The sequence below is a fragment of the Ruegeria atlantica genome, assembly GCF_001458195.1.
GTDB classification, from domain to species: domain Bacteria; phylum Pseudomonadota; class Alphaproteobacteria; order Rhodobacterales; family Rhodobacteraceae; genus Ruegeria; species Ruegeria atlantica.
The window spans coordinates 169461-283581 of the sequence record NZ_CYPU01000039.1 but is presented as its reverse complement, the minus strand read 5'-3'; the positions used below and the strand labels follow the sequence as shown (position 1 = coordinate 283581).

Below are 114121 nucleotides of genomic sequence, written 5' to 3'. Positions count from 1 at the left end.
CGCCTCACGCGAATATTGCTGGCAAGACGAAAGCCACATCCCCGATCAACCGCTACGCCGTTCCAGCCGCGGCGGCCGCTCTCGTTGCTGGTATTGCTCTGACCGTGTGGTCGTTGACTGGATCTGACGACACCGAATCCTCAGTAGCCGAGGCGGTTTCGATTGAAGAAACTGTGCCAAACCTCGCATCTGACGAGCAGATCGCCGAGACACAAGAGGTTGACGGCGATCCCGAGCTTGAATTCGAACCCGAGGCGGTCGCAACCGCGCCAGAGGAAGAGCCGCAAACCGAACCTGTCGAAGAAACCGCCGCTGATCTCAGCGCGACCGATGCTGCAATCCTCGAAGCGCTGAACGTGGCACCGACCCAGGTCGAACCGGTGGGACAAGAGCCTGCACCAGCGGAAATCTCGTCACAAGCAGGCATCGAGATCTTCGCCCCCGAACCTTTGCCCGATCCGGTCCTGGAGTCGCCAGAGGACCTGTATCTGGCATCCCTGGACAGCACTGATTTGTCGCAGGACGCGGTGGCACTTCCGCCCGTCAGCAGCTTTGAAACTGACCTGCCGTTTGAACAAAACGCCCTGCCCGCTCAGGCCGGAGTCCAGTTTGAACTGGACGAACGCGGCCTCGTCACGCCTTCAGCCGAAGGTACCCTGAACCCCGACGGAGTAGTCGTTTACCTTGGCCGACCCGCCAAGGTTCCCCCGGCAGTTCCGGTTCGATTCGAGCAAGAGCCGATAGAGGAAGATCCTACAGCCCGCTTAGCGCGGAAACGGCCAAACCCACGTCCCGCCAATTTGCTGGAAAGCTTCGAGCGCCAACAACTTGGCGGACGCACACGCGAAGAACTGGCGGTTCTGCGTCCTAAACTGCGGCCTAAGTCCCTACAAAGCAGCCCCCAGATTGACGAAACGCCAACGGCATTGGCAGTCGTTCGCGTTCCGCGCCCCAAAACGCGACCAGCCGGACTTGCCCGCCCGGACAGTACAAACACAAGCACCGCCAATCTCGGGTCAACTGCTGCGGTCGATCAAAGCTCGGACGAAGCTGGCTCTTTCCAACCAAGGGCCGTGGCGCCGAAAATCCCGTCGACCGCCTCGGTGGCGCGGCAGGCGACCATCGACAATGCGCTCAATCTGCGCAAGCTGAACTTGATTGGGGTTTACGGGACCCCGGCCAACCGGCGCGCGCTGGTCCGGTTGCCCAGTGGTCGGTACAAAAAACTGAAAGTCGGAGACAGGCTGGACGGCGGCAATGTTATCGCCATTGGCGACAGCGAATTGCGATACCAAAAGCGCGGAAGAAACCTCACGTTGAAAATGCCGCGAAGCTGACGATTAAAAATACAAAGGCGGCCGAGGGATATCCCTGACCGCCCTTGGTGACTTAACTTACGCCGTTAAGCAGCTGAAATTTCACCGCTTTCAATCTGCTCGCGTTCAATGGATTCGAACAGGGCCTTAAAGTTCCCTTCACCAAACCCATCATCGCCCTTGCGCTGAATGAACTCAAAAAAGATCGGGCCGATCACGGTTTTCGAGAAGATTTGCAGCAAGATCCGGGTCTCGCCACCGTCCAGCACACCCTCGCCGTCAATCAGGATGCCGTGCTTGATCATCCGGTCCAGAGGTTCATCATGATCCACGACACGTTCCTTAGACATGTCGTAATAGGCCTGGTTCGGACCCGGCATAAACTTCAGGCCCTTTTCCGCAATCGCATCGGTCGAGGCGTAAATATCTTCACTACCCACCGCGATATGCTGAATACCTTCACCCTTGTACTTCTTGAGGTATGATACGATCTGCCCAGTTTCGCCCCGGTCTTCGTTGATCGGAATACGGATACGACCACAGGGCGACGTCAGGGCGCGGCTAAACAGGCCAGTGAATTTACCCTGAATGTCAAAAAAGCGGATTTCGCGGAAGTTAAACAGGCTCTCGTAGAATTTGAACCACTTATCCATGTTGCCCTTGTAGACGTTGTGCGTCAGGTGATCGAGGTAATAGAACCCATCGCCGCGCGGTTTGGACTGTTTGTTCCAGGTGAATTCCTGATTATAAGGCGATGTTTCATAATACTGATCGATGAAATAGATCAGCGAACCGCCAATACCTTTGATCGCTGGGGCATCCATGGTCTTGTCCGCCGCGTCATAAGGCTCGGCCCCTTTTGACACCGCGTGTTCATAGGCTTTCTGCGCGTCCACGACACGCCATCCCATGGCAGGGGCGCAGGGGCCGTGTTCGGCCACGAACTTAGCGGCAAAGCTTTCCGGGTCGGCATTCAGGATGTAGGTCACGTCCCCCTGCTGCCACAGTTCAACCATAGGCTTGTCCGTGTGGTGTCCGACCAACTCGAACCCCATTTTGGCGAAAAGGTCGCGAAGTTCCTGCGGCTCAGGGTGGGCGAATTCGACAAATTCAAACCCATCGGTTCCGGCTGGATTTTCAGGGCTGATGACAGATTTCGGGGCGTTGTGCGGGAAAGGACCCATGGCGCGTCTCCGTAAAAACAGGAATTTCTTTGCTGATTCCAAAATACGCCTTACCAAGCGCTGTTTCTGCGCATAGTTTTCGTGTAAACTATGAACATATGCGTAAATCACGCGTGAACACGGGTAAATTTGGAGAAACTCCGCATATGCTGGATTCCACCGATACGCGGCTGTTGTCTGCCCTGCAAAAGGACGCACATCTAACCGCGCATCAATTGGGTGAAATGCTGAACCTGTCACCAAGCCAGGCCGGGCGCCGCCGTCAGCGGCTTGAGGCCGAAGGCTATATCACCGGATATGCGGCACGGCTGGATCCCCTAAAACTTGGCCTGCAGGTCCAAGGGTTCATTCAGGTGCATTTGGGCACACATGGCCCGGAACAATCCGCGAGTTTTGCCCGCATGGTCGACACCCGCCCCGAAATCACCAGCGCCTGGACGATGACCGGAGAGGCAGATTACCTGCTGCACGTCTATTGCGACGATCTTTCCGCGCTCAACCGCTTGCTTCACCAGGTGATACTGCCGCATCCTGCAGTGGCACGGGTGCACAGCCAGATCGTGATGGACCAACTTAAACGCGACGCGCCATTGCCCACCTGACCGGACCGAGAGGACAAACATGGACGATTTCCTTTACCAGGCTTCAATCTATCTGGCTGCCGCCGTGATAGCAGTGCCCTTGTCGGCACGTCTGGGGTTGGGTTCAGTTCTTGGTTATCTGGCCGCTGGCATTGTCATTGGCCCAGTCTTCGGGCTTGTGGGGGCCGAGACCGAAAGCCTGCAGCACGTGGCTGAATTCGGTGTCGTCATGATGCTGTTTCTGATCGGGCTCGAGCTTGAGCCGCGCGCCTTGTGGGACATGCGCGACAGGCTTCTGGGACTAGGCGGTCTGCAGGTGTTGCTGTCCACCGCAGTCATCGCTGCAGTTGCCATATATGCAAATCATCCTTGGTCGGTCGCATTAGCCGTCGGGTTAACCTTATCTCTGTCATCCACAGCGATTGTGCTGCAAACGTTGTCGGAAAAGGGGTTGATGCAGACAAATGGAGGTCGGGCGACGTTCTCAGTGCTGCTGACGCAGGACATCGCGGTCATTCCCATTTTGGCGATGCTGCCGCTTTTGGCGTTGCCTGCAATGCCTCATATCGAAAGCGACGGCTCAATCGACCGTGGCGCGGATGCGCTGCATGAGGCCGGACATCATAGCTTGTCACTTGTCGAGGGCCTGCCCGGCTGGGCCGTTACGCTGGTCACCATCGGCGCAGTTGCCTTCGTTATTCTGGCTGGCATCTACCTGACGCGTCCACTGTTCAGGTTCATCCACGCCACTAGGCTGCGCGAAATGTATACGGCGCTAGCGCTGATGATCGTCGTGGGCATTTCCTTCCTGATGACGCTTGTCGGACTCTCCCCTGCTCTGGGCGCGTTTCTGGCGGGTGTTGTTCTGGCAAGCTCAGAATTCCGCCACGAAATGGAAAGCGACCTTGAACCGTTCAAGGGACTTTTCCTAGGGCTGTTCTTTATCACGGTCGGCGCCGGGATTGACGTTGGCTATTTCTTCAACGACCCACTGGACCTGATCGGTCTGGCACTACTGGTCATACTGGCTAAAGGGATCATCCTGTATCTGGTCGGTCGCGCGTTCCGGCTGCGCGGTAGGGATCACTGGTTGTTCACATTGGGTTTGGCGCAGGCAGGCGAATTCGGTTTTGTGCTGTTGGCTTTCTCAACGCAGCAAAACGTCATCCCACCGGATTTGTCGCAAAAACTGCTGATGATTATTGCCCTTACAATGCTGATCACTCCGCTGCTGTTCATCATCTTCGATCTGCTGTCGCGCCGTATGGGTGATGGAGTCCCCGAGGCCGAGCCCGATGAGATCGACGAAAAAGGCCCGGTCATCATCGCCGGAATTGGGCGTTTTGGTCAGATCGTGAACCGGTTGGTCCGCGCGAGCGGGTTCAAGACCGTCGTACTGGACCATGATATCGAGACAATCCAGTTGATGCGACGGTTCGGCGTCAAGGGGTTTTTGGGTGACCCCACGCGGCCAGAACTGCTGCGTGCCGCCGGGCTTGAAAAAGCTTCTGTTCTGGTCGCCGCGATGGATGACCCCAAGCAAGTCACACGTTTGGTCGGCTTTGCCCGGCGTCAACGCCCGGATTTGCACATTGTGGCCCGCGCACGTGATCGTACCCATGTCTACCAATTGTATCAGGCCGGAGCGAATGACATTGTCCGCGAGATGTTCGACGGATCACTACGGGCAGGTCGCTATGTCCTGGAAAACGTAGGTCTGAGCGAATACGAGGCGGCTCAGGCCGAGCAGACGTTCTACCACCACGACCGCGCCTCTGTGCGTGATCTGGCAGAGCTGTGGATTCCCGGAATGCCAACCGCTGATAACAAAAAGTACATCGAGCGGGCGAGGCAGCTTGAAAAAGACCTGGAAACCGAGCTGCTGGAACTGGCCGAGAAACACGCAAAGAAATCAGCCTGACCCGGCCCTGCCGTATCAGGCGGTTTGATCAGCCGTCCGAAACACCCGCTTCGGCAAATGTCGCCATGCCGGAATGGCACGCGACCGCGCTTTTAAGTATGTTGATCGCCAGCGCCCCGCCCGAGCCTTCGCCCAAACGCAATCCAAGGCTCAACAATGGCTCTTTGCCCAGCTTGGCCAACACCGCGGCGTGCGCGCCTTCGGCACTTTGGTGTCCTGCAACCGTGTGATCCAATGCGCCCTCGGACATGTTTGCCAGACAGGCCGCAGCCGCCGAGCAGATAAAGCCGTCAAGAATAACCGGGATACGCAAGGCACGCGCAGCGGCGATGGCCCCGGCCATGGCCGCGATTTCACGCCCGCCCAGACGGCGAAGGATTTCCAACCCGTCACCCGACCCGCCATGCAAGGTGATGCCTTCGGCCACGACGCGCGTTTTGTTGGCCAAACCGGCATCGTCTACCCCAGTGCCACGCCCAGTCCAGTCCGCGGCGTCGCCACCGAACAAAGCGCATGCGATGGCAGCCGCCGGGGTCGTGTTGCCGATACCCATCTCTCCAACCACAAGCAAATCGGCATTGTGGTCCACGGCGGTCCAGCCCACGCGCAGGGCCTCAAGCAATTCTTCTTCGGACATCGCGGGACCAGCGGTGAAATCCGCGGTCGGTCGATCCAGATCCAGCGCGTGCACATTCATCGTCGCGCCCGCCGCTTTGGCCAGCTGATTGATCGCTGCGCCGCCATGTTCAAAGTTCATGACCATCTGAACGGTCACCTCGGGCGGAAAGGCCGACACGCCTTGCGCTGTGACGCCATGATTGCCCGCAAATACGATGACCTGAGGGGCAGAGATCTGCGGCCGGGCATCCCCACGCCAGCTCGCATACCAAATTGCCAAATCCTCAAGCCGGCCCAATGCGCCGGGAGGTTTAGTCAGTTGTCCGTTACGCTCAGCAGCACCTTGCAGCGCATTGCCATCCGGTCCCGGAGCGTTACTCAGGGCCTCGCGAAGGGTATTCAGGTCTTTTAATTCCGGCAGCATCCAAAGCCTCGTTGCATCAGAGTGGTCCTGTGTGTTTAACCGAAGCGTCCGATCCAACAAGACCCCGAAAGGCGCGGGAGTGAACAAAAACGACACCAAACTGTTTTCCGCGTGGGATTTTCCGCTGTCGCTGGTCCTGTTGACGCGTCTGCCGATGCCGCGCCTGCCGGAATACCTGTTTGCGCGGCAGGCCAATGCGGCCTGGGCTTTTCCCTTGGTGGGACTGGTCGTCGGGGCGTTGGCCTGTGCCGCCGGTTGGACGGCCGGTGCATTCGGCCTACCTGCATTTGCCAGCGCGGTAATACTTGTGGCGGTGCTGGTGATCGCCACTGGCGCGATGCATGAAGACGGGTTTGCGGACACGGTTGACGGATTTTGGGGCGGGTTCACCACCGAACGCCGCCTGGAAATCATGAAGGACAGCCATATCGGCGCTTACGGCGTTCTAACTCTGATCTTTACCCAACTGCTGCGCGTCGCGCTGATCGCGGCGCTTCTGTCGGACAACGCATTTGCAGGTATTCTGGCGGCCTGCATCGTCTCACGCGCAGTCATGCCCATCCTCATGGCAGCTTTACCCAACGCCAGAAAAAGCGGGTTGAGCCATTCGGTCGGCGGCCCAAAGGCCGAGACTGCGGCGACAGGCTTTGGCCTTGCGGTCATCTTATCGCTGCTGCTGATTGGACCAAGCACACTGATGGCAACGGTATTTTCCGCGCTGATCGTTGGAATCCTGGCACTCGTCACCAAGACCAAAATCAAAGGGCAAACGGGCGATGTTCTGGGCGCCTCGCAGCAACTGGCAGAGCTTGCGTTCCTTTTGGCATTGGTTGCAACGCTCTAAGTCGTCCCGCCTGTTTCGATCCTCAGGGTTTCGCCGCAGTGCTTGCAGTGAACTGCGTCTGGATCGTGACGATACAGGCCACAGTTTGAGCATTTGTGACGCACTTTCTGCGGCATGAAAATCGCCTGCGCCAACCGGACGAACAACGCCACGCCGACGATCATGATGAAGACCGAAAACAGTTTTCCCCCAGGGGTCGCCAGCGTGATGTCTCCGAACCCGGTGGTCGTCAGGGTTGCCATGGTGAAGTAAAGCGCATCGATATAGGCGTGCGGGCTGTTTTCCGGGATGAAGAACACCAGAACCGCGGTGGACGTGGCGAACACGAACACCAACAGGTTAATCGCCGCGATCACTGCGTCCTCATGCGTCCGGAAAAAATCGCTGTCCCGCCGCAGATCCCTTAGCAGGTGATAGGAATGGATCAGGCGTAGCGCTCGTAAGATACGCAGGAACGCCAGATTCCACGGTAGAAAAAGGTCAAGAAACAGCGAGACGATCACAACAATGTCGGCCATCGTGTAGACTTGGCGCAGTAGCTTCCAACGATCCTTCGAAATCCACATCCGCGCCGAAAAATCCAGCACAATGAAGAACCCAATGATCAGGCTGGCAACGGTGAATCCCGTGCCATGTTCGCCATTTGCCGTAGCGACAAAGAAAACGATGGTGATCGCGTCAAACAGGATCAAGCCATAGCGAAACCAGACGGAAATGGGGTCGTGGCCGATATATAGATATTTGACTGTCTGTTTTAGGTTCACTGTCTACGCGCCTCTTCTTGCTGGAAAATTAGCCGTAAACGGCGCTATCACCAAGCCATCAACACGAAAAAGCCGCCCCCTTTCGGGAGCGGCCAGAAAATTGACTGGAGAAGCGATCAGGCAGCCGCGGCCGCGCGCGAGGTCAGAACCTCATCAATCTGCTTGGCCGCCGATACTTCGCCTGCGCCGGACACAGCCGCGACTTCGCGGGTCAGGCGTTCCAGCGCGGCTTCGTACAGCTGACGTTCAGAATAGCTCTGCTCGCGCTGGTCATCAGTGCGGTGCAGATCGCGCACAACCTCGGCGATCGAGATCAGATCACCGGAATTGATCTTTTGTTCATATTCCTGCGCCCGGCGCGACCACATCGCACGTTTCACCTTGGCCTTACCCTTCAGGGTTCTCATCGCCTGGCTGATAACGTCAGGTGAGCTGAGGGACCGCAAGCCGGATTCGGTAACCTTGTTGGTCGGCACCCGCAGGGTCATCTTGTCTTTTTCAAAAGAAATGACGAACAGCTCGAGCGAGTATCCCGCGACTTCCTGCTCTTCGATCGAGATGATCTGGCCCACACCATGGGCGGGGTAGACAACATAATCGTTCGGGCGGAACTCAAGCTTTTTCGACTTAGACATACAGGTTCATCCTTGGTTACAAGAGAGAGGCAGAGACAACAAAAGACCCCAAACCGCGCCACTATCTGGCCCAGTCAGGCGGTAAGTTTGTCAAAAAATCAGAACTCCAAAGCGTACATACTTACGGAGTCATCCCCATCTCATTCATCATTCAGCTTCTGAGTATATCACAAAATTGCGACACCCGAAAGTCCGCCCCCCACAATGGTGAAGAAACCCCAGACTTTTCAAAGCGATACAGCAGAAGGCCGCTATTCAAACCACCCGGTTCAGTTACCGAATCGCTTAACCGCCTTCGCCGGGTGCTTCGGAGAAATACTTCTCCATTTTGCCCTCTTCGCCGTCACGCTCTTCCGCTTCAGGCAAGGGGTCTTTCTTGGTCACGATAACCGGCCATTGTTCCGAGAATTTTCGGTTGAACTCGACCCACTGTTCCATTCCAGGCTCAGTGTCGGGACGAATGGCGTCCGCAGGGCATTCAGGTTCACACACACCACAGTCGATGCATTCGTCGGGGTGAATGACTAATGTGTTCTCACCTTCGTAAAAACAATCCACCGGACACACTTCGACGCAGTCGGTGTATTTGCAGCCAATGCAGTTTTCGGTGACGACATAGGTCATTGTGGGATTCCCATTCTCGGTTTGGGCGTCTAGCTAATTCAGTCTGGCCTTCTCTTCAAGGTAGGATCAACCATCCCGGGGGCGAGAAAGATCAAGCGCGCGCCTATCTTTCTTTGTTGGACGACCCTTTCCCTCAAATCCCGGATTCTTAGGAGGCACGTCCTTCTTTTCCGTCATATCGAAGTATAACGTTTGTGCCTCGGTCGCCGGGCCACGCCTTTCCCCCAGTGCTTCGACGCGTACTACGCGCACGATACGGCCTTGGGGGAAGGTCAGAACGTCACCGGGCCCGATGGCCTGTGCCGGCTTCAAAACCCGGTTTCCGTTCAATCGGACATGGCCACCGCTGACCTGTTTAACGGCCAGGCTGCGGGTCTTGAAGAACCGCGCCTGCCACAACCACTTGTCGATCCGCAGCTTGGCCTCGGCCATCGCAGATCAGTTGCCGTCCTTCAAACCCATAAGCGCTGCTGCAAACGGGTTATCGGGATCGATCTCCTTTTCCTTTTTGGGCGGACGCGACGAGAAGGTCTTGCCACCTTGCGGTTTGCCACCCTTCTTACCTTGCGGCTTGCCGCGACCATCCTGCGGTTTACCGCGCGGCTTGCCTTTGCCCGGCCCCTGCCCTTGCCGCTGTTCACGACGCGGAGCGCGATTGGCCGGACGCTGGCGACCCCAGGTGAAAGTGTAGAACACCTCAACTTCGGTCTCGTCTGAGGCGGGTTCGCTTGCTGGAGCCTCGGCTACCGCCTCGGTGCTTTCGGTAGTCTCGGCTGGCGCCTCGGCGGTGGCGACGACCTCTTCGGCTTCTGCCTCGGGCGCCGGGGTTTCTTCGGCGGCAGGCTGTTCCGTAACGTCAGTCGCGGGCTTTTCGGCTTCGACCGGTGCGGCTTTCACCTTTTCACGCTCACCGCGCTCGGCCTTATAACCCAACCCTTGCATCAGATCCGCGAACTGCTCAAGCGTCATGCCGGTGATCGACAGCATATCGGGCTTGGCCTCGAAACCACCCCGGCTGTCTTCGGCACGCAGCATGTCTGCCAGACGTTCCAGCATGTCGATGCGGATCGAACGCTCGCCGGCATTGCGGTAGCCGCACATGGTATCGTAGCCCTCGGGCGCACCTTTGGCGACCGGAACAGTGACCAGACCCGGAGGCGGCGCGTCAGGGAATTCCTGCAATCCACCGGCCAGCGCCCAAAGAACCAGACGCAGACGCGTAGGCGCGGGTTTCAGCAGAAGCGGCATGAAGATTGTGAACTGACCAAACCGAATGCCGTGCTTGCGCAGGGCTCCACGGGCGTCCTGATCCAGATCTTTGACCTCTTGCGCAACACCTGCGCGGGGCAGAACACCCAGCCCTTCAACCATGCGGAAGGCGAACCCTTTGGCCAGACCTGACAACTCTTCGTCGCGCGACAGGTTTAGCAGCGGCTCGAACAGGGCGGCAACCTTTCGGTCGATGAAATGTTGCAGACGGCGCTGCACTTTCTGTTCGACATCCGGGCCTGCGGCCTCATCCACAAAAACCTCGACCATCGGCTTGAGAGGTTCTGCCCCGGCAACCAACTTGCCCACAGCATACTCGCCCCACATCAGGCCACCCTGATCGGTAAAATCAATTTCGGTATCGGGCGCGTTATAGAAGCGGTCTGCACGCAGATGGAATTGCGGTGCGAGTGCTTGCAGAGAGGCCGATTTGAGAGCTTTCGCCTCGGTTCCCTGTGCGCTTTTGTCCGGGGTAAACCGGAACCCTTCCAGACGACCGACGAATTCTCCTTCGACGGTCACTTCACCCTTGTCATTTACTTCGGCCAAAAGGGCCTCCTTCTGTTTGAGCCGGCGCAACAACACTGACGTGCGCCGGTCCACAAATCTCTGAGTCAAACGATCATGCAGAGCGTCCGACAGCCTGTCTTCTACAATGCGCGTTTCCGCGCGCCAATGTGATTCGTCACGCACCCATCCGTTTCGTTGCGCAACATATGTCCAGGTGCGAATATATGCCAACCTTTTGGACAGTGCATCAATATCCCCATCTGTTTTGTCGATGCGGCGGATTTGCCGCGCCATGAACTCGTCAGGGATAGCGCCGCGTTCATGCAGATGACCATAGATCACCTCAAGCAGGCTGGCGTGTTCTGCGTGGCTGATACCGCGAAAATCGGGGATTCGACACACATCCCATAACAACCGGACGGACGGCCCATCGCTTGCGCGGGCGATAACCTCGGCGTCCTGAGACAGCGATTTCAGTGCGTTCAGGTCGTCCGCGGGTCGCGCCTTGATCAGATGTTCGCTGTCGGGGCTGACTTCCAACGAGTCGATGAGGGCCTCAACCGAGCCAAACCGCAAAGCAGCATTCCGCCAATTCAGCTTTTTCATCGGCGTGAACCGGCTGTCCATGATCGCCTGCGCGACCCCGTCGTCCAGCGGAGGGGCCTCACCCGTCACGCCAAATGTACCATCAGACATCCCGCGCCCTGCCCGGCCTGCGATCTGGGCCAGTTCATTGGGGGCCAGGTGGCGCATCCTACGACCGTCGAATTTGGTCAGCGACGAAAACGCCACGTGGTTCACATCAAGATTCAAACCCATCCCAATGGCGTCAGTTGCAACGAGGTAGTCCACTTCACCGTTCTGATACAGCTCGACCTGCGCATTCCGGGTGCGCGGGCTGAGCGCGCCCATAACGACGGCCGCCCCGCCCTTTTGGCGGCGCAGCAGCTCGGCAATGGCGTAGACGTTATCGATCGAAAACCCAACAATGGCACTACGTGCGGGCATGCGGCTTATCTTTTTCGAGCCGGAATAAACCAGCTGAGACATTCGTTCACGGCGAATGAACTGCACTTCGGGCACCAGCGCCGCAATCGGACCGCGCAAAGTGTCAGAGCCCAGAAACAACGTCTCACTCGTTCCGCGCGAACGCAGCAGACGGTCGGTGAAAACATGTCCACGCTCGGGATCTGCACACAGCTGGATTTCGTCGATGGCTACGAAATCTGCGCCCATGCCTTCGGGCATCGCCTCAACAGTGCAGACCCAGTATTTAGCACGCGGCGGAACGATCCGCTCTTCACCCGTTACAAGGGCAACGACCAACGGTCCGCGGATCGCGACGATCTTGTCATAGACCTCGCGCGCCAGCAGACGCAGCGGCAGGCCGATCACACCTGTCCGGTGCCCCAGCATCCGCTCAATCGCGTAATGGGTTTTGCCTGTGTTGGTCGGGCCCAGTACGGCCACGATTCGGGATGACCCGCTCACCTTTGCCCCCTGCCCCAGCTTGTTAGAGGGCCGAGCCCTCGACCCGGGGCTTCAGTCGATTCACGGCATTGGTTACTTCTTCGTGATGGGGATGTATAGCTAAAGCACGCTCGTAAGCGTCCAGCGCTTTGTCGGGTCGATCGACGATCTCAAAAATCAGCCCCAATCCGTAGATGGCCTCGTAGTTGTTGGGGTTTAGCGTCAGGGCGTATTCCAAATCAGCCGCAGCCATACCGAAACGTTCGATCCCGAAAAAGGCCGATGCCCGCACGTGCCAGGCTTCGGCGAATTGCGGCGCGTGATCAGTCAGCGCAGTCAGATGCTGGATCGCGGCCAGCGAGTCGCCGTCCTCCAGCGCTTCGCGCCCGCGCTCAAGCAACAGATCCGCCGAGGCCGAGCCAGACTGTGCCCACAGCGCCTTGAGCTGACGATCTATGTTCATCGCCTGTTCGGGGGTTGCCTGCGACAGTTGCACCAATAGTTGTTCCTCATCCTTGGAATCCGCCGTTTGGGCGAAAGAAGGAATGGAAAACGTGACTAGAAGCGCTGTTGCCGCGACGATACCTTTGAGATTGGTGCTTGCAATGCTCATAACAACGGTCAGTGTAGCGCTGCGCCCGCGGATGTCCATTCCCGGCGCACAAACATAGTGAGGAGAATCATGAGCGACACTCTGGAAAAAGCGGCAGCCGCATTGAACGAAAAACTGTCGGGCGGCGATTTTACCGCGTCGGCAAAATTTGCCATCGCAGATCTGGGCTCAATCGTTCTGGACGCAAGCGGTGCGCGCGTCAGTGACGAAGAAACAGACGTCACCATGAACGCCGATGCGGACACGTTCGAACAAATACTCAGCGGTGAATTGAACCCCACCGGCGCGTTCATGTCAGGCAAGCTGACCGTGGACGGTGACATGGGCGTTGCTATGCAACTGGCATCGACACTGGCCTGATGGACCTGTCGCCGGCCCCTTTCTTTGCAGACATGGCCGGCGTCCCCGCCGGTGGTCAGGCTCATTGGCTGAACACAGCGGACAACACACGCATTCGGGTGGGCCACTGGCTGCCCGAAGGCGATACCTGCGGCACGGTAATGATGTTTCCCGGCCGCACCGAATATATCGAAAAGTACGGTAATTGCGCGGCCGAGTTTACGGATCGCGGCTTTGCGTTTCTGGCTGTCGACTGGCGCGGTCAGGGCCTGGCCGACCGGTTACTGGATGACCCGCGCGTCGGGCATGTCGAGCAGTTCACGGACTATCAACAGGACGTTCAGGCCACGCTGGACCTGGCAACCGAACTGAACCTGCCGAAGCCTTGGTTCGTGATCGGACATTCCATGGGCGGGGCTATTGGTATGCGCGCGGCTTTGGAAAAGAACTGCTTTGCTGCCTGTGCCTTTACCGGACCGATGTGGGGCATTTTCTTTACCCCGATCATGAAACCGCTCAGCCGTCTGACCGCCTATTGGGGACCACGGATAGGATTGGGGGAAAGAACCCCACCGACGACATCCTTGGAAAGCTATGTGGCCTCCCAACCGTTCGAGGGGAATGTACTGACCCGCGATCCGGCGATGTTCCAGATGATGAAAGATCAATTGGCTGCACAGCCCGAACTGGCGCTTGGCGCGCCTTCGACCATCTGGCTGCGCGAAGCATTGGATGAATGCGCCTGGTTGATGGACCAGACTGCTCCGGATACGCCGTGTCTGACCTTTCTGGGCAGCCATGAACAGATTGTCGATCGCAAGTCTATCCGCACCCGCATGGCGAACTGGCCCAGTGGCACTTTGGTCGAAATCCCAGATGGCGAACACGAAGTTCTGATGGAGGCACCCGACGTACGCGGGCCGGTCTTTGACCAGCTGGCCGCTCATTTCAAAGCCGCGCAAACTGACGCGGTGCCGGAACCGGTTCTGTCTTCCGAAGTCTGATCACGCACCGCTTGTGATCCCCGCTTTGCGCGCCTAGATGTTGGCGAAAGCTATTATCGAGGTGATCCATGCGCGACCTTCCCTTTCCCGTCCGAGACGCAAATGCTGCCGGAGGTGCCGGCAATCTGGGCAACCTGCCGGAATGGGATCTGACCGATCTCTACACCTCAGAAGATGCGCCGGAACTGTCCCGCGATCTGGGCTGGCTGGAAAAGGAATGCGCTTCGTTTGCCGAAGATTACGAAGGCAAGTTGGCTGATCTGAATGCTGCGGGTCTGCTGACCTGCGTCGTGCGCAATGAGAAGATCAATTCAATTGCCGGGCGCATCATGTCGTTTGCTGGTCTGCGGTACTATCAGCTGACCACAGATGCCGAACGCGCCAAGTTCCTGTCAGACATGCAGGAAAAGATCACGATCTTCACCACCCCCTTGGTGTTTTTCACGCTCGAAATCAACCGCATCGACGATGATGTCCTTAAGGCGCATTTCGATGTGAATGCCGACCTGGCGCGGTACGAGCCGGTGTTCCGCCGCATCCGCGCGATGAAACCCTACCAACTGTCTGACGAGCTTGAGAAATTCCTGCACGACCTCGGCGTTGTTGGCGACGCGTGGGAGCGTCTTTTTGACGAAACCATTGCCGGGTTGACCTTCACTGTTGATGGCGAAGAACTGAACATTGAAGGCACCCTGAACTTTCTGACCGAGCAGGACCGCGCCAAACGCGAAGCAGCCGCGCGCGAGTTGGCCGCTGTGTTTCAGGACAACGTCAAAACCTTCGCTCGTGTCCACAACACACAGGCCAAGGAAAAGGAAATTGTCGACCGCTGGCGCAACATGCCAACCGCGCAAACCGGTCGCCACCTGTCCAATGACGTGGAACCCGAAGTGGTTGAAGCTCTGCGCGAGGCGGTCGTGGCCGCCTACCCCAAGCTCAGCCATCGCTACTACGAGCTGAAACGCAAATGGCTGGGCCTGAACGTAATGCAGGTTTGGGACCGCAACGCGCCCCTGCCGATGGAAGACACGCGCGTCGTTGACTGGGATGAAGCCGAAAAGACAGTGATGGACGCCTATACTGCCTTCGATCCCCGCATGGGTGAAATCGCGGCTCCGTTTTTCTCAAAGGGTTGGATCGACGCTGCGGTTAAACCCGGGAAGGCTCCGGGCGCGTTTGCCCATCCGACCGTCACCGAGGTTCATCCATACGTGATGCTCAACTATCTGGGCAAACCGCGCGACGTGATGACACTGGCGCATGAGTTGGGGCACGGCGTCCATCAGGTACTGGCGGCCGATCAGGGCGAGATGCTGTCTTCTACCCCACTGACGCTGGCTGAAACGGCGTCGGTCTTTGGTGAAATGCTGACTTTCCGCAAGATGCTGGACAAGGCCGAAACCCCCGAACAGCGCAAGGTGCTGCTGGCCGGCAAGGTCGAAGACATGATCAACACGGTCGTCCGCCAAATCGCCTTTTACGACTTTGAATGCAAGCTGCATGCGGCCCGCCGCGAGGGTGAGCTGACCCCGGATGACATCAACGCTTTGTGGATGAGCGTACAGGCCGAAAGCCTTGGGCCCGCATTTGAATTCATGGATGGGTACGAGACCTTCTGGGCTTATATCCCGCACTTCGTCCATTCACCGTTCTACGTCTACGCCTATGCGTTCGGTGACGGTTTGGTGAACGCGCTATACTCGGTCTACGAAAGCGGTGCGGACGGGTTCGAAGACAAGTATTTCGAAATGTTGCGCGCTGGTGGGTCCAAACACCACAAGGAACTGCTGGCACCGTTCGGATTGGATGCAAGCGATCCCAAATTCTGGGACAAGGGTCTGTCGATGATTTCCGGCTTTATCGACGAGCTGGAAGCGATGGAAAACTAGTCACTTCTGGCTTTTGGTCGTCAGGAAAATGGCGACCACAATCAACACAGCCCCCAGGGCCGCGACCGGCGTTATTGCGGCCCCCAGAAACAGGGCTGAGTTGATGAACGTAAACACCACAGATGCGGCGAACATCAAGGTCGCAGTCAACGTCGAAACCCGCGCGGCGGCTTCGTACCACAGGTAGTAGGCCAAAGCGGTTGGCAATACGCCCAGCAGGATCAGGAACACGACATCGTTGGCTGTAGGTATCTGCAGTGAAAATGCGGCCAGAGGGACCAATAGCACACCCGAGCACAAGAATATCCCAAATAGGAAGTTTAGACGTTCTCCGGTCGTTTCAGAATTTCGCATCGCCCGGCTGCTCGAGACTAGGAAAACCGCCCAGCTTAGCCCTGCGCCGATTTCAAGCAAGTCCCCGAACAGGGGCTCTCCACCGCCTTGGAAATCCTGATAAACCGTTAGGAAGACGCCGAAAATCGCCAACCCCGTGGCAAGTATGTCTGTGCGCGTAACGGGAGTGTCGGCAAAGAAATACAAAAAGATCAGCACAAAGAATGGCGCCGTGTTCTCAAGAACCATGGCATTGGCTGCACCGGTATGTTCAAGCCCGATGTGGAACAGGATGTAGTTGACCACAGTGGACAGAACGGCCAGCCGAAAGTTCCAGTCATTCAACCGGATTGAAACAGCGACGCGCATCACGCGCAGCATGCAATAGATGGCGATGGCTGCGATGAACAGGCGCGTTACCGCGATTTGCAGCCCTCCCAGATCGCTGGTCAGGTAGCGGACTATGACGCTGTGCGTGCCCCACAGGAAAGCCGCAAGAAACCCAAGAACCAGCCCGTTTTGCAAGAGTGGCTGCTTCTCTTGGGTGTCGGGCATCCTTGTGCCCCGCTTACTTCAACTGACTGTCTTTAGAACCGCGCCGATTGATGCCGGAACGGCCCTTGAAGGCCCCGTCCCGATCCTGTTGGCAATCCAGGCAGAGTTTAACACCGGGAATGGCGATCCGTCGCTTTTCTGGAATCGGTTCTTCACATTCGGCGCAATGGGTCAGGCTTTCCCCGACAGGCCGCTTTTGCGCCTGCATCCGGGCCAGTTCGTCCGTAATGGACGCCTCAATCTGTTCACTCACCGCGCCGTCACGCGCCCAGCCGCCTGCCATGGTCTCCCTCCTGATCAGGTGACAACCAGAATAGTCCAGCCAAGCGCGGCGTGGCAAGTCAGAGGGCGACCGCGCCCTCAAACACTTGGTCAATCATTGCTTGCGTTCCGCGCGAGAATTCCAGCGGGCATGGGTAGTTAGCCCCGTCGCGGACTGATTGGCAAAACGCCTCAACCTGAAGCTTGTAGTGATCGTCGCCCGGGAACCGCGTGACCTGAACCTCAAGACCCGGACGATGCAGTTCCACCCGTGCCTCACCAAAAACACGCGCATTGAAAGGCGCGGTCAGGCGGATCACGCCACCTTCGCCATGGAACACCACTTCCTGATGCGGGTGCATCCGGATCGAGACGTAGCTGGAATAGGTGAATTCGGGGAATTGCGCGCGTATCTCGGTGAAGGCATCAATGCCATCTTCCCAGCGGATCGCGGATTGCACCGAAACTGGTTCTTGCCCAGTGGCGAACCGGGCGCTTCCAATCACGTAGACGCCGATATCGCGCAGCCCACCACCGCCGGTTTCGGCCCGGTTTCGGATGTTGCCGGTGTCCGCGCGGTTGTCAAAACTGAACGCGCCGGTCACATGCACAAGCTTTCCGATCGCCCCATCCGCGATCAGTTGCCGTACGAATTGCCACTGCGGGTGGTGCACGATCATGTATGCCTCAGCCGCCAGCAAACCGGTCTGATCCCTCTTTTCGATCAGCGCATCAAACTCGGGCGCGGACATGGCCATGGGTTTTTCACACAGAACATGCTTACCGGCGTCCAACGCCTTGAGGCTCCATTCGACATGCAGGTGGTTGGGCAGCGGGATATAGACCGCGTCGATCTTGGGATCGGCCAAAAGGGCGTCATAGCTGCCATAAACCGTCAGATCAGGGCAGTACTGCTGGAACGGCTCAGCCTTGGCTGCGTCCGACGTGGCAAGACCTGCCAACCGGGCCCCGTCCGCCGCGTGAATTGCCGGCGCCATGAACTGTCGTGCGAACTTCGCGGCGCCAAGAACGCCCCATTGAACAGGTTGCTGCATACCGCCGCCTCATCCTTTGTTAGCTTGCGCCGTTTCTATCAGGGAATCGCTTTAAAGTCAGGGGTTTCGTGGTGTTTTCCGCCCATTAACGCACGCAAACCTGAGAATTTCTTGATCCGTTTCATTGCCTGCCCAGTAGCAACTATGTCACCGGGTAGTCGGCATTGTCCGCTAAAAGCACCCGGGATTGATGTTGCGACCAACTGGGTGGGAGATTGCCAGACATACCAACACCGACAAAGACAATTACAGGAAGTGTGTTGATGAGCGGAGCCATCGGCTCATTCGATGACAACAACGGAGATTTTGACATCCTGCGCGAGGCCGTTGTTGCCGCCGGCCTTGCTGGAGCACTGGATGACCCCGAGGCCAGCCTTACGGTATTCGCCCCGACCGACGCCGCCTTTATCGGACTTGCCCAGGCATTGGGCTATGCGGGTTCGGACGAAGCAGGCGCGTTGGGGCACATCGTCAAGGCGCTGACCCTGTTGGGCGGAGGGGATGCCATCCCCCTGCTGACAGAGGTTCTGAAATACCACGTTGTGAACGGGGAATTCAATCTGGCTGCCGTTGCCGGCCTGGGCGACGGCGCGCAGATCGAAACGTTGCAGGGTTCATCGGTTGAGTTGAACCTTCAAAGCGACCTACCGAGTCTGGGCGATGCGGATGCCGGCATCGCCGATCCGGGTATCATCCAAACCGATACTGATGCCACAAACGGGATCATTCACGCCCTAAACGGCGTCCTTCCGCCCGTATCGGTTACGGACATTCTGGGGCAGAAAAACACCGATTTCATTCTCGACGACGACTCGGACGAGTTCTACTTTACTGGGCGTGGTCAGGACTTTGTTCATGGTGGCGGCGGAAACGATGTCATCAATACCGGCAGAGGAAACGACGTCGCGTTGGGCGGCGCTGGAAACGATGTGATCTTCGGCGGTCGTGGGAAAGACATTCAGCGCGGTGATGAAGGCGAAGATACGATATTCGGCGGCAGAGGGGCCGATGTGATCGACGGTGGAGCCGATGATGACATCATGTTCGGCGGACGTGGCAAAGACATGTTTGTCATTGAAAACGGGGATGGCGATGATTGGATCGTCGACTTCCGGGTCGGAAAGGACAAGATTGACTTGTCCGGCTACGAAGGCATCGCCGGGTTTGAAGATATCGAGGATGATATCTCCGGTGGCTTCTTCCGGACCACCATCGAACTAGGGGACGGGGACAGTATTGTCCTTACGGGCATTGGAGCCGGGCATCTGACCGAAGACAGCTTTATTTTCGCCTAAAGAAAATCAGCCCGCCGTTGTGGCGGGCTGAACCAATTGGGTCAGACAGTACCCAGCATGCCCTTTTCACGGGCCAGTTCGCGCATCTTTTTCTGCAGCTTTTCGAAGGCACGGACCTCGATCTGTCGAATGCGCTCGCGGCTGACATTGTACTGGGTGCTGAGCTCTTCCAGCGTGACGGGCTGATCCATCAGACGGCGCTGAGTTAGGATGTCCTTTTCCCGGTCATTCAGGACATCCAGCGCAGCCGCCAGAAGCTCGCGGCGGGCATCAAGCTCGTCGCGGGCTTCGTAATCGCCCGCCTGGTCGGCATCTTCGTCCTCAAGCCAGTCCTGCCATTGCATGGTGCCTTCACCTTCGGACCCGACGGTCGCGTTCAGCGAGGCATCACCACCAGACATCCGGCGGTTCATGCTGATGACTTCAGCTTCGGTCACGCCTAGATCAGTAGCAATCCGCTTGACGTTTTCCGGACGCAGGTCGCCTTCTTCCAGCGCACCAATACGAGCCTTGGCCTTGCGAAGGTTAAAGAACAGCTTTTTCTGTGCCGATGTCGTGCCCAGCTTGACCATCGACCACGACCGCAGAACGTATTCCTGGATCGAGGCACGAATCCACCACATTGCATAGGTCGCCAGACGGAAACCTTTTTCCGGATCAAACTTTTTGACCGCCTGCATCAGGCCCACATTGGCCTCGGAAATCACCTCGGCCTGTGGCAGGCCATAGCCGCGATAGCCCATAGCGATCTTGGCCGCCAATCGCAGGTGCGACGTGACCATCTTATGTGCAGCTTCAGTGTCTTGCTCTTCGACCCAACGCTTGGCGAGCATGTACTCTTCTTCCGGCTCAAGCAGCGGAAATTTGCGAATTTCCTGCATATAGCGGTTCAGGCCGCCCTCGGGCGTCGGCGCGGGGAGATTTGCGTAATTTGCCATGATTCATGTCCCTCCGACAAATGTTTACTTCGTTAACATGGGATATGGGAATAAGTCCCGATCCATTCAAGAGGTACCGTTAACAGTTTGAAATTAACGATTGATAAAGGAAAGCTAAGAACGCGTTACTCACGTATGTTTGCGTATTATGTCAGCGGCGCGCGCAGTTGTTCAATCAGAAATTCCATATCCTTTGGCAAATCGGCCTCAAACCGAAGGGTTTCGCCTGTCACAGGGTGCTCAAAGCCTAAAACTGCGGCATGCAGCGCCTGTCGCGGAAAACTGCACACAGCCTCAGCAGCGGCCGGGTTGAAGGCTTTCGCCGCAAGCTTGCGCTTGCCCCCATACACCGGATCGCCAACCAGCCCATGCCCGGCATGGGCCATATGGACACGGATCTGGTGGGTTCTGCCGGTTTCCAGCCAACATTCAATCAGCGCGATGCCTGCCGGGTTGCCAAATGTCTCGACCAACCGCGCACGAGTTACCGCATGCCGACCACCGTGGAACAGAACCGCTTGTTTCTGCCGGTCGTTTTTGTGCCGCGCCAATTGCGTGGTCAGGCGCATGATATTGCCCGGTTCAAAGCTGACACCCTTGATGCCGCGCAAACGTGGGTCATTCGCATCCGGTACGCCGTAGCAAATCGCGCGGTAATAGCGTTCGACGCTATGCGCCTCGAACTGCGCCGCCAGACCGTGATGGGCCGCGTCAGACTTGGCGACCACCAGCAAGCCGCTGGTTTCTTTGTCGATGCGGTGCACGATGCCAGGGCGTTTGACGCCCCCCACACCTGACAGGTCCTCGCCACAATGATGCAGCAACGCATTGACCAGCGTTCCGTTGGGCGAGCCCGGCGCAGGGTGAACGACCATGCCTGCCGGTTTATTGATGACGATCAGGTCCGCGTCCTCATAGACGACGTTCAGCGGGATATCTTCGGGACCTATGTGGCTTTCTTCGGCTTCGGCGACGGAGATCAACACCAAGGCACCTTTGGCCACCCTGGCCTTTGGGTCCCGCACTTCGACACCGTCGATGGTCACCTCGCCGTTTTCGATAATACGGGTCAGGCGAGTGCGCGACAGGTTTTCATCCGCTGGTACATCCCGTGAAAGCGCCTTATCAAGGCGTGGCGGCGGATCGGCCGCGATCTGAAATTCAATCTGGCGGGTGCCCATGACTGTCCCTTCCGAACCGCAAGAACCGCAGGAAACACCGCAGCTTCGCTTGCTGCGGCGCATGGTCATGCTGCTGACCGCGGTGATGATTGGCGGGGTTCTAGTGACATTCGCACTGATTGTCATCCGACTATCGGACAGAACCCCTACCCTGCCCGATCAAATCGAACTGCCGGACGGGGCCAAAGCTCAGGCCGTGACCATCGGCAGCAACTGGTACGCGGTCGTGACCGATGACAACCGCATCCTAATTTTTGACAAGACGACCGGAAAACAGCGTCAGGAAATCGCCGTTCAGGAATAACGATCAGACGTCCAAAGCCAACCGAAACACAATCTCAGAGGCTTTACGCAAAGCCTCATACTCTTCGGGCGTATCCCGGCGAAACATCTTGTCCTCATCGCTTAGTTTTGTCGGGGTGAACAGTTCGGGCCGGTCGGGAAAGAACTCTTGCTGAAAGGCGGTATCCTGCTTGGCCACGAATTCGTCTAGCCAAGCGCGCTCATCGGGTTCCAGCACATCATTCCGGCGCACCATGACAGGATCATCGACAGATATCCGGCGTAACTGGCGGCTCTTCTTACGCCCCAGCGCACGGGAGATGACACCAAAAGCTTCGCTCGCCGCGCGGGATTGCGACGGGTTGGACAAAGCTCCTACTGAAACCTCCTCCGCCAATGGCGTACCGATCCGAGACAGGAAGTCATCGACGACATTCCCCCGCACCATGCCAGAGCGGTCATACAAAAGCGGAGCCACGGTGACGCCAGGAAAGGCGGTGCGGATTTCGGCGAGTTTGGCAGAAAAACTCAACCGTTCCGGTTGGTTGCGGATAAGATCAAGTTGCTGGCGGATGTATTCAGTGCCGCCGTTGGACAGCCGCCCGGCCTTGGCCCGCTGTTTGTAATCCGCCTCGAAGAAATCCGAATACCGGCGGCAGTAGTAGGTGATCGTCAAAGCGCGCGAGGGGATATCAGCAAAAACCTCGGTCAGCCGGTTCAGATTGCAGGAATAGAACATCTCGGAAGAGACAACACAGGTCTGATCCGCATGCGCGTCGTATTCAGTGGTCATGGCAGACCGAAACGGATCCAACGGATCAGCGCTCTGGTTGATGTGAAAGGCGACGATGTTGTGACTTATCGCCAGACGTGTGCCACCATCCAGCCGGCGTCGGCCGGTTTCCATATAATGCAGGCCGATCTCGTTCATGACCGAATGTTTCCGGCGCAGAAATCCCTGCAAGGCAGTCGTGCCGGTTTTGGGCATCCCCATGTGCAGCCAAAGCATTACCTAGCTCCTGTCCCCAAACTGTACTGCGTCATGCCCGCTGGCTGGCCGTGAGACCTGCGGTCATCTGCTGCATGAGTTCCTGCATCTCGGGCAGGTCACGCAATTGCGCGATCTGTTTGCGGTGCAGATCGCAAGACGCATGATGAAGTCGCGCAACCTCGGGATCAGAGAGCATTTCGTAATATAAACCACGTTTGCGATCCAGGGTGGCGTCGATCGAGCCATCCTCTTCTGCGTTCTGGTTCATCATGTTCCAGTACTCCATGCCCAGGCTATCGCCAAGGTGATGCGCGCGACCCCGCATCTTTTTTACCAGATAGCTTTCGCAGGATTTTAGAGCATAGTGATTTACCTGAACCAGATCGTACCCAACGGAATCCCCCATCGACCGCCAGCTTTTGGTAAAATAGCGATCTGGCATCAACTGCCCTGACCCGTTGTACCAATGGCATTCTTCCATGGTCTCAACCGTAGCCCGATGTGGCCGGTGCACACCCAACCTGTCCCACAGCCCGCGCTTGAACATTGTTTTGAATCCCCAAGCTTGGGCCGGACGCTTTGTGTTTTCAGCCGCCGCGCGCCGATACTGATCCGAGAGGAACCGGTCTTCATAACCAACTTTTCCGGCATTCCCGAACAAACGCCAGGTCATTGAAATTGTTTTTGCGTCTGGAATGGCATCCGTCAAAGCACGCAGAGTATTATCACCAGTCTTAACATTTATCATTTCATCCGCGTCGATGACGATGACCCAATCATTTGGCTGGGCGAAGTCCATACTTAGAAATTTTCTATAAGCACGCTTTTGCGGGCTGCTTTGTTTACCTGAATTATTGTCTACGTGTTTCAGAATGCCGAGATCATCCAATCGCTGTAGCAATGCATCCGTGCCATCAGTACAGTCATTGGTCATAACGACAATCTTATCGACACCAATCGCGCGATTATGGGCAACCCATTCCAGTACAAATGGCCCCTCATTTTTCATTGGAGTCACGCTGACATAGCGCGGATCTTGTTCAGCCATAGCCTGTTGCCTCGTTATTCTTCCCTTGGCGCATACGTCACGCTGGATATAGAGCTGCAACCTAATTGCGTAGGTTCATACAACCAAGGACAATCCAGAAAAAGTGCAGGGATTTTTTTACCCGGTGTTACCGCGAAACACTTTGATCACGCGTGCGAAAAAGGCGTGCCGCATCAACGTTCCACGCGTTTCAATTGGTTTTGGAACCTCTTGTAGGATGGATATAGATTATGCGCTTTCTGCAAAAAGCGCCGTGCCTTCGCCTTGTTTCCTCGCCGAAGATATATTTGTCCGGCCATGCCTTGGATTGATGCAGTTGCAATGTCCAGCTCCGCAGCTCTAATAATTTGGGTTTCACCTTGCTCTGTTGCCCCTATTCGCTCCAGCAACCTGCCCATCGCAAAAATCAGAAACGGATTATCAGGATCGCATGCAAGCGCCTCTGCCATAGTAAGGCGCGCGCGCGAAGCATCACCCTCTGCTTCAAGTAACTCAGCTAGCCTTTTGTGATACAGAGGGTTTTCAGGCTGCTTTGAAGCAATGTCCCGTGAAATGTCGATCGCGTTCGCGCGGCCCAGGTCGCCTAGGTGCAATCTAAGTTGTGTCGAAAAACTGACAACCGAGAGATCTTCATCCATTATATCCTTTGGTCTTTTCAGACCCCACTCAAGTGTTCTTAGCCGCTTGGAACTGGTCAGCAACCTTCGTGCTTTCTGGTCTATGGCTAAGTCCGCCCAGTCCAACAAAAGTGCGTCGAAATTGCAAGGAAGCCGGGAAATCACTTTACGCTGTGCAATAAACGAATTGAAGCTATACCAGGGACGGCGCATAGATCTTTGCAACATCCAATCGGTCGGTGGAAGCAACCGCAAAGACAATTGATCCCGATACAATGCGCGAGAAGACAGGACAACCACATCGGGTCTGAGTGGCTTTGACCAGATGGCTTGGCAAAAGGATTGGGCTGCGCGCCATCTGTTGCCAAGCTGACCGAGAATAGCGCATCGCAAAGCGCAGAGCGCCGCCCAGTCTTCAGGCCAAACATTCGGGTCGGCCAGTGATTTTTCGGTCAAATCCAATGCCTCTCTCCAACGTTTTTGGTAGAACAAATTGAGGGCCTGAAGTCTGGGCAAAAAGGCGTTATCTGCACCAGATGCCAGTAACGGTTCCGCGATTTCGACGGCCTCGACTGAACGATCTTCAAACCGAAATGAGTGAAGGTGGAACAGAACTTTGGAATAAATATGGGCCGCTTCTGACGAGTTCAGGAATTTGTTAGGTCCTGATTTCAGCCGTTCAATCGCTTTGTCGTTAGCGGCGTTGCGTTCTTCATATGTTAGAGCTTCCCGAAATGTCATGTGCTGCTGACCAGACAATCTTGCGGCAGCCATTGAGAATGCAGAAACAGGCGGGGCTATAACTGAGTTGGCACGGGACATAGCGTACAATTCAAGAAAGTCGCGCTGCGCACGCGTCATTCCGGAAACATCCGAAATGTCCTGCATCTGCATCAGTCGTGGATACCGTTTTTGAAACCGGGAAATCAGTTCCGGCTGGTCCGAAAACATAATGGCCGCTTTATCGACATTCTTTGCAAGGTGTGCCTCATACAGTTCTTCAGGTTCGATCTTTGCGGGCCAGGTCGTGTGCTTCCACGGCAACCCATTCAGAATATCACCGCGGCGGATGTGATAGGCAGAAACACCCTGCCCTGATAGCCTGGCATCCGCGCAGTCCATAATTTCGCGTATTTCTTCCGTGAACCCGACCCCGTGAATGAAGTCGCGATACCTTGGCCGGATCGTCTCGACGTCCTCCCATGGGAAGGCCAGCACCTCGAAACCTTCCTCGACCAGCACCGACCGTCCGGCGTTGAGATGGGTAATCAGGCGGTCGGGCGAGGTGTCGCTCTGGAAGGACCAGATCGGCAAGGCATTCTGCGAAAGAGCTCCGAACTCCTTAGGAGTAAGGAAATGTTCATCCATCCAATCCTGCGCGAACAACTCTTGTGGGTGGTCAAGTTCGGGCGCGTCCGCGCCCTGCGGGAACCAATTCACCCGGTAGGTCGTGCCGAAATCTTCGGCCAGCCGGATGCAGGTCAGCATCATCAGCAACCGCGCGCCCATGCGGTCCTTGCGCTGACCGACAAACACGCCTTTGGCGGCGGTCACGAGGCGTCCCTTTCCTTCTCGGCCATGGCCTGCCGGCGCAGTCGGCGGAACCGCTGCCGGGCTTTTGCCGCCAAGTCAGGGTGCCGCTCGGCGCCGATGGCCTCAATCCCCCGAATATACATAGGCAGGCGACGTCGGGCGCGCATCATCTTGTAATACTCGACAGTATCCAGTGAGCCGTCCATCGCCCCCAGCATTACGGGCTTGAGGATATCCAGCTTGCGCAGCATGGGCGCCGCGAAATGGTTTGAAAACCAAGTCTTGAGCAACATCACGTTGTCGCCCTGCAGACGCTGGACCTGCTGCCGGTCCAGATCAAAGAATGGGTCGTAAAAGACGTAAGCCTTACCAGCTGTCTGAACAGTTTGAGCCGCATCGCTCATCGGCAGGTCCCAATCCTGTACACGGCCGAACCTATAGCGGGTTTCCCAAGGCACCAGCCGTTCATCCAGTGTTGTCTGAGGGTTGAACGCGATCACGTGCGCACCGGGTACATGCGCCGAAAAGGTCAATGCCCCAAAGCCGCCCATCGATGCGCCTGCGAAAACCACCTGATCGAACCGGTCAAAGAACCCCTCGGCGACCTTGTTTTCGAAATAGGAAATGATCTCGGGGTCGCGATACCATGCCTTGGTGCGCGCGAAGACGCCCATGTGGGACCACCCTTCGTCGCGAAAGAATTTCCAGCCCCACGGCTCGCGTGCGAAGGACTGGTCATTGGCGTTGGCGATATTGTCGAAGCTGACTACTAGACGCTTCGGGTAGCGCTGATGGAACAGGATCGAGTGGCGTTCCAGCTTTTGAAAGAAGCCAATGCCGTCGCCGCCGGGGTACAGCTCGACAAACCAAGGCGGAGCGGGATCCGTCAGGATACGCTCATACCCTGTCTTGCGATCAGGGTGTTCCGGTTTCAGCTGCTCTTTCGATAGGTCTTCGGCCATAATGATCAAATCAGGTTATCGGCGAGCCAGATGCGAAACTCCACCCATTCCGGGCGCATCTTGATTTCGGACACTTTGGCTCGGTGCCAGTAGCAGGCCTGCGCGTGCAATTCGTTCAACTCTTCATCCGCCTTCAGTTCGGCGAGCAGAGGTGCGGCGCGGCGTGCGGCGGGCAAGATGGATTGGTCGGACTCTTTGTTGGCATTCATGTCCTGCCAATAAGCTTGCCCCTGATCTACTTTGATGTGGTTTGTTCGACCCCGGTCGCGCTTGACAAGAAACCCATCCATGGACCGGACTGAATAGTGGTGGATGCGTCCCAAGGAATGGTCGAACCCGCGCCACGCCCGCCAACCGACCTTATCGGCTGGAAACAGCTTTCCGCCGGCATCTGACCATGCGATTTCTGGCGCTACCTCCTCGTCAAAGCCCTTTGGGCGGTGCGGACCAAACCGGGTGAACTTGCCATTATTTCGGAACAGCGTTTTCAGCCCAAAAGCGCGGCTTGAATGATAGGGGAACTCTTGATCCCCCATTGAGAATACCTCGGTCACCGGTCTGTCTTCGAAGCTGATATTTCCCGAGCTTCCAAACAGCTTCCACGCGAAAGATATCGCATCAACCGGTTGACCAGCCTTTTGCTCGACCTCTGCAATAAGGTCGTGAAATCCGTTGTCGCCGCAGCGGATATTCCAGAATTCATCTACATCCAGACACAGCAGCCAATCGGCCTCTTTGACCTTGGGCTGGCGGCGCGCACGGTGCATCATCTGGTGCTGGGGATTACCCCCCTCCTTCACTTCGTTGCTGACATGAGTGGCCAGGCCAAGCTCTTGCAACCTAGCAGAAATCTTGTCCGTTCCGTCATCACAGTCGTTGGTGAAAATCACAAAATGGTCCACGCCCAATGTTTTGTGGAACGCCACCCATTCCAGCATATACGGGCCTTCGTTCTTCATCGTAGTGAACACGGTGATGGACTGAGACATTTTACCCTTACCAAATAGTATTGCCCACTCATACACATCCCGATCCGTTTGGGCGAGACAGGAAATAGTGAAGTGGCCATTCCAGCGCAAACTGGTGCAACTCTACACGGCAAAGGCGCTGAAATTCGTTTGTTTCAGGAGTATTATGGTGCGGTCGTGATGTACCGATCACTGTGTACAGCCATCAACATGCTTCTACGGTTTTACTTAAATTAAAATAAAAAAGTACCATATGATCGCGTCAAAGAAGATTGCGGTAAATTCCTGTAGGCATAATGTTTGGTGGTGCTGCCAGACGAATTCTAACCAATCTCTACAAGGACAGAATGGCTGCCCCTTATGCCTCGCAGAGACCACGCCACTCATAGAGAGCAGCAGCACGGTTCATCTTGAAGTTGGATCTGGAGGAGAGGCTGCGTTCCGAATTGAATGGGTTGTAGATCGAGGCGTGGACTGCGGCCAATTTCTGTAAACTTCGCATGCGCCTAAAACGGAGCATGGCCCGTTCTCGTCGTCGGAAAGGCAAGTGTGAATTTTCTGCGCGGTTGTTCAGCCAGCGGCCTGTTTTCTGGCGATGGGCAGCGCCGATTTCTTTCATAGCAGCCCCGTACGACCTCAATCTGTCCGTCACGATCATTTCCGGTCGCCCATGCTTGCGCATTGCTTTTCTTAGGAATTTCAGCGCAGCCTTCTTGTCCCGCGTCTTCGTGACATAGCTTTCGAGCACCTCGCCTTCGTGGTCAACGGCACGCCAGAGGTAGTGCCGTTCACCGTTGATCCTCACAAAAACCTCATCCAGGTGCCAACGCCAATGGCTAGACTTCATGCCCGTGATGCGTCGCTTTCTTATTTCGGATGCGAACATCGGGCCGAACCGATGCCACCAGTATCGAACGGCTTCATGGCTCACAACAACTCCGCGTTCGTGCAGCAAATCTTCCACATTTCGAAGCGATAGCGGGAACCGAACATACAACATCACAGCCAAGCGGATGATCTCCGGGCTGGTCTTGAAGTATCGATACGGGGATTTCTTTTTCATGTCCGGACGCGAGATCGACGCCCTGCCCACCTCAAGCCGGTTTTGTCTGACAGTGCCAGCTGACGGGTTCTTTCTCCGAATTGTTGCCGCCGGGTGGGCGCTGAGATCGGTCAAAGTAGGCCAAAAGCACAAAGGTTGACCGTCTGCGCGGCTTTGCTTCAACCCGCAAAAGGAAGAACTACGGCGTGTCTACGTGCTCTTTCAGCCATTAGCCTGGTCTTAATCACCATCGATATATGCAGTTTTTCAACCGATACTCGCCGCTCGACCATCCGACATTTCAGCCATTTCGACGGCCTTGTCTATCAAGAACAACGCCTCCATCTTGGTTTTGGCTTTAAGCACAACTTCTTGGCTCACCTGGAAGCCAATTGGCCGGCCTGAAGTGCCATCACCGGAAATATCTTTCAATGCTTCCGGAAGCGTAGCACCCAACTGGTCCACACTCAAATTAATTTGAATGTCGTAGATCACCAAGAACACGCCGTTTCCCCAATAGGTCGCCACTTTACGCCCTTCCTGATTAGCTGACAGAACCGCTGTACCAGCTAAAGTCATGGCACTACGGAATTCACTGACCGTGCTCGTCATATAGATTTGTTCGGCGCCTGTGCATTTCACCGCCACAATTTTTGCAGCCATAGAGTGCATCGTTGAAAGCTGAACAACGTAGTTCTCAAATTCAGCTAACCCAATGAAACCGGGCAATTCTCCGAAACATTGCGGATCACTTAAGCGAACGTCCGGACTATTGTCAAAACACACCTCAAAATCCGCTTCAGCTTCGAGCACCTCGATTGCGGCTCGGCGTTCCGCTGCCATCCTATAGGCGTCGGACAACCTCTGCTTCAGATCAGAGAACTCAAAAGGCTTTGTAACGTAGTCCGTGGCCCCAACTCCGAATGCTTCGTCGATGTACTCTTTTTGTACCATGGCGGTCACCATGATAATGGGCGTGTAAGTGTGTTCTGGTAATTTTCGCACTTCTTCGCAAAGAGTAATGCCGTTCATTTGCGGCATCTGCACATCCAGTAGCAAGCAGTCGAAAGCCTCGTTAGGTCTCGACAGTATTTCAATGGCCTCCCGCCCACTTCTGGCGGTGACGACATCTTTGTAACCGAACGCGTCCAGAACTTTATCTAGCAACTCCAGGATGCTCGGATCGTCGTCTACAGCAAGTATACGCATAACTTTTCACCAACCTTTTGCACCTCACCAAACGTTGGGCATTGCAGACTTAAGGCAACGTTTGGCTGGCGCATAAAACACTCAGGGTTCATTCATCCTCTCGTACAAAGGCGGCAAAACCGTGACATAAGGCGGGCTTCCTTATGTCTGGGCATTTTTTTAATTTGCACAATATTTCGCGCGCGAGGGCACATGTTGAAAAGTAATTCCCTCCAGTTCTTTATGCCATTTTGACTTTGCTCCTATCAGCCGTCACGGCTGCCTCGAAACGTTATCGGAAAGCGACACGGCGCCTGAGCCATCGTGAATTCGAACGGAACACGCAAAAGAAGCTGTCTTTTTTCAAAATGTTGCCAGACACGAGGAAATAAGTGAAGCCAGCGGGAGAAAATAGTAGCCAAGAACTTTCTAAAGTTTTTGGTCAGTCAGCAAACTCAACCAAAGGGAGGGAGGAGATTTAGACACACCTTTCCATCTATTCGGGCAAATACCGCATAGGGTTGTGGACTTGCCGCGCTGAATCTTGCCATAAGTGTGTCAAAAATATGAGTAAAATATGGACCGACCACTCAAGTATAAGCAGACATACCCGCTCCCGGAGGGGTTTCCGGAACTGACACCTGCCAATGGTACTTCACGCGCACCAAATACTTTGGCGCGACTAGAAATTTTTGCTGTCAAAAGCAGTCCGCCAACGTCACGTGGTGACATTGGCAATATTCGCGCGACTACACTTAATTTTCGCAATATTTACGAGTATGGCACCCTACTGGCAAAATACCTTGAAACCAGAAAGTCAATTTTCATTGACCAGTTGAAGTGGCAAGTTGGTGAAGCTGACGGGATGGAATTCGACCAATACGACACGCCAGCCTGTCGATGGGTTGTGTTGCATGAATTCGGTGAAGTATTAGGAGGTGTGCGACTTCTGCCCACGACTGCAGAATGCGGCGTATATAGTTATATGCTGCGCGACGCGCAAAGAGGTATCCTTAAAGGAATACCATCTGACGTTCTATTTATTGACGCCCCGGTAAAGCACTCTGTTTGGGAAGCATCCCGTTTCTTCGTGGCAAAGGATGTTGCATCGTCACGCAGGCTGCTGGTTCAACAGGAGTTGTTTCACCAGATGACTACTGTCGCGATGGAAGGTGGTGCAACCAGCATACTGGGCATCGTCCCCTCAGTCTGGGCACGGTGGTCACGGCGACTGAACATCAATGCCTCGCCTGTCGGCGCAAAGTTTTCCATCGATGGCACCGTCAGTCAGTCGGTTTTGTTCAACATCCACAAGTAAATGGAACAACTCAGCCACTAGAGCGTCTTTTGTAGTATTGGATGCGCGACGCAGATTTCATGGAAACTATGAATGATTTTCAGACTAGTGGGAAACCGCGGCTTTTCTGCATGTTAGTGGGGCTTCCAGAATTGATTCTTGGACTTCCAACCATTGTTCAATTCCGTAGTTTTGCGATCGTAGACTGCTCTTAGACACGAACAAATTGCCAAAAAAAATCATTAAGAGAATGCGACGGTAGTTCACAACAATAACAGGCAACTCGTCGCTGAGGCCGTTGGCGCCAAATAAAGGTCAAGAAAAAACCCCTTTCTACGTCGATTACCTCCATTTTTGCCGCTGTTTCGACCCACTTGCCTCATAGGGTTAACCCGTTATTAGGATATCGGCGGTTCACCAGTTATGAGACATTCCACATTCGGAAGTGATCGGTTCCAAAAAAAGTTGGGGCTTAGAGCACAAAGAAAGACCGCGCTTACTGTATTGGCGGTTGATGATGATCCTGACATTCTGAAATTGCTCCAATCCGCACTTCCTGAACTCGAAAACTGCAAAGTGGTTGCCGCCAGTTCAGCTGATGAAGCACTTCGGCAGATAGAAGCAGCGGAATCCCCGTTCGACTGTCTGCTTGTTGACATTCAGATGCCCGGAACCACTGGGATTGAATTGCTTTCACAAATCCGAAACTTGCCGGACAATCTTGAAACCCCTGTCATAATGTTAACTGCTCTAGATGACAGGCAGAACATAGAGAGGGCATTTTTAGAAGGCGCGTTTGACTATATAACTAAGCCCTTCGACTTCTTTGAATTGCGTAGCCGTATGAACGCCGCCCATCTTCTTATGATGGAGAGAAAGAAAACCCAATCCTCTTCAGCGTCGATAGAAAATCTTCGTTGTGAACTGGATTTTAATCAGAAATTCAGTTTTGAAGACCCCCTGTCCATCGACGAGCAGGAACAATGCTTGGGGTATGTCGAGTTCGACAACTATGTGGAGCAGCTTTCACGGGGGCGCCGATTTGATTCCTGGGTAACAGCAATCAAATTTCGGGATGCGGAGTACCATTTTGATCTGAGGGAATTTGGTGATTTTCGGCGCGCTGTTTCCGACATTGGATTTTGCATTCAAAAGACAACACAGGCAGCCGGAGGAATCTATTCCTATCGAGGGAGCGGCGTTTTTCTCGTTATTACACATGGACGGGAACGTACCCAGAATATTCCAACCGAAGCTTTTCTAAACCAAGAACTAAGGACCGTTCTCAGAAACCGTTGCGCCTCTGTCCACCTTAAAGCGGTGAAGAGTACACCGGTATCGCTTCGTTCATTTACAAAGGTTGGAGCATTCGCATCTTTGGACATGGCTGTCAAAATAGTGAATTTTCGTGAGACCAATCTCAGAAAGGGCCTGATTACAACCTGCCCCACGTTTTCAGAGCATACGCGACATCGCAAAGGAATGGTCAACAATAGATTGTTTGATACAGTCCTGCGTGAACTGTACGGCGATGACACTTACCTCACTCGCCGGTAGCAAGCTTTGCCGTCTTTAGCAAATGCTGACCTCTACCAGTGGTCAAGCACTAGAGTTTAGATATTCACTTTAGTTGCGAACCCGTTTGGCATTGAGGATGAGTGGGCCACTGGTACGCATGGTGAACGTCAAAACTGGTTCCGGCATTTCTGATTCAGTAATCGAAAAATTTATTCTACGGAGCACCGAAGCCATAAGTACCATGATCTCAGTTTCAGCATACTGAGCGCCAATGCAGATTCTGGGACCATCTCCGAATGGAATGTACTGACCTCGAGGCAGCGTAGCTCCCAGGAACCGTTCCGGCCGATAGTGGGTAGGAGCATCCCATAATTTTTCATTTCTGTGTAAAGAGTAAACTGGGAAGAACAACGCGTCGCCATTTTCAATCTTAATCCCTTTAATATCAAGGTCCGCAGTTGCGTCTCTGGCAAAAAACGCGGCGGAAGGGAAAAGCCGCAATGTCTCTTTAACATGCGCGCGCAAGAGTGGCATTGCCTCCAAGTCCGAAAATTCCACTAAGCCTTTTGGGCGAACAGATCGAATTTCTTGTCTAACCCTAGCTTGCATGTCTTGGTGCAATGCCAGCAGATAATATCCCCAGGCCAAAGCGTTAGCGGAAGTTTCATGACCAGCAACGACAAATGTCAAAAGGTTATCAACGGTCGTCGCTTCATCCTCGAAATCGGTTTTTAACGCCTCAATCATAAAATCGAGGAAGTCCAATGGCTCGCTGCGGCCTTCGGCGCGACGCTGATCTATGACCTGTCTGGCGAGGCTCCGCATATTAGTAACCGGGGCCATGCTGCGTAGCCAATTTTTGCGCGGCAACCACTTTGGCAAACCCATTAAATCGAAAAGGGACAGATCAGAAATGTATTCGAAATACTTGATCAGCCCCACTCGTACCTGCTCTGAACTGACTTCCTTGTTACCTGAAAAAATCACTCTAGAAATATTTGTCAAAGTTGATGCAGGCGCAATTTGTGCAATATCTACGGGGCCTTCGTGTTCCGCCAATGAGTCTGCAATCTCGACACCAGTCTCTGCAAAAAGCCGGGCCAGAACCGGGAGATTTCTGGCCGCGAACAATGGAGAATACCTTTGCCTCTGCTGACGCCATTTATCCCCTTCTGAGAGAATCAACCCGTTGCCTACTGCTGATCCAATAATGTCTTTAGTGAACTTGGCTTTCGGAAACGAACGCCCCTGGCCGACGAGTAATTCGGTAATCATTTCAGGATCGCAGATATAGTGTATGTTCAAAGGCCCACGAACATACGTTTCACGCAGAGTTTCGGCCGGGATGACTTCAAACATGTTTCGGCCAGCGGACCTTGCAAACTGAAGCAGTGTCACCGGCTTTGTCGCAAGCCTAGCCGAAACAGGAGCGACAGTACCCTGCCTCAACTTCGTAAATTCAACTGCAGTCAAACCCCAACCCTTTTAGAACTATTCCTTCTTTCGGACACATTAAGGTGAAAAAATTCCCACTTAGCAACGAGATCCTCAATTTTGGGCACCCTGCTCTTGCAATTGCGCAAAAAATTTGCGGTATCCCATACCAAAAACTTGCGTGAATCGCCCAACAATCGCGATAAGATTCAAAGGATTGACGCCAAACTGTGAACCCAATTTGGACCAACTAAGTCCTCATTGTGCCGGTATTGGTACTTGCAAAGCGCGAAAAACGAAGACATTTGGATGACAGCCATCGACGCCAATCTGCGGGACCGGGACTCCGGTGAAACGGAAAACCGGCTTCTGCAGAACATCATAGATTATACTGCCATGAGCTTTGCGCTTCTGTGGCAGCGGCAGGCTATTTATCTGGCCACGACCATTTTAACTGCATTCTTCTTCGACCCTCTAAACGCCCTGCTGTTCTACGGGACAATCCTCGTTTGCGAAGTGCAAGATTTAATGTTGGCCAAACGCGTACCGCGCTTAAAGCCAAACCAGCACAAAGCAATAGGTATGATGGTTGTTTGGATTCTGTTGAACACGATCCTGAGCTCAGCCGCAATCTGCCTATATGCTGTTTCAGTTGCTTTCGCACAACCCGCCGGTGGTCACTTTACGCCAATGTTCTTCTTGTTTGCTGCGGCGTTGTTTGCAGCAATGAACAACCATCAGTTTCTGTGGGCGATGATTGTCCGATTGGCCATGTATGGCGTTTCGTTCATGTTGATTGTCGTCAAAGACATCTGGATCGAACGCCCCGAGCTTTCATCTGAACTCTGGCTGCACTTCTTCACCGTTATCTTTGTAATGTATTTTCTGATCGACTGTTCGATAGTGTTTCTGAAGCTCTACCGCAGGAATTTGGAACAACTCGAAAAACTCAAAGCAGAACACGAAAGAACAAAAGCGGCTTACATTGCGAAAACTCAGTTCATATCGACAGTCAGCCATGAGCTGCGTACGCCTCTTACATCGATCAAGGGGTCACTTGACCTAATCAACACTGGCGCTTTGGGTGAAGTTCCAGATTCAATGCAAAGCCTCATACATTTAGCACGCAAAAACAGCGAACGGCTCGCGTCACTTATCAATGATGTGCTGGACATACAAAAAATGGAGGCCGGTGAAATGAACTATCGTGAAGGAACTATTGATATAAATACGCTAGTTCAGGAAGCGATTTCCGTTAACACTGGGTACACCAGTGCTCACAACGTAGAAATTGTGGAGGACATAAGGGGAAACGAAGATCTGTTCGTTAAAGGTGATGCTTCCCGCCTTCTTCAGGTGTTGGCCAACATGATCTCCAACGCAGCCAAATTTTCCCTTGATGGAGGCGAGATTACCGTCGGATGCGAAAAAGTCGATGGGAAGATTCGTCTCTTCGTCAAAGACCACGGCATCGGGATACCCGAGGGATGTCAGGACAAAGTCTTCGATCGCTTTTCCCAGATCGACTCTTCCGATGAACGTCATGCAGGCGGTACAGGGCTCGGGATGCACATTTCAAAGGAAATTGTGGAGCATTTTGGAGGAGATATAGACTATAGAAGCAAACTTGGTGAAGGCACAGAGTTTTTTATTATGCTTCCCGCGATAAACGGGCATGAAGTAGGTTCCGCCGGAGACGAGCACACCTCACTACACTGCGCCATGCAATCCAAGCAACTTTAGTCGAATCCCACTGAGCAGGTTCGATGGCACATCACCATGCTGTTTCGAAGGAATCCCACGGCTTCCGAGCGGATTTTCCACAAAAAGTTAACCCTAAAATTACATGACCTCATTTCAAACTCGAAACCGCCTGTGACAAAAAGAGGGAGCCTGCATATTGTCAATGCAACTCCTTAAAAAAATGCTGCTCCGCTCATATGATCGGAACAGCACACTCGTTACCAAGTACATTTCCGAAGATGCAGTAGATTCACAACTTTCGGCAATTAGGCCTCCTACTTGCAGGACGCGATTTTACAACGATCATCTTAAGGGATGAACTATCCAAGCACCGAGATTTTCTCGTATTTTGTTCGTTTCACTCTTTCTAAATGATGGAAACTGGAAACAAAGAAGCCAATGATCGCCGAACTGTCAACGTTTTTAGCTTCTTCATCGATTCGGCGCACTCTTTTTGAAATAATTCACTCAAGCTTTGCCGCCCAACTCTGATTGCATGGTCGTGATAGTTCTTAAGCCCGTATTGGATGGCAATCTCAATATTCGAGGCAAATCAGCCACCACATTTGCGGCAGCGCGTGAATCGGAAATTCGGTATTTCGGTGGAACAAGAATTGTAGGAAACGGTCAACAAAAGATGTTTGATTGGCCAACTATTGCTTACAAACATGCATTCAGGCGGCAACAGGGTAAGTTGTGTAATGAATGGCTATGCCACCCGCCTTCCAACGCACATGGGCCAACTGACAAGCGGATACGTGACCCTCTTGGAGCTTGGGATGGCAGCGGTCCGGAAGGTGAAAGAGGTTTGCGGAAAGCCATGTTGTCAAATTTTTACGAAAACGCGTTCAAGCAATGTGTTTTGAGGTAGCCTCGTGATCAAAATCTGTTGACCTATTGTATGCTTCGAGTGCTTTTGCATTTTGAGTAATTCGAACAACAGAAAAACTTGCTGCCAGATTTGCGGTTTGTGCGTGTCACCATCCGTGATCCACATCTTGAGCAATTAGCCAATAGTGAACCTTGTTGCCCGGATAGTAACTTTACATGCTTCACGTAATCTCGACGGGTCTTGCAGCTTGTTTCGTTGGCGCGCTCATACAGCCTGTTGGCCAACAGTGGAACTTCATCCTCGACAAACAGTAAGTGGTGGAAGCCATTTATGTACTTGATCAGTTGTCAGGCACTCAACACGATGATCGGAGGCATGAGCGTGCGCGTGCAGAACAAAAGAAAGCGACTACGTTGCCCTGATGACCCAATCACAAGCCGTAAGGTGGGCCAAAAGGCGATCCAAGATCGTTCACGTCACCAAAATAAATTGAAATTACAAAATTAGATGAATTATTTGGTGCGGTCGAGAAGACTCGAACTTCCACGGGTGTTACCCCACAGCGACCTCAACGCTGCGCGTCTACCAATTCCGCCACGACCGCACTGCCAATGACTTGGTAGAGGGGCGTATAGACGGTGGTGAGCTGGATGTGAAGAGGCAAAAAACACGCCAATTTGAATTCCGAGGTGCCATCCTTATCTGTACTGCAGACAGAGTTTACTTCCCCCTTCCCCGGAGCCCGCCAATGACCGCGCAAGATCCCCGCCCAATTGTCCAGATTGATATCGTCTCAGACATTGTGTGCCCCTGGTGCATCGTGGGGTTTCGCCAGCTGGACCTGGCTTTGAAAGAACAAAACGTGCTGGCTAATCTCAGATGGCATCCTTTTGAGCTGAACCCCAATATGCCGCCAGAGGGCCAGAACCTGCGCGAACATATTATGGAGAAGTATGGCTCTACGGTTAAGCAGAGCCAGCAGGCTCGCGATCGGCTGACCCAGATCGGCGCCGAGCTTGGCTTTACGTTCAACTTCAATGACGACAGCAGGATGGTGAATACTTTTGCAGCACATCAACTGCTGAACTGGGCCGAAACGCAAGGCCGCCAGCATCCGTTGAAGATGGCCCTGTTCGAGGCTTACTTTACCAATCAACAGGACGTATCCCAATCCGAGGTCCTGCTTGATGCGGCCCAAGTGGCGGGTCTGGACCGGGACGCTGCCCATGCGGCTCTGACTTCGGGCGATCACAGTGCGCCGGTTCGCCAAAAGCAGCAGTTCTGGACCAGCCGTGGTGTTTCAGGTGTCCCGTCAATGGTGTTTGAGGGCAAGTACCTGGTGACCGGTGCGCAAGGGGCCGAAACCTATTCTGACCTGCTGCAACGGTGCCTGACCGAAGCTGCGTGACCTCTTTTCTTCGCCCTGCCCCGGCGGTAAGGAGCATTTATGGAATGGAAGATCACCGACGGGCTGACCGATTACAAAGATGCCGTCGCCTTCATGGAGGCGCGCGTGGCCGCAATTGCGGCGGGAGAAGCGGATGAATGTGTGTGGCTGCTGGAGCATCCGCCGCTTTACACCGCTGGCACCTCAGCCCGGATCGAAGACCTGACCGACCCAGATCGCTTTCCAGTCTTTGAGGCCAAGCGTGGTGGCGAATATACCTATCACGGCCCCGGCCAGCGCGTGGCCTATGTGATGCTGGACCTGAACACACGCGGCAAGGACGTGCGTCGTTTCGTCAAGCAACTGGAAGAGTGGGTGATCGCAGCGCTGGCCGAGTTCAACGTGCATGGTGAAATCCGCGACGGACGCGTTGGTGTTTGGGTGCGGCGCAATGACAAACCGCTGACCACTTCGGGCCAACCTGCCGAGGATAAAGTGGCCGCGATCGGATTGCGCTTGCGCAAATGGGTCAGCTTCCACGGCATCTCGATCAATGTCGAACCTGACCTCGAACATTTTTCGGGCATCGTCCCCTGCGGCATCACCGAACATGGGGTTACGTCGCTTGTCGATCTGGGGTTGCCGGTTACCCTGGTGGACGTGGACACAGCCCTACGGAAAACCTTCTCAGAGGTTTTTGCCCCCAATGGGGGCTAAATCGATACCTGCGAATCGTTCAGAATCAATGCGCTGTTAACAATCCCGCAATTTTTAACCCCGCTGTTTCCATACTGAGCCAAAATTTCCCAATGGCTACAGTACAAATAGGGCAAATGGGTGAAAAACTCACTCAAATGGATACATCCCGCGTGTTTGCGGGTAGTTTAGATTTGCCGTTCTTAGAGTGAGTGGTGTTTTAACCGGTGATCTTGGGTCATCCTGAGTAATCGGAAAATTTTTTGTTAACGAGTCTGCCGTTCCGACCCCAAATCGGAGCGGCAATTCGCATCCCGCTCTATAGTTTCTCTTCTGTATGCCCAAAACGAGACGACCCGACACACGCGCGGTCGATCTGCTCAAGCTCAAGCGTGGCGTGACCAATGGCAAACCGGTCGCGGAGCGATTGTCTGACGCTGGCCCTCACCCCTTCCGCATCGGCCCAGGCCGCCGCGTCCACGACCAGATGGGCCGTCAACGCGGGCTCTCGCTCCTGCATGCTCCACAGGAGGACATGGTGAACCTCGGACACACCCGGTATGTCCTCGATGGCCGAGGCGACCTCTTCCGGGTCCAGTTCGGGGGGCGCTGCCATCATCAGAACGCGGATCGTTTCGCCAATTTCACTTTTGACATGCCACAGTATGTAGACCGAAATCAGGATCGTGACGGCGGGGTCTACCCATGTCCAGTTGAACAGGATCACCGCGGTGCCGGCAATGATCACGGCCACCGATCCCAAGGCGTCCGCCACGTTGTGCAGAAAGGCCGCCCGGATGTTCATGCTGTCCTTGGCCATCGAGTAAGTTAGCGCAGCCGTGACAAGGTCCACAATCAAAGCCAGTGCCGCGATTCAGACGACCATCCAGCCGTTAACCGGCTCAGGCTCAAAAAACCGCATCACGCCTTCGTAGAACAAGTACACCGACAGCACGACCAGAGTGGTGTAGTTGACCAGCGCTGCGACGACCTCGGCCCGGCCATAGCCGAAGCTCATGCGTGGATCGGCAGGTCGGCGGGCGATTTTGCGGGCGAAAAACGCGATGACCAGCGCGATGGCGTCAGAGAAATTATGCAGGGCGTCGGCGATCAACGCCAGCGACCCTGAAAAAATGCCCCCAATGACCTGTGCCAGCGTCAGGAACATGTTGACGGCAATGGCCCAAGCAACGCGCGCGTCCCCTACCTCCGGGTCTATGTGGTGGTGCGCGTGGCTGTGCCCCTTATGAGAGTGATCATGTGCCATCTAAAATGTGTGTCCCTTGTTACGGCTGCACATTTCATGTAATTCCTCTAGTGACTAGAGGTTCAAGAGCCCTAAGGAAAAAAGATGTTTTCAATTGGGTATTTGTCGCGTCACACGCAGGTCAAGATTCCGACCATCCGGTTTTACGAAGACAAGGGGCTGTTGCCGCGCCCGGATCGAACAGCGGGTAATCAGCGCCGGTACGACGACACTGCCTTAAAACGGCTGATTTTTATTCGCCATTGCCGCGATCTGGGTTTGCCGCTGACCGACATAGAAGGTTTGCTGTCTCTGGAAGGCGCATCTGGCCGCGACCTTAACCAAGCGCATGAAATTGCTGAAAGACAACTGGCCGACCTGCGGGACCGTATTTCCCGCCTGCGCAGCCTCGAGGCGGAACTGTCTCGAATTTCCAAAGCCTGCGATGGCAAGCACGACCATGTCTGCGCCGTGCTACACGCATTTGGCGGTCATAGTGAGTGCGCGGGGCCACACACGCACTTGAAGTAACTGCCTCCCAGTTAGCTCAGCGCAGCTTTGATCTTTTCGGAATGCTGCGCGATCAGGTCGAAATCGCCCATCGTTCCCGGCGCCCGTACAGCAACACCATCATGGCGCGGCAGAATATGGAAATGCAGGTGGAACACCTCCTGCCCTCCGGCGGCTTCGTTGAATTGCTGGATCGTGACACCGTCCGCATAAAACGCTGCGACGACAGCCTTGGCCATTTTCTGGACCGTTGCGGTCACAGCCGCCAGTTGTGCAGGCGTTGCATCCAGAATGTTGCGGCAAGGAGTTTTGGGGATCACCAGCAGATGCCCGTCCGCGCGCGGCATGATATCCATGAAGGCCACCGTATCGTCATCTTCGTATACTCGGCTCGAAGGGATCTCTGCGCGCAAAATCTTGGCAAAAATATTCTCGGGATCATAGGCGGTCATTTCAATTCTCCGATTGACGCGTTGCCGACAGTTCTGCGGCGCACCCCGGCCCGGGTCAAGCGGGGAACGCAATTCCCAGCCGCCCCCTTGAATTCGGGGCGCTGATACCCAGAAGAATGCGGAATTTAGTGAAAAATTCGCGGGTCGCCCTCCTGCCCGCGACAATTAATCTTGATCCAGATCAAACTCGACCATTGAAGGTCGTCCCCCCGCAATCTAAAACCAGCAGGAATTCCGCGCGATGGAGAGGTCCAACTGCGCGGTGCAGTTGCAACAGGAGGCACCTATAATGGCAGACGCAGCCATTCATGGTCACGACCATGAAGACCAGCGCACATTTTTCCAGCGCTGGTTCATGTCGACCAACCACAAGGACATCGGGATTCTATACCTGGTCGTCTCGGCACTTGCCGGTCTGATTTCAGTTCTGATGACTGTTGTCATGCGGATCGAATTGATGGAACCCGGGGTGCAGCATATGTGCCTGGAAGGCTTCCGGCTGTTTGGTAGTGGAGCCGAGCTCTGCACGCCTAACGGACACCTGTGGAACGTTATGATCACCTACCACGGTGTTCTGATGATGTTCTTCGTGGTCATCCCCGCGCTTTTCGGCGGATTTGGCAACTATTTCATGCCGTTGCAGATCGGTGCACCGGACATGGCCTTCCCGCGGATGAACAACCTGTCTTTCTGGCTTTATGTCGCTGGTACGTCGCTGGGTGTGGCCTCGTTGCTGAGCCCCGGTGGTAACGATCAGCTCGGTTCGGGCGTAGGCTGGGTTCTGTACCCGCCGCTGTCGACGACCGAAGGCGGCATGTCCATGGACCTTGCGATCTTTGCCGTGCACGTATCGGGCGCCTCCTCGATCCTCGGCGCGATCAACATGATCACCACCTTCCTGAATATGCGTGCCCCGGGCATGACCCTGTTCAAGGTGCCGCTGTTCAGCTGGTCGATCTTTGTCACCTCGTGGCTGATTCTGTTGTCCCTGCCGGTTCTGGCGGGCGCAATCACCATGTTGCTGATGGATCGCAACTTTGGCTTCACCTTCTTTGATCCCGCAGGTGGCGGCGATCCGATCCTGTATCAGCACATCCTGTGGTTCTTTGGCCACCCGGAAGTGTACATCGTGATCCTGCCCGGTTTCGGCATCATCAGCCACGTCATCGCGACCTTCTCGCGCAAGCCGGTCTTCGGTTACCTGCCGATGGTTTGGGCGATCATCGCGATTGGTGTGCTGGGCTTTGTCGTGTGGGCGCACCACATGTACACCGTTGGCCTGTCACTGCGTCAGCAGGCGTACTTCATGCTGGCCACGATGGTCATTGCGGTGCCGACTGGGGTTAAGGTCTTCTCGTGGATCGCGACCATGTGGGGCGGTTCGATCGAGTTCAAGACACCGATGCTGTTCGCCTTCGGCTTCCTGTTCCTGTTCACCGTTGGCGGTGTGACCGGTGTGGTTCTGTCGCAAGCCGGTGTGGACCGTGCGTATCACGACACCTATTACGTGGTTGCGCACTTCCACTACGTGATGAGCTTGGGTGCCGTGTTTGCGATCTTTGCGGGAATGTACTTCTACTTCTCCAAGATGACAGGTCGCCAGTACTCGGAATTCTGGGGCAAGGTTCACTTCTGGATGTTCTTCATTGGCGCCAACCTGACCTTCTTCCCGCAGCACTTCCTGGGCCGTCAGGGCATGCCGCGCCGCTACATCGACTACCCTGAGGCATTCGCCCAGTGGAACTATGTATCGTCGATTGGCGCGTTCATTTCGTTCGCCTCGTTCCTGCTGTTCTTCGGCATCGTGATCTACGCCCTGCTGCGTGGCAAGCGTGAGACCCGACCGAACCCTTGGAACGAATACGCGGATACGCTGGAATGGACCCTGCCGACCCCGCCGCCCGAGCACACGTTCGAGCAGCTGCCAAAGCAGGAAGATTGGGATAAAGGCCACGCCCACTAATCCCGGCAACATAGACTGACAAAGCCCCGCAGATGCGGGGCTTTTCATTTTCGGGCCTCAAGAATTAAACAGCGCTGGCATAGACTTGCCCGAGAATAAGCCGTTAGACTGATCTGCAATCGCCAATTGCGCAGGACCCGGTCGGTCATGATCCTTCACGACGGAATAACTGTACGACAGATGGTCAAAGGCTCCTTTGGCTTTATCTGCATCGTGCTGACATGGACGCTGCTGGTTGTACTGGCAGATGAACTCACGACAATCGAGCTGATCTCGAACCCCAGCCCGCCCGTCACCATGCTCGGGCTGGCAGTGGCGTTCTTTCTGGGCTTCAAAAACACATCGGCCTTTGCGCGCTGGTCCGAAGCGCGCAGCATCTGGGGCGAAATCGTCAATGCCAGCCGGGACTGGGGCAATACTATTAGCAATCTGGTGCTGCCCGACGGCACACCGATTGATCCCGCGCTGCGCGACGAACTGATCGAACGTCACATCGCATGGCTCAATATGCTTGCCTTTCAGCTGCGCCAGCCCTCGCCGACAGGACGCAGCCGACGTCCATGGATGTTTGGACACAAACCTATTTCAGACCGCACCGAGCTGCATCAAAAGCCCGAATGCTGGCGTGAACGCCAATTGGAAAGCGACTTGCCCAGGCTTGAAGGCAAGAGCAATCGCGCCGCCTATCTGTTGTTTCTTCAGGGCGAAAAGCTTGCTGAGTTGGCGCGCAGCCGTGGGATTGACCCCTATTGGCACGTCGCCCTGATGGACCGCCTCGCGCGGTTTACGACGACACAGGGGCGATGTGAGCGCATCAAAAACACACCGTTCCCAAGACAGGTTGCCGAGGTCGGTCGCGTCTTCAGTTGGATCTTCATCTTCATGCTGCCGCTGGCGTTCAACGACGAGCGATCGATCATCCCCGAAACAGATATCTCCGTATTGCAGCTCGTGATTTTCGACTGGCTGACATTTGCGCCGGTTGGGGCGCTGGTCTGCTGGATCTTCTTTGTCACCGAACGCGTCAGCGCCTCGATGGAGGATCCGTTCGAAGGGGATGTGACCGATGTTCCGATCTCGGCCCTTTGTCGCAGCATCGAGATTGACTTGCGGCAGATGACCGACTGCGGGGTTGCGCCTCAACCCGCGCAACCCATCGAAAAGTTCTGTTTTAGAGCGACCCAATTTGGCGCGTCCGCAACGGCATTTCAGGGTGCGTTCGATAATCTGAACAATTTAGGGTATCATGTATCCAGAAACCCTGGGATCGGAGCCATCAGATGCCCGAAATTGACTTTTGGTTTTCCATCGGTAGCACATACAGCTTCCTGACGATCATGCGCCTGGATGATTGGTGTGATGAGCATGACGCGACCGTCAATTGGCGACCGTTCAATGTGCGCACCGTGATGTCCGAACAACAGAACATTCCCTTTGCAGGCAAACCGGCCAAATCCGCATATATGTGGCGCGATATCGAGCGGCGCGCCGCCAAGTACCACCTGCACGCCACGCTTCCGGCACCCTACCCGATCTCGGATCTTGCGCTTGCCAATCAGGTCGCTGTGCTGGGTATGTCGGATGGCTGGGGTAAATCCTTTACTCAAAACCTGTACCGTATCTGGTTCGAAGAAGGGATCGAGGCGGGCAGCGAAACGGCGCTGTCAGAAGCACTGCACCGGTGTCAGCAGGACCCGCGCCTGACCCTTGCACGCGCCCGCAGCCCGGACACGATCTCGGCGCTTGAAACCGAAACAGAACAGGCCACAAAGCTGGGCGTTTTTGGCGCCCCTAGCCTGGTCGTTCGCGGCGAGGTTTTCTGGGGCGATGACCGGCTGGACGACGCGTTATCGTGGGCCAGAGTTGGGCACGTCATCTGATCTTTCCTGTTAGACACCGGCAGGTGTTGCGCTATTTTTGCACCATGCCGTATCGATGGAATCAAACCTCAAGTTCCGAGCAAGAGTTGCGCCTGTGGCCGCATAACTCTCTGCCCCCACGCTGGGCGATGCGTGTGGTGTTGGCGGTCTTCCTGTTTGGCTTGATTCCCCTGATGGCTGTTCTTGGGTCGGTTTTGCTGTGGGGTTTGCTGCCATTCATGCTGTTGACCGTTCTGGGACTGTGGTTCGCGATCCAGTCCAATTACCGTGCACGCAGCGTTTTCGAGGTGTTGACCTTGACCGGCTCGCAGGCCCGTCTGGTGCAGCATCACCCACAACGGGGGCAGCAGGAGTGGTCCTGCAACCGCTATTGGGCGCGCCCCGAAATGCACGAGCGCGGCGGCCCGGTCCCGAATTATGTTACACTGACCGGTGACGGCCGCGAAGTTGAAATCGGCGCGTTTCTGTCTGAGGAAGAGCGGATTTCGCTGTTTGATGAACTCACAAAAAAACTGCGCGAACCTGTCGCGCAGTCTTAGCATCTGGCAAAAGAAAAGGGCTTAGCAGCCGCCGCTTGCCCCAGCGCAAAGCTGGTCTTTGACCATCGGGCCAACCTTGCCGAAATCCATCTGGCCGGTGTAGCGAGTTTTCAGCTCACCCATCACTTTGCCCATGTCGCGGATCGACCCGGCACCGGTGGCCGTGATTGCGGTCTGAATGGCCTTGCTCACCTCGTCATCGTCCAATTGCTTGGGCAGAAATTCCTCGATGACCTCGACCTCGCGCAGTTCCCGTTCGGCCAGATCCAACCGGCTGCCCTCTTCATAGGCACGGGCGCTTTCCTTGCGCTGCTTGGTCATTTTACCAAGAATTTCAAGCACCTCTGTGTCGCCGCAGCCTTTGGCTTCTTCGTTGTCAGACGCGCGCGAGGCGATGTCACGGTCCTTGATCGCAGCATTAATCAGGCGCAGCGTCGACAGACGCTCGGCATCCTTGTCTTTCATTGCTTGCTTCAGGGCAGTGTTCACCCTTGATCGCATATCCATATGTTCTGTCCATCCCCATGGCAAAGGAACCCCGACCATATCGAAACAAAAAGCGCGATACAACAGGGGGTGCATATGGTTAACTTATTGATTTTAAACAATAGCCTAAAAATTGAACAGACTTGACCCGAGCGTACAACCCCCTTAGGTATGCGCCGGTTTACCTTGCAGGAGAGTCGCGCCATGGCCCAGAACGCCCCGTCCAAGCCCACCGCATGTCTGGCATTGGCCGACGGTACATTGTTCTACGGTATGGGCTTCGGCGCCACCGGCCAAACCGTGGCTGAACTTTGCTTTAACACCGCCATGACCGGATACCAGGAAATCATGACCGACCCCTCTTATGCGGGACAGATCGTGACCTTCACCTTCCCTCATATCGGCAATGTCGGCGTGAACCCCGAAGATGATGAGACCGGCGATCCGGTTGCCGCCGGGATGGTGGTCAAATGGGATCCAACCGAGCCATCGAACTGGCGCTCGGCCGAAGAATTGAAAACCTGGCTCGCCCGCCGTGGCCGCATCGCCATCGGTGGTGTGGACACCCGCCGCCTGACCCGTGCCATCCGTCAGCAAGGCGCTCCTCATGTCGCGTTGGCGCATGATCCCGACGGTAACTTTGATATCGAGGCACTGGTCGCCGCCGCGCGCAGCTTTGCCGGTCTGGAAGGTATGGATCTGGCCAAAGAGGTCACCTGCGCTCAAAGCTATCGCTGGGACGAAATGCGGTGGACCTGGCCAGACGGGTACAAACGTCAGGAAGCTCCAGTGCATAAAGTTGTCGCCGTGGACTTTGGCGCAAAGCGCAATATCCTGCGCTGCCTCGCCTCGGCTGGCTGCGACGTCACGGTTCTGCCTGCAACGGCGACGGCCGCCGAGGTGCTGGCCCATAATCCCGATGGCGTGTTCCTGTCGAACGGCCCCGGAGACCCGGCAGCCACCGGTGAATACGCCGTGCCTATGATCAAAGAGGTTCTGGACGCCACCGACCTGCCCGTCTTTGGCATCTGTCTGGGCCACCAGATGCTGGCACTGGCTTTGGGCGGCCATACCGTCAAGATGAACCACGGCCACCACGGGGCCAACCATCCGGTCAAAGACCTGGATACCGGCAAGGTCGAGATCACGTCGATGAACCATGGCTTCGCGGTGGATGGCCAGTCCCTGCCCGACGGAGTTGTGGAAACCCACCGCTCGTTGTTTGACGGGTCCAACTGCGGCATCCGCATGACCGATCGCCCTGTCTATTCAGTGCAGCACCACCCCGAGGCCTCGCCTGGCCCACAGGACAGCTACTACCTGTTCGAACGCTTTGCCGAAGCTATGGCAGACAAGAAAGCACAGGCTTAACCACTTCATCGTTTAGTTTTAACGCGGTGTTAACCATGATTGAGCAACCCTGACGCCAGGCCACCGTGTTGGGAAAAATTAATGGTTGAACATAGCCTGCAACAATTCGCACGCGCCGCGCCGATTTCTAATCGGTCGCGGAAACCTCTGGGCACCTGTTTGGTTGAACGTGGTTGCATCACCATCGCGCAGCTTGAAAAGGCGCTGCATCTGCAGTCCAGACAACAGGCCCCACTGGGCGAGATCCTTGTTGGAGAGGGTTGGATCAGCCGTCAGGAGGTCATGGATGCCCTTTCCGAGCAAACCAATCTGCAAATTGCCGATCTGAAAGACACACCCCCCTCCCCGAGCTTATGTGACTTCAAACCGGTCGAGTTCTGGCTGAAGCATAATGTGATCCCATGGCAACGCATCGGCCCGATCCTGCTGATCGCGACCGCTGATCCGAACCGCTTTGCCGCAGTACGCGCCGCCCTGTCCGACACTGAACACACGATTGCACCAGTACTTGCATCGACTAGTCAGATTGATCTCGCGATTGCCAGCGCATTTTCCGAAACTTTGGCAAAAGGCGCGGAAACCCGGGTCGACAAGGATCAGAGCTGTCGATCGTGGTCGCCGACAAAGCGCGTGGGTCCCATCGCGGCCCTTGCGGGACTTCTTTTCTTTTTTACAGCCTTTCCTCTGGCTGGTCTGGCTGCTCTTTTGACCACGGCCACCGTTTCACTGCTCTTGTTCATGGTTTTACGCATTGTGGGCTTGGTCTCATACCTTATGAAATGCCGCCAAGGGAGCCCAACCCCCGAGCCTGTTCCATTGCGATTGCCGCGCGTATCGATGATGGTGCCCCTTTACAAAGAACGAGAAATAGCAGGCGCTTTAATAAAGCGGCTGCAACGCCTGACCTACCCAAAAGCGTTGTTGGACGTCATTCTGGTGCTGGAAGCCTCAGATGAGGTCACGCGCACCACATTAAGCCGAGTGGATCTGCCCAGCTGGATCAGAACAGTGGAAGTCCCGGAACTGAACGGACTGACGACCAAGCCCCGCGCGATGAACTACGCGCTGGATTTTTGCCGTGGCGACGTTCTGGGTGTGTGGGATGCCGAGGACGCGCCGCAACCGGATCAGATCGAACGGGTGGTCCGGCATTTTGCGCGAGCTGACGAAGACGTCGTCTGCCTGCAAGGTGTTCTGGATTATTACAACCCGCGCACAAATTGGCGGTCACGCTGCTTTACCATCGAATACAACAGCTGGTTTCGGATCATCCTGCAAGGCATTGCGCATCTGGGTCTGGTCGTCCCCCTTGGGGGCACAACATTCTTTTTTCGCAGGGATAAATTGCTGGAGCTTGGCGGCTGGGATGCCCACAACGTAACCGAGGATGCAGATCTGGGCGTGCGCCTCAGCCGTGCGGGGTATCGAACCGAGATGGTTGATACCACCACCTATGAAGAGGCAAACTTTCGTGCCTGGCCGTGGGTCAAGCAGCGCTCGCGCTGGCTGAAGGGGTTCATGGTGACCTATTTGGTGCACATGCGTGCTCCGCGGCGTCTGATAAGCGACATCGGGTTCAAGCGATTTCTTGGCGTTCAGGCGTTCTTCTTGGGCACTATTGGGCAGTTTCTACTGGCACCGGTCCTATGGCTGTTTTGGTTGGCGACTCTGGGCTTGCCTGGCCCGTTCGATCCGCTTTTGTCTGATTGGGCCTTCTACGCACTCATCAGCCTGTTTTTGGTGGCCGAGATCACCAATCTGATCGTTGGAATGCTGGCCGTTGCAGCACAGGAAAGACGGTTCCTGATGCCGTGGGTTCCAACAATGCCACTATATTTTCCGCTAGGCGTATTAGCCGCCTACAAAGCCCTGTGGGAACTGGCCAGCAACCCGTTCTTTTGGGACAAAACTCAGCATGGGCAGGCCCGCGAAGAAGTACAGCCGCACTGACGATCATTTCTCGCGCAGCACCGCATCCTGTTTCAGCCGGGTCATGAAGGCCACCGAGATATGTTCTTTCAGCGCGCGCTCTGCCGCCTCTTCATCCCTTGCGGTGATCGCCTCGACAATGCCCTTGTGCTCACTTTGCGCAATCTCGCCGCGGCCCTGAACGGCAAGCGAGGTCGTAGCCATCAGAGCCATTGTGCGGTGCACAAGATTCAGCTGCTGCACCAGATACCGGTTGTGCGAAGCCAGATGGATCTGTTCATGAAACCGCCGGTTGGCCCGCGACAGTGCCGTTGGATCATTCACCAGCGCATCGTCAGCGGCGACCATGTCCTGTAGCACTTTGATCTCTTCTTCGGTGGCGTGTTTCGCGGCCAGCTTTGCGGCCAACCCTTCCAATTCGCGCCGGACCACATAAAGTTCGGCCATTTGGTTGTGATCTAATGAGGCCACGATCAGTGATCGTCCGTCACGCTCTAGCAGGGACTGCGTCTCAAGTCGCTGCAACGCTTCGCGGATAGGTGTACGAGACACGCCAAATCGTTCTGCCAGCTCACTTTCGACCAATCGGTCGCCGGGCTTGTAAATGCCCACATCAATCGCTTCGAGAATAAGGCTATAGGCGTCTTTGTTAGGCTGACGGGATTGCGGCATGGGGTGTTTTTTCTCCTCGTTCGGACATGTCTATCCGCCTCAGGCCCGTGCAATCAAGTGTAGCATTGAAAACCTGTGCATGGCGGCCTAAACCCAACCCATGGTCAAACCTTCCTTTTCGCACGTCACACAATGGGTGTTCGACCTCGACAACACGCTGTACCCGCCTCATATGCAACTATTCGACCAGATCGAGGTTCTGATGACGGATTACGTGGTGCAGGCCATTGGCGTCGACCGAGCCGAGGCGGATCGTCTGCGCTCGCACTATTGGCGGGAATACGGCACCACGCTGGCCGGCTTGATGGCCGAGCATGACCTGGACCCCGACCCTTATCTGTACGCCGTGCATCAGGTGGACATGAGCCACATGGACCCCGACGCCGAGTTGGCCGACCACATCAGGTCCTTGCCCGGCCGTCGCATCGTTTACACCAACGGCAGCGCGCCTTATGCCGAACGTGTGCTAAAAGCACGCGGCCTCAGCGGTTTGTTCGATGCGGTTTATGGCGTAGAACACGCAGGCTATCGTCCAAAACCCGAACAGGCCGCGTTCGAGGCGATCTTTGCACAGGATGGCATCGACTCCGACAAGGCGGCCATGTTCGAAGATGATCCGCGCAATCTGGCTGCTCCGCACGCGATGGGAATGCGCACAGTTCACGTCGCGCCCCAGCCGCACGAGGCCGATCATATCCACCATCACACCGACGACCTGACTGCGTTTCTGTCCCGCCTGCGATAGGCTGCCACACTGCGACGATCTGCACATTCTGCAGGTGCATCATCGACCCTATATGCGCCTCAGCGACGAACAGAATCGGAGACCCCATGAGCGCGATCGAGATGCCCGGACGCCTGCCCATCTGGCAGCGCCTGTTGTTTGCAATTCCCCTGTTTGGCTGGTTAGCCAAAGATGCCGCTCATGCAAAGGGCGAAGAGTGGGGTTGTACAGCGGCCGCGATTTTCAGCATGTGGGGCTGTTCTGCCCTGTTGTTCGGTCTGCCGGGCCTATACATCCCAGCCGTGATGATGGTGCCGGTGATGTTCCTGATCCTCATCCTGATTTCACGCGGCTAACACGCGGGACAGGATGTCACTTGGCGCCCGATGCAGAACCGAACTAGGGTCTGCCAAACACTCGGAGGCCAAGGTCATGAAAGACAGCTGTGACATCCTGATTTCCGGCGGCGGAATCGCTGGTCTGACCGCTGCGGCGGCCTTTGGAACCACCGGGTTCGACGTCATTTGCGTCGACCCGACGCCCCCGATAACCGAGCGCGACGTGGACGGCTCTGATTTGCGGACCACCGCCTTTTTGCAACCGGCGCACGGCTTGTTAGAGCAATGCGGGCTGTGGCAACGGCTGGACCCACACGCGGCCCCCTTACAGATCATGCGGATTGTGGACGCAGGCGGAGATGTTCCTGAACCCCGCGTGGTACGCGATTTCAACGCCGCAGATATTTCGGATCTGCCCTTCGGCTGGAACCTGCCCAACTGGCTGCTGCGGCGCGAGATGGTGGCACGACTGGCCGAACTGCCCAATGTCGATTTCCGCCCCGGTACTGGCACTGTCAGTCTGTTCACCCGCACTGCCGAAGCGCGTGTCGGCCTGAGTGACGGCAGCCGCATTCGTTGCAAACTGGTGGTCGCCGCTGACGGGCGCAACTCTCCCATGCGCGAGGCGGCTGGGATCAACGTCCATTCCACGCGCTATGGCCAGAAAGCATTGGCCTTTGCAGTCACACATCCCATCCCGCACGACAATGTTTCGACCGAGATTCACCGCTCGGGCGGGCCGTTCACCCTGGTCCCCCTGCCCGATTGGCAAGGGCAACCGTCTTCGGCGATTGTGTGGATGGAGCGCGGACCCCGCGCGGTTGAGTTGCTCAACAACGAGTCCGAGGCGTTTGAGGCGCTGATGACCGAACGGTCCTGTGGGTTGTTCGGACCGTTAAAACTGGCCTCGCGCCGGACCATCTGGCCGATCATCAGCCAGTCAGCAGAACGTCTGGCGGGCGAGCGAGTCGCGCTGATGGCCGAGGCCGCCCATGTGGTGCCGCCAATTGGAGCCCAGGGATTGAACATGTCGCTGGGCGATCTGAGCAGTCTGCTGGAACTGGCGCAGGCCCGTCCTGAAGGTCTGGGCGATGCGCAGATGCTCGATGCCTATCACAAGGCTCGCCACACCGAAATCGAGATGCGGGTCAAAGGCATCGACCTGTTGAACCGCGCCTCGATGATCGAGGCGCGGCCGTTAAGGGACGTCCGGGCAATGGGGCTAAATGCGCTCTATTCTCTACCGGCTGTTCGCAAGACCTTGATGCAAATGGGCCTCGGCGTACGCTAAGGCCCGAATGGTTTCACAGAACCTGATCCAGCACGCGCTGGAGCCGCCCGATGGTGCCGTCGACGTCGTACAGTTTGTCCAGACCAAACAGACCAAGGCGGAAGGTGCTGAACCCTTCAGGCTCATCACATTGCAGCGGCACACCTGCTGCGATCTGCATGCCCAACGTCGCAAACTTCTTACCATTCTGAACTTCCGGGTCCGAGGTATAGCTGACCACGACACCCGGCGCGCCAAATCCGTCCGCTGCTACCGAGACGATGCCCTTGTCCCGCAGCATAGCCCGCACTCCATCGCCCAACGCCCATTGGGCGTCCCGCAGCTTGTCGAACCCATAATCGTGGGTCTCGACCATCGTATCGCGGAACGCCTTCAACGCATCCGTTGGCATGGTCGCGTGATACGCATGCCCACCATTTTCATAGGCTTGCATGATCTGCCGCCATTTTTTCAGATCAACGGCAAAGCTGTCGGACGTCGTCTCCTCCAACCGCGCTTCGGCACGCTCAGATAGCATGACAAGGCCCGCGCAGGGCGATGCGCTCCAGCCTTTCTGGGGGGCCGAGATCAGGACATCCACACCAGTGGCCTTCATATCGACCCAGGCACAACCCGACGCGATGCAGTCCAGCACCATTAGCGCCCCAACCTCATGCGCCGCCGCGGCCATGGCGGTCACGTAATTGTCGGGCAGAATGACACCGGCCGAGGTTTCTACATGTGGGGCAAATACAACATCCGGACGCTGTTCACGGATTGTTGAAACAACCTCATCAATCGGTGCGGGGGCAAAGGGCGACGGGCTGGAATTGCCGGTTTCACGGGCTTTGAGAACCGTCGCTGACGCCGTCAGATCACCGAATTCGATAATCTGGCTCCAGCGGTAGGAAAACCACCCATTCCGAACGACCAATACATTGGCGTTGCGCGCAAATTGCCGGGCCACGGCCTCCATCCCATAGGTGCCGCCACCAGGGATAATGGCCACACCATCCGCGTTATATACATCCTTCAGCAACCCCGAGATGTCGCGCATCACCTGTTGAAACTGAACTGACATGTGGTTCAGAGACCGATCCGTAAACACGACCGAGAACTCTTCGAGCCCAGAGGGATCGACGGTGTCCAATAGCGCTGGCATGGTTTGTCCTTTCAAATTGTCGTCAGCGGCCTCGCGACCCGGGTTAATTTGCCGAGACCCGTACTGAACCCGAATATCTGACCTAAGGGAACTAAAAACAAAACACTCAAATGATATTTTGTTGGTCGAATCTGGCAAGAAATGACGCCAATTAGTGTCAGCTGCCCTTTACACTCTGACGTGTTTCTGACCAGATGCACTCACTTTACAGAAGAAAGGTATTTCGACAGGTGAATGCGCATAAGCGGATCAGTTTTCAAGTTGTAAGGGACGAAGTCAAACGGCGGATTGAAAGCCGCATTTGGCCGCAGGGATCGCTTCTGCCAACCGAAACGCAACTTGCCGAGGAATTCAATTGCGCACGCGCGACAGTGAACCGTGCCCTGCGCGAACTGTCTGATCAGGGCTTTGTCGAGCGCAAACGCAAAAGCGGGACCCGGGTCAAAAAGGAACCCAGCAAGCATGCCAAGCTGGAATTTTCTTTGGCTCGTCAAACGGTTGAAAGCCAAAATGCAACCTATCGGTACTCGCTGGTTGAACGCAACGTGGTCGCAAGCCCCGGTTGGCTCGCCTCGCAGATCGCTGTATCGGCGGACATTCGCGTCCTGCAAGTCATCTGTATGCACTATGCAAACAACCGTCCCTTCCAATTGGAAGAACGCTGGATCAACATAGATGCGGTGCCCGAAATCGAACATGCCGATCTGACCAACCACGGCCCTCATGAATGGCTACTGAACGCCTCTCCGTTTACCGAGTCTGAGGTCTCCTTTTGCGCGATCTCTGCGGACGGACGATTGGCGGAATTCATGGGAACAACCCCCGGAACGTCGATGATCCAGCTAGAGCGCACGACCTGGAAGAACGGAAATCCGATTGCATTTGCCCGGATGACGCACCATCCCGGATATTGCATCCGCACGCGGTACTGAACGGGCTTATCCGATCGGTCCCGGCAAACGTTCCTCACTTAGCAGGACGTTGGCTTCGACATCTCCTGCGTCGGGCAAGGTCATGATCCGACGGCGCAGGACCCGCTCAAAATCCGACAGGTCGCGGGCAACCACCCGCAGGCGATAGTCGTACAGACCCAGCACATGCTCGACGGTCTGAACTTCGGGAATAGCACTAACGGCACGCTCAAAATCCTCCAGGCTGACCTGACCCTTGCGCGCCAGTTTCACGCCAAGGAATACTGTCACGCCGAATCCCAACGCCTCGGCATTCAGGCGCAGCCGACGACCTTTAATAACGCCCGAGGTTTCCAGTCGGCGGATGCGCCGCCATGTTGCCGGTTGTGACAGACCCAGCTTACGCCCCAACGCCCCGGCGCTCTGGGAGGCGTCCTGAGCCAACGCACACAGTATTTTTCGGTCCAGCTCATCCAATTCGGTCATACCGGCAAGACCTCTTCGCTCTTGACCCTCGCGATATGCATCAGGGCCTCAATATCCGCGATATGCGGCAGGGTCAGAATGCCGTCACGGTAGAGTTGTTGGTAGTGTGACATGTCTCTGGCAATCACGGACAGCCGCACATCCACCCTGCCCAGAAATGTTTGCAATTCGATCACCTCGGGCACTTGCCGGGCGGCGGCAGTAAATTCGTCAAACGCGCGCGATTGAGTCTTGTCCAGCGTTACCCGCAGCGAAACCTCGACCGCATACCCAAGCGCCGCCCAATCGATCACGGCCTCCTGCCCCTGGATTATTCCGGCGGCCTGCATCTTTTCGACCCGGCGCCAGCAGACACCCTGGCTGATACGGCAACGCTCGGCCAGTTCCGCAGCAGTCAGGCTGGGATCGGCCTGAAAGTGGCGCAGGATTCGGCGGTCTATATCATCAAGCATGAATTTTTCGTATTTTTGGCGTTACACGAATTATTCTTCATCTTTTTTACAAATACTCAAGTACAACCCTATCGCCAATACAACATCCGGCAGGTAAAACCCTCGGCAATCTAACCAGAAAGGACCGGCGACATGCGCGTCTATTACGATCGCGATTGCGACATCAACCTGATCAAAGACAAGAAAGTGGCGATCCTGGGCTATGGCAGCCAAGGCCACGCCCACGCACTGAACCTGCGCGACTCGGGCGCGAAAAACCTTGTCGTCGCTCTGCGCGAAGGCTCGGCATCCGCCAAAAAAGCCGAAGCCGAGGGTCTGGAAGTCATGGGCATCGCCGAAGCGGCAGCCTGGTGCGACGTCATCATGTTCACCATGCCCGACGAACTGCAGGCCGAGACCTACAAGAAATACGTACATGACAACATCAAGCCCGGCTCGGCCATTGCCTTTGCCCATGGCTTGAACGTCCACTTCGGATTGATCGAGCCGAAAGAAGGCATCGACGTCATCATGATGGCCCCCAAAGGCCCCGGCCACACAGTACGCGGCGAATACGTCAAAGGCGGCGGCGTGCCCTGCCTGGTCGCTGTTGACAGCGACGCGACCGGAAAGGCCCTGGAAATCGGCCTGTCCTATTGCTCAGCCATCGGTGGCGGCCGCTCGGGCATTATCGAGACCAACTTCCGCGAAGAATGCGAAACCGACCTGTTCGGCGAGCAGGCCGTTCTGTGCGGCGGTATCGTCGAACTGATCCGTTGTGGTTTCGAAACTCTGGTTGAGGCAGGTTATGCGCCCGAAATGGCCTATTTCGAATGTCTGCACGAGACCAAGCTGATCGTTGACCTGATCTATGAAGGCGGTATCGCGAACATGGATTATTCGATCTCGAACACTGCCGAGTACGGCCAGTACGTCACCGGCCCACGGATCCTGCCTTATGAGCAGACCAAGAAAGCGATGAAAGAGACGCTGTCGGACATCCAAACCGGCAAATTCGTGCGTGACTTCATGCTGGAAAACGCTGTTGGTCAGCCGACCATCAAAGCGGCTCGCCGCCACAATGATGAGCATCAGATCGAGCAGGTTGGTAAGAAACTGCGCGACATGATGCCGTGGATTTCCGCGGGCAAGCTGGTCGATCAGGAAAAGAACTGATCCTGCCAAGCGAATGCGAAGGGGCGGCCCATCAGGCCGCCCTTTTTTGTCCAAGCCTAAAGGTGAAACTAAGATGGTCCAGCACCCCACATCCCGCGATTGGAGCGGTGTTATCACCCTCGGCCTGATCTGGGGCGGGACGTTCATGGTCGTTGCCATGGCGCTGGAAGGGTACGGACCTATAACCGTCGCCACCGCGCGCACGACGTTGGGTGCCCTGATGTTGCTGGGGTTGATGGCCGCTACAAACCGCAAGCTACCCTCGGGGTCGACTGCCCTGTGGGCTTCGGTCTTTGTGATCGGTATCTTGTCTTCGGCCCTGCCCTTTGTTCTGCTAAGCTGGGGGCAGCAATACGTACCGTCCGCCTTCGCTGGTCTGTCGATGGCCGCAATCCCTCTGATGGTACTGCCGCTGGCGCATTTCTTTTCGGACGAGCCCCTGAACCTGAGAAAACTGGTGGGCGTGACTCTTGGCTTCTGCGGTGCGTTGGTGCTGATCGGCCCCGGCTTGGCGCAACTTGGCCACGGGTCAGAACCTTTGGCGCAGCTGGCCTGCATCGGGGCCGCCTTGTGTTATTCCCTGGCGTCGATCTTTACCCGTCTATGTCCGCCCATTGATCCGGTGGTTCTGGCCGCCCTGACCCTGCTGGTCGGCGCAGTAATCCTGCTGCCGATCATGTTCGTGACTGAAGGCGTCCCGACATGGGAAGGTACCCGCCCAAGCATTGCCATCATCGTTTTGGGGTTGGTCCCTACGGCATTTGCCACACTGCTGCGCGTTTCCGTCATTCGCAGCGCGGGATCGGTCTTTATGACGCTGGTGAATTACCAGGTCCCGATTTGGTCGATGGTGTTCGGCGCATGGGTGCTGTCCGAGGCATTGCCGCTGCGCTTTTTCGTGGCGCTGGCTATGATCCTGACCGGGCTGGCCATCAGTCAGTGGTTCAGCCTGCGAAAGATGCTAACCGGGCGCTAGCGTGTCACGGCCTCGACCTCGGCAACGATGCCGTCGACAACTTGGGTCAACAGCGCGTCATCCTCACATTCCGCCATGACGCGGATCAGAGGTTCCGTACCCGACTCCCGGATCAGCAATCGCCCCTGCCCGTTCAGCCGCGCCTCGGCGTCAGAAATTGCAGCCTGCACGCTGGCGGCCTCAAGCGGAGCTTGTCCTTCGCCATAGCGCACGTTCTTCAGCATTTGCGGTACGGTTTCGAACTGCACCGCCAATTCCGATGCTTTTCGACCCGTATGAACCATCTCTGCCAGGAAATGGAGGCCCGCCATCAGGCCGTCACCTGTGGTCGCGTAATCGCTCATGACAATGTGGCCTGATTGTTCGCCGCCCAGATTGAACCCGCCTTCGCGCATACGTTCAACGACATAGCGGTCCCCGACGCCGGTGCGCTCCAGACGCAGACCATGGTTTTCAAGATGACGTTCCAGGCCTAGGTTCGACATCACCGTTGCAACCAACGCACCGCCTTTCAGGCGGTCTACCTCGGCCCAACTGGTCGCCAAAAGCGCCATCAACTGATCGCCATCCGCGACCTGACCATTCTCGTCGATCATAACGACGCGATCGGCGTCACCGTCCAAACAAATCCCTACATCTGCACCATGGGCCACGGCGGTTTCGGCAGCCAGCTGCGGTTTGGTCGACCCACAGTTTAGGTTGATGTTCTTACCATTCGGCGTAATGCCGACCGGGATCACTTCGGCACCTAATTCCCACAAAACCTCGGGCGCCGTGCGGTGTGCGGCCCCATTGGCGCAATCGACAACAACTTTTAGCCCGTCAAGACGCAAGTCACGCGACAGCGAGGATTTGACGCGCTCACCGTATCGGAACCGCGCATCATCCACCCGTCTGGCACGGCCGATATTCTGGGCCTGCGCAGGTTTGACACCTTCCTCGATCAGCCTTTCAATCTCGAGTTCCGCCTGATCAGACAGCTTGTATCCGTCAGGGCCAAAGAACTTGATACCATTATCTTCGGCCGGGTTATGGCTGGCCGAAATCATGACCCCCAGATCTGCGCGCATCGACCGTGTCATCAGACCGACAGCGGGCGTCGGAACCGGCCCAAGCAGCAACACGTTCATCCCGGTCGAGGTCAATCCGGCCGTCAGGGCGTTTTCCACCATATAACCGGACAGGCGCGTATCCTTACCGATCACCACACGGTGAACGTCTGATTGGTCACGGCGAAAGTAACGACCAGCGGCGGCCCCGATGCGCAATGCCATTTCGGCTGTGATTGGATGGGTATTGGCGGTACCCCGCACCCCATCGGTTCCGAACAGCTTGCGCATAATGTCACTCCGTCATTTCCTGCCTGCCTCCGCCTTACCGGACGGCGGCCCAAAGGCGCAAGGCCTGAGCGGTTTCAGCAACATCGTGCACGCGCAAAATTTGAACACCTTGTGACAATCCAGCCAGCCCGACGGCGATTGATCCCGGCGCGCGGGCGTCCTTGCGCGGCTCTTTGCCAATTTGCCCGATCATACCTTTGCGGGACACACCCAACAGGATCGGACAGCCCAAACCGTGAAACAGGCTGATCCCCTGCAGCAACGCCAGGTTATGTGCCTCGGTCTTGCCAAACCCTATGCCCGGATCAATGATAATCTGATCCCGATCCAATCCGAGGTTTTCGAGGCGATCCACCTGACCCTCAAGGAAATCGTAGACGTCCAGCAGAACGTCTTGATAGGTCGGGTTGTCCTGCATCGTGCCCGGGTCGCCCTGCATGTGCATCACACAAACCGGGGCGCCAACTTTTACACAAAACGGCGCCAACTGCGGATCAAAGGTAAAGCCGGTTACGTCGTTGATCAGCCCTGCTCCGGCCTCCCACGCGGCTTTGGCGACGGCGAATTTGCGCGTATCGATGGATATCAACGCATCAGTGCGGGATTTGATGGCTTCGATCAGGGGGCGGGTCCGGGCGATCTCTTCATCTTCTGGCACGAAGGTTGCGCCGGGTCGGGTCGATTCGCCGCCGATATCCAGAATGGTTGCGTTTTGTGAAACCATCTGTTCAGCCGCAGATTGGGCCGCGCTGACCGAATTGTGCACACCGCCATCCGAGAAACTATCTGGGGTCGCATTCAGAATGCCCATAATGTGCGGGCGATCCATGGCAAGGCCCGCAACATCGGCACGCGGACGCGTCAGTCGGTCCAGCGCATCACCTGGTACATCCTGCACGGCAATGATCATTGGACGTTCTTTTCGGCTTAACCGTTCAACATGGGTAAACCAAAGCGGCTGGCCAGCTAGCGGCACTGAACCCGGCGGACGGTTCGGACCATGCTGAACCAGAGGTCGAAAATAAGCGGTCACAGTTGTGCCTGATCCACCGAGATCGCACGCAAAGGGGTTTCAGGGGCGTCGGGCAGCGCGCCGCCGATCACCATCATCTCACTCGCCTCAAAAGTGGCAGCAAACCATGCCGCCAGCGCCACCGCATCCGAAGGTGCCGCCGATTGGCCGTCAACAGCATCCAGTACGATTTTTGAGGGTGCCCAGACGCAAATCTGACCATTTTTCATGGCCCAATCCAGCTCAGTCCGCGTTGAAACGACAACACAGCGGTGATCGCGGGCAGCTAAAACCCAGGCATTCTGTTCAATCGCCAACAGATCAATTCGGCGTTGGGTCATCGCGTGGCCAGTCTGTGAAACAGGCATATCCGCCGCACCGACGCACAGGATTAGGGGTCGTTCGCGGTTTTCCAACTGATCGATCCACCCGGTCAGATTGGGCGAGGCAATGGCCTCATTCGACAGGAAAGCCAGACGGGGATGCGGGCGTTCCTCTTCGACGACGTCGTGGTGAGTCTTGTCTTTTCCGCGCACGATCTCGACACCCAAAGCGCCAGGACCACGATCCAGTTTTTCTATTCTGACAAAAGCTCTTACGGCCTGTGGCTCAAGTAAAATTCGTTCAGCCACCCGGTCTGCCAAAGTCTCAAGCAGGTTAAGACGTTCCGCCGCAAGCTCATACGTGATCGCCTCAGTCACCCGGTCATAGGACAGGATGCGATCCACGTCATCGTCGATGGGATCGGTCAAAGGGCGAACTTCAACCACGATGTTAAAGCAAATGCGCTGTGTCGTTCCACGTTCGGCCTGAAACGCGCCGATCTCCACCTCGACGATATGATCGCGCAAGGAAATACGATCCAGCGGCCCCCGGGCAGCGGTCGCTTCGGACCGCTCGGACGGGTGCGCAAAGGCAAGACGGATTTCAGAGCTCATACAGGCGGACCTTTTCGGGCTTTGTGGACGTATTCGCCCAAAATAAACGATGCGCGGGCGTATAACACCGCAACATGCGTCTTTCCAGCCATCGAATGCGGCGTCAGGTGACGCGAAACCAGCTCATCATTCCCGATGCGGCATGTCCCAGCATATGGCAATGCAGCAGCCAATCGCCTGGATTATCTGTGACCAGAGCGATTTGACGTGTCTGGCCCCGGTCCACCAGTACGGTGTCGCGCCAAGGCCCCAAACTGCCATCCGGCAGGATGAGCCGGAAGTGGTGACCATGCAGGTGCATGGCATGAGGGAAAGCGGTTTCGTTCACAAACTCGATCCGGTGCACCTGACCCAGACGCGCATCCAGAAACGGATCCTTGGGTCGTTCCGCGTATCCGTTCAACGCCCAGAACCGGCCCAGTTGAGCCAGCTCACGGCCTGTCAGGCCCTGATCGCCAAGCTTGGCTCCTTCGAGCCATCGCATCGCACCGCCCTGCAGGGACATGCGATGCAGCGGTGCCTGATCATACTGAAATTCAGGCATATTGTTCGCAGGCAATGGTTCAATACCCTGCCTTTGCGATGTGGACGCTTCGGAAACTTGAAAGCGTACCAAGCCATAGCCGCCATCCCGCTCGATACTTGCGAGACCCGCGACATCTCCGGACGCGGACGTCACATCCACGACAAGGTCTGCCCGTTGTGCGGGCGCAAGTGGGAAGCTCTCCTCTACAGGCAATGGAACTGCCAGCGGCATGCCATCCAGCGCCACGATCCAACCCGCCAGCCCGTCCAACGCCAAATCAAATATCCGAGCGTTCGATGCATTGATCAGACGCAATCGCAATCGTTCCCCCGATCCAACAGGGTAAGCCGGATCAAAGCCGCCATTGACGGACACCAGATTACCCAGCCGCCCCGCATGGCTAAGGTCGTGTCCATTGTCAAAATCATCCACGATATGCGCGGTTTCAGGGTCTAGCCGCCAATCGTCCAGCATCAGCGTCAGATCCTGATCAATATCCGGCGGGCTAGATTCTTCAACGATCAGGGGTCCATAGAGACCTCGTGCAACCTGTTCGGTAGACCGGTTATGCGAGTGATACCAAAAGGTTCCTGCATCTGGCGCAACAAAGTTATAGTCGAAGGATTGACCCATCTCGACCGCGTCCTGCGTCAACCCGGGCACGCCATCCATTGCGTTGTCGATCCGAATTCCGTGCCAATGCACTGCCGTCGGTTGAGACAGGTTGTTTATCAGCTTGCGACTGACGCGCCCGCCCTGAGGCAATCGGATGTCGACCCCGGGAACGCGACCGCCATAGGTCCAAACCGGCGTAGCTGGATAACCATCAGGCGCAATCTGTTGCAGCGCCTCTTGCGCAACCAGATCAAAGCTGACTGCATGCGCCCCCTTTGGCAGCAGGGCAAGCGCGGTCGAAGTTTGTAGAAACCGTCTGCGGGATAACATCATGGCGGACCTCCTGGCCCGCTACATAAGGCAGAAAACGCCCCGCGCCATCAAGATTCCAGCGCGGGTGCGTCAATCAGTTGCTCGCGGTCCGATAGTTGTGGCGGTAGAAAATGTGGACCCCGATGCGAGCGGTCTCTTTGTAGACACGCGACCATGACGGACGCACCGCTTTGGTGTGGTAATGGGTCGCCCCTTCGGTCAGCCCGACGCCAACGCCGTCGATTGCCGCGCGGGCAACCTTGGACACACGCTCATAGGCTCTTTTCTCGCGGATAACTTCTTTCTGACCATCGCAGGTGTAGGTGAACTGGCATTGGTACTTCTTACCGGTTCCCTGCTTGATCACCCCGCACAGCGAACTTGGAAAGCGGCTACTTTTGACCCGATTCAGGATCACCTCGGCCACGGCGAACTGACCGCGAACGCTTTCGCCGCGCGCTTCAAAGTACAGCGCCTCGGCCAGACATTTGAAGTTCTCGTCACCAGCGGCAGTCGGCAGTTGATCCAGCCAATCCTTGGAATAGGACACCTGTTGCAGCACAGGTTCTTTACGTGGCTTAAACAGGCCTAAGTAATCACGGAACTTTTGCCCGGGCAATTCGCTCCGGGTTACAAGTTCGCGTTTAGCAGATTCGGTAGCTTCCCTCTCGGCGACGGAAACACTCGGCAGCACGGTTGCTGCCAATGTGGCAACAGCCAATATGTATCGTAGCATCAGATAACCTCGCACAGGCACAATTAGCGCCAGACCCTCCCCCGGCGGGCGCGATGAGGCTATTACCGAATTCAAACGGCGACGTCCAGTTCTGACGGAAAAGCAAGTGGAAAACCGCCGTTTCGTCAACAATATTTGACGACGGCGCTTTCTGTTACCTACTAATTCTAGAGTGCTGCCCTTCTGTCAACCCCCAAGTCTGGACGAAATCGCCAGTTGAGCGGCAGCCAGCCGAGCGACGGGCACCCGGAAGGGCGAACAGGACACGTAGTCAAAGCCCAATTCTCGGCAAATGGCGATTGATTCGGGGTTACCGCCATGTTCGCCGCAAACCGACAATGTGACTTCTGGTTGTGCTTGCCTGCCGCGTTCAGCCCCCAGTTTAAGCAATTCGCCAACTCCGTCCGCGTCCAACACATGAAACGGGTCTTCGACAAAGACACCCTGCCGGACATAAGCCGACATGAACCGGCCTGCGTCATCGCGGGACAGGCCGTAGGTCATCTGCGTCAGGTCATTGGTTCCGAAACTTAAAAACGCGGTTTGCGGCGCGATCTCGGCCGCCCGCAAACAAGCCCGAGGGGTTTCTACCATCACGCCCAACCGGTACTCAAATTCCTGCCCCCGTTCGGCGGCGACGGCCGCTGCCACGGAATCGATGCGCGCCTTGACCAGTTCGACCTCGCGCTTGGCGGATACCAGCGGGATCATCACCTCGGGCACCACCGGTGCGCCGTCTTTGCTGGCTTCAAGCGTCGCCTCGAAAATCGCACGCGCCTGCATGTCGTAGATTTCGGGAACCGTCACACCCAGACGTACGCCGCGCAGGCCCAGCATCGGGTTATATTCGGTCATGGCGTCGACCCTGCGTTCGACATCTGAGACCGGCAGGTCTAGCGCTTCGGCAAGTTCGCGTTGGCCGGTGCGCGTGGTCGGAAGAAATTCATGCAACGGTGGATCGAACAGACGGATACAGACAGGCTGTCCCTCCATGATCCGGAATAGCTGCGCGAAGTCATCGCGCTGCATCGGCAGCAAGCGTTCCAACACCGCTTCGCGACCGGACGAGGTCTGCGCAAAGATCATCTCGCGCATTACGATAAGGCGACCGGGGTCAAAGAACATGTGCTCAGTCCGACACAACCCGATCCCTTGCGCCATGAAGTTCCGCGCGGTTTGCGCGTCTGCGGGTGTGTCCGCGTTGGCGCGAATTGCAATGTCCCGCTCTGCGTCAGCCCAGCCCATCAGAGTCTGGAAACAGTCATCCAGAGCAGCCTCTAGCATGGTTGGTTGCCCGGCCAGCACCTGCCCCGAGCTGCCGTCGATGGTCAATGTGTCGCCTGTTTTGAAGACCCGCCCGTCGGGAGCCATCAGCTGTTTCTTCTTTGTCTGAAACCGCATCTCGGACGCGCCGACGATGCACGGCAGGCCCAAACCCCGGCCAATCACCGCCGCGTGGCTGGTCATGCCGCCCTTTTCCGTCAGGACCGCCACGGCGGCATGCATACCGCGCACATCTTCCGGAGAGGTCTCGCGCCGAACCAAAATGCACGGCTCTCCCCGCGCGGCGCTAGCCTGCGCCTCGGCCGAAGTGAACACGATCTTGCCGGTTGCAGCGCCCGGACTGGCGGCAATTCCGGTGGTCAGGGTGTCCCGTTCCGCATCAGGGTGAACCTGCCGGTGCAACAGCTCGTTCAGGGAATGTGGATCAACCCGCATTACAGCCTCTTGCGGCGGAATGATCCCGTCTTCGGCCAGGCGCACAGCGATCCGCATCGCCGCGCGTGCGCTGCGTTGAACCCGGACACCATCCAAAATGTGAACGTGGCCGTTTTCAATCACGAACTCGACCTGCATTTCCTCGCGCAGCTTGACCCGCATCAGCGCCGCATGCGTTTTGAGGTCCGCAAATGCCTTGGGCGCGACCTCCTCCAGAGACTTTCCGCGCGGATCCTTTTCCAGGTACAACGCCGCGACGCCTTCCCCCAGCGCATCCCGCCCCTGACTTTGGCTCAGATACCGGCCGGTTATCTGCGGCAATCCAGTGGTCGGATCAATCAGTTGCAACACGCCCGATCCGCATTCCCCCTGCCCGACGCCGGGGATCATCTCTTGGATCACCAGCCCCAGACCGGCATCCGCTGGCGCACCCTTGGCCTGACGCAACAATCGGGCCGAGGTGCCCTCCCATGCGCGTGCCATCGAACGCAGCACAGCAATCAACTGCTCACCGCGATCCTGCGGAAAGGCTTCGTCCGTCTCGTCTTCGTAAGCCCTCAGAGATTCCTGCAGCCCCTCACGGCCATCGGCGTCAATCTCGTCAAACACATCCGGGTCCAGCCGCGCAACATGAACGGCATAGCTTTGGACAAAGCGCAGATACAGCGCAGCCGCGGCCTCGACCCCCATCGAATCCGACAGATCGACATAGCGCGCGTCATTCATGCCGATGTTCAGGATGGCACCCGGGCCGCCCCAATCGGGATCTTCGGAACTGGGCCGGACACACAGCAGCGCGGTATGATCAAACTGCTCAAGAACAGCGGCCAAATCCGGCACCTGCCCGTCCGATATCTGATGCACCGCATCAAATGACAACGCGACCGTTCGTGGAACCGGCAGCTCCAGACGAACCAGACGTTGCAGACATTTCGCCCGTCCGCCATGCGTGTTGGCGGCAACGGGCGCTTCGGACGTGATAAGCGTAGTATGCGGATTATTCTGCACTGCGGCACCTTTTGATTTCACCGCAGCATAAGCCCCTGCACCAACGGCGCAAGGGCGTTCTGGATCAGCCGTCGATGCGGCTCAGATCGGCAACACTGAAGCAGACCTGACGGATCTGGCTGAGCAGGTTCAGACGGTTACGGCGCAGGATGTCGTTGTCGGTATTGACCTGAACATCCTCAAAGAACGCATCCACCGGGCCGCGCAGGTCGGCCATGGCCGACATCGCACTTGGGAAATCCTCGGCCTTCAGCGCCGGGTCGATCTTGGCCTGTGCAGCTTCCAACGCGCCGAACAGAGCTTTTTCACTGTCGGTCTCTGCAAACTTGATATCTGCGCCATAGGAATACTCGACCCCGTCCTTCTCCTCGGCCTGGGTCAGAATGTTGTTGGCGCGCTTGAACCCCTGCACGAGGTTCTCGCCATCTTCAGTCGCGATCACCGCATTCAGCGCACGGGCGCGTTTGACCAGCAGGTTGAGGTCGTCATTGCCGTCCATCGCGATGCAGGCGTCGATGATGTCGTGGCGGATACCCTCGTCCCGGAGGAAGGTTTTGAGGCGGTCATGGAAGAAGGAGAGGAGATCGTCGGACGCGTCCGGGACTTTCTTCTCCAACCCCAGAAATTCAGCGGTCGGTTTGTCGCCGAGATTGTCTTTGACCGCTTTGAACGCTGCACCGAAGACACCGTGATCCGCGATTTCTTCCAGCAGGTCCTCGACATCTGATTTCGGCAACCCGTCATTGATGGCACCCTCTGCCCGGACCAATTGGCTATCAAAGAACCGATCCAACCTTAGACGCAAATCGTTTTCGATTATCAATCGCGTCACGCCCAACGCCGCGCGGCGTAAGGCAAACGGGTCTTTCGATCCCGTGGGCTTTTCCTCAATCGCCCAGAACCCGGTCAGCGTGTCCAACTTGTCGGCCAGCGCCACAGTTACAGACAACGGCGCGGTGGGCACATCATCCGACGGCCCCAACGGCGAGTAATGTTCCTGCGCCACGGAGGCCACGGCGGCGTCCTCACCGGCGGATTCGACGTAATATCGACCCATAAGCCCCTGAAGTTCCGGGAATTCATAGACCATCTCGGAGCTTAAATCGGCCTTGGCCAGACGCGCGGCTTTCGCGGCCTGATCTGCATCCGCGCCTGTCACCGGGGCCAGTTCGCGGGCCAGTGCCGCGATGCGATCAATCCGTCCAGCCTGTGTGCCAAGCTTGTTATGGAAGGTCACGTTTTCCAGCGCGTGGGTCCATTGGGCGATATCCGATTTGGCGACGCGCAGGTCGTTCTCCCAAAAGAATTTCGCATCGGCCAGACGCGCCGACAGCACTTTTTGGTTCCCCGCCAGAATGGTCGCGCCATTATCGGTGGTTTCGCGGTTGGCCACGGTGATAAAGCGTTCAATCCGGCCTGTCTTGGGATTGCGGACCGAGAAGAATTTCTGATGCTCTTTCATCGAGGTTTGCAGAACCTCGGGCGGCAGCGCCAGAAACTCGTTGTCGATCTGCCCCATCAAGACAACCGGCCATTCAACCAACCCGGCGACCTCGGCCAGCAGGCCCTTGTCATCGACCACTTCCAATCCCGCCGCAAAGGCAAGGTTCTGGGCGTCGTTCCAGATATGCTCAGCCCGTTCCTCAGGCGACAGCACCACAAACGCGCGCTTCAGTTTTGCGGCGTAATCCTCGAAGGACGACACGGCAAAGCGACCCGGCGCCATGAAACGATGACCTTCGGTGGTATCGCCGGACGTGATGCCGTCGATTTCCATCGGCACAACCTGCGCGCCGGCCTCATCGGTCAGAATGCATAGGATGGAATGCAGCGGGCGCACCCAGCGCAAACCGCCACTTCCCCAGCGCATGGATTTCGGCCAGGGGAAGTTACGGATCGTCGCCTCAAGCACTTCTGCAACGATTTCAGCTGCCGGGCGTCCTGCCTTTTCAATGGTGGCGAAATAAACCGCGCCTTTGGGTGTTTCACGCTCTTCCAGTTGATCACGGGTCAGACCTGCGCCCCGCAGGAAACCTTCGATGGCTTTGTCCGGCGCGCCGACTTTCGGACCCTTGCGTTCCTCGCGGATCATGGGGCTTTCCGAAAGCAACCCTTCGACCGCCAGCGTCAGGCGGCGCGGCGTTGTCAGCGTAGCAGCAGATGCGTAGGTCAAACCGGCCTCGACCAAACCATCGGTGATCCGCTTTTTCAGGTCTTCGCCGGCACGGGTCTGCATGCGCGCGGGGATTTCCTCGGAAAACAATTCGATCAGCAGGTCGGGCATATTCGATCCTTAGAAATTGACGATCGTCTGAATGACGATGGCATTAGCGATATCCACAAAGAATGCGGATACAAGGGGCAATACGATAAAAGCAATAGGCGATGGGCCATATCGTTTGGTGACAGCGGTCATATTTGCAATAGCGGTCGGGGTGGCGCCTAGGGCGAAGCCTCCGAATCCGGCGGCCAGAACGGCGGCGCGGTAATTGCTGCCCATGACAGGAAACAGAACCCAGATCACAAATGCCACTGCGAACAAGGTCTGGGCCGACATGATGACCACAATGGCAAGGCCGAGTTCCGCGATGGTCCAAAGCTGCAGGCTCATTAATGACATGGCCAAAAACGCACCCAGCGAGAATTCCGAAATCAACGCCAGCGAGGGGGTGCGTTCAATTGGTGGGCGGCTGGGTGCAAGCCATGCGCGCAGGTTCGCGATGACGATGCCCATGATGAGACAAGGCACGAACAGCGGCAGCTTCAAACCGGCAGCGCTGATCGCCTCGCCCAGCGAATACCCCGCAATGATCGCCAGGTTGAGGAACAGGAGAACGCGCATGATCGACAGATGATCGATTTTGCTGGACACGTCATCGCCGTCAGTGGGAAGCCCCACTGTGTGATCCTCGTCGGGGCGTGCAGGGCTGAGGTTGCGCCCTTCGACCAGAAGCCGCGCTATCGGTCCACCAACCAAAGCAGCCAGAACAAGCCCAAGTGTTGCAACGGCAACGCCTAGCTCAGTTGCGCCGTCCAGGCCGGTGGCCTCGGCAACCTCGGGGGCCCAGGCAATCGCAGTTCCGTGCCCGCCGATCAGAGATGCCGAGCCGAACAGAACCCCAGCCTGCGCCGGATACCCGAACATAGACGCCCCAATTGCCCCGATCCCGTTTTGCGCAACAATCGTAGTCAAAGTCAGGATCAAAAGTAAAAACAGAGGCTTGCCGCCTGATATCAGGTCAGAGAGTCGCGCGTTTAACCCGATGCCCGCAAAGAACACCACTAACAGAAAATCCCGTGTGGCAAGGTCAAAGGACAGCTCAAGATCGAAGGCCAGATACAATAACAGCACGACCAGTGAGGCCAGCAGGCCACCCGTGACAGGTTCGGGAATGTTGAACTGGCGTAGTGTGGCGACGCGCGCATTGATCTCGACCCCCAAAAGATACACCGCAAAGCCCAACGTAGCGGTCAGGAAATCAGGTATCTGCAGGGTCTCGGTGGTCATCTTATCCTCAATTCTGTGGCCGGTCCGGGCATTCTTCGCCAATCACGGTGCCGTCATAGGCCTTTTCGCCGCAATTGTTCAGCGCGTGCCAGACATAGCCTTTGCCGCCTTTTGTAACGGCAACAATTCGGTCAACGCCAAAGTGGATGTTTTTTGCGCCCAGAAAGGCTTTGGCCTCGCCTGATTTCAGGGCATCCGCCACCGCCACGGCGTCAAAGCAATCGAACCATCCGGGCGCGGTCAGCGGTTCTGCATTCTCGACCGCGACATGGGTTTCCTCAATCTGCGCAAGCGTCAGATCCGTATCGAAACAGGCACGGTAGCGGATGGGTGAGCTGTCCGCGTCAATCGCCTGAAACGCACTGTAGGATATAGGCGTCGGCGCCTCGGCCCCTTCCTTCATTAACATGACATCCTGACCGGGCTTGGATTCCACGTCATAATAAAATCCGTAGATCTGCAGGTAATACATCCCAAAACCAGCTACTGCCGCCGAGATCAGCACTATGATCGCAAGCACTTTTCCTGTCATCGTCTTTTCCTTTTGCTCACGATGCCTCTTTCACGATCGGTAAAAATAGGACAGGTTCCAATTGATTACAGGCCGGAAAGAGACTTTTGAAATGGACAGCACCCTTGCCGTAGGATTCTTCGGAGCGCTTTTTGCGATCATGAATCCAATCACGAACCTGCCAGTATTCCTTAGCGTCACCGACGGCCTTGCCCCGGCTGAGCAACGCAAAGTGGCTACAAAGACTGCCCTCTACTGCCTGATCCTTGGCGCATCGTTTGCGGCTGTGGGAAGTCAAACGCTCAGCCTGTTCGGCATCAGCGTCGATGACCTGCGCGTCGCGGGTGGTCTGGTCGTTTTGATGATTGGCCTGAACATGCTGAACGGAAAGCCCAGCACGTCGCATCACGGAACCGAGGGGGAACGGCAATCCTATCCTGAACCTGATACGGTTGCCTTTTATCCGCTGGCCTTTCCGATCCTTGTCGGGCCGGGCACAATTACCACGTTGATCCTGTATGCAAGCCACATCCACAAACCGGTAGATGCCATTGTTTACGCTGGCGTTTTCCTGGCCGTCCTGCTGTTGCTGTTCGTGACATTCTGGAACGCCGCAGCCATTGCCAAACGTCTGTCTGACAATGCTCGTGTTATCATGAGCCGGTTCATGGGCATGATCCTGTCGGCCATCGCAATCAGCATGATCGCGGCTGGCCTTAAGGTCTTGCTGCCCGGACTGGCCTGAGCGGCGCATCAAGCGTCGAACCCGGCGGCCTCGGTCAGCAGGAATGCGTCTGCGCATTGCTTCGCCAAAGCCCGCACGCGGCCGATATAGGCCTGACGCTCGGTTACCGAGATCACGCCCCGCGCGTCCAGCAGGTTGAACACGTGACTGGCCTTGATGCACTGATCATAGGCCGGGTGCGCCATGATGATGCGCTTGCCAGTTTTTGGGTCGTCATGCTCTTGTGCCAGAATGGCGGCGCACTCAGCTTCGGCTTCTTCGAAGTGGCGCAACAACACTTCGGTGTTGGCCACGTCAAAGTTCCAGCGGGCGTATTCTTCTTCGGTCTGCTTGAAGATGTCGCCATAGGAAAGCGGGCTTGGTGACTGCGGATCGTTGAACGGCATGCCCATCACGTGATCAATGCCAAGTACATACATCGCCAGACGCTCCAGACCATAGGTCAGCTCGCCCGAGACCGGCGCACAATCATGGCCACCGACCTGTTGGAAGTATGTGAACTGGCTGACTTCCATGCCGTCGCACCAAACTTCCCAACCCAGACCCCATGCCCCAAGGGTGGGGCTTTCCCAATCATCCTCGACAAACCGGATGTCATGCAGGTTCATGTCGATGCCAATCGCCTCAAGCGAGCCCAGATACAGGTCCTGCAAATCCGGCGGACTGGGTTTGATCAGCACTTGATACTGATAATAATGCTGCAACCGGTTGGGGTTCTCGCCATAGCGCCCATCCGTCGGGCGGCGCGAAGGCTGCACATAAGCTGCGGCCCAAGTTTTCGACCCAAGCGCGCGCAAGGTGGTCGCCGGGTGGAACGTACCTGCACCAACCTCCATGTCATAGGGCTGCAGAATGGCGCAGCCTTTTGAGGCCCAATAGGTCTGAAGCCGCAAGATAATCTCTTGAAAAGAACGTGGTGCGCTGGACTGGTCGGTCATGACATTCCCTTTGGACGCCACTGCGCCCGGTTCCGTTGGGTTTTGTCCTTCCTATGCAAGGGGCCGTTGGGCGTCAACGGGCGGCAATGCCTATGCTGTCACTGCACAGCCACACTGGAAATTCCCCGTATTCCGGGCATGGCTTTCGGTACGTTGTTTCGCGTAGGGTCCGGCAAAGATAAAACACTGCAGACACGGGCAGACAATGACTCGCATATTTACAGCAATTTTGTTTCTTTTTCTCATCAGCGCGCGCGCTGTTTTTGCGCAGCTGGACGCAGGCGTCTGGGTGCAGGTCGAAGCGCAGCCCTCGCTGCGCGAAGCGCAGGAACGTGCCCGGGCCTATGCCGGCACCTTGCCAGACGTAAACGGGTTTCGTTTGAACTCTGGCTGGTATGCCATTGTTATTGGTCCATATTTTCGCAACGACGCGGAACAGGTTCTAAGCGTTTACCGCGCTGAGGGGCAAATCCCTGCGGACAGCTACATCGCGTTTTCCAGTGCACTGGGTCAGCAATTCTGGCCGGTCGGAGAGAACATATTGGACCGGGGTGTCGTGACGCCACCAGTTGAACCCCAGCCGGAACGGCCGGTTGTTGGCGTAACCCCGCAGGCCTCTGACGAGACACGCTCACAAGCGCTGCAAAGCGAACGTCTTCTAAGCACGCAGGAACGCATGAATTTGCAAACCGCCCTGCAGGCCGCGGGTTTTTACAATTCAACGATCGATGGCGCATTTGGCCAAGGCACGCGGCGCTCCATGGGCGACTGGCAACGGTTCAACGGCTTTGAAGCAACCGGCGTTCTGACGACCGCACAGCGCAAGGCGTTGATTGACGACTTTAACGCCCCCCTTCTGAGCGTTGGGATGGAGCGTTACTCCGACCCGCAGGCCGGTATCGATTTGGATCTGCCGCTGGGTATCATCGCATTCGACCGTTATGAGGCCCCGTTTGTTCACTTCAAAAGCACAACCGATCTGGACGCCAAGGCCCTGTTGATCAGTCAGAAAGGCGGCAAGGCCACGCTGCGCGCCCTTTATGAGGTACTGCAATCGCTGGAAATCGTTCCGCTCGATGGCCCACGACAACTGCGCGGCGACAGCTTTACGCTGGAAGGGCGCGGTAATGAGATCGTGACCTATAGCGAAGCACGGCTGGACGATGGCCAGATCAAAGGCTTTACACTGGTTTGGCCCGAGGGTGACGATGCCCGGCGCGCCAGAGTGCTGGCCGCAATGAAGGCCAGCTTTACCGCAACTGGTACGGTGCTGGACGCCGCAGCGGGTGCCAATGCCGAGCAGCGGATTGATCTGGTGTCCGGACTGCAGGTACGCACACCGCGCCTGTCCCGTTCGGGCTTTTTCGCTGATACAAGCGGCACGGTTCTGACCGTATTTGAGGCAGCGGACAGCTGCACACGCATCACGCTTGATGACGATCAAGAGCTTCAGGTCGCCTTGTCAGATGCAGATCTGGGCGTGGCGGTTCTGCGCCCCAACCGCAATCTGGTTCCGGTCAACGTGGCAGAATTCAGCGCCGATGCGCCGCGTATTCAATCTGAGATCACGGTGTCGGGTTTCTCGTATGAGGGCGCCTTGGGCGCACCGACACTCACCTTTGGTCAGATCGCCGATGTGCGCGGCCTGAACGGAGAAGACGGCGTGAAACGTCTGGCATTGGCGGCCCAGCCCGGCGATGCGGGCGGACCGGTTTTTGACGGCAATGGCCAGGTTGTTGGCATGCTGCTGCCAACCCCGACCGAAGGACGCACACTGCCCGCGTCCGTCAGCCTTGCTGCAACGGCCAACAGTCTGAACGAAGTTCTGACCAAGGCGGGTGTGTCCGGTCAATCGGGTCAGCCGACGGCGCAGATCTCGCCCAATGAACTCAGCCGCCGGGCGACCGGAATGACCGTATTGGTTCATTGCTGGGATTGATCTCTGCGCCAAATCGCACAAAGCGCCGCTCTTTCGGGCGGCGCTTTTTTGTTGGCTAAAGGATATCCGGCGTGATGCGTATCAGCGTCGGAACAGGTGCGGCAAAGGCCGACCGAACTGCCTCTTGCATCTCGGGCAAACTGGAGGGCGCAGAGGACAAAGCACCAAAGGCTTCGGCGAGTTTGCAGAAATCCGGGTTGCGCGCCACGACCGCATTCGGGGCGATCTGACCCCGGACCATGCTGTCCTCGATCTCTTTGAGCTTTCCGTTGTCCCAAAGAATAATCGGCAGAGACAGGCCCAGTTCGACTGCTGCACCAAGCTCTTGCATCGTATAGTGAAAACCGTAGTCCCCGGCGATCACCGCTGTAGGCTTACCTCGGCGCGCCACGGCCCCGCCAATTCCGGCCGGCAGCGCATAGCCAAGCGTGCCGAATCCGGTCGGATGGTGCCAGTGATAGGGATAGCCCATATCCCAAACCTCTTTGGCGACATAAGCGAACTGGGTCATGTCAGAATAGATCATGGTGTCGCCGGGCATCGCCGCGCGAAGGGCATCCAGCACCGGGACGATACCCGGTCGTTCCGCATCCACTTCGGCCCGCCAACGGCGGCGCCTGTCAGCGACTTCCTCCGCTGTCCAGCCCGTCGAAGGTTTAGCATGGTCGATAGCCGCCCAAAGTGCATGGGCAAAGCTTTCCCCGTCAGCCTGCAGCTTGACCGCTGCGCGATGCTGATCCGACAGAACTTTCGGGTCAAGATCGATACGCACCAGATTGGCCGTGTGGCCCAGTGTGTTTCGCCACAAGTCGACTTCGCCCAATTCCGCACCCACGACAACCACAAGATCGGCCGAGGCGATGACATCGGCACTGCCCGGTCGTGGCAACATGGCTCCGTAGTCCAAGGCATAGCCCAAGCCAGCCATTCCGCGGCCCGCATAAGTTGTGAAACACGCTGCACCCAACTGGGTCAGAATTTGCCGCCACAGGTTCGACCGCGCGCCACCACCCAGAATAAACAGCGGACGCTTCGCGATGTTCAGCATGGACATCACCGGCGCAAGGTCGGGCGGCAAGACTTTTGTGCGTAGTCCCGGCTGATTAGGAAACGGCGCTGGATCGGCATCTGCCTCAAGCTGCGCAATCGGCACCTGAATGTGCTTTGGACGTGGACGGCTGAGTTCAAACTCCTCAAAAGCACGCTCGACCAGGCCATAAGCGGCCTGAGCAGTATTCGCCTGATGCGACCAGTCCGTCACGGTTTCAGCCGCAGCACGCTGGTCTTTCATCTGGTGCAATTGCCCGCGCACCCCTTGCGTTTCATCGAGACACGAGGACATCACCAGCATCGGGACCGAGTCCGTATAGGCCTGCCCCATTGGTGTCATGATATTGCACAACCCCGGTCCGGTGATGACATATGCAACACCCGGCTTGCCGGTCGCACGGGCATAGCCGTCGGCCATGAACCCTGCTCCCTGCTCGTGCCGGGCCAGCACATGGGTGATTCCGGCCTCTTCGATCCCGCGATACATTTCCTGATTGTGCACGCCGGGAATACCAAAGATCACATCCACTCCGCGATCCCGCAGCATATGCGAAATCTGCGCACCAAGGGGTCTTTTCATCAATTCCTCCAGAACTGGACAGTGAAGAGTGCGTAAACGGCCAAAAGCTCAAGCCGCCCTACCAGCATTCCGATTGAAAGCAGCCATTTCGCGGTGTCGCTGAGCCCTGCAAAGTTGCCGGCCGGTCCGATTTGATCCCCCAGCCCCGGCCCTACATTGGCCAGCGCTGTGGCTGCCCCGGAGACGGCAGTTATGAAATCCAATCCCGTCAGCGCCAACGCCCAGGCCAGAATGCCCAACGAGAGCACGAAAAACATAAAAAAGCTCATAACCGAGGTCAGAACGTCCGGACCAATCGAACGGCCATCATATTGCGGCTTAAAAACACCATGAGGTGAGCGGATGCGGCGGATCTGGGTCTTGATCGAAGCAAACAGCAGTTGATACCGGAAGATCTTGATTGAGCAGGCGGTTGAACCCGCGCAGCCGCCAATCAGACCGATCAGGAAGAACATCATGATCGGGAAACTGCCCCAACCCATGTAATCTACGCTGGCATACCCGGTACCCGAAATGATCGAGGTGATGTTGAACAGGGATTCCCGAACAGCCTGTTCCCAATGATGCGGGAAAACGGAGGTCAGAAAGACCGCCATAATGACCACCAGCACCAGAATGGTCGCCAGAAAGGTCCGTATCTGGCTGTCGCGGAAAATGGACCTCGTATTGCCATTGGCGAATTGGACGTAGCGCACGAAAGGCAGTGCAGCGAGGATCATGAAGACAGCGGCCGCATATTCTGCTGGGCCGGAAAACGTGCCAAAGGACGCGTCATAATTTGAAAACCCGCCCGTTGAGATCGTCGTCAGGGCGTGCACCACGGCATCAAAAAAGCCCATCCCCAGACCTGCATAGACCAGCGCGCAAACAATCGTCAGAAAGACGTAGATCAGGGAAATCTGGCCCGCGATCTCTTGCGCACGCGGCAGAATTTTCCCCATGGTTTCAAATCCTTCCGAGCGGAAGATTTGCATCCCCCCGACGCGAAGCTCGGGCAAGAAAACCATGGCCACAACAATAATGCCGATGCCGCCCAACCATTGCAGCAGGCCACGCCAAAGCAGCAACCCCTGTGGCAGGTTATCGAGGCCGGAAATCACGGTCGAGCCTGTCGTCGTCAGGCCCGACATCGCCTCGAAATACGCGTCGACAAAGCGCAGTTCGGTCTCGCCCAAAAGAAACGGAATGGCGCCAAAAAATGGCAGTGCAACCCAGACCCCTGTAGTCAGTAAAAAGGTCTGACGGATCGTTAGACCTTCGCCTACTCCGTTCGAGCAGCTCATTGCCAGAACGACGCCGGTCAGAATCGTGATGACGCCGCTTTCGAGAAAAACGTGCCACTCGCCCCGGCCTTCGATGAAGTCCGCAAGCATAGGCAGCAGCATGGTCGCCCCAAGAATGGCGACCAATAGGCCAATCACATATCCAACCGGGCGCATATCCGTCATGACGCGCAGCGTTGGCGCGCCTGCACGACTGTGTCAAGCCGGTGTCGGGTTTTACCCGTCCGATTTGCGTGCCGTTGTTGGCATCGCGGGCGGATTAGACGGGGCGCGCGGGCGACGCGCCGGAGTTGTCTGTGCCCCCTCGGGCTTTGCGGCATCGGCTTTTGCAGGCGCAGGCTGCGCCGCGACCGGCTTGGGTGCGGCTGCTTTGGCCGGGGTCTTTGGCGCTGTGGTGTTCGCTGCCACAGGTTTCGGTTTGGCAACCGCTGCCGGTTTTGGCGCAGGTGTTTTTCTAGCAATGGCAGGCTTTGGTTTGGCTGCCGCTGCGGGTTTTGCCGCTGGCTGCCCTTTGGCGACGACAGGCTTGGCGGCAGGCTTTTCTGCAACTTCGGCCGATTTGGCTGCCGCCGGGGTGGGTTTGGTTACTGCAGCCACCGTTTTGGGCGCGGTCGGCTTGGATGATTCGACCTTGGGCCTTGCAGCAGCTTTCTTGCGGGCCACAGGCTTGGGCTTAGCAACCACGGGAGGTTTTGCCTTGGCAACCGGTTTGGCCTTGGGTGCAGGTTTTGCCGAGGGTGCAGCCGGGGCCGGAGCAGCAGCCGACGCATGCAACGCACTAACCGACACAAACGGCATCTCCATCGCCGAGCGGGTCAAAATCTGCATAATTTTCATTTGGTTGCTAACCGCATAGCCGGCCATTCGGATGGCCGCAGCCTGAAATTCCAGCGGTTGGGAAATTGGATTCATTCTTTAGTTCTCCTCTGAAAGCGATGCAGCCTGCAAAAGAGTGAATTGAGCTGCCCGTCCCGATTATTCGGGCGGTTCGAGCAGTCACGAAGTCCTGAGCGTCGCACGTCTCAGCTTCCTTTCAGAGTGGCAGACGCACGAACAGAAATTCGCCTGCCACGGCTGCATTCCACACCAGTGTTACTTGAAGGACCGTGCAAATGCAGCATGAATTGCCGCACTGCGGCGAAAAACCGCTCTTAGTCTAAAAGTGATACCTTATTGATCCACCCTGCCCCATCACCCGACGTGGAACAGGGTGGTGAACAGCCGAGGGTCCAAGCTGGGTGACACAAAGGTCGGACCTTCGGTCAGAACCGACACCGCATCGTGGCTGTGCAGGCTTTCCTGGTGGCTTGCGACCACGCGGAAATCGCCGATATGGTGATCGGCCAGCAATTCAGCACAGAACAGCCGGGCGGCGTCTTCGACAAAGATCGGATTGGCCGCATTAAGCTCGGCAAAGGCCTGTTCATCCTCGCGTTTGACCATCACCTGCGTTTCTGTCGGAACGGCACGGCGGCACAAGGCAATCAGATCCTCGAACCACAGGCAATCCGTGTCGCAATCGACCACAACAGAAATCCGCGCCACCGAGCGTTGCGAATGCGGTGTGGCCAGTTGTCCACGTGTTGCGCGTGCGTGCTCGCTGAGTTCCAGCGAACAGGGACATGTTGAGGAATAGACATAGTCCAGATGCATGATCTTTTGGCGCACCCCGCCCTGTTCAACCAGCTCAAGTGCGATGTCGTAGTACTGGTACCCTTCCAAACCGGACCGCAGGCTTTGCACACGGTCGGGATAGGAAAACCGCATCTGGATACGGGCGTCAAAGCTATCCAGATCAGTCATATAATCATCCAGCGCGGCCTCCATGACCTCAAAGCTGAACGTACGCTCGGCGTGTTTGTAAAACGAGCGCATGATCCGGGACATGTTGATGCCCTTCTTTTCGGCATCCAGACTGACAGTCCCGGTCACAGAGGTCTCAAGCGTCAGATCATCGCCGCGTTTGCGATGAAAACGGATCGGCAGGCGGAAATTCGAGATACCAACATGCTGGATTTGCTGTTTTGCACCCCGGATCAGACTGGACGGGCCATTCTGCAGATCCGGCAAGGTCGCGCGATACGCACTGTCGACCGCGAACCCCTCGGGGTATTCGCGCGACAGGGACGGATAGTTTATGGGCACCAGACCAGGCACCAGACGCGCAATTGCCGGGTCGAGCTGGCTGATCTCGGCCTCCGTTGCTGACTCGGCCCATTTGCGCAGCGTCTTCAGAGCGGCTGCGGCTTCGTCATTGTCGGGCATATCCTCAATGTCGCGGGGGTGCACGTTCATCGATCGGGTTCCTCGGTTGGTCGCCGGACCATATTCGTGTTCGGCTTGCTTTCCAGTTTAGCTTTATACGCTGAAAAACACAGCCCGGATCGAAATTCGGCGAAAATCGCATGACTTACGTCATTTTCACCTAGTTTCGACCCGGTTGTCAGTAAACCGCTGCCGTTAGTTAACGTTGCGAAACATCCAGTGCGTGTTTGATGTCTGTAAGCAGATCGCCCGCGTCCTCCAACCCGACGGAAAAGCGGATCAGGCCGGGTGTGATGCCCAATTCGTGCTTCTGATCGTCGCTCAGACGCTGGTGCGTAGTTGTTGCGGGGTGTGTTGCGATTGACTTGGCATCGCCCAGATTGTTCGAGATGACAGGGATCGTCAGCGCGTTAAGGAATGCAAACGCCGCGTCCTTGCCGCCCTTGATATCCAGCGACAGGACCGTTCCGCCTTTGCCGCCCAGCTGGGCTTGGACCAATGCGTTTTGCGCATGGGTTTTCAAACCCGGATAAAGCGTCCGTTCCAGCGCCGGATGCCCCTCAAGAGCTTCTGCAATGGTTTGTGCCGTCTCTGCCTGAGCGTTCACGCGCAGCGTCATCGTTTCCAGACCTTTCAGCATGACCCAGGCGTTGAACGGGCTCAGCGCACCACCGGTATGTTTCAGATAGGGTTCAACCGTGCCCCGGATGAAATCCTTGGTGCCAATGATAACGCCACCCAAAGCGCGCCCCTGCCCGTCGATATGTTTGGTCGCAGAATAGACCACAACATCCGCCCCCTGTTCGATTGCGCGCGAGAAAACGGGCGTGGAAAAGACGTTGTCCACGATGACAAACGCGCCAACCGCATGGGCCAGTTTGGCAACTGCATCGATATCAATGACCTCAAGGGTCGGATTTGACATGGATTCAAAGAAAACCGCCTTGGTCTCTGGCCGGATGGCAGCTTTCCAGGCTTCCAGATCGGTACCGTCGACAAAGGTAACATCTACACCATAGCGGGTCAGGATGTTTTCAAGAATGTACAGGCAGGACCCGAACAATGCCTTGGCCGAAACCACATGGTCGCCCGCCTGCAGCATCGAAGTCAGTGCCGCATTCACCGCAGCCATGCCGGATGCTGTGGCAAACGCGTCCTCACCGCCTTCCAGCACCGCAATGCGCTGTTCGAACATCGAAACGGTCGGGTTGCCATAGCGGGCATAGATGAACTCATCCGGGCCGCTTTCGATGAACCGCGCCTCGGCTTGTTCGGCTGTCTCATAGACGAAGCCCTGCGTCAGAAAGATCGCCTCGCTGACTTCGTTATATTGGCTGCGACGGATGCCGCCATGGACGGCTTGGGTGCGTTTGTTCCAGCTCTCGCTCATCTCATTCCTCTCGACCCTTGTCTGGCAAGGGCATCAAAAAAACCCCAGACGCGGTCAAGCGAAAGGGGCCTTTCATCCTGACCTTTTAGCGGTGTTGTTTAGCGTGGCCCGCAATCCGGTAACAAATCGCCACGTAGCTTCTGCGATGCAAATACGCCGCGTTTACATGGCCGTCAAGCCCGGTTGCCCTGTGTCACGCTTTCGTAACCGCCTCTTGCCGATTGCGCAGAATACCGCATGATCGCCTCAACCTGAGGAGGCACCATGATTGATCTGTATTTCTGGCCCACGCCGAATGGCTGGAAGGCGTCCATCGCTTTGGAAGAGATGGACCTTCCCTACACCACTCACCTGATCAATATCGGCAAGGGTGATCAGTTCGACCCCGAGTTCCTGAAAATTGCGCCCAACAACCGGATGCCTGCCATCGTTGACCCGGACGGCCCGGATGGCGCACCTATCTCGGTGTTCGAAAGCGGCGCGATCCTGATGTATCTCGCCCGCAAGACCGGGCGCTTTTGTGACAAAACCGAACGTGACCGGATCGCAGTCGAGGAATGGCTGATGTGGCAAATGGGCGGCGTTGGCCCGATGGCCGGTCAGGCGCATCACTTCCTGAAATACGCGCCAAACCTTGAGCCGCCGCAGGATCTACCTTATGCCAAGGACCGCTACCGCACCGAAGTCGGGCGGCTGTACGGAGTATTGGACCGGCGGTTGGCCGAAAATGAATACGTCGCGGGCGATTTCTATTCCATCGCCGACATGTCGATCTGGGGCTGGGCAAGCCTGTGGGAAGGGCAACAACAGGTGTTGGAGGACAAACCTAACTTCGCTCGGTGGCTTGAAAATGTCAGCGCCCGCCCCGGCGTTAAGGCCGGACGCGCGCTGCACGTAGAGCTGCGCGGTGATCACCGGAATAAGCAGTCGCAGGGGGTATTGTTCAAGAGGTAAATGCATCCCAAAACCACTTTGGATCTACAATGATCTTCCGTCGTTGGCGCTTAGGCTGGAACTGAGTTTGTTAGCGAAACTGGAATTCAGGCTCCGCATCGAAAGGCACAGACCTGCCCTTCAAGAGCTCATTATGCAGTGCTGTAACATTCCTGCCGTCAACGCGCATCCGGGCTGTTAAGACAAAGGTCATTTGCCTTTGCCTTGTGCCTGCTTTCTGAACTGGACCAACGGCCCTCTCTGCCGTACCCAAAGGCAAACCATTCGGTTTTTTGGAGCGCACGGAGCGAAAGCTTGGAACCGGATGCCGTTTTCGGCCTGTTTCTCCTGCCGATCCTGACAATTCGATGCCCTTTAGTTGCTGCACTTTTGAGAAGTATTTTTTTGCGGGCCCAAAGTGCCTTTGTTCTAAGGAGTAAACGCTCAATGCCTCCTCGATCATTCTGGCGGTGTGTACATATCCCTTTGAGCGCGTGAACTCCCGGAGTTCAGTAAGTTGATCAGGGATTTGGCTCTCATCCCGCGAGGCGGCTTTATCGAGCGATCCAAGTCGTGTTACGTTGGGCATCCGGGCTCTCTCACAGAAGGCATTGAGTGGTGCGAAAACAAGTCTAAGTTCTGACAAAGACTGACGCGCAAAGACGCTTGCAATTACCCGCCCGGCATCGGAGAGTCGACCAACCGGCGTCAAAGTCGCGGAAAATTGCCTAGATTCACGGATGGGTTTAGGAGCGCGTAGTGTGGCACCTCGGAAGGTGAGTTGTTCTGTCACAAAGCGGCGACAAGGCTTCGCGTTATCGGTAAAAGACCTCCCCCTCGGCTCCGGCACATGCAGCATGCCTGACATGCCTTCGACGTCTTCCGCAATCACGTTGGTTACCGAATGCGCTGGCTGCACGCCGAGTTTCGTGTAGACCATAGGGACAAGCAATCGCAGGAGGTTTTGTTCAAGCGGTGAAACGACTTGTTCCACCTAGTGCATGTATTGCGAAATCACCATCGCAGCTTCGTGTTTTCTGAGAACCTTCGCTGCAGTTGGTCCGTACCCCCACGGCAAGCTTTAAAAAATGTCAGGGAAGATTTCAGCGAGTTCCAATTGCGCTTCATGCGCCATGCCCTTCAATGCGATATCCCCTAGAAACAGACTTTCCGTATATGCGCCGTTTGACACCACAATCTCGTGCTTGTCGAAAATAAAGTGGTAATAGACGACACGGGAGGAATCCGAGACAACCTCAACCCCCGGCAGATCTAACAAGAACTTCGCGGGTACTAGAACGTCTGCATCCTCAAAAAGCAATTCCAACCCGGCAGCAGAAACAAGTATCCGGTGGTTAGCGACACAAAAAGGTCGGATGCTGGCAATCCTTGGTCCAATGCTCCTGTGGCAATTCTAACGGGCTTCAGATGGCATTTATCAGCACGTGAGACATCAACCGACCGTGATCCGATCCACTTGATCTCTTTAGCCTGCCCCTCAGCGGTCAAAACCAGATCGCCGACCTCAAGCGTTTCAACAGCCTTTTCACCCGACGGTGTCCCGATCAGTTTGCCCTGAAGGAAACAAGGGACGTCAACGATTGCATCCGGGTCTGTCGTATCCGGCGCATTGTCCGGTGTCACATTTGACGAGGTAGAGTCGTAAGCAACGCCCGGCACCAACGGCTCAGAGGTTATGTAACCCGCAAGAACGCCGTCCACTTCAACCCTGTATACGGTGATTCTACCGCCATCGGGATCTGAAAGCGCATAGGACTCTTCAAGATAGATGTTCCCATTTTCGGTAAGGCCGGAAATGGGATTGCCGTCCAGATCTGTAACAAGACCTTGTTGGGTCAGGTCATCCCCGATTTCGTTGTTGAAACGGTCTCCATTGAAATCCGTACCATTGTCAGGGTCACCGTTGATAAGCGGCGGTGGCCCGGGTTCGTCTTCAACATTGAATACGCGCCGGTCTGTGCTGGGATCGTAGGTTGGTGACAGCGTGACTGTACCAAAACCAAACACCGTCACCGATATGACGTCAGGCGAGTAACCTATGTAGGAATAGTTTGCCACGTGAAACCTCGGACCAATTACGGTGCTCAATGTTCATCGACCAGGATGCCTTGCGTCCATCAGTTTCTGCGACGGTCCTTCAAAATGCAAATATTCGATTTTAGTGCATCTTTTCTGCCAGATTATACAGCCTCCCCCCGCACCAGCACATCCAGCATGCCCGAGATATCCTCAACCTCTTCCGCGATCACATGGGTCACCGAATGCGCCCGCTGCATCCGGCCCGTGACCCGCAGCAGCCGCCCCGAGATCACCGCCCGGCGGAAACGTTCATAGATCTTGCGCCAGACCACCACGTTCACGATGCCGGTCTCATCCTCAAGCGTGACAAAGATCACCCCCTTGGCCGTCCCGGGCCTCTGCCGCAGGATCACCAGCCCCGCGACCGCCACCAGCGCGCCCTCGGGCGGGTCGTTCAACCGGTTGGCGGGCAGACACGCGGGCGGGCGCGGCCAGTTCCGGTCCGAAGACACAGGGCGGGTAGGTAACGCAATCATGAGAACAAAAATAGAACAAATGCAAGGAAAGTCCATAGGCGGCGTGACGAGTCGCAAATGAGGCTGGAAAGACCTAAATGCCTTCACTATGGAAGAATTCGACAAGCGAAAGAGGAAGACGCACGCAATGGCAAAGATTACCTATGTCGAGCACGGCGGTACCGAACATACAGTCGAAGTCGCCAGCGGCCTGACCGTCATGGAAGGAGCCCGTGACAACAATATCCCCGGCATCGAGGCCGATTGCGGCGGCGCCTGCGCCTGTTCGACCTGCCATGTCTATATCCACCCCGACTGGGTCGAGAAGGTTCCGGCCAAGGACGACATGGAAGAGGACATGCTGGATTTCGCCTTTGAACCCGACCCGGCCCGCTCGCGCCTGACCTGCCAGATCAAGGTCACTGACGAATTGGACGGGCTGGTTGTTCAAATGCCCGAAAAGCAGATCTGATGCTTTTCAAAGCGATCGCGGCGGCCGCGATCGCAATTGGAACCTGTCCGAACCAGACAAAATCTCAGCAGCCATGGCAGTATGAGCCGCTGGGTTCGGCAGAGTACTCCGAACCCACTGCGCGATACCCGCACGGGGTGCTCGGTGATCAGATTGAATACGGCGCCCTGATCCTGCAATATGCGCCGGAATGGGCGAAATACACAATCCGGCTGCCAAAAGAGCGCGTTTTCGAAGATATCCGTCCGCGCCTGATTGATGTTGATAATGATGGCCGTCGCGAAGCTCTGGTGGTTGAAAGCCATCGTGATAAAGGTGCACGGCTTGCAATCTACAATGGCGGCGGCCTGATCGCCGCTACGCCCTACATCGGAACCCGCTTTCGCTGGCTCGCTCCGGTCGGAGCGGCCGACATGGATGGCGACGGCAACGTCGAGATCGCCTATGTTGATCGCCCTCACTTGGCCAAAACCCTGCGCATATGGCGATTTGCAGACGGCGAGCTGACCGAAATCGCATCGCTGCCCAATCTCACCAATCACCGTATTGGAGAAGATTTCATATCCGGCGGTCTGCTCGATTGCGGCGGCACTCCGGAACTGATCCTCGCCAACGGCAACTGGACCCGGGTCATCAGTGTCACTTACGAAAAAGACTGGACCACTAGCGACCTCGGCGCGTTTACCGGCCACAAAAGCCTGAACAACGCGCTCAAGTGCTGATCCGCCTCTTCATCTGGCTAAAAATATCCTGAGAGTGGGGCGACAGGCCGAGGGGGCAAAGCCCTTACGCTGCCTGCATTCCTTGAAGCCGCGACTGAAGACGAAGCCTTCGGGCGCAAAGTCTTCGTGCTCTTTGAAGCCGTCGCCAAAATCGGCGCAGCCAAAAAGATGCAACGTCATCCGCTGCGCCCAGCAGGCATCGACCAAGAAGTAGAGAAACTACGGGAGGCGAAAAAGAGCAAGCCGAAGGTGATGGCAAGACCAGATCCGGAACCCAAGGGGTAAGCGGCTAACGGCAAGCACACCGAACAGAAAAAGGGCGTGGATCAAGCCGTGCCCTTCTTCGCTGTGTTAGTAGTTGTTGCCTCAGCTAATCGGGGTGCTCACAGTGTCTAAAGCGGACCTTCGCCGCGGGTTCAACAAAAACGGCCAGTCAATGCTAAATCCTTGGCAATTTGCGTCAGATGACCGGCAAGATCCCGAAGCAGTTGCTTGTTAAAAACGGGGCAATATAAGGTGACGAAATAAGTGCCCGCGCTGCCTTTTTCTGGGATGATGGACAACGCGGGCCATAGTCTGGTCATGGGACTGCCCAGACTATCTGGAAAGTGCGGTTAGGCACGGGGGCAACTAGGCTGGTATTGACACTGAGTGACGCCCCTATTGTCCAAATTCGTAACCAACTACTTGATCGACGCGACCCTGTCTTAAAATACAGTATGTAAGCTCGAATAAACATTTACACATCCAGCACGCGATAATATATTTTTTATCGCGCGCAAAAAACCTTGAATTGTTGTAATTTTGATTCAAGTACTCAACCGCGTGGCAAGTTTGAATTACCTCTGTTGCTTTCGCATCTGCCAGATATGTCTGGCTACCTCCTGGCGGCGCGGTGAGTGGCGTTGCCAGGAGGCATTTATCTACTAAGCTGGTCATTAAATGAGATCTGGTATTGAGTTGGACAAAGAAGGCCTGACCCTTTGCGCGTGTAAGTCAGTATGCCCGCATCACTGTCGTTCACGATATTTACACGAACGTTTGCACCGAGCGTATAGCGGAAGTGCTCTGTTGCAAAGGTTTGCAAACGCAGCAAAAGCAAATGAGGGCAAGGGGCGGTCAGGGCCGATAAAATGTCCTGAATAGCAACCGCTTGATAGCGCATTTTTTGCCTTAATGCTGATTAATGTAAGAGAGCGCCAAAGCTTTTGACCAAAACTGACAAGGCGAGGTGTTGCCAAGAAAAAAGTGCGATCAACGGTTTGGCAGCGCCCCCTAGAACGGCATCGGATGCGCGCGATGCGCGGCACTGACATCCGCCAGGACATCATCCGCCAACACCACCTCTGTGCCCCCCAGAATATGAGCCAGCTGCGGTACCGTGGTCGCTCCGAATATGGCAGACATCATGAACGGGCGCGTTTGGCACCATGCCAGCGCCATGTGAACCGGATCCAGGCCATGCCGCTGCGCGATCTCCAGATAGGCATCTACGGCCCCAAACACACGCTCGTACTTACGCCCGCCCATGGTCGGAACAAGATCCATGCGCGAGCCCTTAGGCACCGCTCCACCCTGATACTTGCCCGTCAGAAACCCTGCCGCCAACGGAGAAAACGCCATCAGGCCGACATCCTCGTGCACGCTTAGCTCGGCCATATCGGTGTCGAAATGGCGACACAGCAGAGAATATTCATTCTGAACCGAAGCGACCCGTGGCGCGCCCATCTGTTCGGCCAGCCGCAGCCATTGCGCGGTGCCCCATGCGCTTTCATTCGACAGGCCGAATGCGCGGATATTGCCTTTATCGACTTGCTGTTGCAGAGCGACAAGGCACTCCTCCATATTCTCCAGTACGTCATTGGTGTCGTGACCAGTCGGCGCATAGGTCCAGTTCTGCCGAAACATGTAACTGCCGCGATTGGGCCAATGAAACTGATACAGATCGATGCAATCCGTCTGCAAACGACGCAGAGACCCCTCGATCGCTTCGGGTATCGTTTGCGCAGAAATTGGTGCCCCGTCGCGTGCATGCGCGAAACCTGCACCGGAGTGTTTGGTCGCCAGAATATACTCCGCCCGCCGCGCGGGGTTCACCGCGTTCCAGTTGCCCAGGATTTCTTCGGTCCGCCCCACAGTCTCTTTCAAGACCGGGTTCACCGGGTACATCTCAGCCGCGTCAACGAAATTGATCCCAGCCTCCAGCGCCATGTCGATCTGGGTATGTGCATCCGTTTCAGAGGTCTGCGTCCCAAACGTCATGGTGCCAAGGCACAGATCCGTCACTTCAATACCAGTGCGCCCCAATGGGTTCTTTTTCATCTCAAAATCCTTCTGCTCGCAACGCCGCGCACCCTAAAGCAGAGAACCGTCAGAGCAAGGGTGCAGGCGATCAATTCCGGTGCAAAAAGGGGTTGGGCTTATGCAAACCTCTCTGCAAAAAGCGGAATAAAGCCAAACGCAGCGTACGGCGTTTCTGCCCCCTGTGATACGGGCACCCTTGTAGTCTCCAGCGGATGCGCTTTCCTTTCAAAGATTTGATCTGCGATGCGGACCAATGCTGCCGTTCGCTAAGGCTGCGCCAATGTTGGCTTCAAGTTGCTCGTGGAGTTCAACCGAAATGAGAATTCCAAATCTCTCGTCGAACCTCATCTCTGGCTTCGTAGGCCGCCATTGCATCTTCCAGATCACCTGGTTCAAGCGCGCCCTCACCTCTGGCGATCCGCGTGACTTGCATCGTGTACCATGCAGTCACACCGCCTTCCGGAGGGTTTTTGAAACGTGGGAATTGCGGCTCGTCACGTTGATCGGAAAGCCAAAATGATGGCAATTCTGGATCAACGACCAATGCGCGGGCCAATCCAACGAGATCGGCATTGCCTTCTACAATGGCGCTTTTGGCCTGCGCAAGCGTCTTGAAACCGCCCGTCACCATAAAGGGAATGTTCGTTTTCGCACGCGCACGCGCAGCAAAATCTAGAAAATAGGCGCCGGAACCCGCACGATCTGATGGTGACGCAGCACCCGGAAAATATGTGCCGCCGCTGACATCAATCAGATCAATTGTTGTTTTATCTAATGCCGCAATGACCTCAAGGGATTCATCTTCAGCGAAGCCGCCTTCAAGTTGATCTGTCGCGTTCAACTTGATGCCCACAGGGAAATCCGGGCCAACTGCATTACGCACGGCGCTGATCACTTCCAGCAGCAGTCTCATCCGGTTTTGCAAAGAACCGCCATAGGCATCTTCGCGTTTGTTGAATAGCGGAGACAGAAACTGGTTGAGTAAGAATCCATGGGCCGCATGCAACTCAACGCCACCGAACCCGAGCTGCTTGGCAAGGTATGCTGTGCGTGCAAATTCGGCCGGCAGTGCATGGATCTCATCCAAGGACAGTGCGTCGCATTTCAAACCGGGCAAATCAAGTCTACTCGGCCCCTTCGGCGAGCTGATCGGAGCATCCGCCATCGCACCTGCATGTCCAAGTTGCGGCCACAAATGAGCGTCGTTGGTTGCCCCTGCCTGTGAAAGTTTTCTTAGAAATGCGAAATCGGATTGATCGTTCAAAACCAAATTGCCGGGCTTCTCTGCGAAATGAGGTGTGCCTTGCACTTCGCCGATGATCGAGAGGGCGAGGCCGCCAGTTGCCCAACGCTCATAGAGCTTGATTTGATCATCACTTGGATTGCCTTTGCCGTCACCAAGCGAGTCAGACATCGCCGATTTAGCAATTCGGTTTTTAAGAGTTACGCCGCAGGGCAGAATGAGCGGCTGGCGCAAGAGAGACTGGGTTCTATTGGACATTTGGTTCCTCAAACTTTTGCCTTAACAATTGAAAGCAGTCATTTTTGCCTTGCACCGCATCCGTCAATTTGGAATTCAAACCGGTCATTGTGGCATTTCTGATCGCACATCTTTGCGCAATCACCACCACGCCTTCCGGAAAGCGGCTCGGGCCCTAAGCCTCAGCTTTCTTTTCCCAGCGCCCGGATTCTTCGGACCAGTATTGGGCAGAACATCCTGCACCGGTCAAAGCCTTCCACTGCCCGCGCGCGTGTTGAACGGCCTCTGCGTCATTGCCGTCGAACAGGATACATACGCGGTCCAGTTTCTTGATCTCGTCGGGGTCGACCGCCGCGCCATCTACCGCCATGACACAAGACGCGTCATTGGCAGCCTGCGCCTCGGTCGTCAGCAGGATCGGCTGCGCGGCATCGTGCGGACCGCCTGCGCGGCCATGTGGCAGGAACCCTTCTTCGGGCCCCTGCCACAGCTTTTCATCCAGCCAGTCCATCCGCGCGGGATCGCTGCCCCGCACGGCAATCTTCCACCCGGCCTGCCGTGCCTTGTCCAGCAACACCGGCAAGGTATGCTCCAGCGGTTGGCGGGTCAGGTGATAGAAATAGACGGCTCCCATCGGCTTACTCGAAGTTGTCCTGAACGAAACGGCTCAGCGCGCGAACGCCCCAGCCGGTTGCGCCCTTCGGGGCGTAGGATGTCTCGGACGAGACCGAAGCCACACCGGCAATATCCAGGTGAATCCACGGCATATCTTCTTTTACGAACCGCTGCAGAAACTGCGCCGCCGTGATCGAACCCGCAGGGCGTCCGCCCACGTTCTTCATGTCGGCAATCCGCGATTTCAACTGCTTGTCATAGGCTTCGCCCAAAGGCATGCGCCATGCGCCTTCGTCCTCGGCCCCTGCCGCCTTCAGGAAGGCATTGCAGAACGTGTCGTTGTTCGAAAATACGCCCGCGTTCTCATGCCCGAGGCCGATAATAATCGCTCCGGTCAGGGTGGCCAGATCGACCATGCCCACAGGCTTGAACCGTTCTTGCGCGTACCACATCACGTCACACAGAACCAAACGGCCCTCGGCGTCGGTGTTGATGATCTCGACCGTGTCGCCCTTCATGGATTTGACCACATCACCCGGACGGGTGGCGTTGCCCGAAGGCATGTTTTCTACCAATCCGACCAAGCCGACAACGTTGGCCTTGGCCTTGCGCTTGGCCAGCGCGCGCATGGTGCCTGCCACTACGCCAGCGCCGCCCATGTCCATGGTCATGTCTTCCATGCCGCCCGCAGGTTTCAGCGAAATACCACCGGTGTCGAACACCACGCCCTTCCCGACCAATGCCAGCGGCGCGTCATCTTTGTCGCCGCCATTCCATTGCATCACCACAACCTTCGAAGGGCTGTCCGACCCCTGCCCGACGCTTAGCAGCGTACGCATGCCCAGCTCGGCCAGTTTGTCTTCTTCCAGCACTTCGACCTCAAGCCCCAGTGCCTTCATTTCGTCCAGCCGGTCGGCGAATTCCGTGGTGGTCAGGATATTCGCAGGCTCGTTGGTCAAATCGCGTGTCATGCGGACACCGTCGGCGACCGCGTAGAGCGGTGCAAACGCAGCCTCGATCTCATCCGCCTTCTGGTGGGTTATGATGACTGAACCGGCCTCATCAGACTCCTTGGTTTTGTGCGCATCAAAATCATAGCTGCGCAGCGCGATGCCCATGGCCAGATCCTCGGCCTTGACCTGATTGCCCGACATCACCAGCAGGTCCTTGCTGCCCGCCAGCTTGGCCAGCGCGGCACCGGCCTTGCGGGCCTCGGCGGGTTCGGGGCGGCGCGGCAGGACCAGAACGTCCAGCGCCTCGGCCGCCATGCCGGATGGCCACGCCATCGAGATCACGTCACCGGTTTTCACCTTTTCGAACCGCTCGCTTTCGACCAGCCGTGTCACAGCCCCGCGGGTCAGGCGGTTGGCGCGACGGGCGGCGGGGTTCATTTTGCCGTCGGACGGGATGATTATGGCCACGCGCCCTTCGGCCTGCGCCATCGCATCCATGTCGGGGTCCTGGAAACGGATCGGTACAAGACTGCTCATTGCGAACTCCTCAAAATCAGTTCCCCAAGACCTAGCCCGCGCCGCGCGGCTTGACCAGATAGCAGTTTTCCCCGGCCCGCATTTGGACTACAGTCCCGGAAAAAATCCGACAGGCTCGGGGGAGAAGGTTTTGGCAAGACAGAGCAGGCATAGGCTGTCGCGCACAATTGCGTGCAGCGGTGATTCCGGTCTGCACCCGACCAAAGGCTGTTTGCGCGTCATTTCGGCAGGAGTTCCTTCGTGATCCTCGACCGCTACTTCGCCCGCCGATTCATTCAAAGTTTTCTGGTCATCGGCAGCATTTTCCTGACACTGATGATTCTGATCGACCTGATCGAACAGGTGCGCCGCTTTGACGATGCAAACCTGTCCTTCGGTCAGCTGTTGCAATTGACGTTGCTGAATACGCCTGCCGCGATCAGCGAAATGCTGCCGCTGCTGGTCATCCTGTCCACGATCGCGTTGTTTATCGGTCTGGCCCGCAGTTCGGAACTGGTTGTCACCCGTGCCACTGGCCGTTCAGGCATCCGCGCCCTGTTGGCCCCTGTGGTGATCGCCCTGATCATCGGCGCGCTGGCGGTTGGCATGCTGAATCCCATCGCAGCCGCCACGTCGGAAGAGTACAAGCAGCTCGCCGAATCCTACAAAAACAACGGCGGATCAACGCTGTCGATCAGTGCAGATGGTCTTTGGTTGCGGCAGGGTTCGGCCAATGGCCAATCCGTGATCCACGCCCAGGACACATCTAACGGCGACAGGTTCACCCTTAATCAGGTGACGATCATTACTTTTGCCCCGGATGGCACACCAACCCAGCAGATCGTAGCCGACCAGGCGGATCTGGAGAACGGTACGTGGGTCCTGACCAATGCCAAGATTTGGGCGCTGGAAGGCGGTGTGAATCCAGAAACCCACGCCACTGAACACGCGCGGCTTGAGGTTCCCACATCGCTGACACGCCAACGGATTCTGGACACGCTTGGCGATCAGGATTCCGTATCGGTCTATGACCTGCCGGAACTGATCCGCGACCTGCGCGAAGCCGGGTTTTCGACCAAGCAATATGAGGTCTGGTTGCAGGTCCAACTAGCCCGCCCCTTGTTTCTGATGTCGATGGTCCTGATCGGCGCGGCCTTCACCATGCGCCACGTGCGATTTGGCGGCACCGGGATCGCGGTTTTAACCGCCGTCCTGCTGGGATTTGGTATCTACTTCATTCGCAACTTTGCCCAAATTCTGGGGGAAAACGGTCAATTGCCTATCTTAGTCGCGGCCTGGGCCCCGCCCTTCGCAGCCATTCTTCTGTCCCTCGGCCTTTTGCTGCATGCGGAGGATGGCTGATGCGGCTTATTGCCAGTTTGTTTCTGTCCGGTGCAGTCGCACTGACCATGCCCGTGGGCGCATACGCGCAATCTCAACCCGCTGCTGGTGCCGCACAGGGTGCCACGCAAGAGGATCAGCCTGCCCTCCTGGTGGCCGACCGGATCTTTATCACACCCGAGCGTAATCTGGTGGCCGAAGGGAATGTCGAAGCCTTTCAGGGCAACGCCAAGGTCACGGCCACGCGCATCACCTATGACCGCGAAACCGGCAATCTGTCGCTGGAAGGCCCGGTCCGCATTGATCAGGGCGGCGCAACCACGTTGCTGGCCGATTCCGCCGAACTGGATGACGGGATCATGAACGGTCTGCTGATCGGAGCCCGCATGGTGTTCGATCAGCAGGTTCAGATCGCCTCGGTCCAGGCTGCGCGCGCGGGGGGGCGTTACACACAGTTCAGCAAGGTCTCGGCGACGTCCTGCCATGTCTGCGCCAATGGCAAACCGCCACTGTGGCAAATCCGCGCCCGCAAGGTCACGCATGACCAATTGGAACGCCAACTGTATTTCGAAGGAGCACAGTTCCGGATACTGGATTTCCCGGTTTTCTACTTCCCCTATCTGCGCCTGCCCGACCCGACACTGGACCGCGCAACAGGATTCCTTGTCCCGTCGATTCGCACCACATCGCAACTGGGAACCGGCGTGCAGGTGCCGTATTTCTTTAAGCTTGGCGACCACAAGGATCTGACGCTGACCCCCTATATCTCGGGGAAAACAAGAACACTGGGCTATCGCTATCGCCAGGCATTCAAACGCGGCCGGATTGAACTGAATGGCGCTTTCACCCGCGACGACCTGCAAGAAAATGAGGATCGAGGCTATCTTTTTGCCAACGGTTATTTCTTCCTGAACAACGACTTCCGCCTTTTGTTTGATGTGAAGACAACTTCGGATAACGCGTATCTCGCGGATTATGGCCTGCCCGATTTTGACCGGTTGCGCAGCGAAATCGCGCTTGAGCGGATCAAACGCGATACCGCCTTCCGCACCAGTTTCATCCATTACAAATCCCTGCGAGACAGCGAAAATGAGGAAGTGATCCCATCGCGGATCTTCGACCTGTACTTCCAGAAACGCTACTTCCCAACCTCTACCGGTGGTGAAGTTCGCCTAGGCTTTGTGGCCCACAATCACACGCGTACCAGCGATCAGGATATCGTTGGCCGCGATGTCGCGCGTGCCACGTTCGATGCGGACTGGATGCGCAGCTGGATTTTCGCATCGGGCCTCAGGGCTGATGCCCGGTTCGGTACATCGGTGGATATCTTTGACATCCGAGATGACAGCCAGTTTCCTGACCAGGTGACCCGCGCGGCCCCCCGCGCCGCACTCACCCTGCGTTACCCGATGACCCGGCGGGAAAAGTCAGGCGCCACGCAGGTGCTTGAACCCATCGCGCAAGTCGGTTGGACGAACGTGACAGATCAGGATGTTCCCAATGACGAAAGCACCTTTCAGGAATTCGACCAGGGGAACCTGTTGTCCCTGTCACGCTTTCCGGCCCCGGATCGCCGCGAAGATGGCGCGACGGCGGTATTCGGGGTCAACTGGGCGCGCTATGGCGCAGATGGCTGGCGCGCGCTTGCCACTGTCGGACAGGTCTTCCGCTCGACCGCTGACCCAAACTTCAACCTGACGTCGGGCCTACAGGGCACCGCCTCCGACGTGTTGTTGGCCGGTCAGTTGCAAACCGCCAATGGCTGGTCTTTGGCGGGTCGCGGCCTGTTGAATGGTGATTTCAGCTTTGCTAAGGCCGAGGTGCGCGCAGGCTGGAACAAGCCAAATGTCGGCCTGACCGGCAGCTATGTGTGGCAGGAAAAAGATCCGGCAGAAAATGCAAATGACGAGATATCCGAGATCCGGATGGATGGACGCTACCTTGTTGACCAGAACTGGTTTACTCAAGCCTATGCGCGCTATGACCTCAGCGAATCCGAGCCGATCCGATATGGGCTGGGCGTTACCTACCAGAGTGAGTGTGTAAAAGTTAACATGACCGTCAGCAGGCGATTTACCTCATCATCAAGTATTGAGCCTTCGACAGAATTCGGGTTTACCGTTGCCCTGACAGGTTACTCCGTCGAGGGTGGCGGCCAACAGTACAAGAGAAGATGCAGTTGATTTCACGTTTCTCGCGAATAGTCCGTTCCGGTTGGTTAAAGCCGGTTGCACCGGCACTGGCTGCTGCCTTGCTGGCCCTGTCCACTGGTCACAGCCAGGCTCAGAGCCTGTTTTCACCTGCGATCAAGGTCAACCAGGACATTGTCACCTGGTACGAACTTCAGCAGCGCCAACAATTCCTGACTGTTCTGGGTGCCCCTGGCGCCACCGAGGACGAAGTCCGCGACTCGCTGATCGACGAACGACTGCGCAAACAGGCCATGCGCGATGCTGGAATCGAGGTCGCACCTGAAGACATTCAGGTGGGCATTGATGAGTTTGCAGCCCGTGGCCGTCTTTCAACAGATGAGTTCCTGCAATTGCTGGGCGAATCCGGCGTTTCCCCCGAAACCGTACGGGATTTCGTCGCTGATCAGCTGTCGTGGCGCGACTACGTCAGTTCGCGCTTTCTGTCGCAGGCCAGGCCGAGCGAAGACGAGATCAACCGGGCTTTGGGACAGGCCGGGAGTGGCGGGCTTCAAGTCCTGATGTCGGAAATCATTATTCCGGTCACGCCGCAGACCTTAGCCCAAGCCGAATTGCTAGCCGAAGAGATCGCACTGCTTGAAGGTTTCGATGCGTTTTCCTCTGCCGCCACACAGTATTCTGCAGCTGGCACACGCGATGACGGCGGGCGTTTGGAATGGCTTAACCTGACCGACTTGCCCCCTGCCCTGCAACCCGTGATTCTAGGTCTCAAAACGGGCGACATCACACAGCCCTTGTCGTTGCCCAACGCGATCGCCTTGTTCCAGCTGCGCGGATTGCGCGAAGTAAGCACCAGCGCGCCGCGTTACTCCAAGATCGACTACGCGATTTACAACATGGCCGGCGGCCGCAGTGCCGAAACCCTGGCCAAAGCCGCCGAGTTGCGCGAACAGATTGATAACTGCGACGACCTCTACGGTATCGCCAAGGATCAACCTGCCGGGGTACTGCAACGTATCGAAGCCAGCCCGTCCGAGATCCCCCGCGATGTGGCGCTTGAGCTGTCCAAGCTGGACTTGAACGAAGTTTCGACGACGCTGACGGGAAACAATGGCCAGACTCTGAAGTTCCTGATGCTATGTACGCGCACATTGGACCGGGGCGAAGACACGACACGCGTGGATGTAGCCAACGCCCTGACACAACAGCGCCTTCAGGCCTTTGCCGAAAGTCTGGTTGAACAGCTCCGCGCCGACGCGACGATCATCGAGCAATGACCGCGCCCATCGCGCTTAGCTGTGGCGATCCCGCTGGAATAGGCCCCGAAATCGCCGCCAAAGCCTGGTCAAAACTGCGCGCGAGCTGCCCGTTTTTCTATATCGGCGACGCGGCGCATCTGCCGGCAGGCACGCCTACGCAGCGGATCAGCGATCCGGCACAGGCCATTGATATCTGCGCGAATGCCCTGCCTGTTCTGCAATTGAGCTTTCCCGCCACAAACGCAGCAGGCCAACCGGACCCGTCCAATGCGCCTAGTGTGATCGACGCAATCGAAACCGGTGTTTCCCTGGTGCAATCCGGTGCCGCATCGGCGCTGTGCACTGCACCGATCCACAAAAAGGCCCTGATCGACGGGGCCGGGTTCGCCTATCCTGGCCATACCGAATTTCTCGCCGCTCTGGCCGGGCGCAAGCGCGTTGTGATGATGTTGGCCAGCGAGCAGCTTCGCGTGGTGCCCGCAACGATTCACATTCCGCTGTCGCGCGTCCCGTCCGAGCTCACCCCCGACCTGCTGCGCGAAACCATCGGCATTACCGCTGAAGGCCTGCGCAGACAGTTTGGTATCCCCCATCCCCGCATCGCCATTGCAGGCCTCAACCCGCATGCGGGCGAAGGCGGTAAAATGGGGCATGAAGAACTGGACTGGATCGCCCCTCTGATATCTGATTTGCCAGGCGATACCTGCACGGTTACCGGCCCACACCCGGCGGACACAATGTTCCACGCTGCCGCCCGCGCCCGATATGACGCCGCAATTGCCATGTATCACGATCAGGCACTGATCCCGATCAAGACACTCGACTTCGACCGTGGCGTGAACGTGACCCTCGGCCTGCCCTTCATTCGCACCTCGCCCGATCACGGCACCGCACTGGATATCGCCGGACAGGGGATAGCCAACCCCACCAGCCTGATCGAGGCGCTGAAACTGGCCCAACGGATGGCACAAAGCACTTGATCCTTCACCTGGCTGAAAATATCCCCGCCGGAGGCAAAAAATCACTGGCGTTCCCCCCCGGACACGCGCCACGGTAATCGGATCATGAGTTCAATCGACACCCTTCCCCCTCTGCGCGAGGTTATCGCGACACATCAACTCTCGGCGCGTAAATCGCTGGGGCAGAACTTTTTGCTGGATCTCAACCTGACGGCCAAGATCGCACGGCAGGCGGGCGATCTCACGGAATGCGACGTGCTGGAAATCGGACCCGGACCCGGTGGTCTGACCCGTGGCCTGTTGTCCGAAGGTGCGCGCAAGGTCGTTGCGGTCGAAAAAGACAACCGCTGTATCGCTGCCCTGAACGACATCGCTGCTGCTTATCCGGGTCGTCTTGAGGTCATCAACGGCGACGCCCTGGAAATCGATCCGCTGGCGCATCTGACCCCGCCGATCCGTATCGCGGCGAACCTGCCGTATAACGTTGGCACCGAATTGCTGGTGCGCTGGCTGACCCCGCCCGAATGGCCGCCGTTCTGGCAAAGCCTGACGCTGATGTTTCAACGCGAAGTCGCTGAACGCATCGTTGCCCAACCCGGGGGCAAAGCCTATGGCCGCCTTGCGATCCTTGCCCAATGGCGGGCCGAGGCGCGCATCGCCATGTCCCTGCCCCCTGGGGCTTTTACGCCTCCGCCAAAGGTCTCAAGCGCTGTTGTGCATCTGACGGCCCTGCCCGAACCGCGCTATCCGGCGGATGCCCGGGTTCTGTCGCGTGTCGTGGCCGCAGCTTTCAACCAGCGCCGCAAGATGCTGCGCGCATCGCTAAAAGGCGTTGCGCCGGATATCGAGGACCGCCTGCTCGCGGCTGGGATTCAACCAACAGAGCGCGCAGAACAAGTCCCGCTGCAAGCTTTCTGTGCATTGGCCCGAGAAGTTCAAAAAAGCTAATGTGCAAAGAAAAAGCCCCGGAGCGTACTCCGGGGCTTTTTTGAACTCTATGGCGGAAATTACTCAGCCGCTTCCGGTGCATCACCATTGCTTGTCGGCGCGTCCTCTGCCCCCTCCGGCGCAGGCTTTGGCTTGCGCGTACGCGGGCGACGCGGTGCTTTTTCTTTTTTCGCCGGTGCTTCGGTGGCCGCCACCGCAGCAGCATCCTTGCTCTCCGGGGTCTCAACCAAACCGGATTCCGGGGTAGCTGCCTCGGGGGTGAAATCCATCACGTCCGGTTGCGGCGCTTCGGCCGGGTCCGACTGACGGGCGGCAGCTTCGCGCTCCTGCCGCTCGGCGCGTTCGCGGTCCCGCTCAGCCTGACGCTCGCGGTTCTGGCGGTCTTGCTCTTCGCGGCGCGCTTCCATTTCGCGCTGTGCCTCACTCAGCAGGCGCAGATAGTGTTCTGCGTGCTGCTGAAAGTTCTCAGCGGCCACACGGTCATTGGACAGTTGGGCGTCGCGCGCCAACTGATTATACTTGTCGATAATCTGCTGGGGCGTACCGCGCACCTTGCCTTCGGGACCCGAGCTATCAAAAACCCGGTTTACGACATTACCCCCAGAAGGGCGGTTGCGGTTATTCTTGACCCGAGAGCGGGATTTGGAAGATCTCATTTACTTTACGTCAGCCTTGTCATTCGCTGTCGATCATCTCGCATCCTGCACTGCTCAAAAGCTTAGCTGTGACGCGATGTCGACCATTTTGGGCTTGGCGTCCGGGGCCCGCTGAACCAGCGTCAGCCCTCCGACTGGTGTTGAGTAAACACGTCCTGTGCGTGCAGACAAGGGGGTTATCCAAAAATTCGCAGCTTTTTTACATTAATCGGCGTATTTCGGCCTCAGGTTGCCGCATTAAAGCGGCATTTTGGCAAAAACGACGCGATCGCGGCCGTCTAGATCGGGAACGATCCGTGTGGCTGTCAAACCCGCCGACTCGAACAAAGCCGCGACGCTTTGCCCCTGCGTTGGCCCGATTTCCACCAACAGGCGACCGCCGGGCAATAGAAAGTCCGGCGCACCCGCCGCGATGCGGCGATAAGCGCCCAGCCCGTCCCCTTCGTCCGTCAGCGCCATGCGCGGTTCATGCACGCGCACTTCTGGCGAAAGGTCGGCCATTTCTTGCAGTGAAATGTAGGGCGGATTCGAAACGATCAGATCAAACTGGCCGTCAATATTCTGAAACCAGTCAGATTTCAGGATTTCCACCCGACCCTGTACCTGATGTTGCACTGCATTTGCGCTGGCCTGCAGACAGGCGGCCTCGCTCAGGTCCGCACCCACGCCCGAGGCACTGGCCCGTTCAGCCAGCAACGTGATCAGGATACAGCCTGAGCCGACACCCAGATCCAGTACATGATCGAACGGTTCGCTGAGCGCAGCTTCGATCAGCGCTTCGGTTTCCGGCCGTGGGTCCAGCACATCGCGACTGACGCGGAACCGTCGGCCATAAAACTCGCGCTCGCCCAACAGGTGCGACACCGGAACACGCACTGCACGCAGCGAGATCAACTGATCATAGCGCTCTGCAATTTCAGGAGACAGCTCTTCGGGCGCAATCAGAGTGACCCGGCTGGCTTCGATCCGCGCCGCATGGGCCAGCAGAACCCGCGCATCCCGCGCCGGGTCAGCCACGCCAGCTGCCCGCAATCGCGCCGTGGCTGCGACCATCGCCTGTGCTGCTGTCAGCGCGGCGATCATTGCGCCATATCGGCCAGCAGCCGCGCCTGATCGTCAGCTGTCAATGCGTCGATCACTTCGTCCAGATCGCCCTGCATCACCTGATCCAGCTTATATAGCGTCAGATTGATGCGGTGATCGGTCATGCGCCCCTGCGGGAAATTGTAGGTTCTGATCCGTTCGGATCGATCCCCCGACCCCACCTGGCTCGCCCGGTCCGCCGACCGTTCACTATCGATCCGCTGACGCTCCTGATCATACAGCCGGGTTTTGAGCACCTGCATCGCAATCTCGCGGTTGCGGTGCTGCGATTTCTCCGAGCTTGTTACCACGATCCCGGTTGGAAGGTGGGTGATCCGCACCGCCGAGTCTGTGGTGTTCACGTGCTGCCCCCCCGCGCCTGAACTGCGCATGGTGTCGATGCGAATATCATTGGCGTCGATCTGGATATCCACATCCTCGGCCTCGGGCAAAACCGCGACCGTCGCAGCCGAGGTGTGAATGCGTCCGCCACTTTCGGTTTCCGGCACGCGCTGCACCCGGTGCACGCCGGACTCGTATTTCATCCGGGCAAACACGTTCTCGCCCTTGATGTGGGCAACGACCTCTTTGATCCCACCCAGATCCGAGGCCTGTTCTTCGATGATCTCAAACTTCCATCCCCGCGCTTCGGAATAGCGCTGGTACATGCGCAGAAGGTCCCCGGCGAACAGCGCGGCCTCATCGCCGCCAGTTCCGGGGCGGATTTCCAGCATCGCCGGACGCGCATCCGCCGCATCACGGGGCAACAACGCAAGCTGCAAGGCGTGTTCGGATTCGGGGATGCGGGTCTTCAAAGCCGGAATTTCTTCTTCCGCCAGTTCTTTCATGTCCGGGTCGGCCAGCATCGCCTCGGCCTCGGCCAGATCGGCGACCAGCTGACGCCACGCCATGATCTGATCCACAACCGGTTTGAGGTCGGAATATTCTTTGGCCAAGGCCGCAATATCCCCACCCGAGGCACCATCTGCCATGGCCGCTTCGAGGTACTGGAATCGCTGGGTTATCTGTTCAAGTCGTTCTTCGGGGATCATCCGGGCGGTGTCTATCAATCCGGCCCTTTGGTCAAGGCCCCTCACTATGCTAGGCTAATGCACATGAAACGGTTGATACTTGTTTTTACACTGCTCGTAACGCCCGCCCTGGCCGACGTGGTCGGCCCCGGCGGCAAGGTTCAGGACTGCTATTGCACCGACAAATCCGGAACCCGCGTCGAACTGGGCGAGATGATCTGCCTCCAGGTCGATGGCCGCATGTTCATGGCGCAATGCCAGATGTCCCTGAACGTACCGATGTGGCGCGAGGTTCAGGAGGGGTGCTTGTCCTCAGGGCTGCAACAGAGCAAGCCACTCATCAACACGAGCGCGGTTTACCCCAAAATCTGACCGGCCAAACCTGAGACGAGCATAGATGCGAAGCGTGTCTCCGTCTTGTTGCACTGTCGTGTAGTCCGGAAAGCCGATCACTTTCGTACGCGTGATGTAGGTAATCATCCCTTCATCAACAGACCCGGCCAGCACTGACGTTCGGTCTGAAACGCGTGCGAACGCATCCAGCCGCAGCAGGCCATCCGGCCCCGTTTCGACCACACGGACGACACCTCCATCAAGATCACGGTCCTGATCACCTATCGGTGCCACATGCCATTTTGCCGGGTCTGATGGTGCAAAACGAATGTATGCTCCAAGCAAAATTACCAGAACAACAATCAGCCACAGCACCATTTTTTTCATCCCCGGACCAGCCCTTGCGCTGACCATATTCGGATAGCTTTGGCAAACAAGGTGCGAACTCTTCTACCGTGACGTCACGCCCGGCAATATGCACAGCAGCTCAAACAACAGGTTTGCTGCGGTCAGTGCCGTGTTGCCTGACGGATCGTATGGCGGCGACACCTCGACCAGATCGCATCCGACTACTTTCACACCCGACAACGCATGAATCAGCTGCAGCGCTTGCGGCGTGGTCAGCCCTCCGATTTCCGGCGTGCCGGTGCCGGGGGCATATGCAGGGTCCAGACTGTCGATGTCATAGGTGATATAGACCGGGTGGTCCCCGATCGTTTTCCGGATTTGCGAGCCGATCTCGGTCAGGTTCTGCTGCCACAGCCCCCACGCCGGGAATTGGCGAAAGCCCCAGTCCTGCGCCTCAGTAAAGTCGCTGGCCGCGTAACCCGAACCGCGAATGCCGACCTGAAAGGTCTTGTCCGGGACGATCAGCTTTTCTTCATAGGCGCGGCGAAAGACAGTACCGTGCGTTTCACGTTCGCCGAACATCTCTTCATTCACGTCGGCATGAGCATCCACATGCACCAGCGCGACCGGACCATGCTTGGCCGCAATAGCGCGCAAAATCGGCAGCGTGATCGAATGGTCGCCGCCCATCGCAACCGGGATCACCGCCTGATCCAGAATTGAATCGTAGCTTTCCTTGATGATCTTCAGGCTGTCGGGCAGCGAGAACGTATTGATCGCCAGATCGCCGATATCCGCAATTTGCAAGCTATCGAACGGAGCTGCGGAATTGGCCATGTTATAAGGCCGGATCATCGCGCTTTCGCTGCGGATTTGTTTCGGCCCAAACCGTGTACCTGACCTCCAAGAGGTGCCGATATCCATCGGGATGCCCAGCACGGCCACATCCAACCCGGCCAGCGAGTCAGCCTGCGGCAACCGCATGAACGTGTTCGGCCCGGAAAACCGCGCCAGATCATTGCCGCTGATCGGTTGGTTAAAGTCTGTCATGCCCGTATTTCTCCCGTCCGGCTTTTGGTTAATCAGATACCGGAAAGATGGCTAACCAAAGGTTAATCCTGCACCAGCTTGTTCCACCCCAGCAGGCAAATGATCTGAGTCGCCACGTGAGCACCTGCAATGGCCGTGGCACCTGACGTGTCATAGGGCGGTGAGACCTCGACCACGTCCCCGCCTTTGATGTTAATCCCGGCAATGTCGCGCAGGATGATCTGCGCCTGAATGGAACTCAGTCCGCCCCAAACGGGCGTGCCGGTGCCGGGGGCAAAGGCCGGGTCCAGGCCGTCGATGTCAAAGCTCAGATAGACTGGGCTGTCGCCCAAAATACCTTTGATCTTTTTCGCCACGGCGGCGGGGCCGGATTCGTACACTTCGCGCGCGTCGATGATGTTGACGCCCAGAGTATCCTCGTTGGTCGTGCGGATACCAACCTGAACCGAGCGTTTCGGGTCCACGATGCCGGATTTCACCGCCTTGTAGAACATCGTCCCGTGATCCACGCGGGACATGTCGTCATCGGCCCAAGTGTCGGTATGCGCATCGAATTGCAGCAGAGACATCGGACCGTATTTCTCGGCATATGCCTTGAGGATCGGAAAGCTGATATAGTGGTCCCCGCCTAATGTGACCGAAGACACATCAGCGGCCAGAATAGTACGGATGTGGTCGGTCAACGTATCGGGAAAGGCAGGGATATTGGCATAGTCATAAGCCATATCTCCGTAATCCACGATTGCCAGCTCGCTGAGCGCATCGAACGGCCAGCCGTAGGGCGCATCCGGCGATTGCAGCGCGCTGGCCTCACGTATGGCACGCGGTCCAAGACGGGTGCCGGGTCGGTTCGTCACCGCTTGATCAAAGGGCACACCTGTGACGGCGATATCCACGCCTTTCAGGTCCTTAGTGTAAAGGCGACGCAGGAACGAGGTCGCGCCGCCAAAGGTGTTCTCGTATGACAGTCCCTTGAGATCAGGATTGGTGAATGCCTCGTCCACCTGGTTCTTTGCGTCTTCCAGTGCCATGTCTTCCCCCCCGTCAGCCCAGCGGCTGCGCCTTTTCGACGATCCGTGCAAAGAACGAAGCGCCAACCGGCGCGATCTCGTCGTTGAAGTTGTATTTCGGATGATGCAACCCGGCGCTCTCGCCCTGCCCCAGGAACAGATAGGCACCGGGGCGCGATTGTAGCATGTACGAGAAATCCTCGGCCCCCATTTCGCGGCCCGTGTTGCCCACCACACGCTCGGCCCCGGACACGTCGCGGGCCACCTCGGCGGCAAATCCGGCCTTTTCGCCATCGTTGATCGTGGCCGGGTAGTTCTTTTCGTAATCCAGCCGCGCCTCGACTCCGTAAGAGGTCGCCTGCCCCTGTACGATTTGCTCCATACGCTCGATTACCATCTGCTGAACGTTTGGATCGAAGGTTCGAACAGTGCCGTTGATGAAAGCCGTGTCGGGGATCACGTTATTCACCGTCCCGGTGTGGATTTGCGTGACCGAGACAACCAGGTCGTCCAGCGCATAGTTGTTGCGGCTGACGATAGTCTGAATGGCCTGCGCAATGCCGCAGGCCGCCATCACCGGGTCGCGGGCTTCATGCGGCATTGCACCGTGACCACCAACGCCCTGAATATGAACCTCGAACGTATCCACCGCCGCCATGATCGGCCCCGGAGTGGTGTGAAATGCGCCTACGGGCAGGTTTGGCGCATTGTGCAGAGCGTAGACCTGAGAAATATCGAACCGATCCATGATGCCTTCTTCGACCATCACGCCCGCGCCGCCGCCTTCTTCTTCGGCAGGCTGAAAGATCAGCGCCACACGGCCGCGAAAATTCCGCGTCTCGGCCAGATAACGCGCCGCACCCAACAGCATCGTAGTATGCCCGTCATGACCGCAGGCGTGCATCTTGCCCGGATTGGTCGAGGCGTATTCGACGCCCGTTTCCTCAGGGATCGGCAGCGCGTCCATATCGGCCCGCAGACCAATCGTAGGCCCCTCACCCCGCCCGCTGATGATCGCGACGATCCCGGTCTTGGCAATACCTTCGTGCAGCTCGTCCACTCCGAATTCGCGCAGACGGTCCGCCACGAATGCTGCCGTTTCATGGCATTCGAACTCCAACTCGGGGATTGAATGCAAGTGTTTGCGCCATGCGGCCATATCGGCTGAGTAATCGGCAATTCGGTTGACGACGGGCATCTGGGGTGGACTCCTACTCGGGACTGCGGAATGGATGCATCTGACACCGGAACGAAAGGGTTCGCAATGGCCGAAAATCCTCTGATCCACGACAGCGAAGCGGGTATCGAGCGCCTGTTGGAAATCATGCGCCGTCTGCGTGACCCGCAAACGGGCTGCCCGTGGGATATCGAACAGGATTTTACCACCATCGCCCCCTACACGATCGAGGAGGCCTATGAGGTCGCCGATGCCATCGAGCGCGAAGCCTATGATGAGCTGAAAGGCGAGCTGGGCGACCTGCTGTTCCAGTCGGTTTTTCACGCACAAATGGCCGAAGAAGCCGGGCATTTCACCTTTCAGGACGTGGTGCGGACCATGTCGGACAAGATGGTCGACCGTCACCCGCATGTATTTGGCGATGAATCCCACGATAAATCAGCGGACCAGCAGACCGTGGATTGGGAAACCATCAAGGCGGCTGAGCGCGCCGGCAAGGAACAGAAAGGCGCGCTGGATGGTGTCGCGGCCAACCTGCCTGCCCTGTTGCGCGCGCACAAGCTGCAGAAACGCGCGGCCCGCGTGGGGTTCGACTGGCCTGATGCCAGCCATGTGCTGGCCAAGATCACCGAAGAGGCTGCAGAACTGGAGGAAGCGCGCAATGCTAAGGACGCAGACGCGCTGGAGGATGAATTCGGCGATCTTCTGTTCGTGATGGTCAATCTGGGCCGTCATCTGGGCATCGAACCCGAGGCCGCCCTGCGCCGCACCAACGCCAAGTTCACACGCCGGTTCGAGCAGGTCGAGGCGCGGCTGGCTGCGCGCGGAAAAACGCCGTCGCAAAGCGATTTGGAAGAAATGGATTCGCTGTGGGACGAGGTCAAAATTGAAGAGCACCGTGCCAACGGCAAACTCCCGCCGTTGGGCGCGACAACGGAGGCCTGAAACCACTGGACAAGCGTGGTGACACTTGCGAGTGTCCGCGCTTCAATACCCCGGAGGCAAAGCATGGCACCGCGCAAGATCATCATCGACACCGATCCCGGGCAGGACGACGCAGTCGCCATCTTGCTGGCATTGGCAAGCCCGGAAGAGATTGATGTTCTGGGCATTACCGCCGTTGCGGGGAATGTACCGCTGGAACTGACGGCCAAGAATGCGCGGATCGTCTGTGAACTGGCCGGCCACACGCATATCCCTGTTTATGCCGGGTGTGACCGCCCGCTAAACCGCCCTCTGGTCACCGCAGAACATGTGCACGGCAAGACCGGCCTCGACGGTCCCGTCCTGCCTGATCCGGAAATGCCGCTGGCTGACGGGCACGCGGTCGACTTCATCATCGACACCCTGCGTGCAAATGAGCCTGGAACCGTCACATTTTGCCCGCTTGGCCCGTTGACGAACATCGCATCCGCCTTTCAAAAAGCGCCTGACATTGTCGACCGGGTCCAGGAAATCGTTCTGATGGGCGGGGCCTATTTTGAGGTCGGCAACATCACCCCAGCGGCAGAATTCAACATCTACGTCGATCCCGAAGCTGCTGATATCGTGTTCAAATCCGGCGTACACGTCGTCGTTATGCCACTGGACGTTACCCACGACGCGCTGGTAACGAAACACCGCAATGACGCCTTTCGCGCCCTCGACAGTAAAGTCGGTCATGCCGTGGCCGAGATGACGGATTTCTTCGAACGTTTCGATATAGAGAAATACGGCTCGGAAGGCGCGCCGCTGCACGACCCGTGCGTGACCGCCTATCTGATCCGGCCGGAGCTGTTCTCGGGTCGACACATCAACGTACAGATCGAAACGCAGTCCGAACTGACGATGGGTATGACCGTCGCCGATTGGTGGCGCGTGACCGACCATCCGCCCAACGCGATGTTCATTGGGGAAGTCGACGCTGACGGCTTTTTCGCCCTGCTGACCGAACGGCTGGCCCGGCTATGAGCGCTGCACTTCGCCTTGCGCGCCCCGAAGATCTGGACCGCCTGATGGGCTTGGTGACCGCGTTCCACACCGAAGCCGGGATCGCGCAGGACATGGACCAGACCCGCAATGCGCTGACCCCCTTGCTAGAGGGTATTCCCCACGGTTGCGTCTACCTGATCGGTCCAGGACGTGCGCCGCTGGGCTATGCCATCCTGACGTTCGGCTGGTCGGTCGAGTTCGGCGGCATGGACGGATTCATAGACGAAATCTACATCCGCCCGGCCGTGCGCGGCCGTGGCATCGCTACCGAAGTGCTACTTGACCTGCCCAAAGCCCTGGCCGAGGCTGGCCTGACCGCCCTTCACCTGGAAGTCGATCGCACGAACGAGGCTGCGCATAAGCTGTACTTGCGCACCGGCTTCAAACCGCGCGATCGCTATGTCTTGATGAGCCGAAAGCTCTAAATCGGTCAGATACTTACGGGCGTCGCCGCCCGTCCCCCCGTGAAGGCCCTAGCGGGCTTCACCGCGATACATGTATGACGGCGTTTCCATACCCAGAACCGGGTCACTTGCGGACACCGCCTCCCCGGTGATCGGATAAGTGCCAGGCCCTGCACAGGCCGCCAAAAATACAGTGCTGATCACTGAAGCTACGAGAAGGATTTTCGAACCAGTCATGTCGTTTCCCTTTCTGTAATGCAGGCACATTACGAGACACCGGGATCGGACAAATAGGTAAAAGTTCACACAAAATTGAATTTATGTAGGTGTATTTCTAACAAGTTTGATTTTTACATGCGATAACAACGCGTAAGACTTTGAAAAAAAATCACTCGATTTGCGTATTTTCCGCCTGAGCACCGGACAAAGGCATCTCAAAAAACAATAAGGTGTCTTTCGCGATCTCCGGAATCTCGGAATATGCGTCGCGCAGTTGGAAGCCCATCGACAGGTACAGACGCGTTGCCGATTCCAATGGTTTGCCTGTGTCCATGCGAATGCAGTCAAACCCCTGTTCACGGCACTGTTCAATCAAGGACATCATAACCGCATATCCTGCCCCCGTCCCTCGGGCGGCGTCATTTACAAACACCCGTTTTATTTCGGCAATGCCCGGCCCGATTGTCCGGAACATTCCGCACCCAACGGCATGTCCATCCTTTAGTACCAGCCGCACACCACCGCCCGGTGGGGCGTGTTCGACTTCGATCTCGTCCATCAGCCGGGCATAAACGTCGCGGGGATAAAAGGTTTTTACGACGCGCACAGACTTGGCGTCCAACGTCAGCAGGAAGTCGCGATATTCCCAACACAAACGCCGAACCTCATCAAAGTGGTCCGGCGTTTCAGCTTCGATTACTTTAAGCAAAACACGATCCTCGAAAAACACGAGGATCAGTCTAGCATTATTGACCTCAGTTGCGAAGGATCGACGCGCCTGCGTATTCCGCAACTTCACCCAGCGATTCCTCGATGCGGATCAGCTGGTTGTACTTGGCCAACCGGTCCGACCGCGCCAGCGAGCCGGTTTTGATCTGACCGCAATTGGTCGCAACCGCCAGATCGGCGATGGTCGCATCCTCGGTTTCGCCCGAGCGGTGCGACATGACGTTGGTATACCGTGCTCGGTGCGCCATATCGACGGCACGAAGAGTTTCAGTCAGCGATCCGATCTGGTTCACCTTGACCAGCATCGAGTTGGCACAGCCGCGCTTGATCCCTTCGGCCAGACGCACGGGGTTGGTCACGAACAGGTCGTCGCCCACTAGCTGCACCTTGTCGCCGATGGCATCGGTCAGGGCCTTCCAGCCGTCCCAGTCATCTTCGGACATGCCATCTTCGATCGATATGATCGGATAGTCTTTGACCAGAGCCGCCAGATACTCGGCGTTTTCTTCCGACGTCAGCGAGATGTTCTCACCCGACAGGACATACTTGCCATCTTTGAAGTATTCGGTCGCCGCGCAATCCAGCGCCAGATGGATTTCCTCACCCGGCTTGTAGCCTGCCTTTTCAATGGACTGCAGGATGAAGTCCAGCGCCTCGCGGGTGGACGCGATGTTGGGCGCAAAGCCGCCCTCGTCGCCAACACCGGTGGCCAGACCAGCCGCCGACAACTCACGTTTCAGCGTGTGGAACACCTCGGAGCCCATGCGCACAGCTTCGCGGATATTCGCGGCCGAGGTCGGCATGATCATGAATTCCTGAATGTCGATCGGGTTGTCGGCATGTTCGCCACCGTTGATGATGTTCATCATCGGTACTGGCAAAACGCGGGCCGACGTACCGCCGACATAGCGATACAGGGGCTGCGTGGTGAAATCTGCCGCAGCCTTGGCTGTGGCCAGCGAGACGCCCAGAATGGCGTTTGCGCCCAGACGGCTCTTGTTCTCGGTCCCGTCCAGTTCGATCATCGCGCCGTCGATGGCGACCTGCTCGGTCGCGTCATAGCCGACCAGTTCTTCGGCGATCTCACCGTTCACAGCGGCGACAGCTTCAAGCACGCCTTTGCCCATATAGCGCGATTTGTCACCGTCACGCTTTTCCACCGCCTCATACGCACCGGTTGACGCACCCGAAGGCACAGCGGCGCGGCCCATGGTGCCGTCTTCCAGAATCACGTCCACTTCGACCGTTGGGTTGCCCCGGCTGTCCAGGATTTCGCGTGCGTGGATGTCGATGATGGTGCTCATGAGGCCCGTCCCTGTGGCTGCATTTGGTTGCATGCCTCATAACATCACCGGGCCAAAAGTAAACCGGCCATGTTACCGCTAACAGGTATATTTGCCGAGGTTTAGGGCTAAAACCTCTCTGTTTGCGCCAACGTGCGACGATCCGTCAGGCCGCAACCGCCATTGCACGCGCCAGCCGGCGTTCGCGAACAAAGGTGTACATGCCAGAGCCGAGGATCAACGCGGCACCGGCCACCGTCATCAAATCAGGCCGTTCGCCAAACATCAGCATCCCTGCCGCGATGGAAAACACGAGCCGGCTGTACCGGAAAGGTGTCAAGGCCGAGGCCTCACCGATCCGCATGGCCGTCACGATGCCGTAATATCCCAGGACGCCAAAGCCAATTGCCCCCAGATACGGACCAACTTGCGTGGATTGCAGTGGAACAACTGGCTGAGCCAGAAACACCATCAGAACTGCTCCGGCAAGGGCAACGGCGATATAGGCCTGCATGGCAACAACGGACGAGGCCACACGGACGTCCAGTTTGCGTGTAATCAGATCACGCGCGGCGATCGCAATTACGGTCGCGACAACGAACAGCGACTCGGGCTGAAACCCTTCCAAACCCGGGCGAATAATCATTAAGACACCAATAAAGCCTATGCCGATAGCACTCCAGCGTCGCCAGCCGACCTGCTCGCCCAAAAACAGTGCCGCCCCCGTAGTCACGGCCAGCGGCATCGCCTGAAAGACGGCAGCAACGGTGGACAGCTCGACCAGAGACAGCGCGGTAACAAAGGTCAGGGCTCCTACCGCCTCGGCCCCTGCCCGCGCCAGCGGCAGTCCTTTCCACGCCTCCGGATCAAAGATGCGTTTACGCGTGGCTAACGACATCAGTACGAACACCAGCCCGCAGACCAGACCCAAAGCGATCATGATCTGACCCGTAGGTACAGTGATCGACAGATGCTTGATGAACATGTCCTCAAGCGCGAAGGCCGCCATCGATCCGATGATCAGCAAGATGCCGTGTACGTTGTTCATACGCGTGTCCGTTGAGATGGCGCGGGAAATTCCGCGACCTTAAGCCAGCAAAACCGTATCATCCGCGACGCCGCAAACGATATTGCGACATGTTTCATGAATTGCCGTGCGGCAACCAATCGCGTTTCGTGATGGATCAGCCCTGTTTCAGCGGCACGCCGTACAGTTCCAACCGATGCCCTTTCAGCTTGTACCCAAGCTTGGCTGCGATCTTTTCCTGCAGGGCTTCGATCTCGGGATCGACAAATTCGATCACTTCCCCCGACTGCATGTCGATCAGATGGTCGTGGTGGTCCCTCTCGGCATCCTCATAGCGGGCGCGCCCGTCACCGAATTCCAACCGCTCCAGAATCCCAGCCTCTTCGAACAGCTTCACGGTGCGATAGACTGTGGCGATCGAGATACCCGAATCCACCTTAGAGGCGCGGGCGTACAGCTCTTCTACATCCGGATGGTCATCACTTTGCTGCAACACCTGAGCAATTGTGCGGCGCTGACCCGTCATGCGGAGACCTTTGGCTTCGCAACGGGCGATGATCGTGTCGGACATAGTGACCCTCAGAGTAGTTCGGGTTTCTGTCTTAATACGTCTGCGCCGCTGGCGCCACAGGGGATTTGCGCCTAAGCGACCTTGCGAAGATCAGCCCAGATAGGCAGGTGATCTGATGCGATATGCGCAGGCCGCGCTTTGTGGACGCCATGCACCACAGCCTCAAGCCCAGCGCCCAGCGCGATCCGATCCAGTGCGCCCAGAGGCTGTGCAGCCGGGAAACTGGGAACCGGGGGCAAAAATCGCATGTCGGGTGCAAGATGATCGAGAACCGGCTGGCGCGACCACTCGTTGAAATCTCCGGCCCATACGGTAGGCATCTGATCCAGATCCTCATCGCAGCGCCGGAGTTGATGGATCTGTTGCCGCCGAGATGCGGGCAGAAGGCCCAGATGCATCCCCATCACCCGAAGCGGCCCGATCTGGGTATCGAACTCTACCCGCACGGCACCGCGAGGTTCCAGCCCGGGCAAATCATGGTGACCGGTCGTGCGCACGTCAATTTTATCCCCGCGCCAGATGACGGCGTTACCGTGCCAGCCCAAGCTGCCTGCGCCCCCCAGATCGACAATCTGCCAACCGGCTTCATCCAACATGAAATGCGGTAAGGCCGCGGGTCGCGGCGGCAGCCTTTTGTCGGCCTCTTGCAGCACCACAATATCAGCCTGCATTCCTTCAATAACCTGCATGATGCGCTGCGGTTGGCGGCGAAAATCCAAGCCTACGCATTTCTGGATGTTATAGCTTGCAATCCGCAGGGTTGAATAAGGCGACATAGGGTTCCGATCAAATGGTCGACTCCCAAAGTGCCATGCTGGTTGCGGGGTGCAACCCCAGTCTTTCCAAGGTCGATAAATTAACGCTGATTATCCTGACCATTTGCCCGAAAATTCGGCAGACCGCGCGATCAGGAATGCTGCGCTTGATCAACGGGGTGCCGATACTCTATCCCCGTGGAACGCGTCCAATTGAGGCCTGCAGTGGTTTCCAGCAACACACTCTCGAACAACCGCACCTGGGCAAGCATCGTTCTGGTGATCGGTGGCATGATGTGGGGTCTCTATTGGATCCCCGTTCGGTTTCTCTTTGACCTGGGCCTGACCGGGCCCTGGCCAGGTATTGCGATGTATAGCGTTGCGCTGCTGGGGCTGGTTCCCTTCATCTGGAAAGAGCGAGGAACGCTGGCCCTGCAATGGCGCGATCTGGTGTTCAGCGGAATATTCACCGGCGCGGCCTTCAGTCTTTATTCCATCAGCCTTGTCTATACGGATGTGGTGCGGTCGATCCTGTTATTCTACCTCACCCCGATCTGGGGCACGATTCTGGGCCGGGTGTTTCTGGGTGAACGCCTGACTCTGGGGCGGCTTGCGGGCCTTGCCTGCGGTGTCGGTGGTCTGTTCGTCGTGCTGGGCGACTCCGGTGGTATCCCGCTGCCCCAAAACAGCGGTGACTGGATGGCGTTGGCCTCGGGCATGTGTTGGGCGCTGGGTACGTTGGGGCTGTACCGAACCAGTACGATCTCAGCCTCGGGTCAAGTCTTTGCCTTTGTTGCAGGCGCTCTGATCCTTTCCCTGGCTAGCCTCACGGTCCTGCCCGAACCTGTATTGCCGACGATCGCGCGGGCCGATTTTCTTTGGACCCTTCAGTTCGTACTGCTGTCGGCCTTCTACACCTTACCCATGGTGTTCATGACAATCTGGCCCGCAACCAAACTGTCGCCTGCCCGCGTCGGCATCCTCCTTATGAGCGAGGTTGTCGTCGGCCTGGCCTCGGCCGCCGCGTTCTCGGGCGAGCCGTTCGGGTTACGCGAGCTGTTGGGCGCTATCCTGATTGTCAGTGCTGCGGTGCTTGAAATCGTGCGGGACTAGGACAACCCGCCATCGTAGGTGTTGGCCTACCCCCTTCGAACGGGTATCTGTTTCGGAGTTTGATGCCCTATCAGGACGTTACCAGATGTCGACGCCAAATGCAGAACGCAGAAAGCAGCTTGAGGGGCGCGCGCTCATCATCGCCATGGGCGGCAACCTGTTCATGGGCGCGGCTGGTATACTGGCCGGGATTCTGTCGAACTCCAATGCGATCATGATGGACGGCCTGTATTCGCTGGTCGGCTTTGGATCGGCATTCCTTGGTCGCCGTATTAGCCTGAAGATTGATGCAGGCCCCGACAAGCGCCGCCCCTTTGGCTATGCAGCGGACGAGGCGATCTTTTCCACCTTCCGCTCTCTGTCTCTGTTAGGACTGGTGCTGTTCGCCATCTCGAACGCGACTAAAAACATCTACAGCTATTACAACGGCATGATGCCTGAACCGCTGATATTCGGACCGATGTTCATCTACTTCGCTGCCATTGGCCTGACCTGCGTGTTGTTATGGGCGTTTCACTATTTCACCTGGCGGCAGACCGGGAAGGCCAGTGCGATCCTGCGTTTGGAATCCAAGGCAGCGCTGTTCGATGGTCTGTTCACGGCCGCCGCAGCAATTGGCCTTGGGGCAATCTACCTGTTCCGGGATGGGGCCCTATCGGCGATCGCACCCGTCGGCGACTCGATCATCGTACTTTTCCTTTGCGTTCTGGCCATCGGATCATACCTACGCGACTTCCGTGGTGGGTTGGGTGAGCTGGCAAACGCCACCGCCAGCCCCGAACTTCTTGCCGCTGCGCGTCGGACTTTGCGCCCGGCGATCGCAGAGGACGGTGGCGCATTGCGGGATATGTCCGTAACCAAACAAGGTCGGACCATTTTGATTACCGTCTACTACAACCCGCTGCGCGCGATCACCGCTGAAGAGGTCGACACCCTTAACCTGCGCATGGTCCGCGATGCGCGCAGGGCAATCGATGGGGCGGATGTCTACCTGATGATCTCGCAATACGCCCGCCGTTGGCCGGATGAGGTCAATCCCTATCGTGATGAGGTCTGAGCGCCAGAACTTCAGGTTCCACAGAACGTCGCATGGACAACTTCGGTCTCTGATGGCAGGCGTTTCAGATCATCTGCATCGGGCTGATCCTCGTAAGGTCGCGCCAGAACAGTGTTCAGCCTTTGGAACGGCTCGTAATCGCCCTGAACGGCCGACTGTATCATTTGTTCAACCCGGTGATTGCGCGGAATGAAAGCCGGGTTTGCGGCGGACATTACGGTGGATGGGTCCTGCTCACGCCCTAGACGCGCGGTCCACCCTTCGGACCATTCGTCGTACGCCGCAGGATTGGTGAACTGATCACGTGCGGCATCACTGCCCAGCGCCCGGAAGGTGTTGGTGAAATCCGCTTGGTTCTGCGCCATGCGCGTCAGCAGATCCGAGATCAGTTCCAGATCGCCCTCTTCCTCGTTCATCAACCCGATCTTGGCCCGGAACCTTTTCAGCCAGTTCTGCTGCAGCAAATCCGGCATGGCGTGTACTATCCCGGTCGCCTCTTCGACGGCGGCGCCCTTGTCTTCCATCTGCTGGATCAGTGCCGTCGCCAGTTGCGCTACGTTCCAAACGGCGATGTCGGGCTGGTTGGAATAGGCATAGCGCCCCATCCGGTCGATCGAACTGTAGACCGTGTTCGGATGATAGCTGTCCATAAACGCGCAAGGACCATAGTCGATGGTCTCACCCGCGATTGAGCAATTGTCGGTGTTCATCACCCCATGGATAAATCCTACGCTCATCCATGCCGCGATCAGCCGCGATTGTGCTTCGACCACCGCACGCAGCAGGCCCATCGGACCGTCCGCATCCGGGTAGTGACGGTCTATTGCGTATTCCGTCAGGCGGCGCAGGCTGTCCTGCTGTCCGCGCGCTGCAAAAACCTGAAATGTACCGACCCTCAGATGACTTTGCGCCACGCGGGTCAGCACCGCGCCGGGCATAGGCCCCTCGCGCAGAACGATCTCGCCGGTCTCAACCGCCGCCAGTGCGCGGGTCGACGAG

Annotated in this window: 109 protein-coding genes, 1 tRNA gene, 2 pseudogenes and 1 riboswitch (2 of these 113 only partly in view); of the genes and pseudogenes, 46 read left to right on the top strand and 66 right to left on the bottom strand. The window is 56.9% G+C overall.

Translation table 11 applies throughout. From position 1 onward, the window contains the following. On the top strand, positions 1-1337 hold the 3' portion of the coding sequence (locus RUA4292_RS11305; RefSeq protein ID WP_058277672.1) for a ribonuclease E domain-containing protein. Its footprint begins 820 nt before the window's first position; only the last 1337 of its 2157 coding nucleotides appear in the window; its start codon lies beyond the left edge, outside the window; it ends in the stop codon at positions 1335-1337. A gap of 65 nt (positions 1338-1402) precedes the next feature. Here the strand turns inward: RUA4292_RS11305 and hppD are convergent, their stop codons facing one another. Beyond that, positions 1403-2500 carry a 4-hydroxyphenylpyruvate dioxygenase gene (hppD, locus tag RUA4292_RS11300; protein ID WP_058277671.1) on the bottom strand — a complete coding sequence of 366 codons (1098 nt, stop codon included), beginning with the start codon at positions 2498-2500 and terminating at the stop codon, positions 1403-1405. A 146-nt stretch (positions 2501-2646) separates the two neighbouring features. Between hppD and RUA4292_RS11295 the strand changes: the two genes are divergently transcribed. Together RUA4292_RS11295 and RUA4292_RS11290 are read left to right on the top strand one after the other, a co-directional pair. Then, entirely contained in the window at positions 2647-3102 is a 456-nt protein-coding gene (locus tag RUA4292_RS11295) for an Lrp/AsnC family transcriptional regulator (RefSeq protein ID WP_058273865.1), read from the top strand. Between the two features lie 19 nt (positions 3103-3121). Further along, positions 3122-5002, top strand: a complete 1881-nt coding sequence (locus tag RUA4292_RS11290) for a monovalent cation:proton antiporter-2 (CPA2) family protein (protein WP_058277670.1) — start codon at positions 3122-3124, stop codon at positions 5000-5002. A 28-nt stretch (positions 5003-5030) separates the two neighbouring features. Here the strand turns inward: RUA4292_RS11290 and cobT are convergent, their stop codons facing one another. Beyond that, positions 5031-6044 (bottom strand): nicotinate-nucleotide--dimethylbenzimidazole phosphoribosyltransferase, encoded by a 1014-nt coding sequence (gene cobT / locus RUA4292_RS11285; RefSeq protein WP_058277669.1) that lies wholly within the window; start codon positions 6042-6044, stop codon positions 5031-5033. A gap of 79 nt (positions 6045-6123) precedes the next feature. Between cobT and cobS the strand changes: the two genes are divergently transcribed. Beyond that, a complete protein-coding gene (gene cobS / locus RUA4292_RS11280) occupies positions 6124-6888 on the top strand; it encodes an adenosylcobinamide-GDP ribazoletransferase (RefSeq protein ID WP_058277668.1) in 765 nt (254 codons plus the stop codon). On the opposite strand, the gene RUA4292_RS11275 is transcribed toward cobS, so the two are convergent. From RUA4292_RS11275 to RUA4292_RS11250, 6 genes are all read right to left on the bottom strand, one after another. Further along, the gene (locus RUA4292_RS11275) at positions 6885-7652 is read right to left on the bottom strand and encodes a potassium channel family protein (protein WP_058277667.1); all 768 of its coding nucleotides are present in this window, start codon (positions 7650-7652) and stop codon (positions 6885-6887) included. The two genes, cobS and RUA4292_RS11275, sit on opposite strands and share 4 nt — an antisense overlap. Before the next feature lie 116 nt (positions 7653-7768). Then, positions 7769-8287, bottom strand: a complete 519-nt coding sequence (locus RUA4292_RS11270) for a CarD family transcriptional regulator (RefSeq protein WP_058277666.1) — start codon at positions 8285-8287, stop codon at positions 7769-7771. Between the two features lie 285 nt (positions 8288-8572). Beyond that, complete coding sequence (gene fdxA / locus RUA4292_RS11265; RefSeq protein ID WP_058273871.1) at positions 8573-8911, bottom strand: ferredoxin FdxA; 339 nt, start codon at positions 8909-8911, stop codon at positions 8573-8575. Between the two features lie 66 nt (positions 8912-8977). After that, a complete protein-coding gene (locus RUA4292_RS11260) occupies positions 8978-9343 on the bottom strand; it encodes an RNA-binding S4 domain-containing protein (protein WP_058277665.1) in 366 nt (121 codons plus the stop codon). 6 nt (positions 9344-9349) lie between these two features. Continuing rightward, entirely contained in the window at positions 9350-12181 is a 2832-nt protein-coding gene (locus RUA4292_RS11255; RefSeq protein WP_082637082.1) for a helicase-related protein, read from the bottom strand. 22 nt (positions 12182-12203) lie between these two features. Beyond that, positions 12204-12773 carry a tetratricopeptide repeat protein gene (locus RUA4292_RS11250; protein ID WP_233493423.1) on the bottom strand — a complete coding sequence of 190 codons (570 nt, stop codon included), beginning with the start codon at positions 12771-12773 and terminating at the stop codon, positions 12204-12206. Positions 12774-12842: 69 nt separating this feature from the next. On the opposite strand from RUA4292_RS11250, the gene RUA4292_RS11245 reads away from it, so the two are divergent. The 3 genes from RUA4292_RS11245 to RUA4292_RS11235 all read left to right on the top strand — a co-directional run bounded on the left by RUA4292_RS11245 (position 12843) and on the right by RUA4292_RS11235 (position 16005). Next, positions 12843-13133 carry an SCP2 sterol-binding domain-containing protein gene (locus tag RUA4292_RS11245; RefSeq protein WP_058277662.1) on the top strand — a complete coding sequence of 97 codons (291 nt, stop codon included), beginning with the start codon at positions 12843-12845 and terminating at the stop codon, positions 13131-13133. Beyond that, positions 13133-14116 carry an alpha/beta fold hydrolase gene (locus tag RUA4292_RS11240; protein ID WP_058277661.1) on the top strand — a complete coding sequence of 328 codons (984 nt, stop codon included), beginning with the start codon at positions 13133-13135 and terminating at the stop codon, positions 14114-14116. Before RUA4292_RS11245 ends, RUA4292_RS11240 begins: the two co-directional genes overlap by 1 nt. A 68-nt stretch (positions 14117-14184) precedes the next feature. Then, positions 14185-16005: a M3 family oligoendopeptidase gene (locus RUA4292_RS11235; RefSeq protein ID WP_058277660.1), complete on the top strand. Its 1821-nt coding sequence runs from the start codon at positions 14185-14187 to the stop codon at positions 16003-16005. On the opposite strand, the gene RUA4292_RS11230 is transcribed toward RUA4292_RS11235, so the two are convergent. From RUA4292_RS11230 to RUA4292_RS11220, 3 genes are read right to left on the bottom strand one after another with little or no spacing between them, the layout of a single operon-like run. Beyond that, the gene (locus RUA4292_RS11230; RefSeq protein WP_058277659.1) at positions 16006-16893 is read right to left on the bottom strand and encodes a DMT family transporter; all 888 of its coding nucleotides are present in this window, start codon (positions 16891-16893) and stop codon (positions 16006-16008) included. A 13-nt stretch (positions 16894-16906) separates the two neighbouring features. Then, entirely contained in the window at positions 16907-17176 is a 270-nt protein-coding gene (locus tag RUA4292_RS11225) for a DksA/TraR family C4-type zinc finger protein (protein ID WP_058277658.1), read from the bottom strand. A 58-nt stretch (positions 17177-17234) separates the two neighbouring features. Next, positions 17235-18209 carry a Gfo/Idh/MocA family protein gene (locus RUA4292_RS11220; protein ID WP_058277657.1) on the bottom strand — a complete coding sequence of 325 codons (975 nt, stop codon included), beginning with the start codon at positions 18207-18209 and terminating at the stop codon, positions 17235-17237. Between the two features lie 263 nt (positions 18210-18472). Here RUA4292_RS11220 and RUA4292_RS11215 point away from each other — a divergent pair, with 263 nt between their 5' ends. Further along, the gene (locus RUA4292_RS11215) at positions 18473-19504 is read left to right on the top strand and encodes a fasciclin domain-containing protein (RefSeq protein WP_058277656.1); all 1032 of its coding nucleotides are present in this window, start codon (positions 18473-18475) and stop codon (positions 19502-19504) included. A 41-nt stretch (positions 19505-19545) separates the two neighbouring features. Here RUA4292_RS11215 and rpoH read toward each other — a convergent pair whose 3' ends face one another. Next, the gene (rpoH, locus tag RUA4292_RS11210) at positions 19546-20442 is read right to left on the bottom strand and encodes an RNA polymerase sigma factor RpoH (protein ID WP_058273882.1); all 897 of its coding nucleotides are present in this window, start codon (positions 20440-20442) and stop codon (positions 19546-19548) included. A 146-nt stretch (positions 20443-20588) separates the two neighbouring features. Further along, positions 20589-21623, bottom strand: coding sequence for an RluA family pseudouridine synthase (locus RUA4292_RS11205; protein WP_058277655.1), 1035 nt, complete (start codon positions 21621-21623; stop codon positions 20589-20591). Here RUA4292_RS11205 and RUA4292_RS11200 point away from each other — a divergent pair. After that, positions 21622-21927: a DUF6476 family protein gene (locus RUA4292_RS11200; RefSeq protein WP_058277654.1), complete on the top strand. Its 306-nt coding sequence runs from the start codon at positions 21622-21624 to the stop codon at positions 21925-21927. The two genes, RUA4292_RS11205 and RUA4292_RS11200, sit on opposite strands and share 2 nt — an antisense overlap. Positions 21928-21930: 3 nt before the next feature. Here RUA4292_RS11200 and RUA4292_RS11195 read toward each other — a convergent pair whose 3' ends face one another. From RUA4292_RS11195 to RUA4292_RS11170, 6 genes are all read right to left on the bottom strand, one after another. Beyond that, positions 21931-22914: a hypothetical protein gene (locus tag RUA4292_RS11195; RefSeq protein ID WP_058277653.1), complete on the bottom strand. Its 984-nt coding sequence runs from the start codon at positions 22912-22914 to the stop codon at positions 21931-21933. A 31-nt stretch (positions 22915-22945) separates the two neighbouring features. After that, positions 22946-23944: a glycosyltransferase family 2 protein gene (locus tag RUA4292_RS11190; RefSeq protein ID WP_058277652.1), complete on the bottom strand. Its 999-nt coding sequence runs from the start codon at positions 23942-23944 to the stop codon at positions 22946-22948. 173 nt (positions 23945-24117) lie between these two features. Continuing rightward, complete coding sequence (locus tag RUA4292_RS11185) at positions 24118-26115, bottom strand: hypothetical protein (protein WP_058277651.1); 1998 nt, start codon at positions 26113-26115, stop codon at positions 24118-24120. Further along, on the bottom strand, positions 26112-27056 hold the full coding sequence (locus RUA4292_RS11180; RefSeq protein WP_145974945.1) for a hypothetical protein: 945 nt from the start codon (positions 27054-27056) through the stop codon (positions 26112-26114). Before RUA4292_RS11180 ends, RUA4292_RS11185 begins: the two co-directional genes overlap by 4 nt. Before the next feature lie 5 nt (positions 27057-27061). After that, positions 27062-28045 carry a glycosyltransferase family 2 protein gene (locus RUA4292_RS11175; RefSeq protein ID WP_058277649.1) on the bottom strand — a complete coding sequence of 328 codons (984 nt, stop codon included), beginning with the start codon at positions 28043-28045 and terminating at the stop codon, positions 27062-27064. 337 nt (positions 28046-28382) lie between these two features. Next, complete coding sequence (locus RUA4292_RS11170; protein WP_058277648.1) at positions 28383-29087, bottom strand: IS6 family transposase; 705 nt, start codon at positions 29085-29087, stop codon at positions 28383-28385. Here RUA4292_RS11170 and RUA4292_RS25310 point away from each other — a divergent pair. Further along, entirely contained in the window at positions 29086-29226 is a 141-nt protein-coding gene (locus RUA4292_RS25310) for a hypothetical protein (protein WP_233493422.1), read from the top strand. The genes RUA4292_RS11170 and RUA4292_RS25310 overlap by 2 nt on opposite strands. A 107-nt stretch (positions 29227-29333) precedes the next feature. Here RUA4292_RS25310 and RUA4292_RS11165 read toward each other — a convergent pair whose 3' ends face one another. Beyond that, positions 29334-30275, bottom strand: coding sequence for a response regulator (locus RUA4292_RS11165; RefSeq protein ID WP_058277647.1), 942 nt, complete (start codon positions 30273-30275; stop codon positions 29334-29336). Between the two features lie 556 nt (positions 30276-30831). On the opposite strand from RUA4292_RS11165, the gene RUA4292_RS11160 reads away from it, so the two are divergent. Further along, positions 30832-31572: an acyl-homoserine-lactone synthase gene (locus tag RUA4292_RS11160; protein ID WP_233493421.1), complete on the top strand. Its 741-nt coding sequence runs from the start codon at positions 30832-30834 to the stop codon at positions 31570-31572. A 402-nt stretch (positions 31573-31974) separates the two neighbouring features. Further along, positions 31975-33108: a response regulator gene (locus RUA4292_RS11155; protein WP_058277646.1), complete on the top strand. Its 1134-nt coding sequence runs from the start codon at positions 31975-31977 to the stop codon at positions 33106-33108. Between the two features lie 69 nt (positions 33109-33177). Here the strand turns inward: RUA4292_RS11155 and RUA4292_RS11150 are convergent, their stop codons facing one another. After that, entirely contained in the window at positions 33178-34428 is a 1251-nt protein-coding gene (locus RUA4292_RS11150) for a cytochrome P450 (RefSeq protein WP_233493420.1), read from the bottom strand. Between the two features lie 384 nt (positions 34429-34812). Here RUA4292_RS11150 and RUA4292_RS11145 point away from each other — a divergent pair, with 384 nt between their 5' ends. Beyond that, a complete protein-coding gene (locus RUA4292_RS11145) occupies positions 34813-36246 on the top strand; it encodes a sensor histidine kinase (protein ID WP_058278161.1) in 1434 nt (477 codons plus the stop codon). 523 nt (positions 36247-36769) lie between these two features. Further along, entirely contained in the window at positions 36770-37117 is a 348-nt protein-coding gene (locus RUA4292_RS24780; protein WP_233493419.1) for a hypothetical protein, read from the top strand. 478 nt (positions 37118-37595) lie between these two features. Here RUA4292_RS24780 and RUA4292_RS11140 read toward each other — a convergent pair. Continuing rightward, positions 37596-37682 (bottom strand) — tRNA-Leu (locus RUA4292_RS11140). A gap of 144 nt (positions 37683-37826) precedes the next feature. Between RUA4292_RS11140 and RUA4292_RS11135 the strand changes: the two genes are divergently transcribed. Both RUA4292_RS11135 and lipB read left to right on the top strand, forming a co-directional pair. Next, positions 37827-38486: a DsbA family oxidoreductase gene (locus tag RUA4292_RS11135; RefSeq protein WP_058277644.1), complete on the top strand. Its 660-nt coding sequence runs from the start codon at positions 37827-37829 to the stop codon at positions 38484-38486. Positions 38487-38525: 39 nt separating this feature from the next. Further along, positions 38526-39182 (top strand): lipoyl(octanoyl) transferase LipB, encoded by a 657-nt coding sequence (gene lipB, locus RUA4292_RS11130; RefSeq protein ID WP_058277643.1) that lies wholly within the window; start codon positions 38526-38528, stop codon positions 39180-39182. A 298-nt stretch (positions 39183-39480) separates the two neighbouring features. Here the strand turns inward: lipB and RUA4292_RS11125 are convergent. Further along, positions 39481-40428: pseudogene (locus RUA4292_RS11125) on the bottom strand (cation diffusion facilitator family transporter). An 84-nt stretch (positions 40429-40512) separates the two neighbouring features. Here RUA4292_RS11125 and RUA4292_RS11120 point away from each other — a divergent pair. Next, a complete protein-coding gene (locus RUA4292_RS11120; protein ID WP_058277642.1) occupies positions 40513-40938 on the top strand; it encodes a MerR family transcriptional regulator in 426 nt (141 codons plus the stop codon). An 11-nt stretch (positions 40939-40949) separates the two neighbouring features. On the opposite strand, the gene RUA4292_RS11115 is transcribed toward RUA4292_RS11120, so the two are convergent. Next, on the bottom strand, positions 40950-41369 hold the full coding sequence (locus RUA4292_RS11115; protein ID WP_058277641.1) for an HIT family protein: 420 nt from the start codon (positions 41367-41369) through the stop codon (positions 40950-40952). Between the two features lie 289 nt (positions 41370-41658). Between RUA4292_RS11115 and ctaD the strand changes: the two genes are divergently transcribed. The 4 genes from ctaD to RUA4292_RS11095 all read left to right on the top strand — a co-directional run bounded on the left by ctaD (position 41659) and on the right by RUA4292_RS11095 (position 45751). After that, positions 41659-43332, top strand: a complete 1674-nt coding sequence (gene ctaD / locus RUA4292_RS11110; RefSeq protein WP_058277640.1) for a cytochrome c oxidase subunit I — start codon at positions 41659-41661, stop codon at positions 43330-43332. A gap of 147 nt (positions 43333-43479) precedes the next feature. Continuing rightward, positions 43480-44664 carry a bestrophin family protein gene (locus tag RUA4292_RS11105; protein ID WP_058277639.1) on the top strand — a complete coding sequence of 395 codons (1185 nt, stop codon included), beginning with the start codon at positions 43480-43482 and terminating at the stop codon, positions 44662-44664. Beyond that, the gene (locus RUA4292_RS11100; protein WP_058273903.1) at positions 44613-45212 is read left to right on the top strand and encodes a 2-hydroxychromene-2-carboxylate isomerase; all 600 of its coding nucleotides are present in this window, start codon (positions 44613-44615) and stop codon (positions 45210-45212) included. The genes RUA4292_RS11105 and RUA4292_RS11100 overlap by 52 nt, the downstream gene beginning before the upstream one ends. A 44-nt stretch (positions 45213-45256) precedes the next feature. Next, complete coding sequence (locus RUA4292_RS11095; protein WP_058277638.1) at positions 45257-45751, top strand: DUF2244 domain-containing protein; 495 nt, start codon at positions 45257-45259, stop codon at positions 45749-45751. Between the two features lie 21 nt (positions 45752-45772). On the opposite strand, the gene RUA4292_RS11090 is transcribed toward RUA4292_RS11095, so the two are convergent. Continuing rightward, positions 45773-46258 (bottom strand): GatB/YqeY domain-containing protein, encoded by a 486-nt coding sequence (locus RUA4292_RS11090; RefSeq protein ID WP_058278160.1) that lies wholly within the window; start codon positions 46256-46258, stop codon positions 45773-45775. A gap of 183 nt (positions 46259-46441) precedes the next feature. Between RUA4292_RS11090 and carA the strand changes: the two genes are divergently transcribed. Then, the gene (gene carA / locus RUA4292_RS11085; protein WP_058278159.1) at positions 46442-47608 is read left to right on the top strand and encodes a glutamine-hydrolyzing carbamoyl-phosphate synthase small subunit; all 1167 of its coding nucleotides are present in this window, start codon (positions 46442-46444) and stop codon (positions 47606-47608) included. 81 nt (positions 47609-47689) lie between these two features. Next, entirely contained in the window at positions 47690-49558 is a 1869-nt protein-coding gene (locus RUA4292_RS11080) for a glycosyltransferase (RefSeq protein ID WP_082637081.1), read from the top strand. Positions 49559-49561: 3 nt separating this feature from the next. Here RUA4292_RS11080 and RUA4292_RS11075 read toward each other — a convergent pair whose 3' ends face one another. Then, complete coding sequence (locus RUA4292_RS11075; RefSeq protein ID WP_058277637.1) at positions 49562-50209, bottom strand: GntR family transcriptional regulator; 648 nt, start codon at positions 50207-50209, stop codon at positions 49562-49564. Between the two features lie 100 nt (positions 50210-50309). Between RUA4292_RS11075 and RUA4292_RS11070 the strand changes: the two genes are divergently transcribed. The 3 genes from RUA4292_RS11070 (at position 50310) to RUA4292_RS11060 (ending at position 52562) form a co-directional block, all read left to right on the top strand. Then, positions 50310-50954, top strand: a complete 645-nt coding sequence (locus RUA4292_RS11070; RefSeq protein WP_058277636.1) for a pyrimidine 5'-nucleotidase — start codon at positions 50310-50312, stop codon at positions 50952-50954. Between the two features lie 86 nt (positions 50955-51040). Next, the gene (locus tag RUA4292_RS11065) at positions 51041-51289 is read left to right on the top strand and encodes a hypothetical protein (protein WP_058277635.1); all 249 of its coding nucleotides are present in this window, start codon (positions 51041-51043) and stop codon (positions 51287-51289) included. Between the two features lie 76 nt (positions 51290-51365). Further along, a complete protein-coding gene (locus RUA4292_RS11060; protein WP_058278157.1) occupies positions 51366-52562 on the top strand; it encodes a UbiH/UbiF family hydroxylase in 1197 nt (398 codons plus the stop codon). A 13-nt stretch (positions 52563-52575) separates the two neighbouring features. Here RUA4292_RS11060 and RUA4292_RS11055 read toward each other — a convergent pair whose 3' ends face one another. Further along, a complete protein-coding gene (locus RUA4292_RS11055; RefSeq protein ID WP_058277634.1) occupies positions 52576-53703 on the bottom strand; it encodes an aminotransferase class V-fold PLP-dependent enzyme in 1128 nt (375 codons plus the stop codon). A 230-nt stretch (positions 53704-53933) separates the two neighbouring features. Here RUA4292_RS11055 and hutC point away from each other — a divergent pair, with 230 nt between their 5' ends. Further along, entirely contained in the window at positions 53934-54635 is a 702-nt protein-coding gene (hutC, locus tag RUA4292_RS11050) for a histidine utilization transcriptional repressor HutC (RefSeq protein ID WP_199520002.1), read from the top strand. A 6-nt stretch (positions 54636-54641) separates the two neighbouring features. Here hutC and RUA4292_RS11045 read toward each other — a convergent pair whose 3' ends face one another. Together RUA4292_RS11045 and RUA4292_RS11040 are read right to left on the bottom strand one after the other, a co-directional pair. After that, positions 54642-55100, bottom strand: coding sequence for an Lrp/AsnC family transcriptional regulator (locus RUA4292_RS11045; RefSeq protein ID WP_058277632.1), 459 nt, complete (start codon positions 55098-55100; stop codon positions 54642-54644). Further along, positions 55097-55552, bottom strand: a complete 456-nt coding sequence (locus RUA4292_RS11040; RefSeq protein WP_058277631.1) for an Lrp/AsnC family transcriptional regulator — start codon at positions 55550-55552, stop codon at positions 55097-55099. Before RUA4292_RS11040 ends, RUA4292_RS11045 begins: the two co-directional genes overlap by 4 nt. 132 nt (positions 55553-55684) lie before the next feature. On the opposite strand from RUA4292_RS11040, the gene ilvC reads away from it, so the two are divergent. Continuing rightward, a complete protein-coding gene (ilvC, locus tag RUA4292_RS11035) occupies positions 55685-56707 on the top strand; it encodes a ketol-acid reductoisomerase (protein ID WP_058273912.1) in 1023 nt (340 codons plus the stop codon). A 73-nt stretch (positions 56708-56780) separates the two neighbouring features. Then, entirely contained in the window at positions 56781-57683 is a 903-nt protein-coding gene (locus RUA4292_RS11030) for a DMT family transporter (protein ID WP_058277630.1), read from the top strand. On the opposite strand, the gene glmM is transcribed toward RUA4292_RS11030, so the two are convergent. From glmM to RUA4292_RS10985, 9 genes are all read right to left on the bottom strand, one after another. After that, positions 57680-59023, bottom strand: coding sequence for a phosphoglucosamine mutase (gene glmM, locus RUA4292_RS11025; protein WP_058277629.1), 1344 nt, complete (start codon positions 59021-59023; stop codon positions 57680-57682). The two genes, RUA4292_RS11030 and glmM, sit on opposite strands and share 4 nt — an antisense overlap. 34 nt (positions 59024-59057) lie before the next feature. After that, positions 59058-60056 carry a dihydropteroate synthase gene (folP, locus tag RUA4292_RS11020; RefSeq protein ID WP_058277628.1) on the bottom strand — a complete coding sequence of 333 codons (999 nt, stop codon included), beginning with the start codon at positions 60054-60056 and terminating at the stop codon, positions 59058-59060. After that, positions 60053-60973, bottom strand: coding sequence for a dihydroneopterin aldolase (locus RUA4292_RS11015; RefSeq protein ID WP_058277627.1), 921 nt, complete (start codon positions 60971-60973; stop codon positions 60053-60055). Before RUA4292_RS11015 ends, folP begins: the two co-directional genes overlap by 4 nt. A 103-nt stretch (positions 60974-61076) precedes the next feature. After that, a complete protein-coding gene (locus RUA4292_RS11010; RefSeq protein ID WP_058277626.1) occupies positions 61077-62447 on the bottom strand; it encodes a multicopper oxidase family protein in 1371 nt (456 codons plus the stop codon). Positions 62448-62520: 73 nt separating this feature from the next. Continuing rightward, positions 62521-63162, bottom strand: coding sequence for a cell wall hydrolase (locus tag RUA4292_RS11005; protein ID WP_058277625.1), 642 nt, complete (start codon positions 63160-63162; stop codon positions 62521-62523). Positions 63163-63348: 186 nt separating this feature from the next. Beyond that, positions 63349-65910 carry a putative PEP-binding protein gene (locus RUA4292_RS11000; protein ID WP_082637080.1) on the bottom strand — a complete coding sequence of 854 codons (2562 nt, stop codon included), beginning with the start codon at positions 65908-65910 and terminating at the stop codon, positions 63349-63351. 43 nt (positions 65911-65953) lie between these two features. Continuing rightward, positions 65954-68173, bottom strand: a complete 2220-nt coding sequence (glyS, locus tag RUA4292_RS10995) for a glycine--tRNA ligase subunit beta (protein ID WP_058277624.1) — start codon at positions 68171-68173, stop codon at positions 65954-65956. Positions 68174-68182: 9 nt separating this feature from the next. After that, on the bottom strand, positions 68183-69397 hold the full coding sequence (gene gltS / locus RUA4292_RS10990; protein ID WP_058277623.1) for a sodium/glutamate symporter: 1215 nt from the start codon (positions 69395-69397) through the stop codon (positions 68183-68185). 7 nt (positions 69398-69404) lie between these two features. Further along, complete coding sequence (locus RUA4292_RS10985; RefSeq protein WP_058277622.1) at positions 69405-69929, bottom strand: DUF6446 family protein; 525 nt, start codon at positions 69927-69929, stop codon at positions 69405-69407. A 91-nt stretch (positions 69930-70020) separates the two neighbouring features. On the opposite strand from RUA4292_RS10985, the gene RUA4292_RS10980 reads away from it, so the two are divergent. Continuing rightward, positions 70021-70653: a MarC family protein gene (locus RUA4292_RS10980; RefSeq protein ID WP_058277621.1), complete on the top strand. Its 633-nt coding sequence runs from the start codon at positions 70021-70023 to the stop codon at positions 70651-70653. A gap of 8 nt (positions 70654-70661) precedes the next feature. Here the strand turns inward: RUA4292_RS10980 and RUA4292_RS10975 are convergent, their stop codons facing one another. Next, positions 70662-71591, bottom strand: a complete 930-nt coding sequence (locus tag RUA4292_RS10975; RefSeq protein WP_058277620.1) for a glycine--tRNA ligase subunit alpha — start codon at positions 71589-71591, stop codon at positions 70662-70664. 205 nt (positions 71592-71796) lie between these two features. Here RUA4292_RS10975 and RUA4292_RS10970 point away from each other — a divergent pair, with 205 nt between their 5' ends. Next, positions 71797-73530, top strand: a complete 1734-nt coding sequence (locus RUA4292_RS10970; protein ID WP_058277619.1) for a serine protease — start codon at positions 71797-71799, stop codon at positions 73528-73530. A gap of 55 nt (positions 73531-73585) precedes the next feature. On the opposite strand, the gene RUA4292_RS10965 is transcribed toward RUA4292_RS10970, so the two are convergent. Both RUA4292_RS10965 and RUA4292_RS10960 read right to left on the bottom strand, forming a co-directional pair. After that, on the bottom strand, positions 73586-75160 hold the full coding sequence (locus tag RUA4292_RS10965; RefSeq protein WP_058277618.1) for a thiamine pyrophosphate-binding protein: 1575 nt from the start codon (positions 75158-75160) through the stop codon (positions 73586-73588). Then, positions 75160-76608, bottom strand: a complete 1449-nt coding sequence (locus tag RUA4292_RS10960) for a TrkH family potassium uptake protein (protein WP_058277617.1) — start codon at positions 76606-76608, stop codon at positions 75160-75162. The genes RUA4292_RS10965 and RUA4292_RS10960 overlap by 1 nt, the downstream gene beginning before the upstream one ends. Between RUA4292_RS10960 and RUA4292_RS25455 the strand changes: the two genes are divergently transcribed. After that, positions 76607-77299, top strand: coding sequence for a hypothetical protein (locus RUA4292_RS25455; protein WP_058277616.1), 693 nt, complete (start codon positions 76607-76609; stop codon positions 77297-77299). The two genes, RUA4292_RS10960 and RUA4292_RS25455, sit on opposite strands and share 2 nt — an antisense overlap. Positions 77300-77634: 335 nt before the next feature. Here RUA4292_RS25455 and folE2 read toward each other — a convergent pair whose 3' ends face one another. Next, positions 77635-78738 (bottom strand): GTP cyclohydrolase FolE2, encoded by a 1104-nt coding sequence (gene folE2, locus RUA4292_RS10950; RefSeq protein ID WP_058277615.1) that lies wholly within the window; start codon positions 78736-78738, stop codon positions 77635-77637. Between the two features lie 169 nt (positions 78739-78907). Beyond that, positions 78908-80098: an O-succinylhomoserine sulfhydrylase gene (gene metZ, locus RUA4292_RS10945; protein WP_058277614.1), complete on the bottom strand. Its 1191-nt coding sequence runs from the start codon at positions 80096-80098 to the stop codon at positions 78908-78910. Positions 80099-80163: 65 nt separating this feature from the next. Further along, a riboswitch (SAM riboswitch) is annotated at positions 80164-80241 on the bottom strand. A gap of 121 nt (positions 80242-80362) precedes the next feature. On the opposite strand from metZ, the gene RUA4292_RS10940 reads away from it, so the two are divergent. Further along, entirely contained in the window at positions 80363-81052 is a 690-nt protein-coding gene (locus RUA4292_RS10940; protein WP_058277613.1) for a glutathione S-transferase N-terminal domain-containing protein, read from the top strand. Between the two features lie 70 nt (positions 81053-81122). On the opposite strand, the gene RUA4292_RS10935 is transcribed toward RUA4292_RS10940, so the two are convergent. The 3 genes and pseudogenes from RUA4292_RS10935 to RUA4292_RS10920 all read right to left on the bottom strand — a co-directional run bounded on the left by RUA4292_RS10935 (position 81123) and on the right by RUA4292_RS10920 (position 83607). Beyond that, entirely contained in the window at positions 81123-81971 is an 849-nt protein-coding gene (locus tag RUA4292_RS10935; protein ID WP_058277612.1) for a hypothetical protein, read from the bottom strand. A gap of 141 nt (positions 81972-82112) precedes the next feature. After that, a pseudogene (locus tag RUA4292_RS25295) lies at positions 82113-82675 on the bottom strand (Hint domain-containing protein). A gap of 557 nt (positions 82676-83232) precedes the next feature. After that, positions 83233-83607: an OB-fold nucleic acid binding domain-containing protein gene (locus RUA4292_RS10920; protein WP_058277609.1), complete on the bottom strand. Its 375-nt coding sequence runs from the start codon at positions 83605-83607 to the stop codon at positions 83233-83235. A gap of 127 nt (positions 83608-83734) precedes the next feature. Here RUA4292_RS10920 and RUA4292_RS10915 point away from each other — a divergent pair, with 127 nt between their 5' ends. Both RUA4292_RS10915 and RUA4292_RS10910 read left to right on the top strand, forming a co-directional pair. Beyond that, on the top strand, positions 83735-84058 hold the full coding sequence (locus RUA4292_RS10915) for a 2Fe-2S iron-sulfur cluster-binding protein (protein ID WP_058273927.1): 324 nt from the start codon (positions 83735-83737) through the stop codon (positions 84056-84058). After that, complete coding sequence (locus tag RUA4292_RS10910; RefSeq protein ID WP_058277608.1) at positions 84058-84780, top strand: FG-GAP repeat domain-containing protein; 723 nt, start codon at positions 84058-84060, stop codon at positions 84778-84780. Before RUA4292_RS10915 ends, RUA4292_RS10910 begins: the two co-directional genes overlap by 1 nt. 9 nt (positions 84781-84789) lie before the next feature. On the opposite strand, the gene RUA4292_RS25290 is transcribed toward RUA4292_RS10910, so the two are convergent. The 6 genes from RUA4292_RS25290 to RUA4292_RS10890 all read right to left on the bottom strand — a co-directional run bounded on the left by RUA4292_RS25290 (position 84790) and on the right by RUA4292_RS10890 (position 90669). Next, complete coding sequence (locus RUA4292_RS25290) at positions 84790-84987, bottom strand: hypothetical protein (protein WP_233493418.1); 198 nt, start codon at positions 84985-84987, stop codon at positions 84790-84792. 209 nt (positions 84988-85196) lie between these two features. Next, entirely contained in the window at positions 85197-85364 is a 168-nt protein-coding gene (locus RUA4292_RS24770) for a hypothetical protein (RefSeq protein WP_158507014.1), read from the bottom strand. 691 nt (positions 85365-86055) lie between these two features. After that, entirely contained in the window at positions 86056-87102 is a 1047-nt protein-coding gene (locus RUA4292_RS10905) for an aldo/keto reductase (RefSeq protein ID WP_058277607.1), read from the bottom strand. 289 nt (positions 87103-87391) lie between these two features. Then, positions 87392-88585 carry an NADH:flavin oxidoreductase/NADH oxidase family protein gene (locus tag RUA4292_RS10900; RefSeq protein WP_058277606.1) on the bottom strand — a complete coding sequence of 398 codons (1194 nt, stop codon included), beginning with the start codon at positions 88583-88585 and terminating at the stop codon, positions 87392-87394. A gap of 154 nt (positions 88586-88739) precedes the next feature. After that, positions 88740-89198, bottom strand: coding sequence for a DNA polymerase III subunit chi (locus RUA4292_RS10895; RefSeq protein WP_058277605.1), 459 nt, complete (start codon positions 89196-89198; stop codon positions 88740-88742). Between the two features lie 4 nt (positions 89199-89202). Next, a complete protein-coding gene (locus RUA4292_RS10890; RefSeq protein ID WP_058277604.1) occupies positions 89203-90669 on the bottom strand; it encodes a leucyl aminopeptidase in 1467 nt (488 codons plus the stop codon). Positions 90670-90909: 240 nt separating this feature from the next. On the opposite strand from RUA4292_RS10890, the gene lptG reads away from it, so the two are divergent. From lptG to rsmA, 5 genes are all read left to right on the top strand, one after another. After that, on the top strand, positions 90910-92010 hold the full coding sequence (lptG, locus tag RUA4292_RS10885) for an LPS export ABC transporter permease LptG (protein ID WP_058277603.1): 1101 nt from the start codon (positions 90910-90912) through the stop codon (positions 92008-92010). Further along, the gene (locus RUA4292_RS10880) at positions 92010-94172 is read left to right on the top strand and encodes an LPS-assembly protein LptD (protein ID WP_058277602.1); all 2163 of its coding nucleotides are present in this window, start codon (positions 92010-92012) and stop codon (positions 94170-94172) included. The genes lptG and RUA4292_RS10880 overlap by 1 nt, the downstream gene beginning before the upstream one ends. Next, positions 94163-95416: a peptidylprolyl isomerase gene (locus RUA4292_RS10875; protein ID WP_058277601.1), complete on the top strand. Its 1254-nt coding sequence runs from the start codon at positions 94163-94165 to the stop codon at positions 95414-95416. The genes RUA4292_RS10880 and RUA4292_RS10875 overlap by 10 nt, the downstream gene beginning before the upstream one ends. After that, complete coding sequence (gene pdxA / locus RUA4292_RS10870) at positions 95413-96378, top strand: 4-hydroxythreonine-4-phosphate dehydrogenase PdxA (protein WP_058277600.1); 966 nt, start codon at positions 95413-95415, stop codon at positions 96376-96378. The genes RUA4292_RS10875 and pdxA overlap by 4 nt, the downstream gene beginning before the upstream one ends. 84 nt (positions 96379-96462) lie before the next feature. Beyond that, the gene (gene rsmA / locus RUA4292_RS10865) at positions 96463-97305 is read left to right on the top strand and encodes a 16S rRNA (adenine(1518)-N(6)/adenine(1519)-N(6))-dimethyltransferase RsmA (protein WP_058277599.1); all 843 of its coding nucleotides are present in this window, start codon (positions 96463-96465) and stop codon (positions 97303-97305) included. Positions 97306-97364: 59 nt separating this feature from the next. On the opposite strand, the gene RUA4292_RS10860 is transcribed toward rsmA, so the two are convergent. The 3 genes from RUA4292_RS10860 to prfA form a co-directional block, all read right to left on the bottom strand. Beyond that, a complete protein-coding gene (locus RUA4292_RS10860) occupies positions 97365-97961 on the bottom strand; it encodes a DUF4167 domain-containing protein (RefSeq protein ID WP_058277598.1) in 597 nt (198 codons plus the stop codon). Positions 97962-98198: 237 nt separating this feature from the next. After that, positions 98199-99044, bottom strand: a complete 846-nt coding sequence (gene prmC / locus RUA4292_RS10855; RefSeq protein ID WP_058277597.1) for a peptide chain release factor N(5)-glutamine methyltransferase — start codon at positions 99042-99044, stop codon at positions 98199-98201. Beyond that, complete coding sequence (gene prfA / locus RUA4292_RS10850; protein WP_058277596.1) at positions 99041-100096, bottom strand: peptide chain release factor 1; 1056 nt, start codon at positions 100094-100096, stop codon at positions 99041-99043. Before prfA ends, prmC begins: the two co-directional genes overlap by 4 nt. A 63-nt stretch (positions 100097-100159) precedes the next feature. Here prfA and RUA4292_RS24030 point away from each other — a divergent pair, with 63 nt between their 5' ends. Then, complete coding sequence (locus RUA4292_RS24030; RefSeq protein WP_082637102.1) at positions 100160-100447, top strand: hypothetical protein; 288 nt, start codon at positions 100160-100162, stop codon at positions 100445-100447. On the opposite strand, the gene RUA4292_RS10840 is transcribed toward RUA4292_RS24030, so the two are convergent. The 4 genes from RUA4292_RS10840 to RUA4292_RS10825 form a co-directional block, all read right to left on the bottom strand. After that, positions 100388-100795 (bottom strand): DUF1499 domain-containing protein, encoded by a 408-nt coding sequence (locus RUA4292_RS10840; protein ID WP_058278155.1) that lies wholly within the window; start codon positions 100793-100795, stop codon positions 100388-100390. The genes RUA4292_RS24030 and RUA4292_RS10840 overlap by 60 nt on opposite strands. Before the next feature lie 63 nt (positions 100796-100858). After that, positions 100859-101806, bottom strand: a complete 948-nt coding sequence (gene speB / locus RUA4292_RS10835) for an agmatinase (RefSeq protein ID WP_058277594.1) — start codon at positions 101804-101806, stop codon at positions 100859-100861. A gap of 62 nt (positions 101807-101868) precedes the next feature. Further along, the gene (gene speB, locus RUA4292_RS10830) at positions 101869-102837 is read right to left on the bottom strand and encodes an agmatinase (protein ID WP_058277593.1); all 969 of its coding nucleotides are present in this window, start codon (positions 102835-102837) and stop codon (positions 101869-101871) included. A gap of 13 nt (positions 102838-102850) precedes the next feature. Then, entirely contained in the window at positions 102851-104014 is a 1164-nt protein-coding gene (locus RUA4292_RS10825; RefSeq protein WP_058277592.1) for a M20 aminoacylase family protein, read from the bottom strand. Positions 104015-104080: 66 nt separating this feature from the next. Between RUA4292_RS10825 and mazG the strand changes: the two genes are divergently transcribed. The 3 genes from mazG to RUA4292_RS10810 all read left to right on the top strand — a co-directional run bounded on the left by mazG (position 104081) and on the right by RUA4292_RS10810 (position 106389). Further along, positions 104081-104938: a nucleoside triphosphate pyrophosphohydrolase gene (mazG, locus tag RUA4292_RS10820; RefSeq protein ID WP_058278154.1), complete on the top strand. Its 858-nt coding sequence runs from the start codon at positions 104081-104083 to the stop codon at positions 104936-104938. A 63-nt stretch (positions 104939-105001) separates the two neighbouring features. Beyond that, positions 105002-105943: a nucleoside hydrolase gene (locus RUA4292_RS10815; protein WP_058277591.1), complete on the top strand. Its 942-nt coding sequence runs from the start codon at positions 105002-105004 to the stop codon at positions 105941-105943. After that, positions 105940-106389 (top strand): GNAT family N-acetyltransferase, encoded by a 450-nt coding sequence (locus RUA4292_RS10810; RefSeq protein ID WP_058277590.1) that lies wholly within the window; start codon positions 105940-105942, stop codon positions 106387-106389. Before RUA4292_RS10815 ends, RUA4292_RS10810 begins: the two co-directional genes overlap by 4 nt. Before the next feature lie 48 nt (positions 106390-106437). On the opposite strand, the gene RUA4292_RS24950 is transcribed toward RUA4292_RS10810, so the two are convergent. The 6 genes from RUA4292_RS24950 to RUA4292_RS10780 form a co-directional block, all read right to left on the bottom strand. Continuing rightward, positions 106438-106605, bottom strand: a complete 168-nt coding sequence (locus RUA4292_RS24950) for a hypothetical protein (RefSeq protein ID WP_186437364.1) — start codon at positions 106603-106605, stop codon at positions 106438-106440. Between the two features lie 151 nt (positions 106606-106756). After that, entirely contained in the window at positions 106757-107296 is a 540-nt protein-coding gene (locus RUA4292_RS10800) for a GNAT family N-acetyltransferase (RefSeq protein ID WP_058278153.1), read from the bottom strand. Between the two features lie 46 nt (positions 107297-107342). Next, positions 107343-108620, bottom strand: coding sequence for a phosphopyruvate hydratase (gene eno / locus RUA4292_RS10795; RefSeq protein WP_058277589.1), 1278 nt, complete (start codon positions 108618-108620; stop codon positions 107343-107345). A gap of 145 nt (positions 108621-108765) precedes the next feature. Further along, positions 108766-109647: a DMT family transporter gene (locus RUA4292_RS10790; RefSeq protein WP_058277588.1), complete on the bottom strand. Its 882-nt coding sequence runs from the start codon at positions 109645-109647 to the stop codon at positions 108766-108768. 136 nt (positions 109648-109783) lie between these two features. Further along, a complete protein-coding gene (locus RUA4292_RS10785) occupies positions 109784-110197 on the bottom strand; it encodes a Fur family transcriptional regulator (RefSeq protein ID WP_058277587.1) in 414 nt (137 codons plus the stop codon). Positions 110198-110268: 71 nt separating this feature from the next. After that, on the bottom strand, positions 110269-110973 hold the full coding sequence (locus RUA4292_RS10780; protein WP_058277586.1) for an endonuclease/exonuclease/phosphatase family protein: 705 nt from the start codon (positions 110971-110973) through the stop codon (positions 110269-110271). A gap of 204 nt (positions 110974-111177) precedes the next feature. Between RUA4292_RS10780 and RUA4292_RS10775 the strand changes: the two genes are divergently transcribed. Next, on the top strand, positions 111178-112065 hold the full coding sequence (locus RUA4292_RS10775; RefSeq protein WP_058277585.1) for a DMT family transporter: 888 nt from the start codon (positions 111178-111180) through the stop codon (positions 112063-112065). A gap of 85 nt (positions 112066-112150) precedes the next feature. Continuing rightward, the gene (locus tag RUA4292_RS10770; protein WP_058277584.1) at positions 112151-113122 is read left to right on the top strand and encodes a cation efflux transmembrane domain-containing protein; all 972 of its coding nucleotides are present in this window, start codon (positions 112151-112153) and stop codon (positions 113120-113122) included. An 11-nt stretch (positions 113123-113133) separates the two neighbouring features. Here RUA4292_RS10770 and RUA4292_RS10765 read toward each other — a convergent pair whose 3' ends face one another. After that, positions 113134-114121 carry the 3' portion of a protein adenylyltransferase SelO gene (locus RUA4292_RS10765; protein WP_058278152.1) on the bottom strand. Its footprint extends 431 nt past the window's final position, so 988 of the gene's 1419 nt are visible here — the last part of the coding sequence; the start codon falls outside the window, past its right edge; the stop codon is at positions 113134-113136.

Coding starts and splice junctions, on each gene's coding strand:
- glmM (WP_058277629.1), bottom strand. CDS start 59,023: ATGCGCAAGCTGTTCGGAACCGATGGGGTGCGGGGTACCGCCAATACC.
- RUA4292_RS11005 (WP_058277625.1), bottom strand. CDS start 63,162: ATGCTACGATACATATTGGCTGTTGCCACATTGGCAGCAACCGTGCTG.
- RUA4292_RS11070 (WP_058277636.1), top strand. CDS start 50,310: ATGGTCAAACCTTCCTTTTCGCACGTCACACAATGGGTGTTCGACCTC.
- RUA4292_RS11150 (WP_233493420.1), bottom strand. CDS start 34,428: ATGTTTGAAGTCATCCCGGCCGAAACTCTGCGTGAAACGTATGTTCGT.
- RUA4292_RS25455 (WP_058277616.1), top strand. CDS start 76,607: ATGACGCGCAGCGTTGGCGCGCCTGCACGACTGTGTCAAGCCGGTGTC.
- RUA4292_RS11165 (WP_058277647.1), bottom strand. CDS start 30,275: ATGCGTATACTTGCTGTAGACGACGATCCGAGCATCCTGGAGTTGCTA.
- RUA4292_RS11220 (WP_058277657.1), bottom strand. CDS start 18,209: ATGCAGCAACCTGTTCAATGGGGCGTTCTTGGCGCCGCGAAGTTCGCA.
- rpoH (WP_058273882.1), bottom strand. CDS start 20,442: ATGGCAAATTACGCAAATCTCCCCGCGCCGACGCCCGAGGGCGGCCTG.
- RUA4292_RS11080 (WP_082637081.1), top strand. CDS start 47,690: ATGGTTGAACATAGCCTGCAACAATTCGCACGCGCCGCGCCGATTTCT.
- RUA4292_RS11175 (WP_058277649.1), bottom strand. CDS start 28,045: ATGTCTCAGTCCATCACCGTGTTCACTACGATGAAGAACGAAGGCCCG.
- RUA4292_RS11155 (WP_058277646.1), top strand. CDS start 31,975: ATGAGACATTCCACATTCGGAAGTGATCGGTTCCAAAAAAAGTTGGGG.
- RUA4292_RS10975 (WP_058277620.1), bottom strand. CDS start 71,591: ATGACCGACCAGTCCAGCGCACCACGTTCTTTTCAAGAGATTATCTTG.
- RUA4292_RS11250 (WP_233493423.1), bottom strand. CDS start 12,773: ATGAGCATTGCAAGCACCAATCTCAAAGGTATCGTCGCGGCAACAGCG.
- RUA4292_RS10875 (WP_058277601.1), top strand. CDS start 94,163: ATGCAGTTGATTTCACGTTTCTCGCGAATAGTCCGTTCCGGTTGGTTA.
- RUA4292_RS11295 (WP_058273865.1), top strand. CDS start 2,647: ATGCTGGATTCCACCGATACGCGGCTGTTGTCTGCCCTGCAAAAGGAC.
- RUA4292_RS10910 (WP_058277608.1), top strand. CDS start 84,058: ATGCTTTTCAAAGCGATCGCGGCGGCCGCGATCGCAATTGGAACCTGT.
- pdxA (WP_058277600.1), top strand. CDS start 95,413: ATGACCGCGCCCATCGCGCTTAGCTGTGGCGATCCCGCTGGAATAGGC.
- RUA4292_RS24030 (WP_082637102.1), top strand. CDS start 100,160: ATGAAACGGTTGATACTTGTTTTTACACTGCTCGTAACGCCCGCCCTG.
- RUA4292_RS11055 (WP_058277634.1), bottom strand. CDS start 53,703: ATGCCAGCGCTATTGGACACCGTCGATCCCTCTGGGCTCGAAGAGTTC.
- folE2 (WP_058277615.1), bottom strand. CDS start 78,738: ATGAACGTGCACCCCCGCGACATTGAGGATATGCCCGACAATGACGAA.
- RUA4292_RS11075 (WP_058277637.1), bottom strand. CDS start 50,209: ATGCCGCAATCCCGTCAGCCTAACAAAGACGCCTATAGCCTTATTCTC.
- RUA4292_RS10780 (WP_058277586.1), bottom strand. CDS start 110,973: ATGTCGCCTTATTCAACCCTGCGGATTGCAAGCTATAACATCCAGAAA.
- RUA4292_RS10905 (WP_058277607.1), bottom strand. CDS start 87,102: ATGAAAAAGAACCCATTGGGGCGCACTGGTATTGAAGTGACGGATCTG.
- RUA4292_RS10940 (WP_058277613.1), top strand. CDS start 80,363: ATGATTGATCTGTATTTCTGGCCCACGCCGAATGGCTGGAAGGCGTCC.
- RUA4292_RS10985 (WP_058277622.1), bottom strand. CDS start 69,929: ATGACAGGAAAAGTGCTTGCGATCATAGTGCTGATCTCGGCGGCAGTA.
- RUA4292_RS11180 (WP_145974945.1), bottom strand. CDS start 27,056: ATGGCCGAAGACCTATCGAAAGAGCAGCTGAAACCGGAACACCCTGAT.
- RUA4292_RS11030 (WP_058277630.1), top strand. CDS start 56,781: ATGGTCCAGCACCCCACATCCCGCGATTGGAGCGGTGTTATCACCCTC.
- speB (WP_058277594.1), bottom strand. CDS start 101,806: ATGACAGACTTTAACCAACCGATCAGCGGCAATGATCTGGCGCGGTTT.
- RUA4292_RS10815 (WP_058277591.1), top strand. CDS start 105,002: ATGGCACCGCGCAAGATCATCATCGACACCGATCCCGGGCAGGACGAC.
- RUA4292_RS10900 (WP_058277606.1), bottom strand. CDS start 88,585: ATGTCCAATAGAACCCAGTCTCTCTTGCGCCAGCCGCTCATTCTGCCC.
- RUA4292_RS11160 (WP_233493421.1), top strand. CDS start 30,832: ATGGACCGACCACTCAAGTATAAGCAGACATACCCGCTCCCGGAGGGG.
- RUA4292_RS11205 (WP_058277655.1), bottom strand. CDS start 21,623: ATGGGCACCCGCCAGATTGAATTTCAGATCGCGGCCGATCCGCCGCCA.
- RUA4292_RS11190 (WP_058277652.1), bottom strand. CDS start 23,944: ATGGCTGAACAAGATCCGCGCTATGTCAGCGTGACTCCAATGAAAAAT.
- gltS (WP_058277623.1), bottom strand. CDS start 69,397: ATGACCACCGAGACCCTGCAGATACCTGATTTCCTGACCGCTACGTTG.
- eno (WP_058277589.1), bottom strand. CDS start 108,620: ATGAGCACCATCATCGACATCCACGCACGCGAAATCCTGGACAGCCGG.
- RUA4292_RS10890 (WP_058277604.1), bottom strand. CDS start 90,669: ATGAGCAGTCTTGTACCGATCCGTTTCCAGGACCCCGACATGGATGCG.
- RUA4292_RS11260 (WP_058277665.1), bottom strand. CDS start 9,343: ATGGCCGAGGCCAAGCTGCGGATCGACAAGTGGTTGTGGCAGGCGCGG.
- RUA4292_RS10935 (WP_058277612.1), bottom strand. CDS start 81,971: ATGGTCTACACGAAACTCGGCGTGCAGCCAGCGCATTCGGTAACCAAC.
- RUA4292_RS11090 (WP_058278160.1), bottom strand. CDS start 46,258: ATGGATATGCGATCAAGGGTGAACACTGCCCTGAAGCAAGCAATGAAA.
- RUA4292_RS11115 (WP_058277641.1), bottom strand. CDS start 41,369: ATGACCGCCTATGATCCCGAGAATATTTTTGCCAAGATTTTGCGCGCA.
- RUA4292_RS10840 (WP_058278155.1), bottom strand. CDS start 100,795: ATGAAAAAAATGGTGCTGTGGCTGATTGTTGTTCTGGTAATTTTGCTT.
- RUA4292_RS24770 (WP_158507014.1), bottom strand. CDS start 85,364: ATGACCAGACTATGGCCCGCGTTGTCCATCATCCCAGAAAAAGGCAGC.
- ilvC (WP_058273912.1), top strand. CDS start 55,685: ATGCGCGTCTATTACGATCGCGATTGCGACATCAACCTGATCAAAGAC.
- RUA4292_RS11105 (WP_058277639.1), top strand. CDS start 43,480: ATGATCCTTCACGACGGAATAACTGTACGACAGATGGTCAAAGGCTCC.
- RUA4292_RS11065 (WP_058277635.1), top strand. CDS start 51,041: ATGAGCGCGATCGAGATGCCCGGACGCCTGCCCATCTGGCAGCGCCTG.
- RUA4292_RS11245 (WP_058277662.1), top strand. CDS start 12,843: ATGAGCGACACTCTGGAAAAAGCGGCAGCCGCATTGAACGAAAAACTG.
- RUA4292_RS11145 (WP_058278161.1), top strand. CDS start 34,813: ATGACAGCCATCGACGCCAATCTGCGGGACCGGGACTCCGGTGAAACG.
- RUA4292_RS11010 (WP_058277626.1), bottom strand. CDS start 62,447: ATGATGTTATCCCGCAGACGGTTTCTACAAACTTCGACCGCGCTTGCC.
- RUA4292_RS11230 (WP_058277659.1), bottom strand. CDS start 16,893: ATGCCCGACACCCAAGAGAAGCAGCCACTCTTGCAAAACGGGCTGGTT.
- RUA4292_RS10825 (WP_058277592.1), bottom strand. CDS start 104,014: ATGCCCGTCGTCAACCGAATTGCCGATTACTCAGCCGATATGGCCGCA.
- RUA4292_RS11215 (WP_058277656.1), top strand. CDS start 18,473: ATGAGCGGAGCCATCGGCTCATTCGATGACAACAACGGAGATTTTGAC.
- RUA4292_RS10785 (WP_058277587.1), bottom strand. CDS start 110,197: ATGTCCGACACGATCATCGCCCGTTGCGAAGCCAAAGGTCTCCGCATG.
- RUA4292_RS11040 (WP_058277631.1), bottom strand. CDS start 55,552: ATGCTTGATGATATAGACCGCCGAATCCTGCGCCACTTTCAGGCCGAT.
- RUA4292_RS10920 (WP_058277609.1), bottom strand. CDS start 83,607: ATGATTGCGTTACCTACCCGCCCTGTGTCTTCGGACCGGAACTGGCCG.
- carA (WP_058278159.1), top strand. CDS start 46,442: ATGGCCCAGAACGCCCCGTCCAAGCCCACCGCATGTCTGGCATTGGCC.
- RUA4292_RS10810 (WP_058277590.1), top strand. CDS start 105,940: ATGAGCGCTGCACTTCGCCTTGCGCGCCCCGAAGATCTGGACCGCCTG.
- prmC (WP_058277597.1), bottom strand. CDS start 99,044: ATGATCGCCGCGCTGACAGCAGCACAGGCGATGGTCGCAGCCACGGCG.
- RUA4292_RS11015 (WP_058277627.1), bottom strand. CDS start 60,973: ATGAGCTCTGAAATCCGTCTTGCCTTTGCGCACCCGTCCGAGCGGTCC.
- RUA4292_RS11170 (WP_058277648.1), bottom strand. CDS start 29,087: ATGAAAAAGAAATCCCCGTATCGATACTTCAAGACCAGCCCGGAGATC.
- RUA4292_RS11045 (WP_058277632.1), bottom strand. CDS start 55,100: ATGACCGAATTGGATGAGCTGGACCGAAAAATACTGTGTGCGTTGGCT.
- RUA4292_RS10960 (WP_058277617.1), bottom strand. CDS start 76,608: ATGACGGATATGCGCCCGGTTGGATATGTGATTGGCCTATTGGTCGCC.
- RUA4292_RS10915 (WP_058273927.1), top strand. CDS start 83,735: ATGGCAAAGATTACCTATGTCGAGCACGGCGGTACCGAACATACAGTC.
- RUA4292_RS11235 (WP_058277660.1), top strand. CDS start 14,185: ATGCGCGACCTTCCCTTTCCCGTCCGAGACGCAAATGCTGCCGGAGGT.
- RUA4292_RS24950 (WP_186437364.1), bottom strand. CDS start 106,605: ATGACTGGTTCGAAAATCCTTCTCGTAGCTTCAGTGATCAGCACTGTA.
- RUA4292_RS11290 (WP_058277670.1), top strand. CDS start 3,122: ATGGACGATTTCCTTTACCAGGCTTCAATCTATCTGGCTGCCGCCGTG.
- RUA4292_RS10965 (WP_058277618.1), bottom strand. CDS start 75,160: ATGAAAAGACCCCTTGGTGCGCAGATTTCGCATATGCTGCGGGATCGC.
- RUA4292_RS11240 (WP_058277661.1), top strand. CDS start 13,133: ATGGACCTGTCGCCGGCCCCTTTCTTTGCAGACATGGCCGGCGTCCCC.
- metZ (WP_058277614.1), bottom strand. CDS start 80,098: ATGAGCGAGAGCTGGAACAAACGCACCCAAGCCGTCCATGGCGGCATC.
- RUA4292_RS11270 (WP_058277666.1), bottom strand. CDS start 8,287: ATGTCTAAGTCGAAAAAGCTTGAGTTCCGCCCGAACGATTATGTTGTC.
- RUA4292_RS11100 (WP_058273903.1), top strand. CDS start 44,613: ATGCCCGAAATTGACTTTTGGTTTTCCATCGGTAGCACATACAGCTTC.
- RUA4292_RS11135 (WP_058277644.1), top strand. CDS start 37,827: ATGACCGCGCAAGATCCCCGCCCAATTGTCCAGATTGATATCGTCTCA.
- RUA4292_RS25310 (WP_233493422.1), top strand. CDS start 29,086: ATGTCCGGACGCGAGATCGACGCCCTGCCCACCTCAAGCCGGTTTTGT.
- RUA4292_RS11225 (WP_058277658.1), bottom strand. CDS start 17,176: ATGGCAGGCGGCTGGGCGCGTGACGGCGCGGTGAGTGAACAGATTGAG.
- RUA4292_RS11095 (WP_058277638.1), top strand. CDS start 45,257: ATGCCGTATCGATGGAATCAAACCTCAAGTTCCGAGCAAGAGTTGCGC.
- RUA4292_RS10770 (WP_058277584.1), top strand. CDS start 112,151: ATGTCGACGCCAAATGCAGAACGCAGAAAGCAGCTTGAGGGGCGCGCG.
- fdxA (WP_058273871.1), bottom strand. CDS start 8,911: ATGACCTATGTCGTCACCGAAAACTGCATTGGCTGCAAATACACCGAC.
- prfA (WP_058277596.1), bottom strand. CDS start 100,096: ATGATCCCCGAAGAACGACTTGAACAGATAACCCAGCGATTCCAGTAC.
- RUA4292_RS10790 (WP_058277588.1), bottom strand. CDS start 109,647: ATGAACAACGTACACGGCATCTTGCTGATCATCGGATCGATGGCGGCC.
- speB (WP_058277593.1), bottom strand. CDS start 102,837: ATGGCACTGGAAGACGCAAAGAACCAGGTGGACGAGGCATTCACCAAT.
- RUA4292_RS10980 (WP_058277621.1), top strand. CDS start 70,021: ATGGACAGCACCCTTGCCGTAGGATTCTTCGGAGCGCTTTTTGCGATC.
- lipB (WP_058277643.1), top strand. CDS start 38,526: ATGGAATGGAAGATCACCGACGGGCTGACCGATTACAAAGATGCCGTC.
- hppD (WP_058277671.1), bottom strand. CDS start 2,500: ATGGGTCCTTTCCCGCACAACGCCCCGAAATCTGTCATCAGCCCTGAA.
- RUA4292_RS11060 (WP_058278157.1), top strand. CDS start 51,366: ATGAAAGACAGCTGTGACATCCTGATTTCCGGCGGCGGAATCGCTGGT.
- RUA4292_RS11195 (WP_058277653.1), bottom strand. CDS start 22,914: ATGCTTTGGCTGCACATGGGGATGCCCAAAACCGGCACGACTGCCTTG.
- RUA4292_RS10860 (WP_058277598.1), bottom strand. CDS start 97,961: ATGAGATCTTCCAAATCCCGCTCTCGGGTCAAGAATAACCGCAACCGC.
- RUA4292_RS10895 (WP_058277605.1), bottom strand. CDS start 89,198: ATGGGAGCCGTCTATTTCTATCACCTGACCCGCCAACCGCTGGAGCAT.
- RUA4292_RS10880 (WP_058277602.1), top strand. CDS start 92,010: ATGCGGCTTATTGCCAGTTTGTTTCTGTCCGGTGCAGTCGCACTGACC.
- glyS (WP_058277624.1), bottom strand. CDS start 68,173: ATGCCCGACCTGCTGATCGAATTGTTTTCCGAGGAAATCCCCGCGCGC.
- RUA4292_RS11200 (WP_058277654.1), top strand. CDS start 21,622: ATGACTGTCCCTTCCGAACCGCAAGAACCGCAGGAAACACCGCAGCTT.
- RUA4292_RS10970 (WP_058277619.1), top strand. CDS start 71,797: ATGACTCGCATATTTACAGCAATTTTGTTTCTTTTTCTCATCAGCGCG.
- cobT (WP_058277669.1), bottom strand. CDS start 6,044: ATGCTGCCGGAATTAAAAGACCTGAATACCCTTCGCGAGGCCCTGAGT.
- ctaD (WP_058277640.1), top strand. CDS start 41,659: ATGGCAGACGCAGCCATTCATGGTCACGACCATGAAGACCAGCGCACA.
- RUA4292_RS11120 (WP_058277642.1), top strand. CDS start 40,513: ATGTTTTCAATTGGGTATTTGTCGCGTCACACGCAGGTCAAGATTCCG.
- rsmA (WP_058277599.1), top strand. CDS start 96,463: ATGAGTTCAATCGACACCCTTCCCCCTCTGCGCGAGGTTATCGCGACA.
- mazG (WP_058278154.1), top strand. CDS start 104,081: ATGGCCGAAAATCCTCTGATCCACGACAGCGAAGCGGGTATCGAGCGC.